Source organism: Flagellimonas profundi (assembly GCF_017313275.1).
In the GTDB taxonomy this organism is placed as follows: domain Bacteria; phylum Bacteroidota; class Bacteroidia; order Flavobacteriales; family Flavobacteriaceae; genus Flagellimonas; species Flagellimonas profundi.
Genome location: NZ_JAFLNM010000001.1, coordinates 1,787,817 through 1,903,159, shown reverse-complemented (window position 1 = coordinate 1,903,159; position 115,343 = coordinate 1,787,817). Strand labels below are relative to the sequence as shown.

Annotated in this window: 119 protein-coding genes (2 of these 119 cut by a window edge); 59 read left to right on the top strand and 60 right to left on the bottom strand. The window is 41.2% G+C overall.

Annotated features, from left to right (window positions below; translation table 11 throughout):
• Positions 1-502: the 3' portion of a calcium/sodium antiporter gene (locus tag J0654_RS08855; RefSeq protein WP_207027825.1), read on the top strand. It extends 437 nt beyond the left edge of the window; 502 of the gene's 939 nt are visible here — the last part of the coding sequence; its start codon lies off the left edge, out of view; its stop codon occupies positions 500-502.
• A 63-nt stretch (positions 503-565) separates the two neighbouring features.
• Here J0654_RS08855 and J0654_RS08850 read toward each other — a convergent pair whose 3' ends face one another.
• On the bottom strand, positions 566-1,576 hold the full coding sequence (locus J0654_RS08850; protein WP_207027815.1) for a glutamine synthetase beta-grasp domain-containing protein: 1,011 nt from the start codon (positions 1,574-1,576) through the stop codon (positions 566-568).
• Positions 1,577-1,787: 211 nt separating this feature from the next.
• Between J0654_RS08850 and J0654_RS08845 the strand changes: the two genes are divergently transcribed.
• The 7 genes from J0654_RS08845 (at position 1,788) to J0654_RS08815 (ending at position 8,718) form a co-directional block, all read left to right on the top strand.
• Positions 1,788-3,974, top strand: coding sequence for a glutamine synthetase III family protein (locus J0654_RS08845; protein WP_207027813.1), 2,187 nt, complete (start codon positions 1,788-1,790; stop codon positions 3,972-3,974).
• Between the two features lie 79 nt (positions 3,975-4,053).
• Complete coding sequence (locus J0654_RS08840; RefSeq protein WP_207027811.1) at positions 4,054-5,232, top strand: AIR synthase related protein; 1,179 nt, start codon at positions 4,054-4,056, stop codon at positions 5,230-5,232.
• 47 nt (positions 5,233-5,279) lie between these two features.
• Positions 5,280-5,720 carry a QcrA and Rieske domain-containing protein gene (locus tag J0654_RS08835; protein WP_207027809.1) on the top strand — a complete coding sequence of 147 codons (441 nt, stop codon included), beginning with the start codon at positions 5,280-5,282 and terminating at the stop codon, positions 5,718-5,720.
• Between the two features lie 19 nt (positions 5,721-5,739).
• Positions 5,740-6,177 carry a thioredoxin family protein gene (locus J0654_RS08830; RefSeq protein WP_207027798.1) on the top strand — a complete coding sequence of 146 codons (438 nt, stop codon included), beginning with the start codon at positions 5,740-5,742 and terminating at the stop codon, positions 6,175-6,177.
• Positions 6,174-7,169, top strand: coding sequence for an FAD:protein FMN transferase (locus J0654_RS08825; protein WP_207027797.1), 996 nt, complete (start codon positions 6,174-6,176; stop codon positions 7,167-7,169). Before J0654_RS08830 ends, J0654_RS08825 begins: the two co-directional genes overlap by 4 nt.
• A gap of 12 nt (positions 7,170-7,181) precedes the next feature.
• Positions 7,182-7,391 (top strand): DUF4266 domain-containing protein, encoded by a 210-nt coding sequence (locus tag J0654_RS08820; RefSeq protein ID WP_207027794.1) that lies wholly within the window; start codon positions 7,182-7,184, stop codon positions 7,389-7,391.
• Positions 7,392-7,422: 31 nt separating this feature from the next.
• On the top strand, positions 7,423-8,718 hold the full coding sequence (locus J0654_RS08815; protein WP_207027793.1) for a DUF3570 domain-containing protein: 1,296 nt from the start codon (positions 7,423-7,425) through the stop codon (positions 8,716-8,718).
• Here the strand turns inward: J0654_RS08815 and J0654_RS08810 are convergent.
• Complete coding sequence (locus tag J0654_RS08810) at positions 8,699-9,364, bottom strand: ATP-binding cassette domain-containing protein (RefSeq protein WP_207027791.1); 666 nt, start codon at positions 9,362-9,364, stop codon at positions 8,699-8,701. The two genes, J0654_RS08815 and J0654_RS08810, sit on opposite strands and share 20 nt — an antisense overlap.
• Positions 9,365-9,719: 355 nt before the next feature.
• Between J0654_RS08810 and prfA the strand changes: the two genes are divergently transcribed.
• Both prfA and pyrF read left to right on the top strand, forming a co-directional pair.
• Entirely contained in the window at positions 9,720-10,796 is a 1,077-nt protein-coding gene (gene prfA / locus J0654_RS08805) for a peptide chain release factor 1 (RefSeq protein WP_207027789.1), read from the top strand.
• Positions 10,797-10,837: 41 nt separating this feature from the next.
• The gene (gene pyrF, locus J0654_RS08800; RefSeq protein ID WP_207027788.1) at positions 10,838-11,659 is read left to right on the top strand and encodes an orotidine-5'-phosphate decarboxylase; all 822 of its coding nucleotides are present in this window, start codon (positions 10,838-10,840) and stop codon (positions 11,657-11,659) included.
• A 7-nt stretch (positions 11,660-11,666) separates the two neighbouring features.
• On the opposite strand, the gene J0654_RS08795 is transcribed toward pyrF, so the two are convergent.
• Positions 11,667-11,858 (bottom strand): hypothetical protein, encoded by a 192-nt coding sequence (locus J0654_RS08795; protein ID WP_207027786.1) that lies wholly within the window; start codon positions 11,856-11,858, stop codon positions 11,667-11,669.
• A gap of 202 nt (positions 11,859-12,060) precedes the next feature.
• Between J0654_RS08795 and J0654_RS08790 the strand changes: the two genes are divergently transcribed.
• Positions 12,061-12,573: a hypothetical protein gene (locus J0654_RS08790; RefSeq protein ID WP_207027784.1), complete on the top strand. Its 513-nt coding sequence runs from the start codon at positions 12,061-12,063 to the stop codon at positions 12,571-12,573.
• Positions 12,574-12,768: 195 nt separating this feature from the next.
• On the opposite strand, the gene J0654_RS08785 is transcribed toward J0654_RS08790, so the two are convergent.
• The 4 genes from J0654_RS08785 to purU all read right to left on the bottom strand — a co-directional run bounded on the left by J0654_RS08785 (position 12,769) and on the right by purU (position 18,652).
• The gene (locus J0654_RS08785; RefSeq protein ID WP_207027782.1) at positions 12,769-13,473 is read right to left on the bottom strand and encodes a DUF4197 domain-containing protein; all 705 of its coding nucleotides are present in this window, start codon (positions 13,471-13,473) and stop codon (positions 12,769-12,771) included.
• Positions 13,474-13,550: 77 nt separating this feature from the next.
• The gene (locus tag J0654_RS08780; protein WP_207027780.1) at positions 13,551-15,410 is read right to left on the bottom strand and encodes a glycoside hydrolase family 13 protein; all 1,860 of its coding nucleotides are present in this window, start codon (positions 15,408-15,410) and stop codon (positions 13,551-13,553) included.
• Positions 15,411-15,440: 30 nt separating this feature from the next.
• Positions 15,441-17,735 (bottom strand): glycoside hydrolase family 65 protein, encoded by a 2,295-nt coding sequence (locus J0654_RS08775; protein WP_207027778.1) that lies wholly within the window; start codon positions 17,733-17,735, stop codon positions 15,441-15,443.
• A 68-nt stretch (positions 17,736-17,803) separates the two neighbouring features.
• Positions 17,804-18,652, bottom strand: coding sequence for a formyltetrahydrofolate deformylase (gene purU, locus J0654_RS08770; protein ID WP_207027776.1), 849 nt, complete (start codon positions 18,650-18,652; stop codon positions 17,804-17,806).
• A 142-nt stretch (positions 18,653-18,794) separates the two neighbouring features.
• Between purU and J0654_RS08765 the strand changes: the two genes are divergently transcribed.
• A complete protein-coding gene (locus J0654_RS08765) occupies positions 18,795-22,253 on the top strand; it encodes a methylmalonyl-CoA mutase family protein (RefSeq protein ID WP_207027774.1) in 3,459 nt (1,152 codons plus the stop codon).
• A gap of 6 nt (positions 22,254-22,259) precedes the next feature.
• Here J0654_RS08765 and J0654_RS08760 read toward each other — a convergent pair whose 3' ends face one another.
• Complete coding sequence (locus J0654_RS08760; RefSeq protein WP_207027773.1) at positions 22,260-22,661, bottom strand: hypothetical protein; 402 nt, start codon at positions 22,659-22,661, stop codon at positions 22,260-22,262.
• Between the two features lie 122 nt (positions 22,662-22,783).
• On the opposite strand from J0654_RS08760, the gene J0654_RS08755 reads away from it, so the two are divergent.
• From J0654_RS08755 to J0654_RS08745, 3 genes are all read left to right on the top strand, one after another.
• Positions 22,784-23,236, top strand: coding sequence for an Lrp/AsnC family transcriptional regulator (locus J0654_RS08755; protein WP_207027769.1), 453 nt, complete (start codon positions 22,784-22,786; stop codon positions 23,234-23,236).
• A 127-nt stretch (positions 23,237-23,363) separates the two neighbouring features.
• A complete protein-coding gene (locus tag J0654_RS08750; protein ID WP_237685915.1) occupies positions 23,364-24,725 on the top strand; it encodes an alpha/beta hydrolase in 1,362 nt (453 codons plus the stop codon).
• A gap of 56 nt (positions 24,726-24,781) precedes the next feature.
• Positions 24,782-25,420 carry a DUF1684 domain-containing protein gene (locus tag J0654_RS08745; protein ID WP_207027765.1) on the top strand — a complete coding sequence of 213 codons (639 nt, stop codon included), beginning with the start codon at positions 24,782-24,784 and terminating at the stop codon, positions 25,418-25,420.
• 54 nt (positions 25,421-25,474) lie between these two features.
• On the opposite strand, the gene J0654_RS08740 is transcribed toward J0654_RS08745, so the two are convergent.
• The 5 genes from J0654_RS08740 to J0654_RS08720 form a co-directional block, all read right to left on the bottom strand.
• Complete coding sequence (locus J0654_RS08740) at positions 25,475-26,512, bottom strand: outer membrane beta-barrel protein (protein WP_207027763.1); 1,038 nt, start codon at positions 26,510-26,512, stop codon at positions 25,475-25,477.
• 138 nt (positions 26,513-26,650) lie between these two features.
• The gene (locus J0654_RS08735; protein WP_207027760.1) at positions 26,651-27,931 is read right to left on the bottom strand and encodes an ammonium transporter; all 1,281 of its coding nucleotides are present in this window, start codon (positions 27,929-27,931) and stop codon (positions 26,651-26,653) included.
• A 33-nt stretch (positions 27,932-27,964) separates the two neighbouring features.
• Entirely contained in the window at positions 27,965-28,303 is a 339-nt protein-coding gene (locus tag J0654_RS08730) for a P-II family nitrogen regulator (RefSeq protein WP_127139216.1), read from the bottom strand.
• 272 nt (positions 28,304-28,575) lie between these two features.
• Positions 28,576-28,947: a fluoride efflux transporter CrcB gene (gene crcB / locus J0654_RS08725; RefSeq protein WP_207027757.1), complete on the bottom strand. Its 372-nt coding sequence runs from the start codon at positions 28,945-28,947 to the stop codon at positions 28,576-28,578.
• 16 nt (positions 28,948-28,963) lie between these two features.
• The gene (locus J0654_RS08720) at positions 28,964-29,143 is read right to left on the bottom strand and encodes a hypothetical protein (RefSeq protein WP_207027755.1); all 180 of its coding nucleotides are present in this window, start codon (positions 29,141-29,143) and stop codon (positions 28,964-28,966) included.
• Between the two features lie 345 nt (positions 29,144-29,488).
• On the opposite strand from J0654_RS08720, the gene J0654_RS08715 reads away from it, so the two are divergent.
• Complete coding sequence (locus J0654_RS08715; RefSeq protein ID WP_207027753.1) at positions 29,489-29,875, top strand: pyrophosphohydrolase domain-containing protein; 387 nt, start codon at positions 29,489-29,491, stop codon at positions 29,873-29,875.
• Positions 29,876-29,904: 29 nt separating this feature from the next.
• Here the strand turns inward: J0654_RS08715 and J0654_RS08710 are convergent, their stop codons facing one another.
• Entirely contained in the window at positions 29,905-30,975 is a 1,071-nt protein-coding gene (locus J0654_RS08710) for a branched-chain amino acid aminotransferase (protein WP_207027751.1), read from the bottom strand.
• A gap of 106 nt (positions 30,976-31,081) precedes the next feature.
• Between J0654_RS08710 and J0654_RS08705 the strand changes: the two genes are divergently transcribed.
• The 10 genes from J0654_RS08705 to J0654_RS08660 all read left to right on the top strand — a co-directional run bounded on the left by J0654_RS08705 (position 31,082) and on the right by J0654_RS08660 (position 40,553).
• Positions 31,082-31,558, top strand: coding sequence for a DUF4920 domain-containing protein (locus J0654_RS08705; RefSeq protein ID WP_207027749.1), 477 nt, complete (start codon positions 31,082-31,084; stop codon positions 31,556-31,558).
• On the top strand, positions 31,555-32,217 hold the full coding sequence (gene mnmC2, locus J0654_RS08700; RefSeq protein WP_207027747.1) for a tRNA (5-methylaminomethyl-2-thiouridine)(34)-methyltransferase MnmC2: 663 nt from the start codon (positions 31,555-31,557) through the stop codon (positions 32,215-32,217). The genes J0654_RS08705 and mnmC2 overlap by 4 nt, the downstream gene beginning before the upstream one ends.
• Before the next feature lie 134 nt (positions 32,218-32,351).
• A complete protein-coding gene (locus J0654_RS08695) occupies positions 32,352-33,299 on the top strand; it encodes a TIGR01777 family oxidoreductase (protein ID WP_207027746.1) in 948 nt (315 codons plus the stop codon).
• Between the two features lie 135 nt (positions 33,300-33,434).
• Complete coding sequence (locus tag J0654_RS08690; RefSeq protein ID WP_207027744.1) at positions 33,435-34,010, top strand: nucleotide exchange factor GrpE; 576 nt, start codon at positions 33,435-33,437, stop codon at positions 34,008-34,010.
• Between the two features lie 6 nt (positions 34,011-34,016).
• Entirely contained in the window at positions 34,017-35,132 is a 1,116-nt protein-coding gene (dnaJ, locus tag J0654_RS08685) for a molecular chaperone DnaJ (RefSeq protein WP_207027742.1), read from the top strand.
• A 180-nt stretch (positions 35,133-35,312) separates the two neighbouring features.
• Positions 35,313-36,251: an ABC transporter ATP-binding protein gene (locus tag J0654_RS08680; RefSeq protein WP_207027740.1), complete on the top strand. Its 939-nt coding sequence runs from the start codon at positions 35,313-35,315 to the stop codon at positions 36,249-36,251.
• Entirely contained in the window at positions 36,241-37,581 is a 1,341-nt protein-coding gene (locus J0654_RS08675; protein WP_207027731.1) for an ABC transporter permease, read from the top strand. The genes J0654_RS08680 and J0654_RS08675 overlap by 11 nt, the downstream gene beginning before the upstream one ends.
• A gap of 6 nt (positions 37,582-37,587) precedes the next feature.
• Entirely contained in the window at positions 37,588-38,475 is an 888-nt protein-coding gene (locus tag J0654_RS08670) for a mechanosensitive ion channel family protein (RefSeq protein ID WP_207027729.1), read from the top strand.
• On the top strand, positions 38,476-39,378 hold the full coding sequence (locus J0654_RS08665; RefSeq protein ID WP_313783545.1) for a DUF6268 family outer membrane beta-barrel protein: 903 nt from the start codon (positions 38,476-38,478) through the stop codon (positions 39,376-39,378).
• 11 nt (positions 39,379-39,389) lie between these two features.
• On the top strand, positions 39,390-40,553 hold the full coding sequence (locus J0654_RS08660) for a sigma-54-dependent transcriptional regulator (RefSeq protein WP_207027720.1): 1,164 nt from the start codon (positions 39,390-39,392) through the stop codon (positions 40,551-40,553).
• Between the two features lies 1 nt (position 40,554).
• On the opposite strand, the gene J0654_RS08655 is transcribed toward J0654_RS08660, so the two are convergent.
• A complete protein-coding gene (locus J0654_RS08655) occupies positions 40,555-41,265 on the bottom strand; it encodes a hypothetical protein (protein ID WP_207027718.1) in 711 nt (236 codons plus the stop codon).
• 181 nt (positions 41,266-41,446) lie between these two features.
• Between J0654_RS08655 and J0654_RS08650 the strand changes: the two genes are divergently transcribed.
• Together J0654_RS08650 and J0654_RS08645 are read left to right on the top strand one after the other, a co-directional pair.
• The gene (locus J0654_RS08650) at positions 41,447-42,331 is read left to right on the top strand and encodes a PPK2 family polyphosphate kinase (RefSeq protein WP_207027716.1); all 885 of its coding nucleotides are present in this window, start codon (positions 41,447-41,449) and stop codon (positions 42,329-42,331) included.
• On the top strand, positions 42,328-43,725 hold the full coding sequence (locus tag J0654_RS08645) for a M20/M25/M40 family metallo-hydrolase (RefSeq protein ID WP_207027714.1): 1,398 nt from the start codon (positions 42,328-42,330) through the stop codon (positions 43,723-43,725). Before J0654_RS08650 ends, J0654_RS08645 begins: the two co-directional genes overlap by 4 nt.
• 67 nt (positions 43,726-43,792) lie before the next feature.
• Here the strand turns inward: J0654_RS08645 and J0654_RS08640 are convergent, their stop codons facing one another.
• The 5 genes from J0654_RS08640 to J0654_RS08620 all read right to left on the bottom strand — a co-directional run bounded on the left by J0654_RS08640 (position 43,793) and on the right by J0654_RS08620 (position 46,574).
• Positions 43,793-44,362 carry a PepSY domain-containing protein gene (locus J0654_RS08640; protein WP_207028050.1) on the bottom strand — a complete coding sequence of 190 codons (570 nt, stop codon included), beginning with the start codon at positions 44,360-44,362 and terminating at the stop codon, positions 43,793-43,795.
• A gap of 136 nt (positions 44,363-44,498) precedes the next feature.
• A complete protein-coding gene (locus J0654_RS08635; protein WP_207027712.1) occupies positions 44,499-44,786 on the bottom strand; it encodes a hypothetical protein in 288 nt (95 codons plus the stop codon).
• Positions 44,787-44,890: 104 nt separating this feature from the next.
• Positions 44,891-45,280: a hypothetical protein gene (locus J0654_RS08630; protein ID WP_207027710.1), complete on the bottom strand. Its 390-nt coding sequence runs from the start codon at positions 45,278-45,280 to the stop codon at positions 44,891-44,893.
• A gap of 64 nt (positions 45,281-45,344) precedes the next feature.
• A complete protein-coding gene (locus tag J0654_RS08625) occupies positions 45,345-45,968 on the bottom strand; it encodes a CatB-related O-acetyltransferase (RefSeq protein WP_207027708.1) in 624 nt (207 codons plus the stop codon).
• A gap of 198 nt (positions 45,969-46,166) precedes the next feature.
• Positions 46,167-46,574 carry a putative quinol monooxygenase gene (locus J0654_RS08620; protein ID WP_207027706.1) on the bottom strand — a complete coding sequence of 136 codons (408 nt, stop codon included), beginning with the start codon at positions 46,572-46,574 and terminating at the stop codon, positions 46,167-46,169.
• Between the two features lie 222 nt (positions 46,575-46,796).
• Here J0654_RS08620 and J0654_RS08615 point away from each other — a divergent pair, with 222 nt between their 5' ends.
• Positions 46,797-47,729, top strand: a complete 933-nt coding sequence (locus tag J0654_RS08615) for a peptidylprolyl isomerase (RefSeq protein WP_207027704.1) — start codon at positions 46,797-46,799, stop codon at positions 47,727-47,729.
• A 427-nt stretch (positions 47,730-48,156) separates the two neighbouring features.
• On the opposite strand, the gene J0654_RS08610 is transcribed toward J0654_RS08615, so the two are convergent.
• Together J0654_RS08610 and J0654_RS08605 are read right to left on the bottom strand one after the other, a co-directional pair.
• Positions 48,157-48,351: a cold-shock protein gene (locus J0654_RS08610; RefSeq protein WP_108246532.1), complete on the bottom strand. Its 195-nt coding sequence runs from the start codon at positions 48,349-48,351 to the stop codon at positions 48,157-48,159.
• A gap of 84 nt (positions 48,352-48,435) precedes the next feature.
• Entirely contained in the window at positions 48,436-49,074 is a 639-nt protein-coding gene (locus J0654_RS08605) for a peroxiredoxin (protein WP_207027702.1), read from the bottom strand.
• A 147-nt stretch (positions 49,075-49,221) separates the two neighbouring features.
• On the opposite strand from J0654_RS08605, the gene J0654_RS08600 reads away from it, so the two are divergent.
• On the top strand, positions 49,222-49,764 hold the full coding sequence (locus J0654_RS08600) for a YfiT family bacillithiol transferase (RefSeq protein ID WP_207027700.1): 543 nt from the start codon (positions 49,222-49,224) through the stop codon (positions 49,762-49,764).
• 1 nt (position 49,765) lies between these two features.
• Here the strand turns inward: J0654_RS08600 and J0654_RS08595 are convergent, their stop codons facing one another.
• The 4 genes from J0654_RS08595 to J0654_RS08580 form a co-directional block, all read right to left on the bottom strand.
• Positions 49,766-50,335: a GNAT family N-acetyltransferase gene (locus J0654_RS08595; RefSeq protein ID WP_207027698.1), complete on the bottom strand. Its 570-nt coding sequence runs from the start codon at positions 50,333-50,335 to the stop codon at positions 49,766-49,768.
• Positions 50,320-50,880: a thioredoxin family protein gene (locus J0654_RS08590; protein WP_207027697.1), complete on the bottom strand. Its 561-nt coding sequence runs from the start codon at positions 50,878-50,880 to the stop codon at positions 50,320-50,322. Before J0654_RS08590 ends, J0654_RS08595 begins: the two co-directional genes overlap by 16 nt.
• A gap of 93 nt (positions 50,881-50,973) precedes the next feature.
• Positions 50,974-51,348: a PUR family DNA/RNA-binding protein gene (locus J0654_RS08585; RefSeq protein WP_207027694.1), complete on the bottom strand. Its 375-nt coding sequence runs from the start codon at positions 51,346-51,348 to the stop codon at positions 50,974-50,976.
• A 75-nt stretch (positions 51,349-51,423) separates the two neighbouring features.
• Positions 51,424-53,178: an ABC transporter ATP-binding protein gene (locus J0654_RS08580; RefSeq protein ID WP_207027692.1), complete on the bottom strand. Its 1,755-nt coding sequence runs from the start codon at positions 53,176-53,178 to the stop codon at positions 51,424-51,426.
• Positions 53,179-53,359: 181 nt separating this feature from the next.
• Here J0654_RS08580 and nusB point away from each other — a divergent pair, with 181 nt between their 5' ends.
• The 4 genes from nusB (at position 53,360) to J0654_RS08560 (ending at position 56,563) form a co-directional block, all read left to right on the top strand.
• Positions 53,360-54,307 carry a transcription antitermination factor NusB gene (gene nusB / locus J0654_RS08575; RefSeq protein ID WP_207027691.1) on the top strand — a complete coding sequence of 316 codons (948 nt, stop codon included), beginning with the start codon at positions 53,360-53,362 and terminating at the stop codon, positions 54,305-54,307.
• Positions 54,308-54,344: 37 nt separating this feature from the next.
• Positions 54,345-54,821, top strand: a complete 477-nt coding sequence (locus J0654_RS08570; RefSeq protein ID WP_207027689.1) for a DUF1573 domain-containing protein — start codon at positions 54,345-54,347, stop codon at positions 54,819-54,821.
• A gap of 13 nt (positions 54,822-54,834) precedes the next feature.
• Entirely contained in the window at positions 54,835-55,125 is a 291-nt protein-coding gene (yajC, locus tag J0654_RS08565) for a preprotein translocase subunit YajC (protein ID WP_207027687.1), read from the top strand.
• A gap of 88 nt (positions 55,126-55,213) precedes the next feature.
• Positions 55,214-56,563 (top strand): Gfo/Idh/MocA family protein, encoded by a 1,350-nt coding sequence (locus J0654_RS08560; RefSeq protein ID WP_207027685.1) that lies wholly within the window; start codon positions 55,214-55,216, stop codon positions 56,561-56,563.
• A gap of 89 nt (positions 56,564-56,652) precedes the next feature.
• On the opposite strand, the gene J0654_RS08555 is transcribed toward J0654_RS08560, so the two are convergent.
• From J0654_RS08555 to pepT, 4 genes are all read right to left on the bottom strand, one after another.
• A complete protein-coding gene (locus J0654_RS08555; protein WP_207027683.1) occupies positions 56,653-57,132 on the bottom strand; it encodes a hypothetical protein in 480 nt (159 codons plus the stop codon).
• A gap of 311 nt (positions 57,133-57,443) precedes the next feature.
• Complete coding sequence (locus tag J0654_RS08550; protein WP_207027681.1) at positions 57,444-57,977, bottom strand: dihydrofolate reductase family protein; 534 nt, start codon at positions 57,975-57,977, stop codon at positions 57,444-57,446.
• A 171-nt stretch (positions 57,978-58,148) separates the two neighbouring features.
• On the bottom strand, positions 58,149-58,739 hold the full coding sequence (locus J0654_RS08545) for a YdeI/OmpD-associated family protein (RefSeq protein WP_207027678.1): 591 nt from the start codon (positions 58,737-58,739) through the stop codon (positions 58,149-58,151).
• A gap of 2 nt (positions 58,740-58,741) precedes the next feature.
• Positions 58,742-59,971, bottom strand: a complete 1,230-nt coding sequence (gene pepT, locus J0654_RS08540; RefSeq protein ID WP_207027676.1) for a peptidase T — start codon at positions 59,969-59,971, stop codon at positions 58,742-58,744.
• Between the two features lie 97 nt (positions 59,972-60,068).
• On the opposite strand from pepT, the gene J0654_RS08535 reads away from it, so the two are divergent.
• From J0654_RS08535 to J0654_RS08520, 4 genes are read left to right on the top strand one after another with little or no spacing between them, the layout of a single operon-like run.
• Positions 60,069-60,488, top strand: a complete 420-nt coding sequence (locus J0654_RS08535; RefSeq protein ID WP_207027674.1) for a hypothetical protein — start codon at positions 60,069-60,071, stop codon at positions 60,486-60,488.
• 57 nt (positions 60,489-60,545) lie between these two features.
• Complete coding sequence (locus J0654_RS08530; protein ID WP_207027672.1) at positions 60,546-61,586, top strand: quinone-dependent dihydroorotate dehydrogenase; 1,041 nt, start codon at positions 60,546-60,548, stop codon at positions 61,584-61,586.
• Positions 61,587-61,591: 5 nt separating this feature from the next.
• The gene (locus tag J0654_RS08525; protein WP_207027670.1) at positions 61,592-62,248 is read left to right on the top strand and encodes a LysE family translocator; all 657 of its coding nucleotides are present in this window, start codon (positions 61,592-61,594) and stop codon (positions 62,246-62,248) included.
• Between the two features lie 21 nt (positions 62,249-62,269).
• Positions 62,270-63,133, top strand: coding sequence for a hydroxymethylglutaryl-CoA lyase (locus tag J0654_RS08520; RefSeq protein WP_207027668.1), 864 nt, complete (start codon positions 62,270-62,272; stop codon positions 63,131-63,133).
• Positions 63,134-63,187: 54 nt separating this feature from the next.
• On the opposite strand, the gene J0654_RS08515 is transcribed toward J0654_RS08520, so the two are convergent.
• Positions 63,188-65,413, bottom strand: a complete 2,226-nt coding sequence (locus J0654_RS08515) for a TonB-dependent receptor family protein (protein WP_207027666.1) — start codon at positions 65,411-65,413, stop codon at positions 63,188-63,190.
• Between the two features lie 243 nt (positions 65,414-65,656).
• On the opposite strand from J0654_RS08515, the gene guaB reads away from it, so the two are divergent.
• On the top strand, positions 65,657-67,129 hold the full coding sequence (guaB, locus tag J0654_RS08510) for an IMP dehydrogenase (protein WP_207027663.1): 1,473 nt from the start codon (positions 65,657-65,659) through the stop codon (positions 67,127-67,129).
• 35 nt (positions 67,130-67,164) lie between these two features.
• Here guaB and J0654_RS08505 read toward each other — a convergent pair whose 3' ends face one another.
• Positions 67,165-67,680: a thioredoxin family protein gene (locus J0654_RS08505; RefSeq protein WP_207027661.1), complete on the bottom strand. Its 516-nt coding sequence runs from the start codon at positions 67,678-67,680 to the stop codon at positions 67,165-67,167.
• Positions 67,681-67,779: 99 nt separating this feature from the next.
• Positions 67,780-69,018: a diaminopimelate decarboxylase gene (gene lysA, locus J0654_RS08500; RefSeq protein ID WP_207027659.1), complete on the bottom strand. Its 1,239-nt coding sequence runs from the start codon at positions 69,016-69,018 to the stop codon at positions 67,780-67,782.
• Between the two features lie 163 nt (positions 69,019-69,181).
• On the opposite strand from lysA, the gene J0654_RS08495 reads away from it, so the two are divergent.
• From J0654_RS08495 to J0654_RS08475, 5 genes are all read left to right on the top strand, one after another.
• Positions 69,182-69,820, top strand: coding sequence for an LON peptidase substrate-binding domain-containing protein (locus J0654_RS08495; protein WP_207027657.1), 639 nt, complete (start codon positions 69,182-69,184; stop codon positions 69,818-69,820).
• Positions 69,821-69,938: 118 nt separating this feature from the next.
• A complete protein-coding gene (sucC, locus tag J0654_RS08490) occupies positions 69,939-71,132 on the top strand; it encodes an ADP-forming succinate--CoA ligase subunit beta (protein ID WP_207027655.1) in 1,194 nt (397 codons plus the stop codon).
• Between the two features lie 343 nt (positions 71,133-71,475).
• Positions 71,476-71,811, top strand: a complete 336-nt coding sequence (locus J0654_RS08485) for a hypothetical protein (protein ID WP_207027653.1) — start codon at positions 71,476-71,478, stop codon at positions 71,809-71,811.
• A 116-nt stretch (positions 71,812-71,927) separates the two neighbouring features.
• Positions 71,928-72,329 (top strand): TerB family tellurite resistance protein, encoded by a 402-nt coding sequence (locus J0654_RS08480; RefSeq protein WP_207027651.1) that lies wholly within the window; start codon positions 71,928-71,930, stop codon positions 72,327-72,329.
• A 115-nt stretch (positions 72,330-72,444) separates the two neighbouring features.
• Positions 72,445-72,873, top strand: coding sequence for an Hsp20/alpha crystallin family protein (locus J0654_RS08475; RefSeq protein WP_207027649.1), 429 nt, complete (start codon positions 72,445-72,447; stop codon positions 72,871-72,873).
• Between the two features lie 89 nt (positions 72,874-72,962).
• On the opposite strand, the gene uvrB is transcribed toward J0654_RS08475, so the two are convergent.
• Genes uvrB through J0654_RS08455 form a run of 4 tightly spaced genes read right to left on the bottom strand, consistent with a single transcriptional unit; the run spans position 72,963 to position 78,505 of the window.
• A complete protein-coding gene (gene uvrB / locus J0654_RS08470; protein ID WP_207027647.1) occupies positions 72,963-74,951 on the bottom strand; it encodes an excinuclease ABC subunit UvrB in 1,989 nt (662 codons plus the stop codon).
• A gap of 49 nt (positions 74,952-75,000) precedes the next feature.
• Positions 75,001-76,734, bottom strand: a complete 1,734-nt coding sequence (locus J0654_RS08465; protein ID WP_207027645.1) for a T9SS type B sorting domain-containing protein — start codon at positions 76,732-76,734, stop codon at positions 75,001-75,003.
• A gap of 29 nt (positions 76,735-76,763) precedes the next feature.
• Positions 76,764-77,597, bottom strand: a complete 834-nt coding sequence (locus tag J0654_RS08460) for an ABC transporter permease (RefSeq protein WP_207027643.1) — start codon at positions 77,595-77,597, stop codon at positions 76,764-76,766.
• 11 nt (positions 77,598-77,608) lie between these two features.
• On the bottom strand, positions 77,609-78,505 hold the full coding sequence (locus J0654_RS08455) for an ABC transporter ATP-binding protein (protein WP_207027641.1): 897 nt from the start codon (positions 78,503-78,505) through the stop codon (positions 77,609-77,611).
• 78 nt (positions 78,506-78,583) lie between these two features.
• On the opposite strand from J0654_RS08455, the gene J0654_RS08450 reads away from it, so the two are divergent.
• A complete protein-coding gene (locus J0654_RS08450) occupies positions 78,584-79,660 on the top strand; it encodes a hypothetical protein (protein WP_207027639.1) in 1,077 nt (358 codons plus the stop codon).
• On the opposite strand, the gene J0654_RS08445 is transcribed toward J0654_RS08450, so the two are convergent.
• From J0654_RS08445 to J0654_RS08420, 6 genes are read right to left on the bottom strand one after another with little or no spacing between them, the layout of a single operon-like run.
• A complete protein-coding gene (locus J0654_RS08445; RefSeq protein WP_207027637.1) occupies positions 79,657-80,715 on the bottom strand; it encodes a nucleoid-associated protein in 1,059 nt (352 codons plus the stop codon). The two genes, J0654_RS08450 and J0654_RS08445, sit on opposite strands and share 4 nt — an antisense overlap.
• A gap of 47 nt (positions 80,716-80,762) precedes the next feature.
• Positions 80,763-81,266 carry an IS1096 element passenger TnpR family protein gene (locus J0654_RS08440; protein ID WP_207027634.1) on the bottom strand — a complete coding sequence of 168 codons (504 nt, stop codon included), beginning with the start codon at positions 81,264-81,266 and terminating at the stop codon, positions 80,763-80,765.
• Positions 81,267-81,309: 43 nt separating this feature from the next.
• Positions 81,310-82,323, bottom strand: coding sequence for a COX15/CtaA family protein (locus tag J0654_RS08435; RefSeq protein ID WP_207027632.1), 1,014 nt, complete (start codon positions 82,321-82,323; stop codon positions 81,310-81,312).
• Complete coding sequence (locus J0654_RS08430) at positions 82,320-83,750, bottom strand: CCA tRNA nucleotidyltransferase (protein WP_207027630.1); 1,431 nt, start codon at positions 83,748-83,750, stop codon at positions 82,320-82,322. Before J0654_RS08430 ends, J0654_RS08435 begins: the two co-directional genes overlap by 4 nt.
• A 2-nt stretch (positions 83,751-83,752) precedes the next feature.
• The gene (locus tag J0654_RS08425) at positions 83,753-84,313 is read right to left on the bottom strand and encodes an L-threonylcarbamoyladenylate synthase (protein WP_207027628.1); all 561 of its coding nucleotides are present in this window, start codon (positions 84,311-84,313) and stop codon (positions 83,753-83,755) included.
• Entirely contained in the window at positions 84,294-85,133 is an 840-nt protein-coding gene (locus J0654_RS08420; RefSeq protein WP_207027626.1) for a zinc-binding alcohol dehydrogenase, read from the bottom strand. The genes J0654_RS08425 and J0654_RS08420 overlap by 20 nt, the downstream gene beginning before the upstream one ends.
• Positions 85,134-85,199: 66 nt before the next feature.
• On the opposite strand from J0654_RS08420, the gene J0654_RS08415 reads away from it, so the two are divergent.
• Positions 85,200-86,033 (top strand): glycosyltransferase family 2 protein, encoded by an 834-nt coding sequence (locus tag J0654_RS08415; RefSeq protein WP_207027624.1) that lies wholly within the window; start codon positions 85,200-85,202, stop codon positions 86,031-86,033.
• On the opposite strand, the gene J0654_RS08410 is transcribed toward J0654_RS08415, so the two are convergent.
• Entirely contained in the window at positions 86,015-86,818 is an 804-nt protein-coding gene (locus J0654_RS08410) for a glycosyltransferase family 2 protein (protein ID WP_207027623.1), read from the bottom strand. The genes J0654_RS08415 and J0654_RS08410 overlap by 19 nt on opposite strands.
• A 257-nt stretch (positions 86,819-87,075) precedes the next feature.
• Positions 87,076-87,891, bottom strand: a complete 816-nt coding sequence (locus J0654_RS08405) for a 2,3,4,5-tetrahydropyridine-2,6-dicarboxylate N-succinyltransferase (RefSeq protein WP_207027621.1) — start codon at positions 87,889-87,891, stop codon at positions 87,076-87,078.
• A gap of 100 nt (positions 87,892-87,991) precedes the next feature.
• Between J0654_RS08405 and ruvX the strand changes: the two genes are divergently transcribed.
• From ruvX to J0654_RS08390, 3 genes are read left to right on the top strand one after another with little or no spacing between them, the layout of a single operon-like run.
• A complete protein-coding gene (gene ruvX / locus J0654_RS08400; protein ID WP_207027619.1) occupies positions 87,992-88,402 on the top strand; it encodes a Holliday junction resolvase RuvX in 411 nt (136 codons plus the stop codon).
• Between the two features lie 3 nt (positions 88,403-88,405).
• Positions 88,406-88,996 (top strand): peptide deformylase, encoded by a 591-nt coding sequence (def, locus tag J0654_RS08395; RefSeq protein ID WP_207027617.1) that lies wholly within the window; start codon positions 88,406-88,408, stop codon positions 88,994-88,996.
• A gap of 55 nt (positions 88,997-89,051) precedes the next feature.
• On the top strand, positions 89,052-89,495 hold the full coding sequence (locus tag J0654_RS08390) for a DUF5606 family protein (RefSeq protein ID WP_207027616.1): 444 nt from the start codon (positions 89,052-89,054) through the stop codon (positions 89,493-89,495).
• Between the two features lie 3 nt (positions 89,496-89,498).
• On the opposite strand, the gene J0654_RS08385 is transcribed toward J0654_RS08390, so the two are convergent.
• The 3 genes from J0654_RS08385 to bglX are packed head-to-tail and all read right to left on the bottom strand — an operon-like array spanning position 89,499 to position 93,992.
• Positions 89,499-91,034, bottom strand: coding sequence for a family 20 glycosylhydrolase (locus tag J0654_RS08385; RefSeq protein ID WP_207028048.1), 1,536 nt, complete (start codon positions 91,032-91,034; stop codon positions 89,499-89,501).
• 54 nt (positions 91,035-91,088) lie between these two features.
• The gene (locus J0654_RS08380; protein ID WP_207027614.1) at positions 91,089-91,727 is read right to left on the bottom strand and encodes a GDSL-type esterase/lipase family protein; all 639 of its coding nucleotides are present in this window, start codon (positions 91,725-91,727) and stop codon (positions 91,089-91,091) included.
• A gap of 9 nt (positions 91,728-91,736) precedes the next feature.
• Entirely contained in the window at positions 91,737-93,992 is a 2,256-nt protein-coding gene (gene bglX, locus J0654_RS08375; RefSeq protein WP_207027612.1) for a beta-glucosidase BglX, read from the bottom strand.
• A gap of 106 nt (positions 93,993-94,098) precedes the next feature.
• Between bglX and mazG the strand changes: the two genes are divergently transcribed.
• From mazG to J0654_RS08350, 5 genes are all read left to right on the top strand, one after another.
• Positions 94,099-94,872, top strand: a complete 774-nt coding sequence (gene mazG / locus J0654_RS08370; RefSeq protein ID WP_207027610.1) for a nucleoside triphosphate pyrophosphohydrolase — start codon at positions 94,099-94,101, stop codon at positions 94,870-94,872.
• A gap of 82 nt (positions 94,873-94,954) precedes the next feature.
• A complete protein-coding gene (locus J0654_RS08365; RefSeq protein ID WP_207027608.1) occupies positions 94,955-96,322 on the top strand; it encodes an MATE family efflux transporter in 1,368 nt (455 codons plus the stop codon).
• A gap of 37 nt (positions 96,323-96,359) precedes the next feature.
• Complete coding sequence (locus J0654_RS08360) at positions 96,360-96,587, top strand: hypothetical protein (protein ID WP_207027607.1); 228 nt, start codon at positions 96,360-96,362, stop codon at positions 96,585-96,587.
• Entirely contained in the window at positions 96,587-97,156 is a 570-nt protein-coding gene (locus J0654_RS08355; protein WP_207027605.1) for a phosphatase PAP2 family protein, read from the top strand. The genes J0654_RS08360 and J0654_RS08355 overlap by 1 nt, the downstream gene beginning before the upstream one ends.
• Positions 97,153-98,811, top strand: a complete 1,659-nt coding sequence (locus J0654_RS08350; protein WP_207027603.1) for an ArnT family glycosyltransferase — start codon at positions 97,153-97,155, stop codon at positions 98,809-98,811. Before J0654_RS08355 ends, J0654_RS08350 begins: the two co-directional genes overlap by 4 nt.
• Here J0654_RS08350 and J0654_RS08345 read toward each other — a convergent pair.
• The 3 genes from J0654_RS08345 to meaB are packed head-to-tail and all read right to left on the bottom strand — an operon-like array spanning position 98,808 to position 101,702.
• On the bottom strand, positions 98,808-99,680 hold the full coding sequence (locus J0654_RS08345) for a lysylphosphatidylglycerol synthase transmembrane domain-containing protein (RefSeq protein WP_207027601.1): 873 nt from the start codon (positions 99,678-99,680) through the stop codon (positions 98,808-98,810). The genes J0654_RS08350 and J0654_RS08345 overlap by 4 nt on opposite strands.
• On the bottom strand, positions 99,661-100,623 hold the full coding sequence (locus tag J0654_RS08340) for a glycosyltransferase family 2 protein (protein WP_207027599.1): 963 nt from the start codon (positions 100,621-100,623) through the stop codon (positions 99,661-99,663). The genes J0654_RS08345 and J0654_RS08340 overlap by 20 nt, the downstream gene beginning before the upstream one ends.
• A 35-nt stretch (positions 100,624-100,658) precedes the next feature.
• Complete coding sequence (gene meaB, locus J0654_RS08335; protein WP_207027597.1) at positions 100,659-101,702, bottom strand: methylmalonyl Co-A mutase-associated GTPase MeaB; 1,044 nt, start codon at positions 101,700-101,702, stop codon at positions 100,659-100,661.
• Between the two features lie 210 nt (positions 101,703-101,912).
• On the opposite strand from meaB, the gene J0654_RS08330 reads away from it, so the two are divergent.
• The 4 genes from J0654_RS08330 to J0654_RS08315 all read left to right on the top strand — a co-directional run bounded on the left by J0654_RS08330 (position 101,913) and on the right by J0654_RS08315 (position 105,051).
• Positions 101,913-102,338: an Ohr family peroxiredoxin gene (locus J0654_RS08330; protein ID WP_207027596.1), complete on the top strand. Its 426-nt coding sequence runs from the start codon at positions 101,913-101,915 to the stop codon at positions 102,336-102,338.
• Positions 102,339-102,544: 206 nt separating this feature from the next.
• Positions 102,545-103,027 carry an RNA polymerase sigma factor gene (locus J0654_RS08325; RefSeq protein ID WP_237685940.1) on the top strand — a complete coding sequence of 161 codons (483 nt, stop codon included), beginning with the start codon at positions 102,545-102,547 and terminating at the stop codon, positions 103,025-103,027.
• Complete coding sequence (locus J0654_RS08320; RefSeq protein ID WP_207027593.1) at positions 103,017-103,619, top strand: hypothetical protein; 603 nt, start codon at positions 103,017-103,019, stop codon at positions 103,617-103,619. Before J0654_RS08325 ends, J0654_RS08320 begins: the two co-directional genes overlap by 11 nt.
• The gene (locus tag J0654_RS08315; protein ID WP_207027591.1) at positions 103,591-105,051 is read left to right on the top strand and encodes a hypothetical protein; all 1,461 of its coding nucleotides are present in this window, start codon (positions 103,591-103,593) and stop codon (positions 105,049-105,051) included. Before J0654_RS08320 ends, J0654_RS08315 begins: the two co-directional genes overlap by 29 nt.
• An 84-nt stretch (positions 105,052-105,135) precedes the next feature.
• On the opposite strand, the gene msrA is transcribed toward J0654_RS08315, so the two are convergent.
• A complete protein-coding gene (gene msrA / locus J0654_RS08310) occupies positions 105,136-105,831 on the bottom strand; it encodes a peptide-methionine (S)-S-oxide reductase MsrA (protein WP_207027589.1) in 696 nt (231 codons plus the stop codon).
• 401 nt (positions 105,832-106,232) lie between these two features.
• Between msrA and J0654_RS08305 the strand changes: the two genes are divergently transcribed.
• Complete coding sequence (locus J0654_RS08305) at positions 106,233-106,469, top strand: hypothetical protein (protein WP_207027588.1); 237 nt, start codon at positions 106,233-106,235, stop codon at positions 106,467-106,469.
• 160 nt (positions 106,470-106,629) lie between these two features.
• Here J0654_RS08305 and J0654_RS08300 read toward each other — a convergent pair whose 3' ends face one another.
• The 8 genes from J0654_RS08300 to J0654_RS08265 all read right to left on the bottom strand — a co-directional run.
• A complete protein-coding gene (locus J0654_RS08300) occupies positions 106,630-107,850 on the bottom strand; it encodes a sensor histidine kinase (protein ID WP_207027585.1) in 1,221 nt (406 codons plus the stop codon).
• Positions 107,851-108,012: 162 nt separating this feature from the next.
• Entirely contained in the window at positions 108,013-111,375 is a 3,363-nt protein-coding gene (gene secA / locus J0654_RS08295) for a preprotein translocase subunit SecA (RefSeq protein ID WP_207027583.1), read from the bottom strand.
• 135 nt (positions 111,376-111,510) lie between these two features.
• Complete coding sequence (locus tag J0654_RS08290; RefSeq protein WP_013551418.1) at positions 111,511-111,735, bottom strand: DUF2795 domain-containing protein; 225 nt, start codon at positions 111,733-111,735, stop codon at positions 111,511-111,513.
• 125 nt (positions 111,736-111,860) lie between these two features.
• Positions 111,861-112,418, bottom strand: a complete 558-nt coding sequence (locus J0654_RS08285) for a cob(I)yrinic acid a,c-diamide adenosyltransferase (protein WP_207027580.1) — start codon at positions 112,416-112,418, stop codon at positions 111,861-111,863.
• Positions 112,419-112,538: 120 nt separating this feature from the next.
• Complete coding sequence (locus tag J0654_RS08280; protein WP_207027578.1) at positions 112,539-112,700, bottom strand: hypothetical protein; 162 nt, start codon at positions 112,698-112,700, stop codon at positions 112,539-112,541.
• A 17-nt stretch (positions 112,701-112,717) separates the two neighbouring features.
• Positions 112,718-113,218, bottom strand: a complete 501-nt coding sequence (locus J0654_RS08275) for a hypothetical protein (RefSeq protein WP_207027576.1) — start codon at positions 113,216-113,218, stop codon at positions 112,718-112,720.
• Between the two features lie 3 nt (positions 113,219-113,221).
• Entirely contained in the window at positions 113,222-115,093 is a 1,872-nt protein-coding gene (locus tag J0654_RS08270; RefSeq protein WP_207027574.1) for an ABC-F family ATP-binding cassette domain-containing protein, read from the bottom strand.
• A 21-nt stretch (positions 115,094-115,114) separates the two neighbouring features.
• Positions 115,115-115,343: the 3' portion of a lipoprotein N-acyltransferase Lnb domain-containing protein gene (locus J0654_RS08265; RefSeq protein WP_237685912.1), read on the bottom strand. It continues 941 nt past the right edge of the window; the window shows 229 of its 1,170 coding nt (coding positions 942-1,170); the start codon falls outside the window, past its right edge — the gene reads right to left on this strand; the stop codon is at positions 115,115-115,117.

The window sequence follows — 115,343 nt, the reverse complement described above, 5'->3', positions numbered from 1 at the left end:
TCAGAAAACAGCAGTTGTAGATGAAATGCCGGAAGATGATGTTCCCTTGCCTTTGTACAAGATTGTCCTCTTTTTGGGGATTGGGGGAACGGCACTTTGGGGAGGTTCCGAATTGCTTATTGATGGGGCAGTGGGTCTGGCATCATCATTTGGTGTAAGTGACCGTGTTATAGGTATTACCATTGTATCGGTGGGAACCAGTATTCCGGAATTGGCCGCATCGGTAGTGGCGGTCATCAAGCAGGAAAAGGCAATTTCCTTGGGAAACCTCATAGGATCCAACATTTTCAATTTATTGGCTGTATTGGGTATAACTTCAATAATTACTCCCATAACTGTTATGGACGAGGGCCTTTTATCCAGTGATATTTTTTGGATGCTGGGTATATCCTTTCTTGTTTTTCCATTGGTGTTTTTCCCAAAAGGATTGCGCTTGGGTTGGAGAGATGGGTTGGTGCTTTTGGCCTTTTATGGCACCTTTATCTATATGACCATAAAATAAAAACCGCCCCATAAAGCGGGACGGTTTTTAATCTATAATCAACAACTAATTTATAAACGTGTTTTAAACCTTTGCGGATTTAACCGTTTTAACGATCACAGCTGCAACTTTGTATGGATCGGCATTGGAGGCAGGTCTTCTGTCTTCCAACCATCCTTTCCAACCTTTTTCAACAGTCATAATAGGAATTCTGATAGAAGCACCTCTATCGGAAACACCGTAGCTGAAATCGGTAATAGAAGCAGTTTCATGCTTACCGGTCAATCGCTCATCATTGTACTCACCGTAAACTGCGATGTGTTCTTTGGTTACCGGACGGAAAGCTTCACATACTTTTTCATAAGTTTCTTTGGACCCGCAAGTTCTCAACAAGGTGTTGGAGAAGTTGGCGTGCATACCGGAACCGTTCCAGTCACCTTTAATAGGTTTTGGGTGGTACTCAATGTAGTATCCGTAGCTTTCGGTCAATCTTTGCAGCATATAACGCGCCACCCAGATTTCATCACCTGCTTTTTTGGCACCTTTGGCGAACAATTGGAATTCCCACTGTCCGGCGGCAACTTCTTGATTGATACCCTCAAATTGAAGTCCAGCATCCAAACAAAGATCTGCATGCTCCTCAACAAGGTCTCTTCCCCAAGTGTTTCTTCCACCAACGGAACAGTAATATAGACCTTGAGGTCCTGGATAGCCACCAACAGGGAATCCTAAAGGTAGGCCCGTAGAAGTATCCATGATAAAGTACTCCTGCTCAAATCCAAACCAGAAATCATCGTCTTCATCATCAATGGTAGCTCTGGAGTTGCTCACGTGAGGAGTTCCGTCAGGATTCAATACCTCGGTCATTACCAAATAACCATCTCTTCTTGCCGGATCAGGGTAAATGGCAACTGGCTTCAATAAACAGTCAGAGGAACCTCCTTCGGCCTGTTTTGTAGATGAACCATCGAAAGACCACATTGGGCAATCTTCCAGTTTACCACTAAAACCTTCTTCTATTCTAGTCTTACTTCTGATGTTGGCTGTTGGCTCGTAACCATCCAACCATAGATACTCTAATTTAGATTTGCTCATAATTCTGGTAGTTAATCGTTCTCAATTTTATGATTAACAAAAATAGTTTTTTCATTTAATTATCAATGTTTTATGGGGGTAAAATCACAAACTTGTGTTTATTATTTATATTACCCCTGTTTTAAGAAGGGTTGACTGAAAAAAAAGTAATTTTTGCAGTATATATTATTAAATTCTTAATTGTAGATTTGAAAAATAAAGATTGTTGAAAATGCCTAATACAAGATTCCAGGCCCTGCTCGAAAGCCGTAACAGGGAACATGCCAATATTAATGAAACAGGGAAACGTTCCGACCTTTTTGGTAAGAATGTTTTCAATGAAGAGAAAATGCTTCAATTTCTTACAGCTGAAGCATTGGATAAAGTAAAATCAGCCATTTTTCAAGGCACAAAAATTGACCGTAAAATAGCTGACCAAGTGGCCGAAGGAATGAAGGCATGGGCGCTATCTATGGGAGCTACGCATTATACCCACTGGTTTCAACCATTAACGGGAGCTACGGCAGAAAAACATGATGCATTCTTCGATATTCTTCCCAACGGAAGGGCCATGGAGAAATTCGGGGGAGCACAGTTGGTGCAGCAAGAACCCGATGCATCCAGTTTTCCGAGTGGAGGAATCAGAAATACGTTTGAGGCAAGGGGCTATACGGCCTGGGACCCAACTTCGCCGGCATTTATTTATAAGACTACCCTCTGTATTCCAACCATTTTTGTAGCCTATACCGGTGAAGCCCTGGATAACAAAGCTCCATTGCTAAGGGCATTACATGCTGTCGATCAGGCCGCAACGGGCGTAGCACAATATTTTGATAAAAACGTAAAAAAGGTACATGCCACCCTGGGTTGGGAGCAAGAGTACTTTTTAATAGATAAATCTCTGGTGAACTCTCGATTGGACCTTTCCGTGACAGGAAGGACCTTGGTAGGCAGTTTTTCGGCCAAGGGGCAACAATTGGACGATCATTACTTTGGTGTGATTCCACCACGCGTTCTTGGTTTTATGAGTGAACTGGAAAAGGAATGTACCAAATTGGGTATTCCGGTTAAAACCCGTCACAATGAGGTAGCACCCAATCAGTTTGAGTTGGCTCCCGTCTTTGAAGAAGCCAATCTCTCCGTGGATCATAACCTGTTGTTGATGGATGTGATGGAAGAAATAGCCGATAAATACAACTTTTCGGTCTTGTTCCACGAAAAGCCCTTTTCTGGAATCAATGGGTCGGGCAAACACAACAACTGGTCTTTGGGAACCGATACGGGCGTTAATCTATTGAGCCCTGGTACCACACCCATGAAGAACCTACAGTTTTTGACCTTCTTCGTGAACACCATCAAAGCAGTGGATACTTACGAGGAATTGTTGAGGGCATCGATTGCCTCCGCAAGCAACGATCACCGGTTGGGAGCCAATGAGGCACCGCCACCGATCATATCCATATTTATAGGTCAACAATTGAGTGATGTGCTCGATGAACTGGAAGGTGTTTCCAAAGGAAAATTGTCCCCTCAGGAAAAAACAGAGCTCAAACTCAATGTTGTGGGTAAGATTCCAGAGATATTATTGGACAACACCGACAGGAACCGGACCTCGCCTTTTGCCTTTACAGGGAATAAGTTTGAAATGCGGGGCGTTGGGGCCAAAATGAACTGTGCCAAGCCAATGACCATGCTCAACACCATTGTGGCCAAGCAGTTGACCGATTTCAAAAAAGAGGTCGATGCCCTGATTGACAAGAAAAACTTAAAAAAGGATGAGGCCGTATTCAATGTACTTCGGGAATATATCAAAACGTCCAAGCGCATCCGTTTTGAAGGTGATGGTTACGGTATAGAATGGCAAGAAGAAGCCAGAAGGAGAAAACTGAGCTTTAACAAAAATACTCCAGAAGCTCTTCAGGTAATTACATCAAAGGAAAGCTACGAGCTCTTCAAACAGATGGATGTTATGAACGAAGTGGAACTCAAGGCGCACAAGGAAGTGGAATTGGGCGCGTACATTTTCCATATTCAGATAGAAGGTCGTGTGTTGGGTGAAATGGTCTATAACCACATTATTCCCGCCGCAGTGAAGTACCAAAATATGCTGTTGGAAAATATTCATGGGCTAAAAGAAGTCTATGGGGCAGTACATAAAAAGGTAGCCGAGGGCCAATTGAACATCTTGGAACAGATCGGGGAGCACATTATGGAAATCAAAAAGCTTACCGATGAAATGGGGGATGCCCGCAAACGTGCCAACGGCATGTCCGCAGTGGACAAAAAGGCCCAAGCCTATTGTAACAATGTGAGACCTTATTTTGAGAAAATCCGTGAGCATTCCGATACCTTGGAGAAACTGATCGCCGACGAATTCTGGCCCTTTACCAAGTACCGCGAAATGCTGTTTTCCAAATAGAACAGTACATAAAAAGGAAAAGACGGAAAGCATATCAATAATTTGATGGCTTTCCGTTATTTTTGCCCAAATCTTTCATATGTCATCGGATACCAGTAAAAGATATGCACAACGAGGTGTTTCTGCCTCCAAGGAAGATGTGCACAACGCCATAAAAAACATTGATAAAGGACTTTTCCCGAAAGCGTTCTGTAAAATTGTGCCCGATTATTTAACAGGTAGCGAAGACCATTGTTTGGTAATGCACGCCGACGGTGCAGGGACCAAATCCTCTTTGGCCTATATGTATTGGAAGGAAACTGGGGATGTTTCCGTTTGGAAAGGGATTGCACAAGATGCACTCATTATGAACGTGGATGACCTGATCTGCGTGGGTGCCACCGATAATATAATGCTGTCGTCCACCATTGGGCGAAACAAAAACCTGATTCCCGGCGAGGTAATTTCAGCTATCATCAATGGAACCGAGGAACTGATATCCGATTTGGACAAGCATGGGATTACCATCCGTTCCACGGGAGGTGAAACTGCCGATGTAGGGGATTTGGTACGTACCATAATCGTGGATTCCACGGTAACCGCAAGAATGGAGCGAAAAAATGTCATCGACAATGCCAATATTAAGGCGGGAGATGTAATTGTTGGTTTGGCTTCCTTCGGAAAAGCGAGTTACGAAACCGAGTATAATGGGGGAATGGGCAGTAACGGTTTGACCTCTGCCCGACACGATGTATTTTCTAAATACTTGGCAGAAAAATATCCAGAAAGTTTTGATGCATCGGTTCCTGGGGAATTGGTGTATTCGGGCAATACCAAACTAACGGACGAAGTTCCGGATTCACCGCTTGATGCGGGCAAATTGGTGTTGTCACCCACACGAACGTATGCGCCCATCATAAAAAAAGTGCTGCAAAAATATACTTCTGACGAAATTCATGGAATGGTGCATTGCAGTGGCGGTGCGCAAACCAAAATCCTTCACTTTGTGGAGGACCTTCACATTATCAAGGACAACCTGTTTTCCATTCCACCTTTGTTCAAACTCATTCAAGAGCAATCTGGAACGGATTGGAAAGAAATGTATCAAGTGTTTAATTGTGGCCATCGCATGGAGCTGTATGTTGATGGGAAGATTGCCGAAGAAATCATTGCCATCTCCCAAAGTTTTAATGTGGATGCCCAGATTATTGGAAGGGTCGAATCATCCGAAGGTAAAAAATTGACCATCCAGAGCCAGTATGGCAAGTTTGAATACTAGCATACGATTTCTCTCGAAATAGCGTTTGATAATATAAACCTCACGCTATGGAAAGAAAAGAGTTTCTGCGAAGTTTGGGAGCAGGCGCAGCCTTTGCCCTAACATTTCCCTGTTTGCAAGGATGTTCTAAGGATGAAGTTGATGGTAACTTAGTGGATGAACCCACAGGAGTTGATTTTACTGTCGACCTTACTTCAGCTGAAGCATCCAATCTTTCCGAAAATGGCGGTTTTATTTTGAAGAACTTAGTGGTTATAGCCAGAAACCTACAAGGTGAGTATGTGGCGGCAAGCCAGGTTTGTAGCCATCAATCCTACGATCAGGTGCGTTTTGTGGATCAGAGCGGTGGTATTTTCTATTGCGATGTCCACGGTTCACGATTTGATCAAGATGGGACCCCGCTCAATCAAGTGGATGGAAACCCAGCTAGAGCTTTGAAGGTGTACAATACGGAACTAAATGGTTCCATATTACGGGTTTATGAATAGTTTTTGAATCCCAAATTGAATGAAAAAAATAATCTACATATTGCTATTTGCCAGTTTTGGTATGCTTCAGGCGCAACAATGGCAAGAAAATTTTGATGATGCACTGGCCAAGGCCTCCGCTGAGGACAAACCCATTGTTTTGGTGTTTTCGGGCTCCGATTGGTGTGCTCCCTGCATCCGCTTAAAACGACATATTTTTGATAGCGATGAGTTCAAGGCATATGCTTTGGAACATTATGTTATGTATGATGCGGACTTCCCACGTAAAAAGAAGAACCAATTGTCGGAGGAAAAACTGAATGTAAATAAGTCCTTGGTAGAAAAATATAACCCAAGAGGTTATTTTCCATTGGTGGTGGTTATGGACAAAGACCAAAATGTTTTGGGCACCACAGGTTTTGTGGCCCGAACCAGTCCTGAAAAATATATCAAGACCCTGAATAAATTCCTCAAATGAAAACCTTTGGTGCCTTGGCCTGCAGTCTTTGTTGCCTGCTGTCGTTCGGGCAGTCGAGGCAAACGGATGTTACGGTAAAAAAGACCCTGAAATTGATGGGTACCCGGTTCGAGATTACTGTGGTGGCACCGAACGAGGAAATTGGATATATCAACATAGATGTAGCGGTTTCCGAAATTGAGCGAATAGAAAGTGTCATTTCATCTTGGAACGAAAATTCGGAAACGTCCCTGATCAACAAAAATGCGGGAATAAAGCCCGTTAAGGTAAGTCGGGAGCTGTTTAACCTGATTGAGCGGGCCATTAAAATATCCGAACTAACCGATGGGGCCTTTGATATTACCTACGCCTCTATGGACCATATCTGGAAGTTCGATGGTACCATGGATAAAGTTCCGACCGAAGCGGAAATTCGTAATTCGGTTTCAAAAGTAGGGTTTAAAAAGATTCAATTGGATGTGGAAAACCAAACCGTATTCCTTCCCGAAAAAGGGATGCGCATTGGATTTGGTGCCATTGGTAAGGGCTATGCCGCCGATAGGGCAAAGGATCTTCTCGTTTCCAAGGATGTAAAAGGTGGCATCATCAATGCTTCTGGCGACTTGACAACTTGGGGAACCAAGGTGACGGGAGAAAAATGGTTGGTGGGTATCGCCAATCCACTCAGTAAGGACAAGGTGTTTAGTTGGTTGCCCATAGTGGAGTCCTCTGTGGCCACTTCGGGAAACTACGAAAAATATATTATGTTAAATGGAGAGAAATATTCGCATATCATAGATCCCAGAACGGGTTACCCGACCAAAGGCATCAATAGTGTCTCCATTTTCGCCAAACAAGCAGAATTGTGCGATGCTTTGGCAACTGCCGTTTTTACAATGGGCCGAGATGTAGGTTTGCATATGATCAATCAGATTGATGGGGTAGAGGCCGTTGTGGTGGATTCCGAGAATAAAGTTCATAAAAGTTCAGGTATCATGTTCGATACGAATTAGTACATTTAATATATGGGAAAACCGTTTTTTTTATTGTTGCTTTTGATTTTTTCCAGTTCCTGCGTAGCCGTCCGGGAATACGATAAGGTATACGTGAACGACGAAGAAATGCAGTTGAGTGCAAGACCGTGCGAACGGTTCGAGACCAATTTCCATATTTACAGGGAAGCTTCCTCTGGTGCCAATGGCGGTAAAACAGGAGGTGGATGCGGATGTAATTGATAATGAATCTGTCCAATCGATTTAAAAACTTATGATCCAGTTGTCCAAATCATCAAAACCCGTTTCCGCAGTCCTGTTCTTTTTTGTGACGTTCATGGGGTGGGCACAGCAAGGTGATACCTCTTACAAGCGAAGGGTTTTGGAGGCAAGTGAGGTCGATTTGTTGTTCAGTTATTACAACCAAGATGGTCAAAATGCTGCCGTAACTGGAGGTGAGGGCACCGAGGAATTAACGGATGCCACTTCCAGCATTGTCCTTCGAATGCCCATGAACGAAGATGATATTTTAACGGTGGATGTTGGGCTGTCGGCCTATACTTCGGCATCTTCCAGTAACGTGAATCCGTTGGATGGGGGTCTCAATGTTACTCCTTTTGATGCCTCTTCGGGTGAATCACGGAAGGATGTGTTGGCCTATATCAATCCAACCTATCAGCATAGCTCGGACGACCGGAACACCATTTGGAGTGCCAATGCCTATTTTTCATCGGAATACGATTATTTTTCGATAGGGTTTGGTGGTAGCTTTACTAAATTGTTCAATGAAAAAAACACTGAAATTACCCTTAGCGGTCGTGTGTTTTTGGATAAGTGGAATTCACAATACCCGATAGAGTTACGCGATGGTTTTTTTGATGATCGCATCACGGGAAACGGCACTTACAATCCACTTTTTACAGCGTTTGATAACGAGAACAGGAATTCTTACTCACTTTCCCTAAGCTTCTCCCAGATTTTGAGCCAAAAATTGCAGGGAGCGTTGTTTATGGATTTGGTTTCCCAGAACGGATTATTGAGTACGCCATTCCAACGGGTCTACTTTGCCGATTTTGAGGATTTTTATATTGATGAGTTCCAATTGGCGGATAATGTGGAGCAATTGCCCGATAACCGATTTAAAATACCTCTGGGCGGTCGGTTGAATTATTATTTGAACGATTTGGTGATTCTGCGTTCCTACTACCGTTTTTATTGGGATGATTGGGGCGTGAGTTCGCACACGGCAAGTCTGGAAGTTCCCTTTAAGCTTACGGATAAATTTACCTTGTATCCGACCTACCGCTACTATACCCAAACCGCTGCGGATTATTTTTATCCCAAAGAACAGGCGTTGTCCACCTACGAGTTTTATACTTCGGATTATGATTTGTCGAACTACGATGCCCATCAATATGGGATTGGGGTGCAGTACAAGGATATTTTTACAAGTGCTCGAGTCCTTAATTTTGGATTGAAAACCATTAACCTGCGATTTAGCCAATACGATAGGAGTGATGGCCTTAATGCGTTCATCGTTACCCTGGGGACTACTTTTGTTGGGAATTGATAGGTAAATACCCTTCGCTTTCGAGGTCTTCCATATTGTAGATCAATTTAGAGCACCCATTTTTCAGGAAATATAGATCATCACTTAACGACACTATTTCTTCATACAAATGATCTGTAAGTAGTATAATTTTATCCACTTTTTTATGCGCAATGATATCCTTGATTTTCGAAACGTACAGGGGTGCTAAATTAGAAAAGGGTTCATCAAGAAGGATAATATTTTTGTCGCTGTTCAATATGAGGTAGGTTTCCAACAATCTGAGTTCACCACCGGACAGATTGGAGGTATAGTGATTTTTAAAGGGTTTGAAGTGTTCAAAATCATTTATAAAGGTCCCCCAATCAACATTGAACAATTTGAGGCTGCTGCCAACTTTCATATTTCTGGTAAGCAACCTTTGTTGAGGTAAATAAGCCACTTGATTTTTTTGGAACAATGGCGATTTTATCAATTTGCCATCAATCCGGATGGATTTGTATTTTGGACTTAAACTTCCGAATAAAATGTTGAGCAAAGAAGTTTTTCCAGAGCCGTTTCTTCCCAAAATTCCAGTGACTTTTCCCTTCTCGGCTTTTAAATACACACCTCTCAAAATGGTTTTGCCATCAAAGGAAAGTTCTATGTTGTCGATTTCAAGAATCAAAAGAAAAAGATGATATAAACAATTACGGATATCAGTAAATCAAATGCAAAGGAAAGAGACAATAAACCGACCTTGGAAATCCCGAAGTTTTGATATAAAACCAAATCTTTTGAATATCTTGAATCTGAAAACCTTAGGATGAATAATCCGATAAAAATCAGTTTCAAAACAATTATTGAAGAAAAAGGTGCTTTAAAAAGCATGAACAGAATTGCTATCAATGTGGAAGCCAAGAGAATGGTTTTATAGAAAAGAAAAACCAGTAGGTATGTTTTAAGACGGAATAATGGAACCATGGTATTTATTAAATGTACAAATTAATCGTAAATTCGCATTCCTATAGGAGGATTGATTTATGCTAGACAAACTCAACATTGTAAAACAGCGTTTTGATGAGGTTTCGGACCTGATCATACAACCCGAAATTATTGCTGACCAAAAAAGGTACGTAAAGCTCAATAAGGAGTATAAGGACCTTAAAGTGCTCTGCGATAAGCGTGACGAATACATTACCCTTACCAAGAATATTGAGGAGGCCGAGGAAATCATCGCAGATGGAAGTGATGAGGAAATGGTGGAAATGGCCAAAATGCAGTTGGATGAGGCCAAAAGTGCCATGCCCAAATTGGAAGAGGAAATCAAATACTTACTTATTCCCAAAGACCCTGAGGACGAGAAAAACGTGGTAATGGAGATCCGTGCGGGAACGGGAGGTGATGAGGCCAGTATTTTTGCGGGCGATTTGTTCCGTATGTATACCAAATATTGCGAATCCAAGGGTTGGAAGACCAATGTTATCGACTTGAGCGAGGGAACTAGCGGCGGATACAAGGAAATCCACTTTGAGGTAAACGGCGAAGATGTTTACGGAACGCTTAAGTTTGAGGCAGGGGTGCACCGTGTGCAGCGTGTTCCACAGACCGAGACCCAAGGTAGGGTGCATACCAGTGCAGCTACCGTAATGGTGATTCCCGAAGCAGAGGAGTTTGATGTTCAGATAGACCCAAAAGATGTTCGGATCGATTATTTCTGCTCGTCCGGACCAGGCGGACAGTCGGTAAACACCACCTATTCTGCAGTGCGTTTAACGCACGAACCTACGGGTATCGTGGCGCAATGTCAGGATGAAAAATCCCAGCACAAAAACAAGGACAAAGCGTTTAAAGTGCTTCGTTCCCGTTTGTACGATATGGAATTGGCCAAAAAACAAGCTGAAGATGCCGCCAAACGTAACTCTCAGGTAAGTAGTGGTGACCGTTCGGCCAAAATCCGTACCTACAATTATCCGCAGGGCAGGGTGACCGATCACAGAATTGGGCTGACCCTTTACGATCTGCAGAATATTATGAACGGTGATATCCAAAAAATAATCGATGAGTTGATGCTGGTGGAAAACACCGAGAAACTCAAAGAAGCTTCGGAGATATTTTAATCTGTTAAATTCAACTCCCGTACGATCGAGACCCTATCAAAATGAAGATTGAAGACTTAATTGCCCAAATACATCAAAAGAAATCGTTCCTCTGTGTTGGTCTCGACACCGATTTGGATAAAATACCGAAGCATCTCCTAAAAGAAGATGATCCCATTTTTGCTTTTAATAAAGCTATTATAGATGCTACACATGCTTATTGTGTGGCCTATAAACCTAATATCGCTTTTTATGAAGCCTATGGCCTACAAGGGTGGAGGTCCTTGGAGCGAACCATGGAGTATTTGAATGCAAACCATCCCGAAATATTCACCATTGCGGATGCCAAGCGTGGGGATATAGGGAATACTTCCACACGCTATGCCAAGGCTTTTTTTGAGACCATGGACTTTGACTCCATAACCATTGCGCCCTATATGGGCAAGGATTCTGTGGAACCCTTTTTGGAGTTCGAGGATAGGCATACCATTTTATTGGCCCTTACATCCAACCAAGGTGCTTTTGATTTTCAGACCAAAAAGGTGGATGGGCAGGAACTGTACAAAGAAGTGTTGTCCGTTTCCAAAATGTACAAAGGCTCAGAACGGTTGATGTATGTGGTAGGGGCAACGAAGGCCACGTATTTGGAAGATATCCGAAAGATTGTTCCAGAAAACTTTTTATTGGTGCCCGGGGTCGGTGCGCAAGGTGGAAGTTTACAGGAAGTGTGCAAATACGGAATTACCAAGGATGTAGGTTTGTTGGTGAATTCTTCCCGTGGCATTTTATATGCTTCCAACGAGTTGGATTTTGCAGAAATTGCTGCAAAAAAGGCAAAGGAAATCCAGCAAGAAATGGAAATTGAACTGGCTAAACTGAAATAGGCCTCACCTACAAGCTTTCCAAAACCTTTTTGATACTCTGTGCCTTGCTTTTAAAGAATTCGCCCAACTGATTGTCCTTTCCGGAAACACTTGCAGCTTTTTCCATAAAATTTTTGTGCATTACCTCCAAAACCGAAGCGGCTTGGCTTAGTCCAGTAATGGGGGTAACCGATCCAACTTTGCAATATTGATTATTCATAGCCCTCAAGATTTGTTAATAACAAAGATACGTTCAAAACAGGCATATAGATTATGATAAATGTTGGTATACACCTAGAAATCAGGTTATTTATCTAAAATTTAACGTAACCCCAACCATTTTGGTGGATTTGCTTACATTTTGTTAGAATAAAATTAACGTACCTTTAAAAGGTACTGGTAGGCAAGTAAATAAATCTCTTATGCGAAGGTTGGTATGTGTTTTCACTTTGTTTTTTTGTCTTGGTTTACAGGCACAGGAACCGGTAAATTGTAATTGTTGCTCCAAGGACCATAAAGCGTTTGATTTTTGGATCGGCGAATGGGAAGTGGTCAATTCCAAAGATGGTTCTCCCGCAGGTTCCAGTGTAATCCAAAAGGAGGAAGATGGTTGCGTAATCAGGGAAAATTGGACCAGTGTCAAAGCAGGTTATACTGGAACGAGCCTTAATTTTTTCAACGCCCAGAGTAATCAGTGGGAACAATTGTGGATAGATAATAGCGGTTCTTTTTTAAAATTGAAAGGAAATCGGAAAGGGAACCAAATGGTTTTGATGTCCGACGAGTTCACAAAAGCTGACGGTAAAAAATATTGGAACCGCATTACTTGGACCAAAAACAACAATGGAACGGTAAGGCAACTTTGGGAGGTTCTTGATGAGTCTGGGAATGCCTCTATTTTATTTGATGGGCTTTACAGAAAGCATACAAAATAAAAAACCGGTGAGAAACACCGGTTTTTAAACTAACTAACTCAAAAAAATGCTAACTCAGATAACTTGTACAAAATTCAAGTTTAACCTTCAGGTCAAGGTTAATTTAACTTTAGGATTTTGTTATAATTATACTTAATTATTACAGTTATAACGCATTACCTATAAAGTTATTACATTTTTCTTAAAAAATTGTGATTAATCTTGTAGAGCGAATACTTTTTTTAACAAATTTGTTGTGCGAGAGGAAACTTTTGTCCTAATTTCCTTTTCTTCAACGGCAATCATGGTGTAGACTCCCTCCAAGGCTTCATTGGTAGTATAATCGGTTAAATCTGGATTGACATTGTTGGTCAAGGGTAAGCTGTTATACTTTGTGATAATGTTGCTCCATATTTGGTCTGCACCTACTTTTTGAAAGGAGTTTTTAATAATAGGATTGAATTTATTGTATAACTGGCTCTTTGTAGCTTGCTGTAAATATTGGGTCGCTGCATTATCGTTCCCCAACAAAATCTGTTTGGCATCATTAAAAGTGATACCCTTTACGGCATCTACAAAAATAGGCGTGGCTTCACCAACGGCATCTTCTGCAGCGCGGTTGATAATTCTCAACCCCTCATCTGCCAAGCTGGACAAACCGATATCTCGAAGCGTTTTGTCCACTTTCTGTAATTCCTCTGGAAGCAGAATTTTGACCAATTCGTTTTTGTAAAATCCATTTTCACTGGTCAGTTTGTTCACTTGTTTTTCAATGCCCATGTTAAGGGCTTCCCGCAATCCTTGTGCGATTTCGGCATTTCCAATTCCATTTGTTCCTTGGGGCAGTTGGTTTACAACTTGTTGCAGTTCGGCACATCCTACAAGTTGGAAAGCTAAAAAGCATAGCAATAATCTTTTCATGGTTAAATATTTAAATGGATATGAAAATACTTCGAATCACCTTAAAACCGACTGATTTCGAGATTTTTTAGGTGAAATCACCTCAATTCAAAAATCAATCCGCTTTTGGCACCAATTTCTATGGTTTGATTCAGCTCGTATGCAGCGCCTGAATTTATTTCCCATCCTTTATTGAATCCTTGCATACCTTCGGAAAATCGCTCAAGGTTAATTTTTTGGTCTTTGTCGGAACTGTTCAAAACCACCATTACGGTTTCATCAGGATCATTGGGCAAGTATCTAAAGTATACGTAGATGTTATTTACAGGGGAAAAATGAAGTGTTTTCCCGAAATGGACAGCTGGTTTGCCTTTTCGCCAGTTCAATAGTTTTTTGGTGAAATCAAAATACTTGTTTTGTGCAACAGTTCTTCCATCGCTGGTATAGGCATTATGTTCATCTCCTGGCCATCCACCTGGAAAATCCCGGCGAATATCACCATCGCCCTTACTTTTGTCTCCCAACATTCCTATTTCATCACCATAATAAATTTGGGGTATTCCACGCAATGTCAGTATTAAGGTGAGAGCCAGTTTGTATTTGTCCAAGTCGCTCTCAAATTCCTGATTGATACGATTAACATCATGGTTGCCCATTTTTATCAGTAGATTATTGATGTTGGGATATAGGAAATCCTTGGTCAAATGGTTATAAACCCTATAAACACCACCACTCCAATTCTGCTCATCCTCATTGAAAACTTGTAATAGAATATCGTGCAATGGGAAATCCATCACTGTGGGCAAATTGGAATTAAACCCTTGTATGGCACCAACTTTACTGTCTTTTTGCCAATAGGCGATATGGGCCGTGTCATGCATAAAAGTTTCCCCCATAATATTGAAGTTGGGGTATTCTTCCATCACACGGGTCACCCACTCGGTAATTCCCTGCTTGTCATTGTAAGGATAAGTGTCTACCCGGATGCCATCCAAATCCCCGCTTTCTATCCACCAAATGGCATTTTGCACCAAGTAGTTGATCACCATGGGGTTGCTTTCGTTCATGTCGGGCATGGTGTAATCAAACCATCCATCCATGCAGCCCTTGGCATCAAGCTGTGATGCATTGGGGTCAAATTGAGTGGTTTGTATGTAATTGCTTCTTTTAAAACCATTTTCTCCACCTTCCCAATAATGAATCCAATCTTTGGATGGTAGATCTTGAATGAGCCAATGGCTTATGCCCCAATGGTTGGGAACAAAATCCATGATATGTTTCATGTCTCGTTTATGGAGTTCGGCGGAAAGCTTGGCAAAATCTTCATTGGAACCATAACGTGGGTCAATTTTATAAAGATCGCTACAAGCATAGCCATGGTACGAATACACTTTTTCGTTATCCAAAGTGAGCGGTGTGCTCCACAGCGTGGTCGCTCCCAGTTCGTGGATGTAGTCCAAATGATCTATGATGCCTTGAATATCGCCGCCATGCCGCCCACCTTGATGGTCTCGGTTGGCTTTTTCTATAGTCTCCGGTGTACTGTCGTTTGATGGGTTTCCATTGGCAAATCGGTCCGGCATTATAAGATATATGACATCTGATGAGTCAAACCCTTTTCTTTGATCTGAATTTTCTCTTCTTGCTTTGAACTCATAATCAAAAGAATCAATCGTTCTTCGACCCTTTTTAAGGAATAACGTTTGAATTCCAGGCGATAACTCCTCCGTGTCGACCGTTACAAATAAATAATTGGGATTTTCCGTTTTCACTACCTTTTTGATGGTAATGTTCCCAGAAAATTCAGGGACTAGGTCGCTTATGTTGTCCCCATAGACCAAAATTTCCAATGCTGTCTGTTGCATCCCGACCCACCAGTTAGGTGGTTCCACACGTTCTATTTGACCAGATGCCACTCCACAAATGGTGAATAGAACAAGAGTTATAAGATTTCTCATGAATATAAGTTCAGTTGGAAGTTCCTCCTTTTAGGATTGATGGGAAACACGCAACGGTTGCTCGTTAACGATTACCTCAAGGGCGTCACCTTCGTCAATATTAAATACCGCTCCATCCTGCGTAACGGTTACTTTCAAAATTCGATTCCTAAAGTTGATTTTAAAGGAATACATTTCCCATTGTTCTGGTATTTTGGGAGAAAAACAAAGTGTACCACCCTTGATTCGCATCCCACCAAAACCTTCTACAATACTCATCCAGGTTCCGGCCATGGAGGTAATGTGCAATCCCTCTTCTACCTCTTTGTTGTAATCGTCCAAATCCAATCTTGACGTACGGAGATAAAAAGTGTAGGCTTGCTCCATTCGGTCCAATTTTGCGGCTTGAACAGAGTGTACACATGGGGATAGCGAAGACTCGTGAACGGTGAACGGCTCATAAAAATCGAAATGTTTTTCCAGTTCCTCGTCAGTAAAGTGGTCTTCAAAGAAATAAAATCCTTGAAGTGTATCCGCCTGTTTGATATATGGGGAGCGTAAAATCCTGTCCCAGCTCCAATGTTGGTTGATCGGGCGTTCTTTTTTATCCAGATCTGCCACGCGGATCAAATCCTTATCCAAAAATCCATCTTGCTGGAGGTAAACCCCATGCTCTTCTGAACGAGGGAAGTACATATGCGCAGCTACTTTTTTCCAAAGCCCCGTCTCCTCGTTGTTCAACTGGGTCTTCTCAATTACCCTTTTATAATCCTCTGGATAATTCTGTTGCACGTGTTCCAATTGCTCCAAGGCATATTCCAAACACCATTTGGCCAAGTAATTTGTGTACCAATTGTTGTTTACGTTATTTTCATACTCGTTTGGACCGGTTACACCAAGCATTACATATTTGTTGCGATGTGCGGACCAATTTACCCGTTGCTGCCAAAAACGGGCTATTCCGATCAGAACTTCCAATCCCATTTCTGGAACGTAGCTGTAATCTTCGGTATATCTTGTGTAGTTGTAAATGGCGTATGCTATGGCTCCGTTCCTGTGGATCTCTTCAAATGTGATTTCCCATTCGTTATGGCATTCTTCACCGTTCATGGTGACCATGGGATAGAGGGCCGCACCATTTTTAAAACCGAGCTTTTCAGCGTTTTCGATGGCTTTCTCTAGATGGTTGTACCTGTATTTGAGCAGTTTTCGGGCTACTTCCTGATTTTTGGTCGCCATATAAAATGGAAGACAGTACGCTTCCGTGTCCCAATAGGTACTTCCACCATATTTTTCACCGGTAAATCCTTTGGGGCCAATATTAAGCTTGGAATCGGTTCCAGTATAGGTCTGGTTCAGTTGAAAAATATTGAAGCGAATGCCTTGCTGAGCTTTAACATCTCCGTCGATGTTGATGTCGCTCATTTCCCAAATTTGCCCCCAAGCTTTTTTCTGTTCTTCCAAAAGACCATCAAAGCCAAGAGATGAGACTTGGTCCAATGTTTTATTGGCAGCTTCGGTTAATTTGTTGGCCTTGTGATTGCGGTCCACCGTGTATCCGCCAAATTTTACCAAGCTTACTTTTTCTCCTTTTTTTATGTTTTGCGCGAATTGAAAGCCAACGGAAAGTTCTTCTTTGGTTTCGGAATCAGGAGTTGTTGATAAGGTGTCGTTATAAATCAAATGGGCTTGCATAAAGGTGCATACATTAAAATGGGTTTTCATGGTATGCGACTCGATAAAGGCCCTGTTCTTTTCTGTTTTGATGCTTGTGGTATTCCAAAATTTATCGTCCCAGTTACTGTCTTCATTGGTGATGCCCGAATCGATATAAGGTTTAAAAACCACCTCTGCATCCGAATTAAGAGGGGCGATTTCAAACTTGATGGCTCCAACTTCATCATGGGACAGACTCAGAAATCGTGTGGCAACTACTTCAATTTCTATATTGTTGGATGTGGTAGCTAAGAAATTTCTTCGATACCACCCTTCTTTCATGTTCAGTTCCCTCTTAAAGTTTTTAATGTTGGTACAAGTGGCCAAATCCAAGGGTGTGCCATTTATCTCTATATCAATTCCAATCCAATTCGGGGCATTCAATACTTTGGCAAAGTATTCAGGATAACCGTTTTTCCACCACCCCACACGGGTTTTGTCGGGATAATAGACTCCTCCAATATAGCTTCCTTGAAAAGTAGGGCCAGAATATGATTCTTCAAAATTGGCACGTTGCCCCATGGCACCATTACCAATACTGAAAAGGCTTTCTGAAGATTTGACTCGATCTTGGTCAAAACCTTCTTCAATAATGCTCCATGGGTTGGGTTGTATGTAGTCTTGATTCATTGTAAAAATGATTGATGTTGTGTTTATTTAATGTTTACTTGCTGATTAGAAGATACGTAATCTTTCCCCTAAGAAAAAATCACGGTTTTATTGTTGTATACCATGGTTTTCCGTGCTACGTGAAGCTGCACCGCACGGGAAAGAACAATACGCTCCAAGTCCCTTCCTTTGGCTATAAAATCCTTTACGGAATGGGTATGTGAAACTGTGGTCACATCCTGTTCAATGATAGGCCCGGCATCCAAATCCGCTGTAACGTAATGGCTTGTTGCACCAATAATCTTAACGCCCCTTTTAAAAGCGGCGTGGTAAGGTTTTGCCCCTGCAAAGGCAGGTAAAAAAGAATGGTGGATATTGATGATTTTCTGTGGGAACACATCAATCACCTTTGGTGATACTATTTGCATGTACCTCGCCAAAACAATAAAATCAACCCCATATTGTTCCAAAAGCTCCAGTTGCCTGTCCTCGGCTTCGGATTTATTTTCTTTGGTCACGGGAATATAAAAATAGGGGATGTCAAACTGTTCCGCTACATATTCCAAATCCTTATGGTTGCTTAAGATAAAGGGGATATCCACCGACAACTCACCAGAATTGTAACGGCTCAGCAAATCATAAAGGCAATGATTGTATTTGGAAACAAAAATGGCCATTTTGGGTCGGTACACATCGGTATAGGCGTCCCATTCCATATGAAACTCAGTAGCCAATTCCTGTTTAAAATCCTCTTTAAACTTGGATAGGTCCAATTCCTGTTCAAACTCACTTTTTAAACGCATAAAAAAAACGCCAGCTTGTTTGTCCACATGTTGGTCCAAATAAACCACGTTCCCTTTTTGTTGATGGATAAAAGTGGTTACCGAGCGGATGATTCCCGATTGGTCTGGACAATTGATAAGGATGGTCAGTTTCATTGGACACATTTAGGCGGATAAAATTATGGTATTCAAAAAAGGAAGCCCAAAGATTTAATATTTTTTATACAATCTTAATCAAAATCAATTTTCAATTGCATTTTCTGTAAATTGCAGAGCAAAATCAGACCTTTTATTGCAGATGGAACAAATTAAACCCTACAAGCCTAACCATAAAATAAGAATTGTTACCGCAGCATCCCTGTTCGATGGGCATGATGCAGCAATTAATATTATGCGAAGAATCATCCAAGCTACTGGGGTCGAGGTGATTCATTTAGGACACGATAGGAGTGTGGCAGAAGTGGTGGATTGTGCGATCCAAGAGGATGCCAATGCCATTGCAATGACATCATACCAAGGTGGGCACAACGAATACTTCCGATATATGTTCGATTTGTTGAAAGAAAGAGGTGCGAGCCATATCAAAATTTTTGGTGGCGGTGGCGGTGTTATCCTACCTGAAGAGATAAAGGAACTGATGGATTACGGCATTGAACGGATTTATTCTCCCGATGACGGTCGGGAAATGGGTCTTCAGGGTATGATCAATGATTTGGTGGAACGATGTGATAATGCAGTTCCCGATTTGGACCTTCCCAAAGAAAAAACTCTTGAAGATGAACTCAAGGCTAAACATCCCAACACCTTGGCACGGTTGATTTCTTTGGCTGAAAACCGCCACGAAGCGTTTGAAAAATATCAACCAGTCATTGAAAAAGCCGAAAATAATGTTCCCGTTTTAGGAATTACGGGAACTGGAGGAGCTGGTAAATCCAGTTTGGTAGATGAATTGGTACGCCGATTTTTAATAGATTTTCCTGATAAACACATTGGGATTGTTTCCGTGGACCCATCCAAACGAAAAACAGGTGGCGCCCTTTTGGGAGATAGAATACGAATGAACGCAATCAATAACGATAGGGTATACATGCGTTCGTTGGCCACCCGGCAGTCTAATTTGGCTTTGTCCAAATATGTAGCGGAGGCGGTACAAGTTCTAAAAGCAGCAAAATATGACCTGATCATCCTGGAAACCTCAGGGATAGGTCAATCCGATACAGAAATATTGGAACACAGCGATATATCGCTTTATGTGATGACACCGGAATTTGGTGCGGCCACACAATTGGAGAAAATCGATATGCTGGACTTCGCCGATATTGTTGCTATCAACAAATTTGATAAACGGGGGGCTTTGGATGCGATTCGCGATGTGAAAAAGCAATATGCCCGAAACCATGGATTATGGCATACCAATGAAGACGAACTCCCAATTTTTGGTACCATTGCTTCGCAGTTCAATGATCCTGGAATGAACAACCTTTATAAAAAGGTGATGGAAACCTTGGTGGAGAAAGCAGGTTCCACTTTGAACTCCACTCTGGAGATCACCCAGGAAATGTCGGAGAAAATCTATGTGATTCCACCATCCCGAACACGATATTTATCAGAGATAGCCGAAAACAACAGGGGTTATGATGCCAAGGCAAAGGAAGAGGCCAAAATAGCCCAAAAACTTTACGGTATCTTTTTGACAATGGCATCCACATTGGAAATGGACCAAGAACAGGCAGAAGCATTGTTCTTGGATAAATCGGGCTTGAATGAAGAGAAAATCGAATCCCACATCAAAAATGGGGCATCCAAGGAATTGATAAACCTGCTCATCAAGGAATTTGATCGGGTAAAAATGCACTTGAACCCACACCATTGGGAGGCCCTTTTAAAATGGAAAGAAAAAGTTGACCGCTACAAAGCAGAAATCTACTCCTTTAAAGTGAGGGACAAGGAAGTCAACATTAAAACACATACCGAATCCTTATCGCACAGTCAGATTCCAAAAGTGTCCTTGCCCAAGTACAAAGCGTGGGGGGATATCTTACAATGGATCTTGCAGGAAAATGTTCCAGGCGAATTCCCATACACTGCGGGACTGTATCCTTTTAAAAGGGAAGGGGAAGATCCTACCCGAATGTTTGCAGGTGAAGGCGGCCCAGAGCGGACCAACCGTCGATTCCATTATGTGAGTATGGATATGCCCGCCAAACGATTGTCCACCGCATTTGATTCGGTGACCTTATACGGGAACGATCCAGACCATAGACCGGATATCTACGGAAAAATTGGTAATGCAGGAGTGTCCATCTGCTGTTTGGACGACGCCAAAAAACTGTATTCCGGTTTTGACCTGAGCAGCCCAATGACCTCAGTAAGTATGACTATTAATGGTCCCGCGCCCATGCTTTTGGCCTTTTTTATGAACGCAGCCATTGATCAAAACTGCGAGAAGTATATCAAGGAGAATGGTTTGGAAAAAGAGACCGAAGATAAGATCAAGACTATTTTTAAAGAGAAAGGGATGGCACAGCCCAACTATTACGGCGAACTTCCCGAAGGGAACAATGGCCTTGGGTTGATGCTCTTGGGCGTAACGGGAGACCAAGTGCTTCCCGAAAGTGTATACCAAGAAATAAGGACCAAGACCCTGAACCAGGTTCGTGGTACGGTGCAGGCTGATATTTTAAAAGAAGACCAAGCACAGAACACCTGTATTTTTTCGACCGAATTTGCACTGCGATTGATGGGCGATGTACAGGAGTATTTTATTGAGCAAAAGGTGCGCAATTTCTACTCGGTTTCCATTTCGGGCTATCATATTGCCGAGGCGGGGGCCAATCCTATCACCCAGTTGGCCTTTACACTTTCCAATGGTTTTACCTATGTGGAATACTACTTGAGCCGTGGAATGGACATCAACAAGTTTGGTCCAAACCTTTCGTTCTTCTTTTCCAACGGAGTGGACCCGGAATATGCGGTCATTGGGCGTGTGGCTCGACGCATTTGGTCTAAGGCCCTAAAGGAAAAATATGGGGCCAATCCAAGGGCTCAGATGTTGAAATACCACATCCAAACCTCAGGAAGAAGCCTGCACGCACAGGAAATCGATTTTAACGATATCCGTACCACACTTCAGGCATTATATGCGATTTATGACAATTGCAATTCTTTGCATACCAATGCTTATGATGAGGCGATCACTACGCCTACAGAGGAGTCTGTCCGAAGGGCAATGGCCATACAGCTGATTATCAATAAAGAACTGGGATTGGCTAAAAATGAAAATCCAATACAAGGATCTTTCATTATTGAAGAGCTGACCGATTTGGTAGAAGAGGCCGTTTTAATGGAGTTTGACAGGATTACGGAACGTGGTGGTGTACTCGGAGCAATGGAAACAATGTATCAGCGCTCCAAGATTCAAGAGGAAAGCCTTCACTATGAAACCTTGAAGCACTCGGGAGAATATCCGATTATTGGGGTAAATACATTTTTGAGTTCCAAAGGTTCGCCGACCATTTTACCGGCAGAGGTGATTCGTGCTACAGAAACTGAAAAGGAAAATCAGATAAAGACCCTGCAAAACCTTCACAAACGGGAGGCTTACGAAGCTGAAAAACAGTTGAACGAATTACAGGAAGTGGCCATCAACAATGAAAACATTTTTGAAAAATTGATGGAGGCCGCCAAATATTGCTCTTTAGGCCAGATAACCGAAGCGCTGTTCCAAGTAGGGGGGCAGTACCGAAGAAATATGTAAGGGAAATTAGTCGTTCTTGTTGATCAAGGACTTTCTCCATTTTTTAAAGGAAACCCGGAATATGCGAATCTCTTTTCTAAGAAGGTTCAGGTATTCCTTTTCTTTAACCCCGTCGCGTTCCAATCCATTGCAATAGGCCAAAATGTTACGGGTCATAATGTTTACGTAGGAAAGGCTCCTCATACGAACGGATGGACAATTGCTCAACGCGGCTTGTTCGACTTCTTTGGTTATAAGGTCAGCATCTGCCAACAAAGATTTGGAAATGTCATCTCGGAAAGAATCTATTTTGCGCAGGGACAAAATCTCTCTGTTTTGGGCAAAATAAGCCGCAACCGCTTCGCTCATGTCGCGAAGGGCCAAAGATCTACGGTATACACCAAGGGAATTAAGAGAATGTCTCTCCATGTTTTTCTAGCAATTTTGTCTTATAAAATTAAGCACGATTCAATTTTTTTTACTTTTGTTAACAAAGCTATTATTTGATTTTACTTTCGATTACAAAAAAATAGTGGTATATTTCTTTATATATGAAGATAGATGACTTGAATTGGCAAATATTGAACCATTTGCAGCAAAATGCGAGGGAATCATTCGCCCATATTGGGAGGAAAATCGGCTTGACACCACCCGCTGTGGCGGAGCGCGTGAAAAAGATGGAAGACCTTGGGATTATTGAGCGTTATGGGGCCAATATTTCTTATGTTGAAGCTGGTTATCAGCTTAAGGCCATAATTATGTTGCGGGCTTTTATGGGAAAGTTGAAGCCTTTTTTGGATAAGGTAAAAACCTTTCAGGAGGTGGTCAATTGTTATCGAATAACGGGTAATGAAAACATTATTATGGAAGTAGTGCTCAGAGATCAATCACATTTAGAAAAATTTATTGATGAACTTATCGTTTATGGAGAATGTAGGACGCACATTGTATTGTCCAATGTTGTAGCTAACTCGCCCATCAAAAAAAGTAAGGTGAGTAAATAACTTTCTTGTTAAGTTGATTATTTGGAACAGACTTTGGCTGGATTTTTGTGAACTTAGAATTATGAAAAAAACATACTTGCTAACCTTTCTGACTTTTTTTTGTGCAATTTCTGTCTTTTCGCAACTAATGGTATTGAAAAAAGGAGAGATTCTTGAAAATATCTCGGTCAAAGATTCTACCAACAGTAATTACTCCATATATCTTCCCAAAGAATTCTCCATGGATAAGGAATGGCCGTTACTTATGGTGATAGATAATGAGGGAGAGGACGAAAAAGCACTTTCCATGTTTGTGTTGGCCGCCGAAAAAGAAGGATATGTTTTGGCTGCTCCTAAATTGGTCGATAGTATTTCGTTGTCCAAGAACATGGTGGTCACAAGTCGGGTGATCCAAGAAATTGTCGGTATGTTGCCCATAAAGGCAAATCGAATTTATGCTGCAGGAGCAGCATCTGGAGGGCAATTTGCAAGTTTGGTCCCTGTTCTTATTAACAATGTGAGCGGTGCCATGTCGATTGGTGCATCTTTGGCCAATAGGGAAATTATCAATATCAAGGATTCTTTTCATTTTGTTGGTATTGTTAGTAAAGAGAATTTTAGTTATCCCTTTATGCTCACTGATACCAAATTGTTGGACAAGTATAAGTTTCCCAATCAAATGTTACTTTTTGATGGTGATGGACAATGGCCAGGGGTTTCTTATATAGAAAAAGGGATGCAACTCTTTACTTTGGATGCGATGGGCAGAAAATGGATTTCCATGGATTCTGCCTATGTGGAGCAAGCCTATATAAAGGATTTGGAGAAGGTAAATCAATTAAAAAGTATAGGTGATTTATTGTGGGCTGAGCAGTATATGACCGAAATGATGTCCATTTACGGAGCTTTTAAAAATATGGACTCCCTTAGATCGGTGCAAAAAGACCTAAGAAGAAACAAGGACTTCAAGTTGATGAAAAGGGCGGAAAATGCTGCTTTTTTAAAGGAATCAATGCTTAAGGAAGATTACCAATACTATATGGAAGATGATCTCTACACCCATAATTTCAATAATTTAGGATGGTGGAACTTTCAAATGGGAGAGATACATAAGTTCATCTCAGGCTCAAAACTATTCGAAAAACAAATGGGACATCGATTGTTGGGTTTTGTGAACGCCTTGGCGGAGGATAATATTGAAATTATTTCGTCTGAAGCTGTGGTGGATGAAGATGCTTTGGCATTTTTATATATGTTAAAAACTATTTTGGAGCCCGATAATTTCGATTTCTACTTTAAGATCATTTCTCTAAGTGCCAAGAACGATGATTTTGGTACCTCACTGTTCTATTTGGAAGAGTTGTTGAAAAAAGGTTTTAAGGATAAGGAAAAACTCTATAGCCTGGAAAATACCGCTTTGTTTCGTATTACACCCGAATTCAACCAACTTGTCTCAAAATATTTGGAAGATGCTCGGTATGATATCGAAGTTGAGGAAAACCGACCATAGCTCAAAATTTGAAGCCTTCCGAGTTTAAGCTGTACTTTTGCATAAATATCTTCTGAATGAAATATGCAGTCTTACTTTCGATAGTTTTTTTAATGTCCTGCGGACAAGGTAAAAAGTACCACGACGACGAAGAAACAGTAACTTCCACATCCGATTTGATTGCGGATATCCTCGAATATCAGAAGGAGCAAAATGAAAGTTTTAAAGATCCTGATTCTTCTCCGTTACCGGATAAATACCGTAAAGACTTTGATGGTCTTGATTTTTTTGAACCCGACACCACTTATATTGTAAAAGCACGTTTTGAGCGCACTCCCGATGCGGAACCTTTCCTTATGCCAACAACAACGGATAGACAAACCCAGGAGGTTGTTTACGGAATCGCACACTTTACACTAAATGGTGCAGAGCATCAATTGGAGGTATACCAAAGTTTGGGTTTGATGGATGATGAAGAGTATGAAGATTATCTGTTTTTGCCTTTTTTGGACAATACCAATGGGGAAGAAACTTATGGTGGGGGAAGGTACATTGATTTGACCATTCCCAAAGGAGATACTTTGGTGATAGATTTTAACAAAGCCTATAATCCTTACTGTGTGTATAATAAAAAGTACTCCTGCCCTCTAGTGCCAAGGCAAAACTATTTGAGAACTAATGTGAGAGCAGGAGTGAAAAATTTTAACAAGGACTAAAAAAAGCCTTATTCCTAATGGAGTAAGGCTTTTTCACGTCATATCTATCTATTCTTAGAAGGAGTAAATAGCAGCGATCAAGAAAGAGGACTGGTTGCTTGTGAAAGCTCCGTCACTATCTACATAAGGCTCTATATCGTTCCCCCAAGTATCCAAACGTACCTCTGGTTTTATAATAAGGTTGTCTTTTGTAAAGCTACCGGTCAATGTTAGCCCAAGAACAGGGGAATCATCATCAACGGCATCGTCAGTGAACGTCATGTATTCTCCACGAAGTCCAATTGCAAAGCTATCGGATGTTGTTAATTGTGGATAGATGGCCGCACCATAGAAACCAGTTCCTGTTTCTGAGTTGTCATTGTACGCTGCATTGATTCCAAAGAAGAAATCTTCAGTAAGATCAAATCCTCCAGTGTAATCAATTTCAAAACCAAGACCACCACTTTTGCCGCTATCGTAGTAAAGGTTCAAGAATTGACCGTAAGCACCTAGTTGACCACCCAAGGAATATTCGCCAGAATCACTGATGTCGTTGGTATCCCATGGATTCATCACAGCAAGCATTAAGCTAACATCATCGGACAGTGCAAAATCCGCCTTTACACCCAAGTGTGAAAATGGTCCATTGGAAAATAGGTAAGAAACACTATAGTTGAAGTTGGCCTGTGGAGCAATTACTTCATACCCTAAAAAGGTGTTGAAACGCCCCATGGTCAATGTTGTGCTCTCGGAAACATTCCAATATACATAGGCCTGGTTGATGATACCGTTAAGAACATCGTTGTTAAAAGTGGCCTCGGTACCCCTAGGTCCAAAAACCAAGTCAACAACAACACCTGTATCCCCCATGTCATAGGTGCCTACGAGGTTGGCCATACCCAAAGCAAAACCAGTTTGGTTCGCAAAGGAAGTAAAGGAGGCAGTGGTGGATTCCCCGGCATCGTGGAAAGTTGTTCTGTAATAGGCATCAACAGATCCACTTAAGCTAAACTTAGATGCTTCTTCCTCTTGTGCTGAGGCCGAAAATGTTACCATTGAAATGATGGCAATGGCCAAAATTTTTCCGAAATTTGTATTTATAATCGTTTTCATATCATAATCAGTTTAAGTTGTCCTTTTAGCGAAGGACAGTTAGTTGTATAATTGTGAGTTTGATTGAGAAGGTTATCTAACGGAGCGTTTGGCAGAACGCTCCGTTTCCTTTTTATCAATCTTTTTGTGAGTTTGAAACTATTTGTCTTGTGAAATATGCTCTGGATAAGCTTCGACACCATGTTCGTGCATGTCCAATCCATCAACTTCCTCTTGCTCCGATACACGAAGTCCGATAGTTTTCTTCAAAATAAAGAGTACTACAAAGGAGGCAACAGCTGCCCAAACAATATAGGCCAAAGACCCATAGGTCTGAACCCAAAGTAGTTTTCCACTACCACCATAGAACAATCCGCCATCCAATGCAAATAGGCCGATCAATACCGTTCCTAGGAATCCGCATACTCCGTGAACGGAAATGGCTCCTACTGGATCGTCAATCTTAAGTTTCTTATCAATAAATTCGATGGATAGTACCACTACAATTCCACACACCAAACCAATGGCAAGGGCTCCCCAAGCATTTACGGAACCACATCCAGCGGTAATACCTACCAAACCTGCCAATGCACCGTTCAAGGTCATGGAGATATCAGCTTTACCATATCTGGCCCATGTAAAGAACAGGGCTGCAATGGCGCCAATTGCGGCAGCTAGATTTGTATTTACGATAACACTAGTGGCTCCGATGGTGTCGTCACCGCCCCAAGCCAATTGGGAACCACCGTTAAATCCGAACCATCCCAACCAAAGGATGAACACCCCCAGTGCACCAAAGGCCATGTTGTGTCCTGGAATGGCTTGAGCTTTTCCGTCTACGTATTTGCCAATCCTTGGTCCGACCAAAATGGCAGCTACCAACGCAGCAGCACCACCTACGGCATGCACTACGGATGAACCTGCAAAATCCACAAACCCTGCGGTGTTCAACCATGCATCATCATCAAATGGCCAGTACCAGCTACCTGAAATAGGATAAATCAGTGTGGTAAGGATAGCGGAGAAAATCAAATAAGTTGAGAATTTGGTTCTTCCAGCAATCGCTCCCGATACAATGGTTGCAGCTGTGGCACAGAACACTGTTTGGAAGAACAGGTTGTACCAATCATCAGCACTAAAAAAGAAATATCCCTGATCGGATGGACTGGATCTAAAAAATCCGCCACCTACGAGGTCACTACCATACATAATGGCATAACCTACTGCCCAGAACATAACCGAACCAACGGCTAGGTCCATTACGTTTTTCATAATTATATTACCGCTGTTCTTACTGCGGGTAAAACCTATCTCCAATAGGGTAAATCCTGCCTGCATAAAAAACACCAAAATGGCTGCCAGCGTAATCCACAATGCGCCCATGTCGCCAGCAATGGCTTCAACGGCTTTATCTATCGCTTCTTGTTCTTGTACAATCATAATCTAAGTTTTTAAGTTTTTTGGCTATTAATGTTAGTTGATTCCGGCGCTTCCGCTTTCCTTTGTCCTGATCCTGTAGGCTTCGATCACATCGGAGACGAAAATTTTTCCATCACCTACGTTACCTGTTCCTGCAGTGTCCAGTAAAACATTCACGGTTTTTTCCAGAAAGTCATCGCTAACCACGATAACCAAATACCTTCGCTGTATATCGCTTGTACTATAGGAGATACCACGATACACATGTCCTTGTTTCTCATTTCCAACTCCAGTTACATCCCAGTAACTAAAGAAGTTCACCTCAATTTGATGCAGGGCTTTCTTCACCTCATCAAATTTGGATTTTCTGATAATTGCCTCGACTTTTTTCATAATTAAGTAGTTAATTGATGAGCCAAATATATAGGAATTCAATCGAGACTATTCAAAATGGGAGGGTAGTTCGGTAATTTTTATGGGTATAAGAAAAATACCCCTTAAATTTTAGGGGTATCTGATTTTAGGTTAACCTTTGTTGTTTTTTTGTTGATTTAATCTTAGTATTTAGGTCATTTACCGTGATATTTTTCAAGAAAGTATCTTTAAAACATGAGGAATGTTCAGTTTTTAACAAATATTAACTATAAAAACGCAATTTGTAACGGCTAAATATTTTTGGCGATCCATAATCCTAAAACCACAGCCAAAACGCCGACACCGATACTGGAAAACATATAAATGGCCAAATTGAGAAGATCGCCATTTTTAATAAAAGAATGTTTCTCAAAAGCAAATGCGGAAAACGTAGTAAATCCACCACAAAATCCTGTCGCCAAGAACAGCGTATTATTATAGGTGAGTATATTTCCTTTAGCGGAAAGCCCTAAAAATAGACCGATTAATAGACAACCTAACATATTGACCAAAAAGGTCCCAAAAAAGAAATTATGAAAAAGAGGGTTGAGCGGTTTGGAAATCAAATAGCGAAGAACGCTTCCAAATCCCCCTCCAAAAAAGACAAGTAAGGCCTGTTTCATGGCCTAAAGGTACAAACTATACCGCTTCCTTATATTCGGTTTCTACTGCCTCGCGGGGAAAAAGTTTGGTGGTTGAGGTCTCAGAGATCCGTTGGATCGGTTTAGTGAATCTTTCCTTGGCTCCGTTAACGCTGAAAATCAACAGAATGGCATTCAAGGCAAGCAATACAGAAAGTATACTAAAAAATACAGTCATTTAGGTTAGGTGCTTAAGTATTGTTGAACAAAAGTACGGGTTTTCCTATAAGAACGAAATCTAGGCCCTGCTATTGTTGTGAAAAGAGAGATTTTTGTGGTAACGGCAATTTAACCGTTAATTTTTGAGGAAGTATTTAATTATGAACAGGATAATTACAAAAGCTATGAATGAAATCAGAATCCAAATAACACCCTTATAGTTTTTCTTGTGTAGTTTTTTATCCTTTCTGTACGATAATGTGATGATTACCACAAAGGCAACAAAAAATAAGGCTGCAAAAATTATCTGTCCTGTGCTGAACATATTTTATATTTTTATGCAAAGCTAAATCAAATAAGTGTAATGGAAAGTAAAATTAAAGCCGTGGAGCTATTCCACAATTCTTTCGGCCTCGGGGTTTCCCAAAAGCCAAAAGCTGATTTGGGAAAGGACAAGAACAAACTTCGATTTAATTTGATGGACGAGGAAAACCGGGAGTATTTGGAAGCCGCAAATAATAACGATTTGGTAGAAGTGGCAGATGCCTTGGGGGATATGCTGTACATTTTATGCGGAACCATTCTGGAGCATGGTATGCAATACAAGATTGAAGAAGTTTTTGAGGAAATACAGCGAAGCAATATGAGTAAGCTTGGTAATGACGGAAAGCCTATTTACCGCGAGGATGGTAAGGTGCTAAAAGGGCCGAACTACTTTAAGCCGGACATTCAAAACATTATAGATAAATAAAAAAGGCGCCACCTGGCGCCTTTTCTTTTTTATTGGGTGACTTCGTGTCGCCATCCGAATTTATCTTCGGCACGGTTGTATTGAATGTCCGTGATTCTTTTCTTTAACAAGGACGCATAGCTTTCAGCCAATTCGGGCAGGTCGTAATCTTTGCCATGGTAACCAAAACCTGAAATAGGAGATACCACAGCGGCAGTACCAGCACCGAACATTTCTTTTAAGGAGCCATTCTCTGCGGCCTCTACCAATTCGTGAACGGATATTTTTCGGACCTCGGTTTTAATGCCTTGGTCCTTGGCGATATCCAAAATACTTTTTCTCGTTATCCCATCCAAGATACGGTCACTGGTTGGGGCTGTCATTAAAGTATCGTTAATGCGGACAAAAACATTCATGGCGCCTGCTTCCTCTATAAACTCATGGGTGTTGTCATCGGTCCAGATGACTTGTTGGTAACCTTTTTCGGCTGCCAGTTGTGTCGGGTAAAATTGACCGGCGTAGTTACCGCCTGCCTTTGCATATCCTACACCACCGTTTGCTGCTCTGGAGTACGTTTCTTCAATCAGTACTTTTACCTTGCCAGAGAAATAAGCTCCCGAAGGTGCACAGGCGATGATGAATTTATACTCATCGGCAGGAGAGGCATGGAATCCGTTTCCCGAAGCAAAAACAAAAGGTCTTATATATAAGGAGCTACCTGGGTTTTGAGGAATCCAGTCACTTTCCAGCTGAATCAGTGCATTTAGACCTTCCATAAAATAAGCTTCAGGTATTTCTGGAATGGCCAACCTTTTGGCCGACTTGTTCAGGCGTTTCCAGTTTTCCTCGGGCCTAAAGAGCCATGCTTTCCCATTTTCGTCCTTGTAGGCCTTCATTCCTTCAAAAATGGATTGTCCATAATGGAAAATCTTTGCGGACGGGTCCAGTGTAATCGGCTGGTAAGGAACTACTTTGGGCTCCGACCACTTACCGTTCTTATAATCACAGACCAACATATGGTCGGAATAGACACTTCCAAAGGAAAGATTGTCAAAATCCACATCGTGGATTTTGGATGATTTAGTCTTCTCTATAGCAATTTTGTTAGCCATTGTTTCCATATCACGTACATTTACCGTGTTAAAATTAGCTATTTATTGTTAGTTTTGGATGTTTCACAAACCTAAATGTCATACTTAATCCACAATTATTTAAATGTTATCAAAAATGAGAAGTTTTAACACTTTTGCTGCTATTTTTTTAGTGGGCATTTTGATTGTTTCGTGCAAACAGGAAACTATTAAGGGAGATTATTTTGGAGAAGAATTTGAGGTTTCTAGAAAAGCTTCAAAAACATCCGCTCCTTTTGATGGGATTTCGGGCAAGGATTCTCTGCAGACCCAAATTGTTGGTGAAATCAAGGAAGTTTGTCAGTCCAAAGGCTGCTGGATGAAGGTGCAATTGGATTCCGACGACGAAGTTTTTGTCCGATTTAAGGATTACGGTTTTTTCGTTCCCAAAGATGCAGCGGGAAAAAAAGTGGTGATGAACGGTGCAGCCTTTTTAGAAGAAATGTCTGTTGAAGACCAAAGGCATTATGCCGAAGACGAAGGCGCCTCCGAAGATGAGTTGGCCCAAATAACCGCACCCAAGAAAACGCTAAGGTTCGAAGCGGAAGGAGTGCTGATAGCCAACCAACCTTGAAGCGAAAAATAATCACGACCGGTGATGGTTCCAAGACCATCCAAATTGAGGACTGGGACGAACAGTACCACTCTAAGCACGGTGCGGTTCAAGAAGCCTATCATGTTTTTATAAAACATGGATTGAGATTGTTTCAAAATGAAAAAATCAATATACTGGAGATAGGTTTTGGAACGGGCTTGAATGCTCTAATTACTTTTCATGAAGCGATAGAACAACAGTTACAGATTGATTATGTAGGCGTGGAGGCTTTTCCGGTTTCCATTGAAGAAGTAGATCAATTGGACTATTGCGAGCAGTTGGGATTTGAAGATTTGGAGGATATATTCCGAAAAATGCACAATTCTCCTTGGGAAGAGACCATTTCAATTACGCCCGACTTTTCCATTTTAAAGCAAAAAAGAGATTTTAAGCAGATCAATGAGGAAAATTTGTTCAACCTTATTTATTTTGATGCTTTTGGTGCTAGGGTTCAGCCCGAACTATGGACCGAAGAGATTTTCTTGCAAATGTATCGGGCATTGCAAGTAAATGGGGTTTTGGTCACCTATGCTGCCAAAGGTAGCGTACGAAGGGCCATGCAGGCCGTTGGGTTTACGGTAGAACGATTGCCCGGCCCCCCAGGAAAAAGAGAAATGCTTCGCGCCAAAAAACTATAGCATTTGCCAAGGATGTGTTAACTGGCCAGTGATAGGTGTCATAAATTGTACTAAAGTTTAAACAAATATGTTAAACCTAAATTAAGGTCTCAAAAACAGACGATTAAACTTATAAATTTGTACAAAATGATAGTATGAAGGTGTTGATAACAGGTGCTACGGGATTGGTGGGGCAGGCCATAGTAGAGGTTTTGCACCAAAGAAGTATTCCCGTAAATTATTTGAGCACAAGTAAAGAAAAGATTACTTCCACAGAAGATTTCCAGGGTTTTTATTGGAATCCGTCCAAAGGGGAAATAGACTTGGAATGCTTTAAGGATGTACAGGCCATAATTAATTTGGCCGGCACCGATATAGCCAAGCGTTGGACTCCTGAGCACAGAAAAAAAGTGCTTTCCAGCCGTGTAGATAGTTTACGAACGCTCAAAAAAGGACTGGAACGGTCCAATAACGGAGAAGTGGAATGTTTGGTTTCCGCTTCGGCCATTGGTATTTATCCCAGCTCCATATGTGATTATTATGAAGAGGATACGGATAAGGTGGACAATGGATTTCTGGGAGAGGTTGTTACTAAATGGGAAACGGAGGCCGAAACTTTTAAGGACTTAGGAGTTGATGTGGCCAAAATCCGGATTGGCCTGGTCTTGTCCAAAGATGGGGGAGCCCTTCCCAAAATGGCCCTGCCCGTTAAAAACTTTGTAGGCGCACCCATAGGAAGTGGAGATCAATGGCAATCTTGGATTCATATTGAAGATTTGGCACAGATGTTTGCTTTTGCCGTTGAAAACAACCTTCAAGGAACATATAATGGTGTGGCTCCAAACCCTGTTACAAATACAAAGCTTACCAAAGAATTGGCTAGAATTTTGGACAGACCTCTTTGGATGCCCAATGTTCCCGCGTTTATTTTAAAAGTGATTTTGGGAAAAATGTCGACACTTTTGTTGGCTAGCCAGCGTGTAAGCAGTAAAAAGATTGAAGATGAAGGGTTTTCTTTCCAGTATGTAAATGTTTGTCAAGCTTTGAAAGCCTTGTACACCCCTCAAAGGGAAGAAGGAGTTCCTGCATCCATTGAAGCATAGGAATCCATTTTCATGACGATTTTAATGTACAAAGTCCGCTTCGGCGGCTTTTTTTATGTTTTGCGGTGACATTTTGACATTTTTGGACAATTGGCAGTACTTTTGCCACTTCAAATCGGAATAAAACAATAGAACATGAGCGATAAAAGTAAGGTTGAGGAAATGGAAGATGAGCCTAAAAAGGGGCAAACCGAAGAGAGTACTGAGCTGAACGACGAACATATAGAGGCCGAAAACGAAGAAGAAAGCGAGGAAGAACGTTCCGAAGAGGAAAAGTTACGCGAGGATTTGGCCAAGGAAAAAGAAAAGTTCCTTAGACTTTTTGCAGAGTTTGAAAATTACAAGCGAAGAACTTCGAAGGAACGGATGGATTTGTTCAAAACAGCGGGACAGGAAGTCATGGTGGCCTTGTTACCCATTATGGATGACTTTGATCGTGCCTTAAAAGAACTCTCCAAGTCGGAGGACAAAGAAATGTTCAAGGGAGTTGAACTCATCAGCAATAAGTTCAAGGAGACCCTTAAAAACAAAGGTTTGGAACAAGTTCAGGTGGAGCCCGGGGATACATTCGATGCCGAGGTGCACGATGCCATCACGCAAATACCGGCACCTGACAAGAAAATGAAAGGGAAAATCATAGATGTCGTTGAAAAAGGTTTCAAACTTGGTGACCGAATCATCAGACATCCAAAAGTTGTTGTTGGAAACTAAAGCTGTATGAAGGAAGATTATTACGAAATATTGGGAGTCTCCAAAGGAGCTTCAGCTGCAGAAATAAAAAAGGCCTACCGAAAAAAGGCCATCGAATTCCACCCGGATAAGAATCCAGGCGATACCAAAGCTGAGGAAATGTTCAAGAAATCCGCCGAGGCTTATGAGGTGTTGGGTAACCCTGACAAAAGGGCAAAGTATGACCAATTTGGCCATGCAGCCTTCGATGGTAGCGGAGGATTTGGCGGCGGAGGTATGAACATGGATGATATCTTTAGTCAGTTCGGTGATATTTTCGGAGGAGCCTTTGGAGGTGGATTCAGCGGATTTGGTGGATTTGGCAGCGGACAACGCAGGGCCAAGGGAAGCAACTTGCGTATTCGTGTAAAGTTGACGCTGGAAGAAGTTGCCAACGGAGTGGAGAAAAAAGTCAAGGTAAGACGCAAACTTCAGGCAGACGGTGTTACTTATAAAACATGTCCCACATGTAATGGTACCGGACAAATTACCAAAATTACCAATACTATTTTGGGTAGAATGCAAACGGCAACCACTTGTACTACTTGTGGCGGTGCAGGGCAGGCTATAGACAAAAAACCTGCTGGAGCCGATGCTCAAGGCCTAAAAGTGGAAGAGGAGACTGTTTCCATTAAAATACCGCCAGGAGTAGAGGACGGTATGCAGCTTAAAGTGGCAGGAAAAGGTAACGATGCCCCAGGTAATGGAATAGCAGGGGATTTGTTGGTGGCCATTGAAACTTTGGAGCACGAAACCCTAAAGCGTGAAGGGGACAATCTACATTATGATTTGTACATAAGTATGCCCGAGGCAGTACTTGGAAGTTCCAAAGAAATTGATGCCATAGGCGGAAAAGTCCGCATAAAATTGGAACCAGGCCTACAGTCTGGAAAAATTTTAAGGCTTAGGGGCAAGGGAATCAACAGTCTTAATGGCTATGGAGCAGGAGATTTGTTGGTGCATGTAAATGTTTGGACACCAAAGAATATAAACAAGGAGCAAAAGGAATTTTTTGAGCGTATGCAGGACGATGACAATTTTGTCCCAAGGCCCGAAAAATCGGATAAATCCTTTTTTGAGAAGGTAAAAGATATGTTCTCGTAAGAATAAAAACCTTCTGTTAAAATAAAAAACGTATATTTGAAACTGATGTTGGGTGACCGATATCTAATTTTCTTTTTCATAGCAATTTTTTTCCCATCCTTGATTTTTTTAAGGGTGGGTTTTTGTTTTTATAGGAAATAAGGTATCCAGCAAATACATATCTTTGAAAAAATTGTTTACATGGATCATATCCTTGTTGCTGAAAATGTGACCAAAACTTATGGTGATTACACAGCGCTGAGCAACATTTCACTACAAATTCCCAAGAATTGCATTTATGGACTCTTGGGTCCTAACGGGGCCGGTAAAACCTCGTTTATCAGGATAATCAATCAAATAACACATCAAGATTCCGGTGAGATTTTATTGAATGGGGAACCTTTGGCCCCAAAACATATTGCGTCCATTGGGTACCTGCCCGAAGAACGAGGGTTGTACAAAAGCATGAAGGTAGGCGAACAAGCGCTGTACTTGGCTCAATTGAAAGGATTGTCCAAAAGCGAGGCCAAGACTCGGCTTACATATTGGTTCGACCGCTTGAACATTGGGGATTGGTGGGATAAAAAGATACAAGAGCTCTCCAAGGGGATGGCACAAAAAATTCAGTTTATTGTTACCGTGCTCCATGAACCCAAACTTTTGATATTTGATGAGCCTTTCAGTGGTTTTGATCCCATAAATGCCAACATCATCAAGGATGAAATCCTTCAACTAAAGGAAAACGGAACCTCTATTATTTTTTCCACACACCGAATGGAATCCGTGGAAGAGCTTTGTGAGCATATTGCCCTCATACACAAATCGGAAAAAATCCTTGACGGAAAATTGTCCGATATCAAAAAAGCCTATAAGAACAATATATTCAATGTAGGTCTTTATGTGGAAAAAGATGTTAGTGCCATGATGCGTTCTTTGAAAGAAAAATTCAATATCCTTTCCTCTGAGGTCGATTCTGATGAAAACCAATTGAACTTCAAAGTGCAATTGCCATCCCATCAAACCGGGGATATTTTAATGGAACTTTCCAAAGGTGCCAATATTAATAGGTTCGAGGAAACCATACCATCTGCCAACGATATTTTTATTCAAACCGTAAACAACAAGGATAATGGCCAGTAAATTAGGGTTGATCATTAAACGGGAGTATTTGGCCAAGGTGCGCAACCGTTCCTTTATTGTAATGACCATTTTAAGTCCGCTTTTAATGGTTGGAATGATTGTCCTTATTGCCTATTTGGCCAAGGTAAATGATGAGGAGACCAGAGTGGTGACGGTTTTGAACGAAAGTTCCTTTTTTCAAAATGACTTCAATCCCTCAAAAAATATTTCTTTCGTCCATCTGGAAGATTTGAGCTTGGAACAGGCAAAGGATTCCACTACAGCATTGGAGTATTACGGATTGCTTCACATTCCACCAGCACCGACCGTTGAGCAAGTCGCCAATGCCGCTTATCTGTATACCAAGGACAATCCAAACACATCGGTGACACAGGAATTGGAGGATATTTTTCAGAGCCAGTTAAGACAAAACAGATTGCAAAAGTTGGGGGTGAGTTTTGAACAATTTTCCAGTGTGGAAAAACCTTTCGAAATAAATCTTTCGACGTTCGATGGGGAAAAGAGCATGAAAGGTATCAACGAGATCAAAGCTTTTATCGGGGGAGGTTTTGGATACGCCATTATGATGTTCATTATTATTTATGGTGGTTTTGTGATGCGAAGTGTTATCGAAGAAAAAACAAGTAGGATCATTGAGGTGATCATATCCTCGGTAAAGCCTTTTCAATTAATGCTGGGCAAGATCATCGGTAATTCCTTGGCGGGAATCACGCAGTTTTCCATCTGGATTATTTCTGCATCATTATTAATGTTTATTGTTGTATTGATTTTTGGTGTGGACCTAGCAGCGCTTTCTGCTGATACTAGTGGTGTGACTCCTGGAGCAATGGGCGTGTCTCAATTAGGTGCAATGGATAGTGAAATGATGATGTACGCAAAAGAGATTTACGATATTCCTTGGGGCTTATTGATTATATCTTTCTTCATATATTTTGTTCTGGGGTATCTTATTTACAGTTCCATTTATGCAGCCATTGGTGCGGCAGTGGATAATGAGACAGATACACAGCAATTTATTTTCCCTATTATATTACCTTTAATGTTGGCTATTTATGTTGGGTTCTTTTCCGTATTCAGTAATCCACATGGTCCCATTGCAGTCGGGTTTTCATTGTTTCCATTAACATCACCAATTGTAATGCTGATGAGGTTGCCTGGGGGAATAGGAGAAGGAGGAGTGCCCGTGTGGCAATTTTTATTGTCTATTTTTCTTTTGATCGTTACCTTTTTGGGTATCGTATCATTGGCGGCTAAAATTTACAGAACCGGTATCTTAATGTATGGTAAAAAGCCTACATACAAAGAATTGATTAAGTGGTTAAGATATTAGAGCAGTATGCAAGAAGGAGCAGAAGATATAAAGGAAATTATACAGGAGGATGTTTGGGGGTCCATTAAAGATTTTTTAGACCTTGGATTCCATATTGGCCAAGGCGAAAAATCCATTCACCTTACCATAGGATTACTGTTGCTTTTAACCCTTACATTGATTGCAACAAACTTTATACTTAAATGGTTACGGCATCTCATCACCCGTAAAATGCAACAGGAAGACAAGCAAAAGTTTTCCAGTGTTTTTAAGTTCCTGAACTATGTGATTTACCTGATTGCGGTTTTGGTCACCTTAAGTGCTGCAGGGGTGGACATTACCTTGGTAATTACGGCATCGGCGGCACTGTTCGTTGGTTTGGGGCTTGCTTTGCAAGAATTGTTCAAAGATATTCTTGGGGGTATTTTTATTATAGTGGACAAGTCCCTTCAAGTTGGGGATGTTGTGGAAGTGGATGGGAAAGTGGGCAAGGTATTCGAAATTAAATTGCGTACCACAAGGGCCATTACACGCGACGACAAGGTGTTGATACTGCCCAACCATAAATTTATAAGCGACATTGTTTACAATTATACCCAAAACCATAGGACCACACGTGAAAAAGTAAGTGTAGGTGTAGCTTATGGAAGTGATGTTGATCTGGTCACAAAAATATTGGAAGAAATAGCCCATGGGCAAAGACAGGTGCTCAAAAGCCCTAAACCATTTGTGCTTTTTGAGGATTTTGGGGATTCGGCCTTAATTTTTTCCATATACTTTTTTACCAACGATACTTTTAGGGACCCACGGATAAAAAGCGAAATGCGCTATAAGATCAATGCCAAGTTCAAAGAGAACAACGTTAGTATACCGTTCCCACAGCGCGATATACACATTATTCAGCCAAAACAATAGATAGACATAAAAACCTCAGTAAACCATAGTGCAATTAGAAAATGGTTCATTTTCATTGTAATACTTTGTGGCTCCAATATATGGGCACAGAGCACGGATATTTTTAGGGTAGAATACCTCAATATCCCCGAAAATGATACAGGGATCAAAACACAACGCTATAAGGCGCTTATAAATTTGCCCATAAAGCTCAATGAAAAGCAAGATTATCTTATTGCCGGAATGGAATACAATCGTTTCGATATGGGATATTCCGAGAATTTGCCTTTTGATAAAAGTGAACTGATTCGCTTTCATGTTATCGATTTGAATCTGGGCTACCTTACCAAATGGAATGAAAATTGGAACCTGGTCACCATTTTAACACCAAGAATGGCTTCCAATTTTATGAACGGCACCGTTACCGACGATTTTTTTATGAATGCCACTGCAACTTTTTGGAAAGAACGCCCAAATGCAGATAAGCCGTATCGTATTGTTTTGGGGTTGACCTACAATAGCACAACCGGATTACCGGTGCCCCTTCCCTTGGTAAACTATTATCGTAGGTTTCATCCCAATTGGTCGTTTACGTTTGGAATACCAAAATCAAGTTTACGGCATTACTTCAATAAAAAGCATTCCTTGGAAATGGCACTATTATTGGATGGTTACTTTATCAACCTTCAGAACGATATTCTTTTGGACAACGGCCAAGTGGCTTCGAAGATATCGCTCACTTCATTGTTGGGAACATTGGTGTACCAATATAATATATCCAAGAGAATGTCGCTTTTTGCCATGGTAGGTAAAACGGTTGTTCAGGAAGGAATATTAAGAAATGATGATCAAGGCAAGGTTTATTTGTTGAATGACGAGTCAAATTTTTATATTAGAACAGGCTTCAAAATAGGAGTATTTTAAAATAGCAGCTTATGTCAAAAATTTTGGTAATAGAGGATGAATCGGCAATTAGAAGGGTATTGGTTAAAATACTGGCTGAAGAAAATGACAGCTATAATGTTTTGGAAGCAGAAAACGGCCTTGTTGGTATCGATGCCATCAAAAAGGAAGATTTTGACCTAGTACTGTGTGATATTAAGATGCCCAAGATGGATGGGGTGGAAGTCTTGGAAGCTGCCAAAAAGATAAAACCTGAAATCCCCTTCATTATGATTTCGGGACATGGGGATTTGGACACGGCCGTGAATACCATGAGGTTGGGTGCCTATGATTATATCTCCAAACCACCGGATTTAAATAGATTACTGACCACGGTTCGTAATGCTCTGGAAAGAAAAGAGCTGGCCGTTGAGAATAAAGTGCTCAAGAAAAAGGTCTCCAAGAACTACGAGATGATCGGGGAAAGCAAGGAAATAGCTGCAATCAAGGAAATGATTGAAAAAGTGGCGCCTACCGATGCCCGAGTGCTGATCACAGGCTCCAATGGTACAGGAAAGGAACTGGTGGCCCACTGGGTGCACCAAAAAAGCCCTCGGTCTTCATCGCCGTTTGTAGAGGTCAATTGTGCCGCTATTCCCTCAGAACTGATAGAAAGTGAGTTGTTCGGACATGTCAAGGGTGCTTTTACATCGGCCGTAAAAGATAGGGCCGGTAAGTTTGAAGCAGCGAACAAGGGAACCATATTTTTGGATGAAATCGGGGATATGAGTTTGTCGGCGCAGGCCAAAGTGTTAAGGGCCTTGCAGGAGAACAAAATCAGTCGCGTAGGTTCCGATAAGGATATTAAAGTGGATGTTCGAGTACTTGCGGCCACTAATAAAGATTTAAAAAAGGAGATAGAAGAAGGTAAATTTAGGGAAGACCTTTACCATCGCCTTGCAGTAATCTTGATCAAAGTACCTGCACTAAACGATAGGCGCGATGATATTCCTTTATTAATAGAGCATTTCTCCAAAAAAATCTCATCCGAACAAGGTACCGGACAAAAGAGTTTCTCCAAAAAGGCAATAGACCTACTAAAAAGCTACGATTGGACCGGAAATGTACGGGAACTCCGTAATGTGGTGGAACGATTGATCATCTTGGGCGGAAAGGAAGTATCCGAGGAAGATGTGAAATTATTCGCAAGCAAATAGTCTAATTACAGTTCCCTAGCTTTTCCAAGGCTTCTTCCGCCAAGGTTTTTACCCGTTGGTGATATTCTTTTTTGTGTTGGGAAAGCTCCGTGTTCAATAAGGTCAAACGAGATTCTTCATAAATGTTTCTGATGAATCTATTGGCATCTTTGCAGTCCACATCGGTGACTACTTTGTTCAATGAAGATTCGAACCCTAGTAGACATTGATGTACTTGCTTTTTTACGGCTGCACCCTGCGTCAATAACGTTCCATTTTGAAAATCCAGTACTTCCTTGGTGTTCATTACCAAAACATTGCTGCCATAATCGCTAGATGTTTGTTGTCCGAACTCTTCTAACACATTAAGACCTATTATGGTGCTTTCCAATGCCTTATGAAGCTTGAGCTTGGATTTTTGCAACACATTGGACTTTGTGGCCGATTTTAGATGGGAAAGCGTGGTACCTAGACTCTCTATGGCTCCCTCACAACCACAATCCAGAAAATTGCTTTTTGTTTTCTCTATGCCATTCAACGCTTTATAGGCATGGTATTTGGCCATGTTCAAATCTTTGGCCAGCACAGCTTCCTGGATTTGATTTTTAATATATTCTAAATTGGTGCTTGCATATTGGCAAGCATTTGCAGGGGAGTTGAACGAAGACATGAGCCATAGGCTAAGTAAACCAATGACAAAGACTATAAGTAGGATAATCTTTCTGCTTTTCATAACGCTTTTTAGATTTGGGACCTTGCGTATTGATTTTCTTACAAGTTACATTTTCATCATTTTGACGGGTAAATAAATCGATTAAAGAACCATCTTAGACCGTAAGTGGTAAAAGTATCGATGAACTGCACTTTTTAAAAGTAGGTTGAAGTAGTTGCTAAAAAGAATTATATTCAATCCTATGAAAGAAATCAAAACAGAAAACTACAAAGTAGTTGATACCGTTAAACTTACCGAGAAGGACACCTACGAGGATTTTGGTGCTTCAAAAAAGAAACTCAAAAAGGAGTTGAAGAATATACGAAAGGACTTGGGCGATTTTCAGGATACACTGTATGCCCATGGAAAATATGGGGTATTGGTTTGTTTACAGGGCATGGACACCGCAGGCAAGGATAGTCTGATCAGGGAAGTTTTCAAGGATTTTAACGTTAGGGGAGTGGTAGTGCACAGCTTTAAAGTACCGTCGACCTTGGAAAGAAAGCACGATTACCTTTGGCGCCATTATATTGATTTGCCCGAAAGAGGAAAGTTTTCTGTGTTTAACCGTACACATTACGAAAATGTATTGGTCACCAAAGTGCATCCAGAGTACATTTTAGGGGAGAACCTCCCCAATGTTGAGTCGGTTGATGATATTGATGATGGGTTTTGGGAAAGACGATATCAGCAAATCAATGATTTTGAAAGGCATATCGCGGACAATGGCACAATAATTTTTAAGTTTTTTCTTCATTTATCCAAGGAAGAGCAGCGACACCGGTTATTGCGAAGAATTCGATTAAAGCAAAAAAACTGGAAATTTTCGCCAGGTGACCTGGAAGAAAGAAAGCTGTGGGGTCAGTACGAAGCTTGCTACGAAGAGGCCTTGAACAAAACTTCAAAAGAGCATGCCCCCTGGTTTGTAATACCTGCCGACAATAAGAAAGCGGCCAGGGTTATAGTGGCATCCATTATGATGGAAGCGTTAAAAAAGTACAAAGATATAGCCGAACCTGAGCTGGACGATGAAATAAAGGCTAATTTAGAAACCTTTAAACAAGAACTGGAAAAAGAAACCACATGAGAATAGTCTTACTTTTAACCTTTTTGCTGGTCAGTACCCCATTTTTTTCTCAGACCGAGGATGAAAAACAAATAAAAGCGATTTACGATGAAGCCCTTACTAACGGGAAGGCATACGATTGGCTCAATTATTTGTCCAACCAAATAGGAGGACGGTTATCCGGTTCGGTGCAGGCACAGCATGCCGTGGAGTATACCAAGGAACAACTCGACTCACTGGGACTCGACAAAGTATGGTTGCAACCTGTAATGGTGCCTAAGTGGGTGAGGGGAGTGCCGGAATTCGCCTATTTTGAAACTAAACCCGGACTTACCACCAATGTGCCCATTTGCGCATTGGGTGGTTCCGTGTCCACACCCGCTGGCGGTTTAAAGGCCAGTGTAGTTGAGGTAAAGGGCATAGAGGACTTGGAAAAACTGGGTAGGGATAAAATCGCAGGAAAGATTGTTTTCTATAACCGCCCCATGGACCCGACCTTGATCAATACCTTTTCAGCCTATTCAGGTTGTGTGGACCAACGTTACTCAGGTGCAGCCGAAGCTGGAAAATATGGGGCAGTAGGAGTTATTGTACGTTCCATGAACCTTCGTTTGGACGATTATCCACATACAGGATCTATGGGATATGGGGAAACTCCGGTAAACCAACGAATTCCGGCGGCAGCTATCAGTACCAATGGAGCGGAATTGTTGAGTACTACACTCAAGTTAAATCCAGATGCGAAGTTTTACTTTAAACAAAATTGCAAGCAATTGGATGATGTGCAGTCATATAATGTAATTGGTGAAATTACGGGCAGTACCTATCCAAACGAAATTATGGTTGTAGGTGGCCACTTGGATTCATGGGACTTGGGAGATGGTTCACACGATGATGGGGCCGGGTGCGTACAGAGCATGGATGTATTGCGACTTTTAAAAGAAACTGGTTATAAACCAAAACGAACCCTTCGCGTAGTCTTATTTATGAACGAGGAAAATGGAATGCGGGGAGGAAATAAATATGCAGAAGTGGCTCGCAATAAAAATGAGGAGCATGTATTTGCTTTGGAGAGTGATTCGGGCGGATTCACCCCCAGAGGTTTTTCCATTGATGCATCTGCAGAAAATGTGAAACAGATCCAAGGTTGGAGAGATCTGTTCGAACCTTATTTGATCCACATGTTTTACGAAGGAGGAAGTGGAGCCGATATAGGCCCGCTTAAAGAAGAAGGGATGGTATTGGCAGGTTTGCGACCCGATACCCAACGTTATTTCGATCACCACCATGCCGAAAACGATACCTTTGAACATGTAAATAAGCGTGAATTGGAATTGGGGGCAGCTACAATGGCAAGCTTGGTTTATTTAATTGATAAATATGGGACCATCCCAACCAAAAAAATCAAAGGATAGGTAAATTGAAAATATTTAAGTAGCCGTTCTTGCCCTTGGGTTTGAACGGTTTTCTTTTGGAACAATTTTACGCTTTGCCGGCCTTTCTCATTCTCTTGGGGCCGTACCATAACCAAAAACCTGTAATGGTAAAAATTAGAAGAGAGACCCCCATCACCGAGGTGTAGATAAGTTTAACATAGCCGTTGGTTCCAAGGTATTCGTCCAGTATAGAGCCATCGTGCACGTTCTCCAAAAAATCGGACCTTCTTGTACCAATGGATAGCACATTGCCATTTGCTCCATCAAGTTGCACTTCGTAAAAGCTATCAACAAAAAGGAACTTTACAGCGCCTTTTTCTTTTCTAATGTCGATACGGTCCACCTCAAAAGATGTTCCTGGAACCTTTTTATTGATTGTATTGAGGGCGATGGTGTGTAAGCTATCAACCGGCAACCATTCTTTTAGGTTGGCCGTGGTTCCTTTTTGGGTTTTTGGAAGAATATATCCGTTGGAGTTCTTTTTCCAGCCGAGTATCAGTCCCGAAACGGAAATAAAAAAGAAAAATATAAACAATAATGCTCCAGTGGTTCGGTGTACTTTTCTAAATATGCGTAATACTTTGGCTTGCTTCTTCCTTTTGCCCATTCGTGCCAGTTAAAAACCTTAAAGATCAGGAAATTTTATGTAAAGGGAATATGTACTTAGACCCTATTTTTAAAGGGGGATGTTGTTTTAACATAAATTTTAGAAGGTTCGGGTGGAAATGATAAAAAATCCCAATAAAACAGCATTAGCTGCCGGCCCAGGGTGTGCCAAAAACGCCCACCGCCAACTCGGCCCAAATAAGAAGAAAAAGGATAACAATAGTTGTAATGGCCACATATTTCATATGGACGGTTTTAACCTTTCTGATAGTAAGGTCAATAGAGAATCCGACCGCCAAAAGTAAACCACCTGCCACTACAAAGTCAAATAGGGACCATTGTACTTCGGATGAGAATTGCATTGCTATAAAAGGTATGGCTAGCAATACCAAAATGGAGGATAGAATTACAATCTGTCTTTTACTTATGGTCATGGTAAAACATATTAGTCCCACTAAATTAAGCTATTATGGGTTGTGCTGAAAATATTTATGAAAAAAAGGATTTGACAGAATGGAGCTTTGTGGGATTTTGATTTTTAATACCAGGTCACATCCAGTTTTTGTAGTTCGTTGTCCAAATCCTTCAGTGAGTCCATATCAACTATCTTGGTATTGATCACTAATTCTTTTTTATCGGTTTTTAGGATATAATCTCCCGCAAATTTTCTAATACGTTGCACTTCATTTAGATTTAGCTTCTTGCCAAAAGGAGCGTTTATCTGAATGTAGCCGTCCGCAATGGTCAAATATTTATTTTGTCTTTGATAAAAATAGAAGCCAAAATAGATCAGGGAAAACAGTCCCAATCCATATTCCGACCAACTGATCTCTTCTGATGTCAAGTATGTAACCAAGAACCACACCAGCCACATGTACCCCAAGGCTAGGTTAATGTTCAAATGTCGGTTTCTGTATTTTATTTTCATTGATGTAATGGATAAGTGTTCCTTAAAAATAATGAAGAGATCTTTTATTTACACTTTAAATTTTTCAAACCATTAAATCATCAATGTTGTTACTGGTAAGGTGCTGAAGATTCGCCGTTATTTTTTCAATGTCCCAGTCCCACCATTTTAGCTCCAAAAGCTTTGCAATGGTTTCCTCAGAAAAGCGCTTTTTGATTTCCTTGGCGGGATTGCCCCCTACAATGGAGTAGGGCTCCACATCTTTCACTACGGTGGCGTTGGTGGCAATAATGGCCCCGTCACCAATGGTAACACCGGCCATAATGGTTGCATTGTACCCAATCCAAACATCGTTACCTATGGTAATGTTTCCTTTTTTTGGAAAGGTTTTTCCCTCCATGGCCTTTTCCCAACCGTTGCCGAATATGGAGAATGGATAGGTGGACAGGCTATCGGTAAGGTGGTTGGCGCCGTTCATGATAAACTTTACATCGGAGGCGATCATACAAAACTTGCCGATAATGAGTTTGTCTCCCACAAAGTCAAAAAGATACTTTACGTTCTTTTCAAAATTCTCTACATTTTCAAAGTCATCATAATAGGTGTAGTCCCCGACAATAATGTTTGGATTTTTTACAATGTTCTTTAAAAAACAAAGTCTGTCATAATGCTCTAGAGGAAACTTTTGGTCTTTGTCCGGTCCGGTCATGGTTTTGCTGCTTTGGCTTGGTTGGATTCATTTTTAAAATCATCAAATATGTAAGTCTTTTTCAGTTTTGATGCTAAGCGTATTTTTCAGCTCAATTAAAGCAAAAAGAATCCTGTGCTGTCATTATTTCTATGGGATGTATGACGTAGGTCCGCTCAATTTGTTACAATGATCGCTGTAAAATGAAATGATATCATATTATTCAAATACACGTTGTACTTCCCAAAAGGTAATATCCGGTGGACCGCTCAAAAAGTTGGTAGAGTTGGCCATAAACGATTTTATATGATCGGTATCCATATGCTCGTTGTTGTAATAGGAGGCATCTTCCCATTCTTCGTAAAGTAGAACATTCGTTGGATCTTTTGTATCTACATGGAGTTTAATGGATACAAAATGAGGCTCCTCCTTAACTTTTTCTATGAGTTTGGTCAACTCTAAAACCGTTTTATCCCCTTTTTCCGGTTGGGATTTGAACTTTAGTAGAACAATTACATTTTTTGCTGTCGCCATAGGTGATTTCTTTTTTGAAGGATGCCAACCAATGAAAGCGAGTGTTGATATGGTAAGAATGGATATCAGCGCTAAACCTTTGATTGTTTTCATATGGGATGCTTTTAATTGGTTGCTAATTGTGTTCAATGTATGTAAGTTATTAAAAAACAATTAATTATATATTTTTTTTGGATTATTGGTGTTGTAGGTCGACACTTTATGTTCTGATCTAACACCAATAGTACACTATAAACAAATCAATGTATTTCATATCTTTGCAGCCTTGGAAAAATCCAAGGATTTAGTTTTTAATAATCTATTAATCAACATACAATGCAAGACGGAATCTACGCCAAGTTCAATACCTCCAAAGGGGAAATATTGGTGAAACTTACCCACGATAAGACCCCGGGAACGGTAGGCAACTTTGTTGCACTGGCCGAAGGAGATATGGAGAACAGTGTAAAACCACAAGGAAAACCCTATTACGATGGATTGAAATTCCACAGGGTAATCCCAGATTTTATGATTCAAGGTGGTTGCCCTACCGGAACTGGAACGGGAGACCCCGGTTACAAGTTCGATGACGAATTCCACCCCGATTTGGTACACGATGGTCCTGGAGTGCTATCCATGGCCAATGCAGGTCCCGGTACCAATGGGAGCCAGTTTTTCATCACTCATGTGGCCACCCCGTGGTTGGATAACAAGCATACCGTATTTGGTCGTGTAGAAAAAGGACAGGATGTTGTGGATGCCATTGCCCAAGGAGATACCATTGAAACTTTGGAAGTTGTTAGAGTGGGGGATGAAGCAAAGAATTGGAATGCCATTGAAGCTTTCCGCACATTCGAGGGAGCAAGGGAAAAACGCATTGCTGAACAAAAGGCCAGAGCAGAAGCCGAAATGGAAAAATTGGCTGCTGGATTTGATAAGACCGATAGCGGTTTGCGATACAAGATCATTCAAAAAGGTAGTGGCGCCAAAGCGGAAAAAGGGAAAACCGTTTCTGTACATTATGAAGGGGCACTGGCCAATGGACAAGTTTTTGATTCTTCGTACAAAAGAAACCAACCCATTGATTTTGCTTTGGGAGTTGGGCAAGTAATTCCAGGATGGGACGAAGGAATAAGCCTATTGCAAGTAGGGGATAAGGCTCGTTTTGTAATTCCATCACATTTGGCTTATGGAAGTACGGGAGCAGGAGGGGTTATACCTCCGAATGCAACATTGGTTTTTGATGTGGAATTAATGAACGTGAAATAGAAAACTTCACGAATATAGATATAAAAGCTTCCAGAAATGGGAGCTTTTTTATTTGGACCTATTTACACTTAAGAGCAGTAAAAAAAAGTTAAGAGCCAATAGTGTCAGTAAAACGCTGAAAAAAGTGGTCATGGTTGTAACGTGTTTAATACGTAACAATCCAACGAAAAAAAACCCTACCAATTGTACGGTGGGTTTTTAAAGCTATTTTTTGGAACCGTTTACACTCCATACCAATAGTAGGGCGTTTACGATCAAGAGAAACGATAGTACTCCAAAAAAGGTGTTCATTTATGCGGATTTAATGGTTGTGGTGTTTATGATTTAGATATCAAAATGAGAAATGGTTGCGTGATTTCGAAAAAAAATGAACAAAAAAAAGCCCGGGCATTGCCCGGGCTTCATCTATAAAAAAGTTGTTTATAACCTATTCCGCAATTTGTACATTAACGGCGTTCAATCCTTTTTTACCTTGTTGTAGTTCGAATTCTACAACGTCACCTTCTCTAATTTCATCGATTAAACCGGAAATGTGTACGAAGTGATCTGTGTTTGAACCATCTTCAGTGATAAATCCGTAACCTTTAGAATCATTGAAGAATTTTACTGTTCCTTTACTCATAATATAAATTGAAAAAAAATTAATTGGGTACAAAGGTACGTTTAATTTATTGGGAATCAGTTTTTTTTCTATTAAATTAAATATTTAAGCAGTTGGATCGGGAGTTAAACGGAGGTAGGGCTTCACTTCTTCCACACCTTTTTTGAAAATTCCTTTGGCCTCTTCGGTTGGAATAGAAGGGCTTACCACAACTTTTTCGCCATGTTCCCAGTTGGCCGGAGTCGCCACTTTATGGTTTGCTGTCAATTGCAAAGAATCCACAACTCGTAGCAATTCATAAAAATTACGTCCGGTAGAAGCAGGATATGTTAGTGTAAGTTTAATTTTTTTGTCCGGGCCGATAATGAATACGGAACGAACCGTAAGTGTGTCGTCGGCATTGGGGTGAATCATGTCATAAAGGTCCGACACCTTTCTTTCCACATCGGCAACGATAGGAAAATTCACCTCCGTGTTCTGAGTTTCGTTGATATCCTTGATCCATTCCATATGAGATGCTGCCCCATCAACACTCAGGGCCATCATCTTTACATTCCTTTTATCGAACTCATCCTTGAATTTGGCCGCAGTACCCAATTCGGTGGTGCAAACAGGGGTGAAATCTGCAGGGTGGGAAAATAAAATCCCCCAACTGTCACCAAGATATTCGTAAAAATTAAGTGTTCCTTCGGAAGTAACTGCTGTAAAATCCGGAGCAGTATCCCCCAATCGTAAAGTTGCCATATGTTTTTGATTTTTAAGTTTAAAATTTATTACCCTATAAAATTACTAGATTATTTGATTGCACGGGTTAAAATTTGTTAAAAGTGTATTAAATTATGTTTGAATTTATTGTGGCACAATTTCCTGCAAACTTGTTACTTTTAACAGATGGAAAAAGAAGTTTTGGAACAATTGCGTTATCCGATCGGGAAATTTGAGATTCCCGAAACCGTTACAGAGACAGCTTTGGAAGAATGGATTTCAATTTTGGAAACGTTGCCACGGCGATTATCCAATTTGGTAACACCACTTTCCGAAGAACAACTGGAAACCCCGTATCGCCCAAATGGGTGGACGGTACGCCAATTAGTGCACCATATTTCGGATAGCCACCATAACAGCTATATCCGCTTTAAATGGGGCTTAACAGAGGACAGGCCCTATATTAAAGCTTATGATGAAAAGGCTTGGGCAGCATTGTTCGATACACGTACAGCTCCCATTCAAATGTCCTTGGACCACTTGAGTGCCGTACACGCGAAATTGGTCTATTTGTTAAAAGGCCTTTCGGAGAAGGATTTGGAACGAAGTTTTATTCACCCCGATGGAAACAATGAAACCACTTTAAAGGAAAATATTGCCCGCTACGCCTGGCACAGTAACCATCATTTTGCCCATATTGCCAATTTGATAAAGCGCAAAGGGTGGTAGCCTAGAGTTTTTTGGTCAAAATCCACATCGGCTTTTCAGAAGGTTTTACGTTGGGCAGTACCACTTGGCTTTCCCTTTTGATGACATACCCATTTTTTTGATAAAAGTGAACCGGATTTCCCTTTTGCATGGCGTCCAGCCAGATTACTTTTTTGTTGAGTGACTTCGCAGTATCTTCAACAAATTGAAGCAATTGTTTACCAATGCCTTTTCCTGAGTGTTTTTTCAGTAGATAGATTTTTTCGGCCTTTAGAGCATCCTCGTCCGAAATTTCATCAATACCACAATGTTTTACCAATTTCAAAATTCCAATGGTCTCGTTGTTCAGATTGATCAAATAGTTCAAAGCGTTGGGATCCTTTAATTCGCGCTCCACAACTGTTTTGGTAAGACCATGCGAAATGTATGGTGCGGGGTCTTCGTTTTCCCACAGGTGGAGGTAATGTTCGCAATACGACCGTACCCCAACATCGACATACTTTTCAATGTTTTTTTCTGTAACGGTCTCCAACGTAAGGGTGTTGTTCAGGATAGCATGGTTCATTCTGGTGTTCGCTAGGGGGTTATCCATTTAATATTGCATCCCAGACTTGGCTTTTGTTCAGTATCGACCTTCTTGCCCTCCAGAACTGCATTCATGGCATTTCTTAGGTCGTCACCGGTGAGCGGTATACCATTTCCAGGTCTGGAATCGTCCAGTTGACCACGGTATGCCAAGGTCATATGGGTATCAAAAAGATAGAAATCGGGAGTGCAAGCAGCATCATAGGCTTTGGCCACTTCTTGGGTCTCATCATAAAGATAAGGAAAGGTGTAATGTTCTTCCTTGGCTTTTTCCTTCATTAGATGCGGGGCATCCTGCGGATAGTTTTCCACATCGTTGCTGGAAATGGCCACAAAGGCAATCCCTTTTTTCTGATATGTGTTGGCCAATTCAACGATCATTGGGTTTACATGTATCACAAAAGGACAATGGTTACAAATAAACATGATCACTGTGCCTTTTTCTCCTTTTACATCTTTTAGTGCCAATTTTTTACCGGAAACGGTGTCCATCAGTTCAAAGTCTGGTGCCTTGGTGCCCAAAGGGAGCATGTTGCTGGGTGTCCTTGCCATTTTATTTATTTTTTTTGATGCGTTTAATATGATAAAAATAAAAAACGACCTGCAAAAATACAGGCCGTTACATTTTAAAGGATTGGTTCCTTTTTAAATATCATCAAAACTTACGTCGGTAAAACTACCTGAAGAAGCTGAACCGTTTTCGCTAAAACTGTCCTCCTCCTTTTTAAAATCTTTTTGGTGGCGTTCGGAGATGACTTCGGTTCCTTTTTCATCAATAATGTAATCCATCATTTCCTCCATGATCTCACGGAAAGCGCTAAAATCTTCTTTATACAAATAAATTTTGTGCTTTTTGTAATGGAAAGAACCATCATCATGAGTAAACTTTTTACTTTCTGTAATGGTTAAGTAATAATCTCCGGCCTTGGTACTTCTTACGTCAAAAAAGTAGGTTCTTCTTCCCGCTCTTAAGACTTTTGAATAAATCTCTTCCTGATCCATTGTATCTTTCTGGCCCATATGGTATAGTGTATTTAGTACTATGTTGAATTATGTTACCAAAAATGTAAAAAAAAAGCTAATTCAGCAACTTTTTTATGATTCTTTGCCAGAGAGTTGGTCGATGTAGAGTTCTTTATAATAACCATCGGTATTGTTCAATTCTTCGTGGGTGCCTTCTTGAATGATTCTTCCGTTGTCCAATACAATGATTTTATCGGCATTCTTGGCAGATGATACCCTATGGCTTACAATAAGTGTTGTTTTGCTCTCGGAGACCCGTTTTAAATTGTTGAGGATTTCTTCCTCGGTTTCGGTATCCACAGCAGAGAGGCAATCGTCGAACAGATAGATTTTAGGGTCTTTTAATAGGGCTCGTGCAATGGAAACCCGCTGTTTTTGACCACCGCTCAATGTTATCCCCCTTTCGCCCAGCACAGTATTGTACTTTTTGGCGAACCCTTCAATGTTTTTATGGACCACAGCTTTTTTGGCTACCTCCACAATCTCATCATGTGTGGCATTTTCGTTACCAAACCGAATATTGTTTTCAATCGTATCCGAAAAAAGGAAGGCATCTTGTGGTACGGCACCAATGGAACTCCTTAAGCTATCAAGGTTCAATTGTTCTACGGGCACTCCATCGATCAAAACCTCGCCAGAGGTCGTGTCGTACAATCTCGCCACCAAATCCAATATGGTGGATTTTCCTGACCCGGTTTTACCTAAAATAGCAACGGTCTGTCCAGCTTTTATGGTAAACGAAACGTCTTTTAGGGCAGTTATATCGGTATCCTCATAGGTGAACGTCACATTTCTGAACTCAATATCACCTTTTATTGGGGTAGGTTGTTCAACTTTGTTCTGGATGGATGGCTCTTCCTTTAAAAACTCATTGATACGTTTCTGTGAAGCCTCCGCCCTTTGTACTATTGATGTTAACCACCCCACAACGGCAACGGGCCAGGTAAGCATATTTACATAAAGGATGAATTCTGCAATGATCCCAATGGTCTCTATCTCGCCGTTGATATATTGTCGCCCACCGATATAGATGACAAAAACATTACTGATTCCGATCAATAAGATCATTAAGGGGAAAAACCAAGCATTTACTTTGGCCAAAGCCATACTTGTGTCTTTTCCCTCGCGGGCCAAATCACGCAATTCAGAGTTTATCCTGGGTTCAATACTGTAGGCCTTTATCACGGAAATACCAGAAAATGATTCTTGGGTAAAGGTGGAAAGTGTGGATAAAAACTCTTGAACCTTTGTACTTCGTTTATGGATAATTTTACTGATTTGATAAATCAAAACTGATAAGACAGGAAGTGGCAACAAGGTATATGCGGCCAATGTGGGAGCCTTTATGAACATCAAAGGAATCAAACAAACAAAAAGGGTCAATGTTTGGATACCGTACATAATGGCGGGGCCGCCATATAAGCGCACTTGGTTGATGTCCTCACTGATTCGGTTCATTAAATCCCCAATCCTGTTTTTTTTGTAAAAATTAAGGCTGAGTAATTGGTAATGGTCAAAGACCTCATTTTTAAGGTCGTATTCAATATATCGGGATACGTTGATGATGGTTTGGCGCATCAAAAAAGTAAAAAGCCCGGAAAGTATGGCCGCACCAACAATAATTAAAATGTATTGAAGTAATAACCCCTTCGCATCCGAAAGGGTGATCACATCCGATGTAAAATCTTCCACAGCTTGTATGGACTTGTTCACATAAGAAGGCATTACTAAGGAAAAAACACGGGCAATTATGGTGATTATGATTCCCAATAGCAGTTTGAGCCAATATTTTTTAAAATATTTATTTAGGTGTTTTAGTTCCTTCATACAAGGGTGAGGAGGTTTTTAAGTATCGATTTTTCGGTGGACAATCCCGCAAATATATACCATACCTCACAAAGTAAATGTTATAAAACTGATAAGAAAGCAAGTTTGGTAGGTAAGATTCAAATATAAGATTACTTTTGCGGAGTGAAAGCCAAATAATGACTTTAAAAGTTCTTTAAACATGCTTACCCGAAGGCACATTAGAGTAAAAGTGATGCAATGCATTTATGCATTGGTGCAATCCAAGGACGATTCGCTGCAAAAACAAGAAAAGTTCCTGCGAGTCAGTATAGAAAACATGTATGTTCTATACCTTTTGATTTTAAGCCTTTTGGCGGAACTACACCGTTTGGCAGAAAAACATGTAAGCCACGCCTCCAAAAAATATGTGGCCACCGAAGAAGATAACTATCCCAATCCCGAAAAGTTTGTAAAAAACCGTTTGTTGTTGCAATTGGTAAACAACGAAGCTTTGAAGAACGAACTCTCCAAACGCAAGTTGGACAACTGGTACATGAACGATGAGTATGTGAAAATCATCCACAAGGCTGTAGTTTCCAGCGATATTTACAAGGAATACATGTTGAACGGTGAAGATGGTTATGTGGATGACCGCAATGTTGTCATCCAACTTTTTAAAGAAATCATTGCGCCGAACGATAAAATCTACGATTACTTCGAGGACGATAAACTAACTTGGGTGGACGATTTCCCGATAGTGAACACCTTTTTGGTCAAACGACTGAAAAAGGCCAAGCCAGATTCTGGGGACCGTTTCTTTTTGCCGGCTTTGCTGAAAGATCAACAGGATATGGATTTTGCCAATGAACTGTTGACCAAGACCCTGCTCAATGATGCCAAATGGGAGAAGGAAATTGAAGGGAAAACCCCTAATTGGGACAATGATCGTATTGCGGAGATTGATTCCATTATCTTAAAAATGGCTATTTGTGAATTATTGAACTTTCCGTCCATTCCCGAAAAAGTGACCTTAAATGAGTATTTGGAAATTGCGAAAGAATACTCCACGCCCAAGAGCAGTATCTTTATCAATGGGGTTTTGGACAAGTTGGCAAAAGAGTATAAATCGGATGGAAGGCTCCAAAAAATAGGAAGGGGCTTACAATAAAAATTATTCCTTAATTTTGGAAAAACAAATTTTAATCATGAAAAGAATAACGACAATTTTTAGTTTGATCTTGGTAGTTGCCTTGATGGGCGTATCATGTAAAGACAAAGCATCAAAAAAAATAGTTGCTGACAATGTGGAAAGCGCTGTGAGCAGAGATGCATCGGACAAGATGGTTCCTGTAATGACTTTTGAGAAAAACGAACACGATTTTGGTACTATCCAAAGAGGAACTCCACAGGAAACCGTATTTACATTTACCAATACAGGTAATGCCCCTCTTATTATTACAAACGCAAAAAGTAGCTGTGGCTGTACAGTGCCAAACCCTCCTAAAGATCCTATTGCTCCAGGCGAAACAGGAGAGTTGTTAGTGAAGTTCAATGGTTCTGGTCAAAATCAGGTTACCAAAACAATTACCGTTAATGCAAATACTGCCAAAGGTTCCGAGATCTTGAGAATCAAAGCATTTGTACAAGCACCTGGAACAGTGCCTGCCGGTCCTGTTAAATAATTAAAACACCTAAATGGAAAACCTAGGACAATTTTTACCGCTGATTTTGATTTTTGCCGTGGCGTATTTTTTTATGATCCGCCCTCAGATCAAACGTCAGAAGGATGAGAAAAAATTCGCTTCTGAGCTTAAAAAAGGTGATAAGATCATCACGAAAAGCGGACTGCACGGAAAAATCGTGGAATTGAACGACAAGGACTTCTCTTGTGTTATCGAAACCATGGCCGGGCGTTTAAAGTTCGACCGCTCTGCCATTTCCATGGAAATGAGCAAAAAGTTGAATGCTCCCGTTGAAAAGAAGTAGCGAACAACAATATAATTTATAAAGACGTCCCTTGAACATCAACTTTCAAGGGACGTTTTTTTGTATCTTATTCCAAATTTGAAAAGACATGGCAACAAGAAGACAATTTGTAAAGCGTAGTGGATTAGGTGTGGCAGGATTGGGAGCATCAATGGTTTTCCCGACCGAATTATTGGCATCTGTACGCAGAAACATCAGTCCTAACGATAAAATACAGGTTGGTCTGATCGGTTGCAACGGTATGGGCTTTTCAGATTTAAGTTCCATGCTACAAAATAGCGAGGTCGAGGTAGTTGCCCTTTGCGATGTTGATGAAAATGTGCTTCGTGAAAAAACAGCCGAGTTGGAGAAAGGCGGTATCAAAAAGCCAAAATGGTATTCGGATTATCGAAAACTATTAGAGGACAAAGATGTTCATATTGCCATTATTGGTACACCCGACCATTGGCATTGTTTGCAACTCACCGACGCCATTGATGCGGGCAAGGATGTGTATTGTGAAAAACCTATTGCCAACTCCGTCGCAGAGAGTGAAGTTATGCTTGCCAAAGTAAATGCGAGCGATAGGATGGTGCAAATAGGGCAGTGGCAACGTAGTGAGCCCCACTTTGTGGATGCCATCAATTATGTTCATTCAGGTAAACTGGGTCAGATACGTTTGGTAAAAACATGGGCCTATCAAGGGTGGATGCAATCCGTACCCGTCGTTCCCGATAGTCCTGTGCCGGCCGGAGTGGATTATGATATGTGGTTAGGTCCTGCACAGAGCAGACCATTTAATAAAAACAGGTTTCATTTTAATTTTAGATGGTTCTGGGATTATGCAGGCGGTTTAATGACGGATTGGGGCGTACACTTGATAGACTACGCCTTGTTCGGAATGAAGGCTTCCACACCGAAATCCGTAATGGCGATGGGCGGTAAGTTCGCTTACCCGAACGACGCTGCCGAAACTCCAGATACCTTGCAGACTATTTACGATTTTGGTGAATTTTCATTGCTTTGGGAGCACGCTACCGGGATTGATGGTGGCAACTACGGTAGAAACCATGGTATTGCATTTATTGGCAACAATGGAACTTTAGTTCTTGATCGCGGAGGATGGGAAGTGATTCCGGAACACGACCGTCCGCACTGGAGCCAGGATTTAGGACCAAAAATAGAAGCCGTACCCTTGCAAGAAGGTGTAGGGCAAGGTTTGGGGCTACATACCCAAAACTTTTTGGAAGCGGTAAAAACAAGGGACAAATCCATATTAAAAGCTCCGATAAAAATTGGTTACGATGCCGCTGTGGTGAGTCATTTAGGCAATGTCGCTTATAAAACGGGTGAACGACTTTTTTGGGATGCGGAAAATAAAAAGTTCAACCATTCCGAAGCAGATGCTTTATTGATACATGACTACCATAATGGATGGGAATTTCCTAAGGTGGGGTAAACTTTGCTTACAACAGCCCACAACTTTTTTGCGACTGCACATAAAAGCTCCAACAATGCATCCTTTAGCGTTGAAAAACATTAAAATACTTACGAACGAACAAAAATGAAATGGATGGAACAGGATTCCAAGTCCCCATCATTGTCAAAATCGTAATCCCCGGAATCGGGGCCGCCGTTTATGCTTAGTGTAGTTCCGTCGTAAGTGTGGCCGTAAGTATCCCAATCATTGGGCTCATCGTCCCAGGCAACAGCAAAGTAGAAACTGCCCTGCCATTCTTCCCAGAAGATTTCTCCGGTCACTGTATAGGCATCCCGGTCTACGGGATTTAAGGTCAGGGTGAAACGACCGCTCGCTTGTACGGACATGGTTACCGTTCCCCCATCCTCGATAATGTCTACCGATGTGCTACTTACACTAAACTGTGCTTTGGTGGCCTCCCAGTTTCCACTCAGTTCACTTATCGGAAAGGGCCCGTCCTTGGTCAATTCATCTTCGTCATCACTTTTACTGCAGGAGATGCTCAAAGAAATCAACCCGATGAATAAAAAATATAGCAACTTTTTCATGACACGTAATTTTATAAAGAAGGGCGCAAACCCAACTTTCAATTTTCACCTTAATTTATTTTGATATTAAAGGGTGTGCAATGATGTCCGTCATTTAGTTGATTTTAATAATGTAAAAGCGGAGTGGTTGGTTCGAAGTTGGTAGTGGACTAAATTAACTTTTCATAAGTTGGAATGTTTTGTCCGGTCAGTATTTTGTATTATCTGTGAGCATTCGCAAAGTAGGTAGTCGGGGGCTTCAGGCTTATAAGGCCGAAACCGTGTTGAAACAGGCTATAACCTTTGTTTTTCTATGTTGTGACTAGTACTTTTTATTTTTTCTTGTCATATGTCAATATTTGGAGTCCGTCAAGAAATGATTCTGTTTCTGTTAGCACCCAATTTTCATTTGTTGTTGAAGAACCGAATAGTTTGGTCCCGTTTCCAAGCACAACCGGGTTTAATTTAAGTTTCAATTGGTCAATTAATCCGTTGTCCAATAGCCAACCTGCAAACTCACCCCCACCGCACAGATAAATGTCGGTATTGGCGTTTTCTCGAATTTCCTTAACTCTATCCACACTCAGTTTCTCAATTTTAACAAATTCAGATAGGTTGTCGATTTTTATAGAATTCGAAAAAATGTGGTTTTCCATATTCGGATAAGCAGGTTGTCCCGGTTTAAGTCCATATTGAAATCCAAATTCATAGGTTTTTCGTCCCATAATTACAGTCCTAAAATTTGCAACGTCTGATCGGTACTTCTCAACTCCTTCTCCTTGTAATATGAACTTGCTTATGTCGTCATTTTTTCCTGCAATGTATCCGTCTAGAGAACTCGCTACATAATAAATAATTTTTCGCATTGGTTTAATTTTAGTTGGTCAGGGCTGTATTTTCTGTATTGATCAAAACGTTCCAGGATATGATTCGTTTTAATGAATTATACGGTCCGATATGTGAAGTTGGCATTTATCGGGTTAAAATTCCAGCGGGAATGGATGGATATGGTATTTGAGTTGATGAATTTAAATTCCTTATTGATACTTATCATTCAAACCAACTCCCTCCTTGATCATAGGGAGAATTTTTTCTAATCTTCGCAGTTTGGTTTTCTCCTGTTTGGCCTCTGTAATGTATTCGCAGAACTCTTTTTGTTTATAGGGAGTAAACTTTTCAAAGGCAATATGTAAATCAGAATCCTTTGCCAGTTCGGATTGCAATAATTTGGGAATGGTGACCTTTTTGGTTTTTTCGGCTTTTATTTCCCTTCCTTTTTTCTGGTTGTCCAAGGCCTCTTTCATGTAACCCAGCACGTTTTTTTCGTCGACCTCCTCCAAAGTTTGGAATTTCCAGTGGCGCATGCCCTTGGTCTTGCCTTCCTGGGCATTTTCCAGCACATTTTTAGGGTCTTTTAAAAACACTCCGTTAAAAAACCAAACCCCAAAATGTGTTTTGAACTTACAAATACCGAACACATTTTTGTTGTTCAAGGTATACACGGGAAAGCTCCACTTAAAATCTTCATTGGCCTCTGTTTTTAGGGCAATTTCCCTAAGTAGTGCAATCCCTTCCTTAAACGGGTGTTCCTTTTCGTAGTATAGCTCTATTTTTTCGGATTTGTCCACAACTACTTGATTTGGCTCGCGGTAAGTTCACAAATTCTAACGATGACCTTTACCGCTTTTTCCATACTTTCCAAAGGAACATACTCGTATTTGCCATGGAAATTGTGCCCGCCGGCAAAAATATTGGGGCAGGGCAAGCCCATAAAGCTCAACTGTGAACCATCCGTTCCACCTCTAATGGGTTTTATGATGGGCTCTATTTGAAGTGATTTCATGGCTTCTTCAGCAATTTCCACAATATGGTACATCGGTTCTACCTTTTCCCGCATGTTCTTGTATTGGTCCTCAATGATCAGGCTCACATAATCCCCATATTTTTTGTTGAGTTTATCCTTGATGTCGTTCAATAATTCCTTCCTTGCCTGGAAATGCACTGTATCGTGGTCACGGATAATGAGTTCTATCTCAGCTTTTTCGATTTCACCCTTTATTTTATGCACATGGAAAAAACCTTCCCGTCCAGCGGTATGTTCGGGAACTTCGCTAGGGGGTAAAAGGGTCAAAAAGTCGTTGGTAATCCCAATGGCGTTTACCATTTTGTTTTTGGCGTAGCCCGGATGTACGCTTTTTCCCGTAATGGTGATCTTGGCCTTGGCTGCGTTAAAGTTTTCATATTCCAGTTCGCCCACTTGACTGCCATCCATGGTGTAGGCCCATTCCGCGCCAAATTTTTCAACATCAAACTTGTGTGCACCTCGACCAATTTCTTCATCTGGGGTAAAAGCTATCCTAATTTTACCGTGCTTAATTTCAGGGTGGTCATTAAGGTATTCCATCGCAGTGATGATTTCCGCAATTCCAGCCTTGTCATCAGCTCCCAACAAGGTGGTGCCATCGGTGGTGATCAAGGTTTGTCCTTCGTATGTCTTTAAATCTTCAAAATAATCTGGAGAAAGTACAATGTTCTTTAACTTGTTCAGCACAATATCCTTTCCATCGTAATTTTCAATGATCTGTGGTTTTACGTTTCTGCCCGAAAAATCGGGGGAAGTATCAAAATGGGAAACAAAACCGATGGTGGGTACCTTTTTGTCCATATTACTGGGTAGCGTGGCCATAATGTAGGCGTTCTCGTCAATTGACACCTCTTGCATACCTATTTGATGGAGTTCCATCACCAATTTCTTGGCAAGGTCCCACTGCTTTTCTGTGCTGGGTGTGGTTTTGGAATAGGGGTCGCTTTGCGTATCGGTTTTTACATATTCCAAAAATCGGGGCAGTAGTTTTTCCATAGCGTCGTTTTATCAAAAATAATGCTTATTCAAACGCAATTTTATAAATCAAAGGCATTAATACCTATCTTTCGTGAACGATTAATACGGACCTCAATTGAAATCAATAGCCATATATCTTTTTTTGATATCCGGATTTTCCGGGTTCGCTCAAATGGATTGTATTTTGGGAGTAGGTGGACGCGACAACGAAGCCATAACCAAGGTTTTTGAGTTGACGGAGGCGCAAAAGGAAAACCTTAAGAACTGGAGCGCCGAACTTAAAATACGCAACGATATTTTAAGTGACAAGGCTAAATACCTTATGAAAAAGAATGAGGAAAGCTCACCGGAGGTATTGATTACCGTCTCCAAGGAATATGCTTCTATAATGGACAGTATGAAGCAGAATGTTCGTATGATGGACAAAAGACTGCTTTTAAGTTTCAATCCCGCCCAATATGAAAGATATTTAAAATTATGCAGTCAGTTGACCTTGCGTCCCATCCACATTAATAGGTCTGTTGACGAAAATTGAGCAATTTGTCAATAACTGTTTTAAGAGTTGTTATTTTTGTCCAAAATCCATTTTTGAATGTATAAATTCCTGATTCGCCCGGTACTTTTTTTATTTGATCCGGAAGCCGTGCACCACTTTTCTTTTTGGACCATTAAGTTGTTATCAAGATTGGGTTTTAGCGGTCTTTTTAGAAAAATCTTCAATGTGAACGACTCAAGACTGGAGCGGGAGGTTTTTGGTGTAAAATTTAAGAACCCCGTAGGTCTGGCTGCTGGTTTTGACAAGAATGCCAAGTTATACAACGAGTTCTCAGATTTCGGTTTTGGTTTTGTTGAAATCGGAACGGTAACTCCCAAGCCCCAACCGGGAAACCCTAAAAAGCGATTGTTCCGTTTAAAAAGGGATAAGGCAATTATTAACCGCATGGGCTTTAATAATCAAGGGGTTTTTGAAGCCGTGGAACAATTAAAAAAGAAGCACCGTGTGATTATCGGCGGCAATATCGGCAAGAACAAGGTTACCCCCAACAAAGATGCCATCAAGGATTACCTGATTTGCTTTGAAGCCTTGTTTGAACATGTGGATTACTTTGTGGTGAATGTGAGTTCGCCCAACACACCTGGACTCCGCGAACTTCAGGATAAGGAGCCCTTGACCAAATTGTTGAAAAAACTAAAAAGCCAGAATGGTAAACTGGCCAAAAGCTTTGGATTGAAGCAAAAGCCCATTTTATTGAAAATAGCCCCGGATTTAACAGACGACCAATTAAGGGACATCATTGAAATTGTTGCAGATACTAAAATTGATGGTGTTATTGCCACCAATACCACTATTGAAAGAAAAGAACTGAAATCGGATCTGTATTTAACAGAGGAGAAAGGCGGTCTTAGTGGAAAGCCTCTAAAAAATAGAAGTACTGAAGTAATTCGCTTTTTGGCTGATAACAGCAAAAAAGCTTTTCCCATAATCGGGGTTGGGGGAATCCATTCCCCAGAAGATGCATTGGAAAAGTTGGATGCGGGAGCGGATTTGGTGCAGCTCTACACGGGTTTTATTTATGAAGGGCCAGCACTTATCAAGAAAATCAACAAGGCCATTTTGGAAAAAATGGACTAAACCATATGCACAGTTTATTTTTATTTCTGGAAACCGTCAATTATCCCATATTGGTCGGGTTTTTTATATCCTCGCTTGCCCTGGCTATTTCACCAGGTCCGGATAATATTTTTGTGCTCACACAAAGCATCAGTAATGGTACTAAATCAGGGTTGGCAACTGTTTTTGGATTGGTCTTAGGTTGTTTGGTGCATACCACTTTGTTGGCCTTTGGGGTTTCGGAAATCATTAAACGGAGTGATACCTTATTTTTTGCCATCAAGCTTTTTGGGGCCATGTATTTGCTGTACTTGGCCTATCAAGTATACCGCAGTGATGCTTCCATTGCGATCGATGATAAAAACAGACCGGCCAAAACACCCATGAAGCTTTTTTGGACCGGGGTTACTATGAATGTACTCAATCCAAAAGTCACTATTTTTTTCTTGGCTTTTTTTCCAGGCTTTTTGTTTAGCGATGAACTTAATACTGTAATTCAATTCTATATTTTAGGTCTCCTTTTTATGCTCTCTGCCCTTATTGTATTTGGGGCCATTGCCGTATTGGCGGGAAAGATTTCAAAATACCTGACCCGACATAAAAATGCGGGTGTTTATTTAAAATGGGTGCAACTGGTTGTTTTTGTAGGGATTGCCATTTATCTATTTCTATCGGACAAATAAGTGCTATTTTTACGCACGCCTATGCCAAAAGTCAAACTCATAGAATGTCCACGGGACGCCATGCAGGGAATAAAAACCTTTATTCCTACGGATGAGAAGGTAAAGTATATCCAATCCTTGTTGGGCTGTGGTTTTGATACCATTGATTTTGGAAGTTTTGTTTCGCCGAAAGCCATACCGCAGATGCAGGATACTGCTGAGGTTTTGGCCCGATTGGACCTTTCCCGTACCCAAAGTAAGCTGTTGGCCATTGTTGCCAATGTTAGGGGCGCGGAAGATGCATGCAAGCATGAAGAAATTGATTATTTGGGGTTTCCTTTTTCCATTTCGGAAAACTTTCAAATGCGGAATACGCATAAAACCATTGACCAATCGGTAGAGACCCTTAAGGGCATCCTGGAGTTGGCCGATGCGAACGGCAAGGAGGTGGTCACGTATATTTCCATGGGCTTCGGAAATCCGTACGGTGATCCTTGGAGTGTTGAAATAGTTGGGGAGTGGACCGAGAAACTGGCGGCCATGGGAACTAGAATACTTTCGTTATCAGATACTATTGGCAGTTCTACGCCAGAGGTGATAGATTACTTGTTCTCCAACCTTATCCCAAAATATCCGGAAATAGAATTTGGTGCCCATTTGCATACCACTCCATCCAAATGGCACGAAAAAGTGGACGCAGCGTACAAAGCAGGTTGCCGTCGATTTGATGGTGCAGTGCAAGGTTTTGGCGGGTGTCCAATGGCCAAGGATGAACTTACTGGAAATATGCCTACGGAAAGAATGCTTTCCTATTTTACTGCGGAAAAGGCCGATACAGGTGTCAATTGGATGGTTTTTGAAGCAGCCTTCAATAAAGCCACTGAACTTTTTTCGGTATACCATTAAAAAAGGCACCCTTAATGGAGTGCCTTTCTATTGTCCTGTTGTGGGAATCATCAATTAATATCTAAGCTCAATACCTGCGTAAATGCCAAATGGATGACCAGGTCTTAAACCTGCAGGTACCCTGGCAACAGCGTATTTTTCGTCCAATAAATTTATGGCGTTGGCGGTTACGGCCAAGTGATCGTTGAACCTGTATCTTCCACCAAGATCTAATATAAAGTTGGAATTTACTTTTTCGTTGGCAGGTATAGGTCCATTTCCGGCCATGGTTCTAAAAGCTCCATTGTACCTACCGCTCACATTTAATTCAAAATTTTGGTGTTCCAATGATAAGGCTGCATTGAACTGGTGTTTGGAGATGTATGGCATTTCATCACCAGAGGAAACCTCGCCCCAAATGTCGTTTTCACTACCAAAGCTGTTCAAGAACTCGGTATCTGTCAACGTATATCCAAAAGTAAATGGCAATTGAAGGTCTTCATTGTTCTCCAAAAAGTTATAGTTGAGCAGCAGCTCAATACCCTGCACGCGTACTTCACCAGCATTAAATTGATCTAATGATCCGGTTCCGCCCGTTGCGGCAAGATCACTGCCCAAAAGATTACTGTAATCGTTATAAAAGCCAACCAACTCGCCGGAAATACCTGCAAATGAGAAGCGACTGCCCAGCTCATAGTTTACACTTTCCTCAGGATTTTCTCCAGGTTGGTTACTTGGAGGTGAAAAGCCTTTGTGCACCCCTCCAAAAACGGATAGGTCATTGAAATTGTAGTTGAAACCAATTCCTGGGATAAAAACGTCAACTTTATTCTGTCTTTCGGAAAGATCAGAACCAGTACGTTCCACGTCGTTGGTTCCATAGTTCAATCTTTCCAAGGCAATGTTCTCGTAACGGAGGCCTGGCGTTAATGTTAAGTCGTTGATTTTCAATTTGTACATGGCATAAGAAGCAAAAGCTTTTGCACTGCTTACCCTGTTGGCATTAGTACCTGGAACGCCTGGATTGACCAATTGCATATCTCCGTTTACCATGGCATAATCATCTATCCACTGAAAGCGGTCTTCTTCATCATAGTGGTAACGTAGTCCTATTTCCAAGTCGTGATAGGTGTTCTCACCGCTCCAATGGTAATCCAATTTTGTTTGAACCCCGGTTGACAAATAATCTCTATTGTTGTTTCTGGCATTCAGTAGGTCATTCGCTCCACTATTGATCGAGCCTTTTACTAAATCTATATAGGATGCAAACTCGTTCGGGGCCCCAAAAATGTTGCCGATACCTTGACGTTCGCCATCGATGGTAACATAATCCACTTTATACCAATTTCTACTAAAATCGTTGTAATAGCCAACGGTGGTAATCCTGAATTGATCGCTGAATTTTAAGGCGTGGGTCCCCATCAATTGGAAATGCTCAGCGTTCATTTGGTCGTTTTGTGATCCAGCATAGCGACGGAAGGGGTCAGCATCAAAATCTTCCTGGGTCAATCCCAAGTAGGTTTCATTGGAAGTTTCATCTGAATATTGCAATTTAACTTCAAATTCCTGTCCCACTATTGCTTCTGGATTCGTGTTGACCTTGAATTTGGCAACCAGGTCATTCTTGTCAAAACCTGTATTGTCCCCATTTTCCAAGTTTTTAAACCCATTGGAATTGTAGTTGAGGTATTCTACCGAATAACCAAAGTTTTTACGGCTATCTCCCAATTGGGCATGGATACGGCCACTTTGAAAGCTTCCGTAACTACTGTTCAAAAAGATCCCAAAGTTATCAGGGACTTCGGTGGAAATCATATTTATGGCGCCGCCCGTAGTGTATGGCCCAAATTGCACTTGACTACTTCCCTTTAATATTTCTACAGCTTGCATCCGGGCAATGGTAGGAAAATAATAAGCCGATGGGGCACTGTAGGGAGCGGGAGCAATAAGCACACCATCTTCCATTAAGGTGATTTTCGAACTCCTTTCTGGAGAAGTTCCCCGTAAACTAATGTTTGGTCTAAGACCAAATCCATCTTCTTCGTAAATATTAACCCCGGGAACCGTACGTAAGGTCCGGTTGACGTCTGTATAATTGAATTTTTTGATCTCTTCGGGAGACAAGTAATAGGATGACCCCGTTCTGTTCTTTGCGACAAATTTACTTCCAAAAATCACTTTTGCAGATAGAACAACTTCGTTCAGTTGTATTAATGTGGAATCATTGCCCAATGGTTTTTGTTGTCCAGAAAGAAATAGAAAACTAAAAAATGCGATGATGATTAATGATGGTCGGTACATTGTATTAATTAAGACTTAGTTTAAATAAAAATTAATTTGGAATGCAAATGTACATTCTCATCACCATAAAACAAACCTTATTTAGAATAAATAAATATAATTTTTGGAAAATTGTCGTCTTATTGAGTGTCTGTCGCTGCGTTTGTAGTGTAAACATTTTCTCAATAATGTAGAAAGTATTGGGTATGTCCTTCTTTCATTAAAATTAGTGGTATATTTGCACGCAATTAATCCGTAATTGCAATGGAAGCTCACCAAAACAAAATTGTTGGCGAAGGACTAACGTACGACGACGTCCTTCTTGTACCTGCTTATTCCGAAGTACTTCCCAGAGAAGTAAATATTCAGTCAAAATTTACCAAGAACATCACCATTAATGTGCCCATCGTTTCTGCAGCTATGGATACAGTAACCGAATCCCGCATGGCCATTGCCATGGCAAGGGAGGGCGGTATAGGTGTTCTTCATAAAAACATGACGATCGAGCAACAGGCGCTCAAGGTAAGAAAGGTAAAGCGTGCCGAGAGCGGAATGATCATGGATCCGGTAACGCTTCCTTTGGAATCCGTAGTTCGTGATGCCAAAGCCAGCATGAAAGAGCATAGTATTGGTGGAATCCCAATTGTGGATTCCGACAAAAAGCTGATCGGTATTGTGACCAACCGTGATCTTCGTTTTGAGAAAAATGACGATAGACCCATTGCCGAGGTCATGACATCAGAAAATTTGGTTACGGTGGCGGAAGGTACCTCTTTGCAGCAAGCAGAGGTAATCCTTCAGGAAAACAAGATTGAAAAATTACCGGTGGTCAACGATAAGGACGAACTTATTGGTTTGATCACCTTTAGAGATATTACCAAGCTTACCCAAAAGCCCATTGCCAATAAAGACCAGTACGGACGTTTACGGGTTGCGGCTGCCATAGGAGTGACCGCTGATGCCGTTGACAGGGCCGAAGCATTGGTCAAAGCAGGGGTGGATGCCATTATTATCGATACCGCACATGGCCATACCAAGGGTGTGGTCAGTATTTTGAAAGAGGTAAAAAAATCCTTTCCGGAATTGGAGGTTGTAGTGGGTAATATTGCAACCGCTGAAGCAGCAAAATATTTGGTGGAAGCAGGAGCGGATGCGGTTAAGGTAGGTATAGGACCTGGGTCCATTTGTACTACTCGCGTTGTGGCCGGAGTCGGTTTTCCACAGTTTTCAGCTGTTTTGGAAGTATCTGCTGCATTAAAAGGGACAGGAGTTCCGGTAATCGCCGATGGAGGTATCCGTTACACGGGCGATATCCCTAAAGCTTTGGCGGCAGGAGCAGATACCGTAATGTTAGGTTCCTTATTGGCCGGTACCAAAGAATCTCCAGGAGAAACCATTATTTATGAAGGCCGTAAATTTAAATCGTATCGTGGAATGGGCTCTGTTGAGGCCATGAAAAAGGGTAGTAAGGATAGATATTTCCAGGATGTTGAGGACGATATCAAAAAGTTGGTACCCGAAGGTATTGTGGGCCGAGTGCCCTACAAAGGTGAATTGGTGGAAAGTATGCACCAATTTATTGGTGGACTAAGGGCTGGAATGGGCTATTGCGGCGCAGGCGATATCGAGACCTTGAAAAACAATGCACGTTTTGTAAAGATTACCTCAAGCGGAATTCACGAAAGCCACCCTCATAATGTGACCATTACCAAAGAGAGTCCGAATTATAGCAGGTAGATAAATTTAAATTGTAAACGCAAACGCTGGGGAATTTATTTTCCAGCGTAGCTTTCCCAATCCTTATCCTTGTAGATGTTTTCACCAAAGTACTTGGCGATCTGCATAAAAGGTTCTACTTGTTGGTATCCAGGAACAGGAGATAACATGTTCAATTGCTCATCCAAGAAAACCACCGTAGGGTAGCTCATACGACCCTGCAAAAGCGCCGCGGCCAATTCATGATAGCCTCTTCTTCCTGATGGAACAAATTTGAATGTCTTGCCTTGATATTCGATGGGATCCTTACCTTCTGCGTCCAATTTTACCATATAAAAATTGTCTTGCATGTATTTGGATACGTCTGGATGTTGAAATGTGTTTTTATCCATCTTTTTACACCATCCGCACCAATCCGTGTAAACATCAACAAATATTTTTTTGGGCTGCGCATCCGTTTTGGAAAGTTCAACGGCCTCTTCCCAGGATATCCATTGAATATCTTGGGCTTGGGCATTAAAGCCTATAAATGCTATGAAAAGTAAGCTGATTTGGGTATAAATTGAGCGCATAGTCTTCGTTTTTGACGTATTTGTCGTTCTATCAATACAAAACTAACGAAAATTGTGCCAAAATAGTATTGGCTTTAACACTCTGATAAGGCTTCGGGCCTACTTTACAGCTTGTTTCTTTGGTGTATCGAAAAGTTCTTTTACGTCGACTTGGTTGTGCAAAATATCATCAAAAGTTTCCCTTTTTCTGATCAGATGGGCTTTTCCCTGGTACCAAAGTACCTCTGCGGGCCTATATCTGGAATTGTAATTGCTGGCCATAGTGAAACAATAAGCGCCCGCGTTTTTAAAGCAAAGGATATCTCCTTCGGATATTTCGTTGATCCTACGATTGCTACCAAATGTATCCGTTTCGCAGATGTAGCCGACCACAGAGTAATAGCGTTCCCTTCCCTTTGGATTGGAAATATTCTCTATTTGATGGTTGGACCCGTACAGCATAGGTCTAATTAAATGGTTGAAACCGGAATCCACGCTTGCAAAAACGGTGGAAGTGGTCTGCTTTACCACATTTACCTTGGCCAAGAAGTAGCCTGCCTCGCTCACCAAAAACTTGCCTGGCTCAAAGGCCAACGTGAGCTCTTTGCCATATTCCTCACAAAACTCGTTGAATCTTTTGGTAAGTTTTTTGCCCAACTCATCCACATTGGTTTGGATATCCCCCTCTTTGTAAGGGACCTTAAATCCACTGCCAAAATCTATAAATTCCAAATCCTTGAAGTTACTGGCCGTTTCAAAAAGAATTTCTGAAGCATATAGGAAAACATCAATATCCAAAATATCACTGCCGGTATGCATGTGGATTCCGTTGATATTCATGTTGGTCAACTCCACAATTCGCAGTAAATGTGGAATTTGGTGAATGCTTATGCCGAATTTAGAATCGATATGTCCCACAGAAATATTGGAGTTCCCTCCCGCCATTACATGTGGATTGATACGGATACAAACGGGAATGTCCGGATGCTTGCTCCCAAATTGCTCTAAAATGGAGAGGTTGTCAATATTTACTTGAACCCCAAGTGCCGCAGCTTCTTCAATTTCTTCCAAAGAAACACCATTTGGCGTAAAAATGATGGATTCTGGCTTAAACCCGGCCAACAAGCCTAATTTTACTTCTTGAATGGATACCGTGTCCAAGCCGCTTCCCAAACTGTTCAGTAATCTAAGGATGCTTACATTGGACAATGCCTTGGCAGCATAGTTCAACTTAAGGTTGGGTACACCTTTAAATGCATTGGTCAGTTTTTTGTATTGTGAAGTGATTCTATCTGCATCATATACATAAAGTGGTGCGCCAAATTGTTCGGTAAGTTGAAGTAAGTCCTTAGAATTCATAGTAAACCAATATTTTAAGCAAAACTAGGTTTTGTCCGCGGTACACACAAGAAAACTGACATTATTCATTAAAATATAACAGGGTGTTTTATTTATAACAATGATATGGTCTCACGGGTTGTACCTTTTGGTTTTGATGTGTATTTTTAAACAAATTCATAATATGAAACTTCCTTTATTTCCTTTGAAATCAGTTTTTTTTCCGGGAGAGACTGTGCCCCTTCATATTTTTGAAGACCGATACAAACAATTGATCAATGATTGTCGCAAGGAAGCTCTGACCTTTGGCATCCCTGTTTACATCAACAATTCCATTTCATATGGAACCGAGGTGCAGTTGGTTGAGGTGGTCAATACGTATGAAACTGGAGAAATGGATGTGGTTTGTGTGGCACGTCAAATTTTTAAGGTACTGAGTTTTGAAAAACAGTTGGAGGGTAAATTGTATGCCGGAGGGGAAGTGGAATTCTTGGAAATTGAAAACGATGCAGATGAAGCTTTGAGGGAAGAGGTGCTTCAAAAGGTCGAGAACCTTTATGACATAATGGATGTTCCTTTTACCAAAATATCACCCAAACAGTTTAATAGCTATTCTTTGGCCCACAAAATGGGACTTTCTTTTGAGCAAGAATATAAATTGTTGCTCATGACAAAAGAAACGGACCGATTGAATTTTATAAAGGAACATTTGGATGCAACAGCCAATGTTCTAAATGAAGTGAACCGCACCAAAGGCGTTATTGAAATGAACGGGCACTTTAAAAATTTTGATCCATTGGACTTTCAAGATTTCAAGTTGTAGTGTCCGGAATAGCGAAACTGACTTTTAATTAAGGTTTAATCGGTAATTATTCATTTAACATCTTCAATTTGTCAGCGGTGTTTTCTATTTTTGTCAGCAAACAAAAGTAAATTCACAGATGAATCTTCACGAATATCAAGGAAAAGAGATTTTAGCCAGTTTTGGGGTTAGGATCCAAAGAGGAATTGTTGCTCACAACGCCAAGGAAGCGGTAGATGCCGCAAAACAACTTACACAGGAAACCGGAACCGGATGGCACGTAATCAAAGCACAGGTTCATGCAGGTGGCCGTGGTAAAGGCGGAGGAGTAAAATTGGCCAAAAACTTGAAAGAGGTAGAAGAGTTGGCAGGTAACATTATAGGAATGAACCTCGTTACCCCACAAACATCTGCGGAAGGTAAAAAAGTTCATCAGGTTTTGGTCGCTGAGGATGTGTATTATCCGGGTGATAGCGAAACCAGCGAATTTTATATGTCCGTTCTTTTGAACAGGGGAACAGGTAAAAACATGATCATGTATTCTACCGAAGGTGGAATGGATATTGAAGAAGTGGCTGAAAAGACACCACATTTGATCTTTACCGAAGAAGTTGATCCAGGATTGGGTCTATTGCCTTTCCAGGCAAGAAGAATAGCGTTCAACCTGGGACTGTCCGGTACAGCCTTCAAAGAGATGGTGAAATTTGTTATGTCTTTATATAAGGCTTATGTTGAAAGTGATTCCAGTCTTTTTGAGATCAACCCGGTTTTGAAGACTTCAGATGACAAAATCATGGCGGTAGATGCCAAAGTTACCATCGATGACAACGCTTTATATAGAAGAAAGGCCTATGCAGAGATGCGTGACCTTCGTGAAGAAAACCCGATTGAGGTTGAGGCTCGTGAGGTGGGCTTGAACTATGTGGATCTGGACGGCAACGTGGGTTGTATGGTAAATGGAGCCGGATTGGCCATGGCTACCATGGATTTGATCAAAATGGCCGGTGGAGAACCAGCGAACTTCTTGGATGTAGGAGGTACTGCAGATGCCAAAAGGGTAGAAGAGGCCTTCCGTATTATTCTTAAGGATCCTAACGTTAAAGCCATCCTTATCAATATTTTTGGTGGTATTGTACGTTGTGATCGAGTTGCCCAGGGTGTTGTGGATGCCTATAAAAATATGGGAGACGCCATACAGGTGCCGATTATCGTAAGATTGCAGGGAACCAATGCAGAGTTGGCCAAAGAAATTATAGACAATTCTGGTTTGGCTGTTCACTCCGCTGTTCAGTTTAAAGAAGCAGCGGATAAAGTAGAGGAAGTTTTGAGCTAGACCTCAAACCTTAAAATACATTTCAAGGGCAACGTTCAAACGTTGCCTTTTTTTATGCTTAAAACTTTTTGAACCGCATTTTTTGTCTTAAAAATCACTGGTAAACATAAATTATTCATTTTGAACGCGTTCTGTCGCATAATTTTTGCCGGCTTCATTTTTCCAGTTAAATCGGGGTGTTAGCCCAAGATTAAGGACTTTAAACATTTGTTAAATCACCCCAAACTGTAACAATTTTGTTTTTTAATCGTCTTATTTTTGTAGTGTCATTAAAAAAGACTTTTAATAGAGTCGAATTTTTGACAAATCATCAATCATCAATTTTTAATCAAAAAACAAAATCATGAGAAATTTAAAAACTGTTACGGTTGCATTGGCATTGTTCGCAACCATGAGTGCATTTGCAACAAAAGGTAAAAAGGCTACAAAAGCGACCAATCTTTCTGGCCAGATTTATGAAATGTTGAAAGACAATAGACTAAACGTTGAGGACAGTGAGCTTACTGCTGAGGTTCGTTTTATTGTAACTGAAAAAGGAGAATTGCTAGTGCTTTCCGTAGAAACGAAAGATGAAATTATGGAAGGCTTCGTAAAAAGCCGTTTGAACTACAAAAAGGTGCAATTGGATAATGTGGCACCTGGTAGAGTTTACGAAGTTCCAGTACGCATTACCGCTTAAAAACGGGAATTATTTTGAGTTAGTTAGAAAAAGCCCTGAAATTCAGGGCTTTTTTATGTACTAAAACCAGTTGTTTGGAGTTATCTAGTTGAGGTAACGAACCAGAACCATACATTATGGGTACGTACAAGGAAAAATTGAGCATTCTTTCGGAGATGATCGGATTTGCAAGGGTGGACCATTCCCTGAAGCAATCCGAATATGAATTTTTACTTAAAGTGGCCCGCAATTTAGGGGTGACCAAAGAGGTTTTTGATGGGCTATTAAAGGAGAAATCACCTAAAGTCCGATTAAAAACACAGGCTGAACGCATTGTACAATTCCATCGACTTATCTTGCTTATGAACATTGATCACGAGCAACATAAGAAGGAAATCAACACCCTTTACAATATTGGTCTCAAAATGGGGTTGCCACCGGCCGCTATCAGTCAGGTGTTGGAAGTAATGCACCGTTACCCGGATAATATTGTACCGCCAGATGTGCTTATCAATATCTTCAAAGCATATTACAATTAATGTCAAAAAGGCAGTATATTTTCCTTGATACATGTCAAAAAGACATGTATTTTCTATTGGTATAGGTTTTGACTTATACCTGGTGATTTAAATGTTTAACTAAAATTGAATCGCCATGAGTATAGTAAAAAGAAACAACCTGTTTTTTCCATCTTTGATGAACGATTTTATTAGTCCAGATTGGTTCGGTGGAACAGATAAGTGGACTAACACTTCCATGCCCGCAGTAAATATAAAGGAGAATACCGAAGGATTTGAATTGGAACTTGCCGTTCCAGGTATGAAAAAAGATGATTTCACCGTGGAAATCGACAACGATGTGTTGACCATTTCCAGTGAGGTTAATACTGAAAACGAAGAAAAAGAGGACAATTACACAAGAAAAGAGTTTTCCTTTACTTCTTTTAAAAGGGCTTTCACATTGCCCGAAACTGTAGATGGCTCTAAAATCGATGCTAAGTACGAAGATGGAATATTGAAGTTGACATTGCCTAAAAAACAAGAGGCATTGCCAAAACCAAAAAGAATGATTGAAATAGGATAAGACATTAGAACACCAACTATAGGTGTTTCATGATGGTTGGATTAGTTGGTTAGTTGAGGCGCGCTCCTGCATTTGCTGGGGCGCGTTTTTTATTCCTTTTCCTGAAGCATTTTTATCTCGTCCCTAAGTTTGGCCGCTTCCATAAAGTTAAGTTCTTTGGCCGCCTTTTCCATGGCTTTTCTTTTATCCCTGATCAGTTTTTCCTTTTGGTCTTCAGTGATGTAATTAAGATCTGGCTCTGCTGCACGTAACTCTTCTTTCTGGAAGTGATAAGTGGATACTGAGTTTTTGGCCAAAGCACTATCTAAGTTCTTCTTAAGTGCCGTTGGGGTAATATTGTTTTCTTTGTTGTAAGCCATCTGCTTGTCCCTTCTGTAGTTGGTCTCGTCAATGGTTTTTTGCATGCTTTCGGTAATGGTATCTGCATACATTATGGCTTTTCCGTTCAAGTTTCGGGCGGCACGGCCAACCGTTTGTGTCAAGGAACGGTTACTTCTTAAAAAACCTTCTTTATCCGCATCCAAAATGGCTACAAGAGAGACCTCGGGCAAATCCAACCCTTCACGCAAAAGGTTTACACCAATAAGTACATCAAAAAGTCCTTTTCGAAGATCCTGCATAATTTCCACACGCTCAAGGGTGTCCACATCGCTATGTATGTAACGGCAACGGATATCAATTCTCGATAAGTATTTGGTAAGCTCTTCTGCCATGCGTTTGGTAAGCGTGGTCACCAAAGTTCGCTCATCCAATTCAACCCGTTGCTGGATTTCCTCAACTAGGTCGTCGATTTGGTTTTCGCTGGGCCGAACCTCAATTTCGGGATCCAACAATCCGGTAGGGCGGATAATTTGTTCCACATAAACGCCTTCGCTCAATTCCAATTCGTAATCGGCAGGAGTGGCGCTCACATAAAGTACTTGGTTTTGAAGGGCTTCAAACTCTTCGAACTTTAATGGACGGTTGTCCATGGCGGCTGGTAGCCGAAAACCGTATTCCACCAAATTTTCCTTTCTGGAGCGGTCGCCCCCGTACATAGCGTGTACCTGAGGTATGGTCACGTGGCTTTCATCGATTACCATTAAATAATCATCGGGGAAGTAATCCAACAAACAGAAAGGTCGGGTGCCCGGCTTTCTTCCGTCCAAATAGCGTGAATAATTCTCGATGCCCGAACAATAGCCGAGTTCGCGGATCATTTCCAAGTCAAAATTGGTGCGCTCCTCCAAGCGTTTTGCTTCAAGAGGCCTACCGATTTCCTTAAAATAATCCACTTGTTTTACCAAGTCGTCCTGAATTTCCTTGATCGCGTTTTGAAGCACATCGGGAGAGGTCACGAACATATTGGCGGGGTAAATGTTCAGGGTGTCGTAAATCTCGATAACCTTGTTGTTATATGGATCCAATGCCTCAATTTCTTCTATCTCATCACCAAAAAAGTGAATACGGAAGGCATGGTCGGCATACCCTGGAAAAACATCCACTACATCCCCTTTCACCCTAAAATTTCCGTTCCTAAAATCAGCAGTGGTTCGGGCATAAAGGCTTTGGACCAACTGCTTTAAAAACTTGGTTCTTGAAATAACTTGATCTCTGTGTATGGTAATCACATTCTTTTGAAACTCAATAGGGTTTCCGATACCGTACAAACAGGACACTGAGGCTACCACAAGCACATCCCGTCGTCCCGAAAGGAGGGAGGAAGTGGTGCTCAAACGTAACTTTTCAATATCCTCGTTTATGGAAAGGTCTTTTTCAATATAAAGTCCGCTTGTGGGAATATAAGCCTCTGGCTGGTAGTAATCGTAGTATGATACAAAATATTCCACGGCATTGTTAGGGAAAAACTGCTTAAACTCCGAGTATAATTGAGCTGCCAAGGTCTTGTTGTGGGCCAGAACCAAGGTAGGTCTCTGCACTGATTCAACAACGTTGGCAACCGTAAATGTTTTTCCCGAACCGGTTACACCAAGCAAGGTTTGGTGGCGAGCCTTGGATTCAATGCCTTCCACTAATTGTTTGATGGCTTCGGGCTGATCTCCCGTGGGTTTAAAGTCAGAAACTACCTGAAATTTCATTCGATAAAAATACTAAAGGATGCCTCCAAAAGGAAGTAAAATGGAGATATTATCTTTTTAGTGTGAAATGACCTTTGATCTCTCGATTGGAATCGTCAATGGCAACGAACCAGTAGTCCCCCGAAGGAAGTGATCTTCCCCTAACAGTTCCATCCCATCCTTGTGAATTTTGAAAAATCTGCTTTAGGAAATTACCGTATCGGTCAAAGATCCGGATACTTTTTAATACAACCGGTTCTGTTTTTTGGGGTTGAATAAATTGCCAATAATCGTTGATGTTATCTCCATTTGGAGTGAAAAACTTTGGAAAACCCTCTACGGTTAAATCTTGTGTGAATTCTTTTTGTGCGATTCCACAGCCATTTTTGTCGCGGACATAGATGGTATGGCTTCCGGGTTCCACATTGTTAAACGTATTACTATCGGAATATGGCCCATCAATAGTGTCAATGGCATATTGGTAACTACCATTGCCCGATGCAATCACCGTCAACTGCAACGAAGAAACGGTTGGCTGGGCAATAATGTTTTCTATGGTGGCCATTTCTGATGCAACTACTTCAAATATTTTGGATGATGGACATTCAATGGTATTTCCATTTTGGGTTATTGTGTTATAGGCTTCATATCGGTACTGCCCGTTTTCGGTAATGGTAACTTCTTTTGTCGACGAAATCAATGTTTCATCATCAAACTCATCAATTTGATACCAGCGGTACCCTTCTGCTTCATCTGTTGATGAAATTACCGAAGGACCTTCGTTTTGACAAGAGGAAAAAGAATCGGGAAAATCAATTTCTGGGTTAATGATGATATACTCTTCTGTATCAAAATCCAGGTATGGACCGCATCCAAGAATGGTGCTGAAACTGGTTTGGAAGCATCCTTCGGCCTGCCCGGCATCATTAAATGGTATTATAGTGATAAAGAAAGTTTTGTTCGGTTCAAAGTTGACCACAGGAGTGGAATTGGTGTTGAAAATAGAACCATCCAAAATATCTGTGTCCGTTGGTGTTGTGCCTATAGTTACCATATAGCCCGTTGCATCGGGAACAGCATTCCATTCCAGGAAAGGGGAGAGCGGAACATTGGTTTCACCATTTTGTGGATATATCATAGTTGTGCAATCCGGTATTTCCGATGCTGCTCGGGTGGTAAACTGTTGCGTAGTGCATCCGGTGGTCGAGCCTAACGAATTGTAGGGCACTATGGTAACGTAAACAGTGGATTCTGAAGGAATCAGATCTTCCGGTGGATTGTAGGTCAGGGTGTTGCCAACATCAAAATTATTCAAAAGCTCCGTTCCCTCTGGAGTACTGCCCAAACTCAACCGGTAACCCTCAGCACCGTAGGTATAGTTCCACGAGATATTGGTGTTGGGATTAATATCTATTGCCATATCCGGAGGGTTCGTTGTTTCCGTGCAGCCTGGAATTGCTGTCAACGGTTCTGTTGTAAAACTATAACTGGGGCACGTAACGTTTGGCTGGTTAAAAAAGAAAAGGGTAATGGTCACGTAAATGGTTGTATTGGCAGGAAGTCCACGCGGTGGAGTGTAGGACGATCCACTTGCAAATTGGGAAGCGAGTATATCATTGTCGCCTGGACTTGTGCCCAATGTAATATTGTAAGATGGTACACCATCTACCGTTTCCCAGTCGATGGTGGCATCCAGCGGAACATCAGTAGCTCCATCTGCAGGGTATAGGATATCCGGGCAAACCTGTGCATCGGTAGCCAAACCTATTAAAAGGGCAACCCATAAAATGTATCTGTTCAACATTTACATGATAATGTGTACCTCACAAGATACTACAAATCACGTTTCTTCAATAATACGTAGGATAAATAGATGAATATGGCTGTCCAAACAATCACGATCAAGAACTCATACCAATACACATGGTAGTCGAACTTCATGTTTTCACCGATTTGCTCGCCTATATTCTGAACGGCGGAAAGTCTTGTGAACGGCTCCTTGATCAAATTGGACATGGATTCTAGAGGGAAGAAGCGTTTTAACGCCTTGGCAGACTCCCAGCTCATTACCTTCCATCCCAGCAAACCAAATACCACTTGCTCCAAAATGGTCCATAGAATAAGGAACCCCAATGCAAAGGCCGAGCGTTTTACCAAAATGCCCAAAAAGAGACAAAAAGAGAAGAAACCGACCAATTTTAAAAAGAAAGCAGGTAAAAATTCCATATCCGAAAAAATGATGGATACCTCATTGTAATCGGAATAAACCAACCCCAGGATCATAGATACCACAAATACAAAAATGGTGGATATCAGGGCAAATGAAATCACGGTAAGCACTTTGGAAAGGATAAACTCCTTTTTGGACAAACCATCGATCAGGTTTTGTTTAATGGTCTTGTTACTGTATTCGTTGGACATCATGGAAACAATGACGATGGCCAAAAACAATTTGAACAATGCTGTGACGAAGGTGTTGAAATGCCAGATGTAAGGAAAATTGAAAATCCCTTGATCGGCCAAGTGAAATTGAACTGGGCCAATATCGAACTTGATGGCTGCAATCAGTGCTATCGATGTCAATAACACAAAATAGGAGATGATCAGCACCTTGCTGGCCCTATTGTTCCAAAGTTTTATAAATTCTATTTGTAGGAGACGTAACATTCGTTTTTTGATTAGTTATTGTTGGTCAAGGTTAAAAATTGTTCTTCCAAGCTCTCTTTTCTTTTCACTATATGAGAAAGTACAATTCCTCTTTCAAATAGGGTCTTGTTCAAACTCTCTGCATCCATTTCCTCTTTTAGATATGCAGTAATGGTGCCATTAAAGTTTTCCACTTTACCAAAACTTGCATTTTTTTCCAGGAGCTCTTGAAGTTGGTCCATGTTAGCTGTACGCAGTTCAAAAAAACCATGACTTGCCAACATGCTGTCCACGGGACCTGTGTATAGATTTTCACCCTTACGGAGGATGATAACGTGGGAGCAGACCTTTTCCACTTCATCCAATAAGTGGGATGCCAATAAAATGGTGGTGCCCTGACCTGCTATTATTTTTATGATTTCTCGAATCTGATGAATACCCTGAGGGTCCAAACCATTGGTGGGTTCGTCCAGAATTAAAATCTCAGGATCGTTGAGCAGGGCAGAGGCAATGGCCAAACGCTGTTTCATACCCAGTGAATAGGTTCTGAACTTGCTGTTGCGACGATCCCACAACCCGACCAATTCCAGTTTTTCCTGAATTTTGGTTTCTGGAACATCCTTTATTTTACAGACCAATCTTAAATTTTGGATAGCGTTCATGTAAGGATAAAAGTTAGGGCGCTCAATAATGGCACCTACCTTTTTAAGTGCATCATGGGTTGAAGTGGTTCCATCGAACCAGCTAAAATCGCCGGAAGTACGGTTAACCACATTTAATATAATGCCCAAAGTGGTGGACTTGCCACTGCCATTGGGTCCCAATATGCCATAAACGTTTCCCTTTTCTATGGTAAAGGAAAGATCTTTGACGGCTGTGAGGTAACCAAATTTTTTTGTAAGATGGTTAACGGTGAGTATTGTTTCCAAGAGAAGCTATCGTTTTTTGAATGGTTTATACTAACTTGACGATGTTTATCGCATTTTGTTACAAAATAATCAAATACAATGTCCGAAGAGAAATTAATGTCGAAAAAGAAACCGGCTTATCCTATAAGCAAAGAGCTGGATAAATATTTGGATTATTACAATCGAAAAATTGAGATTCCTATCCATTATGAAGACCTTCTAAGGTTTTCGGGAAGTGTTGCCGTTTATGATGCAAACGATGAAGATACCCTTTGGGTAAGGGTTTTTTATCCAGAGTTTGACCGAGATGAGATTGATTTGGCCCTGAAGCGTGTATATTCAAATTTTGTTTCGGATGGTAGCGATTCGATTTTTCAGTACCTCAATGTGGATTATGTGGACTATTGCACTTTTGGGAATTCGAAACCTTTTAGAATTAAGGTTCGAAATATTTTGAACGATAACTACACCTTGTTCTATGTAAAAAGGACCGATGCATCACGGGTCTATGGTTTGGAGTTGGAGCATATGCTCTCACCGTACAATTTGAACTTTGTGATTTATGAGAACACCTTGATAGAGGAGCATATTGTGGGTATTCCCGGAGATGTTTTTATGAAAAAAAACCTACCGGAATGCACGGAATTCGAAAAAGCACAAATTGCCAAAGAATTTGTGAAGTTCAATGAAAGGTGCATGATACGTTTATTGGGAGACATGCGTTCCTATAACTATGTGATCGTTCCCACCCACGATTTTGATAGTGTGGTTTATAAGATACGGGCCATTGACTTTGATCAACAATGTTACGAAGGCAAGATAAAAGTGTACCGTCCCCAATTTTTTAAGGAGAATAAAACAATGGTCGATTTGGTACAAGGTAAATTGACCATAGATTCCGTAAATCAATATATTGTAGAGGAACGTTCGATCATAGCCAAAAGAATACTTAGTTGGGGTAGAAGGTTAAAAAGGCTTTTGGATGCATGTATCGCAGATACCATTGCCCCTCCCGAAAACATAGAAACACTAAAAGCCCAACTTCAGGAGCTGACAGGTGACATTAACTTTAGGGACAGTAAAAACATGGGGGAAATATTGACCCATGCTTTGGATTTTGTCAAACGAAATTACGAAGATGTGAGCATGAAACAGATTATAGACAAGAAGTTCTAACTTTTCTGTTCTTTGTTAAAATATACAAGGTAGTAGTACATCTGCCGTTCCTCGTCCCAACCTTTTTCCACAAATTTCTCTGCCGATTCAGGGTTGATGAAATCCATCTTAATTTGAATATTGGTATCCAAATTGATGACATTCTTGATTTTTTTACGGGCATCGCTAACCGCCTTGTTGGCAATGTCAAAATTGGAAACGTCCTCAATGCTGTATTTGGGGCCTTTTTCCACTTTGTAGTGTTTAAATTCTGGAATCAGTTCAGGATTTTCCATAACCTCGTTCAAGAATGAGGTCTCTTCAAAATTGTCGTTTTTGGCAAAATGGTTCACCGCACGGTTCATGAACATGACCTCTTGTTGCTTGTCTTCGGCGGGTAAAACCACGTCTTTGGCAAAGTTTTGGCAGAACTTAAGGTAATTTTTGGTGTAGAAGTTCTCATCGGTCAATGGGAGAACACCTAAAAAGTTTTCCAACCAATATTTGGCATCATATCGGTTGCTGTCAACAGAAAGTACTTTATACCCCTCTTCTTTATTGGTGTTAAAAACGATACAGCCCTTATCCAGTTTATTGATATTGATTCCCTGACGAATCAAAATCTCCAAGTTGTGCTCCTTTTCTTCAAACTGAAGAAAATCGTGTTTCAACTCACTTTTAAAAATACCAACGGCATCCGTTTTTTGGTTGTCGATGACCATGTCTGCAAAATGGACCACATAAACTTCCCCGCTTTTAATATGAGGATGGTTGGACTGCTCATATAGGTGGCTGGTTATTTTTTTTGACAATCTATGATTATCGGATGGGTTGTCGAATATTCCGGAAACAGCCATATAGACCTCGTTGAACTCCAAATCAACCTCATGGCCAAACTTATAGTAGTTCTCTTCTTTTTCCCTGAAAGGTTTAAAGAAATACTCCTTTAGCAAACCGGACATTTCATCGTTTAGGGTAAAAGGCTCTGCGGATAAAAACGCAGATTCGTTTTTACTTTTGTTGCCAACACGGTGAAGCGATATGCTTTCAATTTGGGCGGTATATAGGTTCAGCATTTTTAGGGGATGTGATTAATGGTTAAAAATTTAGGTCAAGTATTTGGTCAGTTCCAGTTTTCGTCAAAGTCCATATCGTCATAACTGTCCAAAAGGTCGTCATAATCGCCCTCATCATCATTGGGTTCTGCTTCGAACTGTTTTTCTGGTGGGGCATCCGGCAGTTCACCAAAGGTGAAAAGCACATTGGGGTAAACCCGGCCATCTTCTTTTTCAACAATATCGGCGAGTTCCACAAAAAAGGTCCACATGCTGAAAAAGTCGTATACATAGATCAGCTTGGGATTTTTTTCATTCATAATATCAGCTAACGTGGTTTCGTTCATTAACCGAATATCCGAACCACTCTCACTCATGTCAAAAAGGGCAATTTCCTCATCTTGGTTCCATTCTTCATCACAAGTGTAGAACGAGGCCATTTCACTCCCCTCAAAACCAAAAGCTTGGGTTATCGCATTGTGGAAATCTTCCAAATTACTTTGGTCCTCAATTTCGATATCACGAAAGATATCTTCCTCAGCATCAAGTATTATCCTGATTTTATAAATCATCCATCAAATTTTAGAGTGGGCACAAAGGTACAATAAATAGACCTTATTTGGAGAACCTGTGCAGGGTAAAAGTCATGGCGGCCAAAAGGAAAAATGCCCCTATTTGATGCGCAATTCCCAGCCAAAGCGGCACTGCGTAGATCAACGTGAGCACACCCAATAAAAACTGCACAAAAACCAAAGCCAGCAAACTTTGCAATCCTTTTTCTTGTAGTGCCGTGGTCTCCATTTTTCTAGTTCTGAACCAAATCAGTGCAATAACCCCAACTACAATATAGGCCAGGTAACGGTGCACGAACTGGACCCCACTTTTTCCTTCAAAAAAGTTTTTGATGACGGGCTGCTGCTCAATATATACAGTTTCGTGAATCAGCTTGCCGTCGCTCATCAAGGGCCAATGGTTGTGTATAAAACCTGCGTCCAAACCGGCCACGAAGGCTCCCCAAATAATTTGGAGCAACAGCACTACAAGTCCGATCCGTATCAAGTTTCGTATTTTTTTGTTGATTTCTTTTTTTTCAGGGTACATAAGGTCCAAGGCCACCCATAAACTATAGGCAAAGGTCAGGAATGCCGTGGTCAAGTGTGCGGCCAATCTAAAGTGGGAAACATCGGGACGGTCCACAAGGCCACTTTTTACCATGTACCAACCCAAAAAACCCTGGAATCCGCCCATAAAGAGCAAAATCAAACATTTTTTAATAGTCGGCCTATCCAATTTTTTTGTGACCAAAAAGAAAAGGAATGGTACAATGAACACAACTCCAATAAATCTTCCAATAACTCTGTGCAACCATTCCCAAAAGTAGATGTCCTTGAACTCTTCGAGTCCAAAATGATAGTTGAGTTTCTGGTATTCCGGGTATTGCTTGTACAGTTCAAAAGCTTCTTGCCATTCCTGTTCGTTCATCGGTGGAATGGTTCCCTGTATCAATTTATAGTCGGAAATTGAAAGTCCAGAGTGGGTAAGCCGCGTTATCCCTCCCACTAAAACCATGACAAAAATGAGAAAACATCCAGTTAACAACCAATACACTACATATTTGTTCTTTTTCATTCGGAATGTATTTTTAAATTCATTTTTTTGCCTTTTTCCAACATAAAATTGTAGGCGGCCTCATATTCGTTGGGGATTTCCCCCTCTAAAATGGCTTCTTTGATAGCGTCTTTGATAATGCCTATTTCCTTGGAAGGTTTTAGGTTGAAGGTTTTCATGATTTCCTCACCGGAAACAGGAGGCTGAAAGTTCCGGATATGGTCACGCTCTTCGACCTCGACTATTTTTTGGCGAACTATTTTGAAGTTGTTCTTGTATTTTTTCTGTTTCTTCGGGTTCTTGGTTGTGATGTCGGCTTCACAAAGGGTCATAAGGTCTTCCACAAAATCTCCAGCGTCGAAGACCAATCGTCTTACTGCAGAATCGGTCACATGGTCTTCGGACAAAATGATGGGCCTAGAACTCATCAATACCATTTTCTGAACGAATTTCATCTTTTCGTTCAACGGCATTCGCAACCTTTTGAAGAGTTTGTAAACCATTTTTGCTCCCACAAATTCATGTGCATGGAAGGTCCATCCGATTTTTTTATGGAATTTTTTGGTGGGCGCCTTGCCGATATCGTGCAGCAATGCAGCCCAGCGCAACCAAAGGTTGTCCGTGGTCTCTGCGATATTGTCCACCACTTCCAAGGTGTGCCAAAAGTTGTCCTTGTGGCGTTGGCCCTCTATTTCTTCAATGCCTTGCAGTGCTGTCAGTTCGGGTAGAATCAAGGGGAGCAATCCTGTTTGGTGCATCAATTTAAAACCTAGGGACGGTTTGGAACTCATCAATATTTTGTTCAGTTCGTCCACGATACGCTCCTTGGAAACTATTTTAATACGGTCCTTGTTCTCGGTAATGGCCTGAAGCGATTGCAATTCAATGGTAAAATGCAATTGTGTGGCAAATCGAATGGCACGCATCATACGCAAGGGGTCATCGGAATAGGTGATACCGGGTTCCAAAGGTGTTCGGATAATGTGCCTGTCCAGATCGGCCAAGCCATCAAAAGGATCCAGGAGTTCCCCAAAATTGGATTCGTTCAACGCCAAGGCCATGGCATTGATGGTAAAATCGCGACGGTTCTGGTCGTCTTCCAAGGTTCCATCTTCCACAATGGGCTTTCGGCTATCCCGATTGTAGCTTTCTTTTCGGGCCCCCACAAATTCCAGTTCTAAATCCTTGTGCTTGATCATGGCCGTACCAAAATTCTTGAATACGGAAATCTCAGGTTTCCCTTTTAATTTGGATGCCACTTTTTTAGCGAGTTCAATTCCACTGCCTATGGCTACAATGTCTATATCCTTTGGAGTGTTTCTTTTTAAAAAGTAATCTCGAACAAAACCACCGATGACATAAGCGTCCACGCTCAACTCATCTGAAGCTTCGCCAATAAGTTTAAAAATAGGGTGTTGTATCGCTTCTGTATGGAATTCCTTCGTCATTGTTATTCCCGAATAACCTTCACCTGTCCGTCGCTACTCAATTTAATGATAGAGGAGGGGGAAGGGTTTATATTTTCGTCTGGCAAATTTACCACATAGTCCACTCCTTTTAAAATTTCTTCATCAATATCCTTGAATTGTTTTGGGGTGGGATTGCCCGAGATATTGGCCGATGTGGATACAATGGGCTTTCTGAATTTATTGATGAGGTATTGGCAAAATTTATCCGAAGCTACACGAATGGCCAGTGTATTGTCTTCCGCCACCAGATTGCTAGCAATGCCCATGGGGTTGTCGAATACGATAGTGGTCGGTTTTGTTGCCAAGTCCATAATATCGTAGGCGACATCGGGCACTTCTTTTACGTGGCGTTCCAGCATGGCTTGGTTGGCTACCAAACAAATGAGTGCCTTGGTGTCTTCACGCTTTTTAAGGGCGTACACTTTTTTCACCGCTTCGGGGTTAGTGGCATCACAACCTATGCCCCATACGGTATCGGTAGGGTAGAGGATGAGTCCGCCCTCTTGTAATACTTTATGGCAGTTATTGATTTCTTCGGTCAATGTTTTCGAATTTTAGTTGAAAGTGGTCGGTCAACGCCTGCCACTGTATTCTGTTTTTGTCCAACCCAATGTTTCCTTTTTTCAAGGAAACCTTTTGAGAGCCCCAAATGGGAATTGGTTCTTTTCCGCTATTGTCGGCTTGAATGGAATATGTTCCCTTGATCAGCCCCATTATTTTGAACCATAAATCGTCGGCATTGGGTGCAAGCTTTAGGAACAGGTCTTGCTCAAATACTTTTTGGTCCATTGTGTTGGGTGGGTACAAAGTTCCGCCTGCTCCAATGGGTAACGTCAATTTTGGATTTTCACATCCTGATTCATTTGGTTTCCATTGTTTGTAGGGCAGTAGCTCACCTGATTCGTCATAAGTGATACATCGCGTTTGATTGGCGACAATGTTGTCCGGATGTTTTTGATGTGCCTCATATAGCTTCGACAACCAATTTTTTCGGTACATCATATCATCATCACAAGTAATGATCGTTTTTTCTGGGTACTGTTTTAAAGGCTCGACCAATTTTCTGTGTGAACTAAAATAATCGGTAAATTTAATATCGAACAAATCGCCGGTCAAACTATTCAGTTTTTTTGGGATTTTACCCCTCAGGTCTTCATGTAACCAAAGCACAATTTTTTCGGGCAACACATCTTGATTCAGCAAACTCCGGATAGTAAGATGTACAATCTTTAATCTTGAAGGAATTGAAGCCAATGAAACAATTACAGGAATTTGCTTTTTATTGGATGTAAGCGTCTCCTTGGATTGCCAAGTCAACTTAGCTTGATGAAACAGTGAAACAGGAATTTCCTTGACCTTCATTCTGGAAGTTTAGAATCACAAAATTAAGGATATGAGATAACATTTAATATTTCTATTTTTGCTCCAATGAACCAAAAGGAAACGGAATCACCGAAAATATCAGTAATCGTAAGCACTTATAATGCCGAAGAATGGCTAAAAAAAGTGCTCTGGGGCTTTAATTGCCAAGTTTTTAAAGACTTTGAGGTAGTTGTTGCCGATGATGGTTCAGGGCCAAAGACCAAGGAATTATTGGAGGAGATGTCCAAAAAGGTCTTTTACCCTATTGTCCATGTTTGGCAGGAGGACGATGGGTTTCAGAAGTCCAGGATTTTGAACAAGGCAGTGGAAGCCTGTAATGCCGAGTACATCATCATGACGGATGGTGATTGTATTCCACGGGAGGATTTTGTTGAAGTGCATTACATTAATAAGGAGCCTGGATATTTCATTTCAGGGGGGTATTATATGCTGCCGATGAATATTTCCAAGATGATTACTCTGGAAGATATTGAAAAGCAACATTGTTTCAATATCCATTGGCTCAAGGAAAAAGGTATCCCAAAAACATTTAAGAACAATAAACTAACGGCAAACGGAATTGTCTCCAAGTTGCTGAATAGGTTTACTCCGACCAATGCCAGTTGGAACGGTCACAATTCATCTGGTTGGAAAAAGGATATTCTAAATGTAAACGGCTTTGATGAGCGTATGCAATATGGAGGGCAGGACCGTGAATTGGGCGAACGTTTGTTCAATTTTGGGATAAAGTCAAAACAGTTGCGTTACAGTGCGGTTTGTGTGCACTTAGATCATAAAAGAGGATACAAAACACCGGAGTCCATAGCCAAAAACCAGGCGATACGAAAAGAAACCAGGTCAAATAAGCTAGTGTGGACCCACTATGGCATCACCAAATAGTAGGCAAGCTCGTTTTTCTTTTCCAATCTCTTTAGTTCTCTGAACCTTTCCAATACACCCAGTGCATTAAGATAACAGATGGTCCATCCTTTTTTGCCGTCCAATATGCCCAAACGGAGGATGTAATGGTTAAAGAACTTCCAAAAAGGTTTTATGGTCATTAAAAAGTAATTGAAGTGCTTTTCCTTGTAAAAGTCCTCTTTGGCCTTTAACTGCCCATACTTTAGCATTTTACCTTTATAGTCCTCGTAGTTTTTGTAGCAAAAATGGGTTAACTTTTCCGTCAGAATCCCAGATTTACCATCAACTACCAATGTTTCGTGTACAATCTTCCTATCTGTAAAATGTGCTTTACTTTTTCGGAAAAGCCTGTGGTTTTTATCGGTTTGCCAGCCACTGAAGTTCAATGGCTCATTTTTGAACATAAACTTTCTGTAAAACCAATAAGCTTCGTGAGCGTTGGGGTTGTTTATAGTGGCAGTGATTTCCTCCTGAAGCTTTTCCGTGACCACTTCATCGGCATCCAAAAACAAGACCCAGTCGTTAGTTGCCTGTTTAAGCGTGTAGGATTTTTGGGCCGTAAAATTTTCAAACGGGTTTTGTATCACTTTTACTTTCGGGTGATCCAATAAATATTCATAGGTACCATCGGTACTGAAGGAATCAACAACGATAATTTCATCGGCAAAAGAAATAGAATCTAAACATTTTTCAATGTATCCCATTTCATTGTAGGTGATAATAAGTGCTGATAATTTTTGCTTTGGGGTGCTCAATCCAGCCATAATTTATTGGTGTAGTGTTTTGGTATGTACAAATCTATAACAAAAAAATAGCGTAAAAATTGTTTGAACGTTTCTTTTTCTTACAAACAATCAACCTCGCAATTTCCCTACTCTTTTATTGTTAAATTCTTAAACTATAATTCTGTCCGTTATATTAAAGAGGGTAAAAAGTAAATAGGGTTGCTTCAATCCTAAAGAAAAAGCAACCCTATTGAAATTTGTGCCCTAACGCTTAAATTGAGCGATGGTATAAACATTTAAACGGCAACATCATGTTCTCTGAGAGCGTTGTTCAATGAGGTCTTCTTGTCCGTACTTTCCTTTCTTTTACCAATGATCAATGCACAAGGTACTTGATAATCGCCTGCTGGAAATTTTTTGGTATAACTTCCAGGAATCACAACAGATCTCGCTGGAACACGCCCTTTCAATTCTATAGGCTGTTCCCCGGTTACATCAATTATTTTGGTTGATGCCGTCAGAACCACGTTGGCACCTAAAACGGCCTCTTTTTCCACACGAACACCTTCCACAACAATACATCTGGAGCCGATAAAGGCGTTATCTTCAATAATCACGGGAGCGGCTTGTAGAGGTTCCAATACGCCGCCGATACCAACACCGCCACTTAAGTGGACATTTTTACCGATCTGTGCGCAACTTCCCACCGTTGCCCAAGTATCCACCATGGTTCCTTCATCCACGTAGGCACCAATATTCACATAGCTGGGCATCAAAATAGTGCCTTTGGAAATGTAGGCCCCGTGCCTTGCAACTGCATGGGGAACTACACGAACACCCTTTTCTTGGTATCCTTTTTTCAATGGAATTTTATCGTGATATTCAAAAATACCAGCTTCAAGTACTTCCATTTTTTGTATGGGAAAATAGAGCACTACGGCCTTTTTCACCCATTCGTTGATTTGCCAACCATCTTCTGTTGGTTCTGCACAACGCAATTCACCTATATCTATTAAATCTATTACTTCACGAATGGCAATTTGGGTTTTTTCATCTTCCAACAACTCCCTATTGTCCCACGCTTGTTCTATCAGCGATCTTAATCCTGTCATTTTTCTTAAAATTTTTACAAAGATAAGCCCCATGGCAGAATTATGCCCCCCATTTTTAAGCGCATAACATTTTTAAGGTTATTTTTGCCAAAAAATTATTTTGGCTAGAATTTTAGCTTTGGATTTTGGAAAAGTACGGACCGGTATTGCAGTTACCGACGAACTCCAGTTGATTGCTTCCGGGCTTACGACGGTGGAAACCAAGGACCTTTTGAATTTTCTGAAAGATTATTCGGCAAAGGAGACCGTTGAGCTTTTTGTGGTGGGCTTGCCAAAACAAATGGACAATACAGCCTCCGAGTCGGAAGCACTTATCCAGGAATTTTTGAAAAAGCTGAAAGCCAATTTCCCTTCAGTTCCCGTGGAGCGCCAAGATGAACGGTTTACATCCAAAATGGCGTTCCAGTCCATGTTGGACAGCGGAATGAAAAAGAAGAAGAGGAGGGACAAGGCCCTAGTCGATGAAATAAGTGCCACGCTTATATTGCAGGCCTACTTAAACAGATTTTGATTTATGATTTTACCCATAGTAGCTTACGGAGACCCCGTTTTGCGAAGAAAAGCAAAAGATATCACATCCGATTATCCAAAACTGGATGAACTGATGACAAACATGTGGGAGACCATGTACAATGCGCATGGCGTTGGTTTGGCTGCCCCACAGGTCGGACTTCCCATACGAATGTTTATGGTGGACACCACACCTTTTGCGGATGATGATGAATTGACCGAAGCCGAACAGAAACAACTCGATGGATTCAAAAAAGTGTTCATCAACGCTAGGATTGAAGAGGAAAATGGCAAGGAGTGGGACTTTAACGAAGGTTGTTTGAGCATCCCGGATATTCGTGAAGATGTAAAACGTAAGCCCGAAATCACCATTACCTATTTGGATGAGGATTTTAAAGAACACACTGAAACCTTTGATGGCTTGTTGGCTCGGGTGATTCAGCACGAATACGACCACATCGAGGGCATTTTGTTCACCGATAAGCTCTCATCCTTAAGAAAACGACTTTTAAAAAGCCGATTGGAAAAGATTTCCAAAGGAAAAATCGATGTGGATTACCGAATGAGGTTTCCCAATATCAAAAAAGGACGTTAAAAAAATCACTATTTGCGATAAAAACATATTTTTGCGCCCATAAATTACTATTTGAATGGCATTAGAAAAGATTTTATCTATTGGAGGAAAACCAGGACTTTACAAATTATTGACCCAGACCCGAGGTGGCTTTGTTGGCGAATCCCTATTGGATGGCAAACGTGTAACCGTTGGTTTAAGAAGCAATGTAAGTGTGTTGTCCGAAATAGCCATTTACACCTTAGAAGAGGAACTTCCCTTGCGAGAAGTGTTCCATAAAATCAAGGAAAAAGAGGGAGGTGAAAAAACCTCCATCAGCCACAAGGCGGAAAAAATCGAATTGGAAGAGTATTTCTTCGAAGTACTTCCCAATTATGATGAGGACCGAGTGTACGCCAGTGACATCAAAAAGATCATACAGTGGTACAACATCCTTCTCGACAACAACATTACTGACTTTGTTGAAGACGAAAAGGATGCCGAAGAACCTACTGTGTCTGCCTCCGAAGAGGAAGAATAAACACTATTCTTTTTTCCAATCCACCAATTTTGTTGGATAATAATTGATTTGCATGGCTTCCAAATACGGAGCTTGTGCAGCTAGGCGCTTTTTGTAGTCATCCCAATTAAGATGTTCGCTTGGGGACCATCCCAATTCGCCATATCCAATCAATCTTGGGAATGCCAAATATTCCAATTCGGGTCCGTTGCTAATGGTTTCTGACCATAGCGGAGCTTCAATTCCGAGAATATTTTCTTTGGCCAATCCTTCAACATAGGTTTCCGGGTCCCATTTGTACCCAACATCAACGGGGATGTAACCTGCCCAGTGCAATCCATATTCCGAAATGGAATCGTATTGCATATCCAAATAGGCCTTCTTGGCAGGGGATATTATAATTTTAGAACCATTTTCAGCAGCCTTCAAGGCATTTTCAGGTTCGTTCCAAAGTTGCGCAATGGAGTTGGGGTCGAGTTCCGCCTGTGCGATTTCGTTCCAGCCAATCATTCTTTTGTTGTGTTTTTGTACAATTTCTTCCACTTTTTCCACAAAAAGAATGTAGTCGCTCTTTTTGGTTACATGGCTTTCATCGCCTCCAATGTGAAAATAGGGGCCTGGTGTCATCGCGGCAATCTCGCCGATTACATCATCCAAAAAGCTGTAAACGGTGTCTTTTTTAGCATCAAAAGAGCTGTAACCTACTTTCATATCGGTTCTGACCCGCGGAGTCTCTGCCCCGGCATAATGCAAGAATGGATAACTTAAGGATGCGGCATTGGTGTGCCCCGGCATATCAATTTCCGGTACAATGGTAATATGTCTGTCCGCGGCGTAGGCCACAATGTCTTTGTATTGTTCTTGCGTGTAAAATCCGCCTTCGCCACCACCAACTTCGCTGGTACCGCCAACTTCTGTCAATTTTGGCCACGATTTAATTTCAATGCGCCATCCCTGATCATCGGATAGATGCAAGTGTAATGTGTTGAATTTGTAGTATGCCAGGGCATCAATGTATTTCTTGACTTCATCCACTGTGAAAAAGTGTCGGGCCACGTCCAACATGGAACTGCGGTATCCGTATTTTGGAGCATCCATGATCTTCCCCGATGGAATTACCCAAATGGGACGGTCCGTCAACGTGTCATTGCTTTGTTCCGGAATAAGCTGGCGAATGGTCTGTATACCTCTAAAAGCACCTGCTGCAGTTTTGGCGTTCAATAAAATAGAATCCTTTTTTATATAAAGTTGATAGGCTTCGGGACTTTCCAAATCCACACTATCGGATTGGTTGATGTAGATCAGTCGCTCCAAATTATCTTCGGATGATGCGTTTACGGCTAGATCAAGTCCTGTTTTGGACTTTATGTTCCCGGCTAAAAACTGTCCCACCTTCTCAAATTCGGGATTTGTGGTAGAAGTATAAATAGCGGTTTTGGCATCCAGCCCAAAAGCACTCCCCGTAGGAATGGTTTTTATGGGTTTTGGAATCAAAGGAGCACTGGCTAGGTCTGTTTTGGGAAAATTGATTTCCTCTTTTTCGGTTTGGCAAGCTGCCATGCAGATAACTGCAACGAACAGCAAAATTGATCTGTAAATCACGTTTGTTTAGTTTTAGTCTATGTAATTTTTAATAACATCGTACCAGATGTCGTAACCTTTATCGTTCATGTGGAGTCCATCTTCAATAAAGATGTCCTGTTTTACTTTTCTTTTGTCTAACATGGGATACCAAACATCCACAAATTCAATTCCCTCTTTTTGGGATGCGAGTCTGTGCAGCTTACGGTTCAAGCGTCGGTATCTACCTCGATACTTCCATCGGGAAATGCTCGGTTTGGCAGAGATGAGAACAATTTCCATATGCTGGCTCCTCTGTTGAAGCGTGTTCAGAATATGTTCGGCCCTTTTCAATATTTTTCGTGGTCTCTTCTTGGCAAAAATATCGTTGTCGCCTTCATAAATGAAGACTTTAACGGGTTTGTAGTTTAAGATAAGTTCATTCAAATAAAGTTCCAGATCTGAAAATTGAGAACCCCCAAACCCTGTGTTCAGTACTTGGTGTTCTGGAAATCTATCCTGAATATCTTCCCAAAACCGTATGCTGGAACTTCCTGTAAAAACAATGGTTTCTTTGGTTTTGTCCCATAACGAGTCGTTTCGTTGTTGTATTTGTTCCACCTCCTTGTCAAAAGGTAACTGTGCCTGAGCGGATATGGTTAGGGTAAAAAATAGTACGAAAAAATATCGCATCCTTTTGGTTTATTTTTTAACGAAGCTGTTTTCCAGTCCTTCCTGTGAATTGGTACCGACCATTACTCCAAATTCGCCGGGTTCCACTACAAATTCATAATTGTTGTTGTAGAATCCCAATTCTTTATCGGTCAAGGTAAAAGTAACTTTTTTAGAATTATTCGGGGCCAAACTAATTTTTTGAAATCCTTTTAACTCTTTTACAGGCCTTGTTACGCTGGCTACTTTGTCATGGAGATACAATTGAACAACCTCTTCACCTTCAAATTTTCCGGTATTGGTCACGGTAACCGAAACTTTTATGTTTTCTTGATCTGAAGAATCTATTTCCAAATCAGAGTAACTAAAATCAGTATAGCTCAATCCATACCCAAAAGGATACAAAGGGGTGTTCTTCTCATCACTGTAGTGCGACCAAAATACGTTTGGCTGATAATTCGGCCTACCGGTGCTAAAATGGTTGTAATAGAGCGGTACTTGTCCAACGCTTCGTGGGAATGTCATGGGCAATTTGCCGCTTGGGTTGTAATCACCGAAAACCACCTCGGCGATGGCATTTCCGGTTTGGGTGCCTAATTGCCAAGTTTCTAAAATAGCGGGTATATTTTCTGCTTCCCATGGTAAAGTCAATGGTCGCCCATTCATAAGGATCAAGACCACATTTTTATTGGCTTCATAAACTTTTTTCAATAGTTGTAATTGAAGCCCGGGCAGGCCCAATTGAGCTCTGCTTCGACCTTCTCCACTTTGAAAACCATGTTCTCCCAATACTATGAGCACAAGGTCCGATTCTTTTGCCAATGCTACCGCCTCTTGCATCCCATTGGTATCCGTCTCGTTTACTTCAACATCCATTAAAAAGTTGGCGTCGCTGTTAAATACTTTAGGTCCTTTGCTGTACGTTATATTTGAATTGTATTTTTTGAGACCTTCCAGAACAGTTACAGCTGTATTGTCATCCGAACCTATTCGCCAGCTACCCAGTGGGCTGTTATTGTCATTTGCCAATTCTCCTATTACCGCTATCTTTTTCTGGTTTTTGTTAATGGGCAGTAAGTTTCCTTCATTTTTTAATAGCACTATGGATTTTTTAGCCATATCCAACACACCTTTTTGATGGTCTTCGTGGTATAATCTTTCTTTTTCCCTTTCTTCATTACAATATTTGTAGGGATCATCAAAAAGTCCAAGCTCATATTTTACCTTGAGTATTCTTCTGACCGCATCATCAATGTATTCTTCACTGACCTTACCCTCTTTCACATTATTTACCAAATAGGAAACATATGCCGTAGATTCCATATCCATATCGGAGCCGGCATTGGCCGCTAGTTCAGCAGCATGATTCAAATCTTTTGCATACCCATGTGGAACAAGTTCTCCTATAGACCCCCAATCGGATATGACAAAACCATCAAAACCCCATTTATCCTTTAAAATGTTACGCTGCAGGTTTTTATCTGCGGTAACGGGAATTCCATTAAGGAGGTTGAAACCGTTCATTACTGTTTTAACATCGGCATTTACGGCAGCCTCAAAAGGAGGTAATACGGCATTGTATAATGTTGATGTCCCTATATCCGCTGTATTGTAATCTCGACCAGCTTCCACAAAACCATAGGCGGCAAAGTGCTTTGCACAGGCAGCAATGGTGTTGGGTTGGGATAAATCGTCCCCTTGAAAACCTTTCACTCTTGCTTTGGCAATTTGTGATCCGAGATAGGTGTCTTCACCAGCACCTTCCATAACCCTTCCCCAGCGTGCATCTCGAGAAATGTCCACCATTGGGGCGAAAGTCCAATTAAGCCCGACCGCAGAAGCCTCATCTGCAGCAATTTTCGCCGAATTGGCAATGGCCTCCATATCCCAACTGGCAGCTTCGGCCAAAGGTATCGGCGCAACAGTTTTGTATCCATGAATTACATCGAAACCAAAAATTATTGGAATTCCCAATCGAGACTCCTCCACAACTAATTTTTGCAACTTTCTTACTTCTTCTGTTCCCGTTACATTCAGCATGGAACCGACCCAGCCTTTCTTCAGATGTTCATATTTTGTGGCCGCATTTCCCTCTTCTGGAACTGGTCCGGTAACATCCCAAAATCCGTTGTATTGGTTCATTTGACCAACCTTTTCTTCCAAGGTCATTAAGGATAAAAGAGAATCCACTTTCTGGTCAATGGTCGTATTCTGTCCCATAATCGTACTATTGAAGAGTAAAAAAGCAAAGAGTGGAATTAGTAAAAAGCGTTGTTTGGTTTTCATATCGTGGTTCGTGTTATAAAGCTAATTTGTAGACTTATAAAAATAAGGTAAAATTCCATCATGCCCTAATGTTGGGTCTTCGTATTTTTGGTCAAAATTATAAGCCATGAACACTAGATCGGAACAGTTGGCAGCCTTTGATCGCCTTTTGACCATTATGGATGAATTGAGGGAACAATGCCCATGGGACAGAAAGCAGACCATGCAAACCCTTCGCCATTTAACCATTGAGGAGACTTATGAATTGGGCGACGCCATACTGGACAATGATCTTGATGAAGTAAAAAAGGAATTGGGTGATATTTTGTTGCACATTGTTTTTTATGCCAAAATTGGTTCTGAAACACAGCATTTTGATATTGCCGATGTGGCCAACGGCATATGTGAGAAGCTCATTAACAGGCATCCGCATATTTATGGGGATGTAAAGGTGGAAAATGAAGAAGAGGTAAAGCAGAATTGGGAAAACATTAAACTGAAGGAAGGCAAAAAGAGTGTGCTCGAAGGTGTCCCCAATGGTTTGCCGTCCTTGGTCAAAGCCAACAGAATTCAAGATAAAGTGGCTGGTGTGGGTTTTGATTGGGAAAGGCCTGAACAGGTTTTCGAGAAGTTGAAAGAGGAGTTGGGAGAACTACAAGAAGAGGTGGAGGCCAATAATGCCGATCAAATGGAGTCCGAATTCGGAGATGTGCTTTTCTCTATGGTAAATTATGCCCGTTTTTTAAAGATCAACCCAGAAAATGCCTTGGAACGGACCAATAAAAAGTTCATCAAACGCTTTCAATATTTGGAGCAAAAAGCCAAAGAAGCTGGGAAAAGTATGAGCGATATGACCTTGGCCGAAATGGATGTATATTGGGAAGAGGCAAAGCAGTTATAAATTTATCCATTATCTAACATTGCCGACCATCCAAATTCTGGGCAAACTATCTATATTTGCCATCCTTTTTTAAGTATTCGCTGTGTTTCAAAACTACACCAAAGAGTTTGCCTATAACCTAAAGTTGTCCTATCCCGTTATTTTAGGGATGCTGGGGCACACTTTTGTGGCCTTTGCAGACAATATTATGGTGGGGCAATTGGGTACGGCGGAATTGGCTGCCGTTTCTTTGGGGAACAGTTTTGTTTTTATTGCCATGTCCCTCGGAATTGGGTTTTCCACGGCTATTACGCCCTTGGTGGCGGAGGCAGATGGGGCAAAAGATCAAGCGGCCGGCAAAAGCGCTCTAAAACATGGTTTGGTACTTTGTACCCTATTGGGCCTGTCCCTTTTTGGGCTGATTCAAATATCCAAACCTTTGATGCATCATATGGAACAGCCTCCTGAGGTGGTGGAACTCGCCATGCCCTATTTGGATTTGGTGGCATTTTCGTTGGTGCCTTTAATCATATTCCAGGCTTTTAAACAATTCTCTGAAGGACTCTCGCAGACCAAATACCCCATGTATGCCACCATATTGGCCAATGTCGTGAACATTACGCTGAACTATCTTTTCATTTTTGGTTCTTTTGGATTCCCTAAACTGGGTGTTGTGGGAGCTGCGGTGGGAACTTTGGCATCGAGGGTAATTATGGTTGCTTTTATTTGGTACCTGCTGAAACGAAAAAGAAAGTTTGAATCCTACGTTACCCATTTTAATTTTAGGAAGATTGAGAAAAAAGTAATGAAGAAGATCATCAGTCTTGGTTTTCCATCCGCATTACAAATGTTTTTTGAGGTAGCTATTTTTACCGCGGCCATTTGGTTGAGCGGCGTTCTGGGAAAAAATGCCCAAGCGGCCAACCAGATTGCCTTGAACTTGAGCAGTATGACCTTTATGGTTGGCATGGGATTGAGCGTTGCCGCGATAGTCCGTGTGGGAAATCAAAAAGGACTTCGAAATTATATGGAGTTAAAACGAATCGCGGAATCGGTATTTTTTCTAACGTTACTCGTAGAAATAGCTTTCGCGGCCATTTTCTTGTTGGGAAGACATTGGTTCCCCACCATTTATTTGGATGTGGACGATATTGCCAATCAAGCGGATAACACCGAAGTGATTTTTATAGCGGCCAAATTATTGTTGGTAGCGGCCTTTTTCCAGATTTCTGATGGGCTTCAAGTGGTGGTTTTAGGAGCTTTGCGCGGGCTGCAGGATGTTAAGATACCCACGCTGATAACTTTTATCGCCTATTGGTTGATCGGTTTCCCGATCAGTTATTATTTGGGATTGCACACAAATTTTGAAAGTACAGGGATTTGGATCGGATTGTTGTCGGGGCTTACTGCATCGGCTGTAATGTTGTATCTTCGATTCAACTTTTTGACCAAAAAATTGATAACACACTAAGAGGATTTCCACAAGATTGGAATCAAAATAAGAACTCATGGAACTACCTAAATTTTTATTGGCCGACAATACGGATCATCCCGAGGCCATTTTTATTGTCCATACCGAATACCCACGGTTCATCATCAATCTGGAAAATGATGAAGTGGAATGGATGGAAGAATTCTCCAAACAAGATGAAGCCGATTTAATGGAAGAGGCCGAAAACTTGATCGAGGCTGCCACCGCTTTTTATGATCGGGAAGTCTCCAGATACGACCAATAATGCTGGAACAGCTACTGCAATACGATAAGGAACTGTTTTTGTTCCTCAACGGACTGGGTACCGAGACTTGGGACGGTTTTTGGATGTTCATGACGACGACCAGAAACTCTGCCCCGCTTTATCTCTTATTACTTTATTTATCTTATCGAAATTTTGGATGGAAGGGGACTGGGATTATTTTGGTGTCCATCGCTTTACTGATTACGTGTACCGATCAACTGTCCAACTTTTTTAAATATGGTGTTGGTCGTCTTCGACCTTGCCACGAACCTGAAGTGAGTAGCGCAATGCGTTTGGTAAAAAGCTATTGTGGGGGACAATTCGGATATTTTTCCGCTCACGCTGCCAACTCTTTTGGACCAGCTATTTTCTTTACCGTTATATTCAAAAATAAGGTAAAGTATATTTCTTGGGTCTTATTATTTTGGGCCTGTATTGTTGCCTATAGCCGAATTTACATCGGCGTGCACTATCCGTTGGATGTACTTACAGGAGCTTTGGTAGGTTCGCTTTTCGGTTGGTTATGGGCCAAGTTGGCTATATTTGCTTTCCAAAAAAAAAGGGTATGATCTCGACTGCCAGATACTGGTTTTACATTGGATTGATCGTGTTGGTATACATCATTGGGATGTTCGCGACCCTGTTCGAGAACGACTCAGCCCAATTTGCGGTAATGGCCATGCGAATGGTTCAAGAAAATGATTTTCTGAGCTTATTCAAAGGGCCGGAAGAATATCTGGACAAACCACACATGCACTACTGGTTGGCTGTCCTTTCCTATAAAATATTCGGTATCCACGATTGGGCCTACCGGATTCCAGGTATTTTGTCCACCTTGCTGGGCGCTTACAGTTGTTTTGGTCTGGGAAAATTACTGTACAACAAAGATGTAGGTCGATTTGCCTCATTGATTTTTATGACGGCCCAAACCATGGTCTTGGCCAACATAGATGTCCGTACCGATGCTGTGTTGACCGGATTCACGATATTCTCCATCTGGCAATTGGTTACTTATATCGAGAAAAACACGCTGAAAAGTATCGCCTTGGGTGCATTTGGGGCAGGCATGGCATTTTCCACTAAAGGGCAGATTGCATTGGTGGTGATCGGTATTTCCATACTTTGTCATTTGGCCTATACCCGAAAATGGCAGCAATTGCTCAATTGGAGAGTTTTGGTGGCCATTTTGGTTTTTGGGTTGACCATAGCACCTATGTTGTATGCTTATTACCATCAATTTGATCTGCATCCCGAAAAAGTAATCCGCGGCAAGGACAATCGTAGCGGTATCTTCTTTATTTTTTGGGAACAGAGCTTTGAACGTATGAGCGGAGAAGGGGTTGGGAAGAACAGTAGCGACTTTTTCTTCTTCTTTCACACCTTTTTATGGGTATTTCTGCCATGGACCGTTCTTGCCTTGATCGGTTATTGGACCAAGGTAAAAGCCTTTTGGGAAATCAAGTTCGCTTATCGGCCCAATATGGAGTTTTTGACCATAGGCGGTATTTCAATTTTGTTCCTGCTCATCAGTTTTGCGCAGTTTAAATTGCCACACTACATGAATATTCTGATGCCTTTGTATGCGGTTCTATCAGCGGCTTTCTTGTATGTTTTGTATCAACAGGAAAAATCAAAGATGGCAAAAGTTATTTTGGGCATCCAATATTTTATATTGGGTCTCGTGGTGGTCTTTGTTTTGTTGGTGAGCTTTTATGTCTTCAAATTGGAGCATTGGTATAGCTATTTGTTCTTGTTGGGCGCTCTCCTTTTGGCAACTTATTTCATTCTGAAAAAAGAACACACTTATTCCAAAATTGTGACCGTGGCTATTTTTAGTTCCGTTTTGTTGAATGGATTGATGAATGCCCATTTTTATCCCAAATTATTGGAATATCAGGGTGGGTCAACCATGGCAGAAAGGGTAAAGGAGAGAAGTATTCCTGTGGGTGAAATTTATAAGATAAACGAAAGGCATACCTGGGCCTTGGATTTTTACAATCAAGATCCGGTCAATATTGTTTTAGCCTCCGATTTGAAGAACATGAAGGATGTCTGGGTATATGCCACGGACAGTGAATTGGAGCAATTGCAGAAAAATGGAATTGCTTGGGACGATCAAATAACCGTGGACCAATTCCGAATTACCCGCTTGCAGATCAAGTTCCTGAACCCGAATACCCGCGAAGACAAATTGAACAAAATGCATTTGGTGCATTTGGATTAATCCACCGATTGTAACTTTGGCTTTTTAAAATGGTAGATGACACCGAGAAGCGAAGTGAGGGCCGTAATCAAAAAGAAAGTAAAGCTAATTCCAATAGAGGTGCTTTCATCCAATCCCAGCCATTTTGCTCCGTATAAAAACGTGACTTCCCTACTTCCAATGCCCCCGATGGTCAATGGGATTACAGAAACAATCGAAGAGACCAGGAAAACAAAAAGGTATTCAACGGTGTCCAAATCAACGGACAAAGATTTCAAAATAAAAAGTACGCAGACCAGCTGTGCCAATTGGACCAGGGCGGAAAAACCAATTGATTGCCAAAATACGGGCAGTGTAGTGGGGAAAAAGGTTTTGTTCACGAACCAAAATACAACAACACTCAGAGGAATGGCCGCTACGATCAACCAGTAAAAACTTTGGAAAAGCTCATTTTGGGATAGCAGGGCAAGTATACAGGCGTAAACAAAAAGCAACAGCATTCCGCTTAAGCGGTCCAGTAACAAACTGGAGACCACTTTTTTTGTGCCGGGTTGATATTCTTTTTGGACAACGTAGCCTTTGTAGGCATCACCACCAATGCCGCCGGGTAAAAAGAGGTTGTAAAACATTCCCAACAGATATAGCTTCAAATTGCTCAACTGGGAAACTTTTGCCCCTATTTGATGGAAATACAGGTTGGTTCTAAAAGCTGATAAGACTTTGGAAAAGACAAAAAACAGCAATGCCAGGAATAAATAGAGTGGGTCGCTCTTTTTTAGGGTCTGGAGCACATCATTCAACTCTATTTTGGTGAAAATAAAGTAGATAAGGACCGCACTAACGATTATTTTTAGGGCGGTTAGGAGCTTTTTACGCAGCTTTTCCGTCACCTATACTTATTTTTTTAATGCGATATGGCCTTTTCTGTTGCGATTCGTAATACGTACGGATCAAGAGTTCCATTACAATCCCGATCGTGAACAATTGGATTCCACCAACAATGAACATCATACCAAAAATAAGTAAGGGCCTAGTACCGATATCCTGTCCGAATCCAAGTTTCACAACTAATAAATACACGTTGATCAAGATTCCAAGAATGACCAGTAGCACCCCAAAAATCCCGAACAGGTGTATGGGACGTTGGAAATATTTTCTAATGAAAAGCAATAACATCATGTCGGCTACTACTTTAAAAACCCGTTCCAGACCATATTTGGAAACCCCGGCGTGCCTAGCGTGGTGCTTTACAGGAACTTGTTTGATCTGAGCACCTTCCAAATGGGCCAAAAGCGTGATAAAACGGTGCATTTCGCCGTACAAATTCAGGCTTTTTGCAATGTCCTTAGTAAAAACCTTAAGTGCACAACCGTTGTCCTTGATGTCCAGTTTAGTTACCCTGCGAACCAAAAAATTTGCGATTTTGGATGGTATTTTTTTTGCTAAGGAGTCCTTTCTTTTCTGCCGGATTCCGGTTACTACATCGAATTCATCGGTAATGGCATATTCCAGCATATTTGGAATGTCGGAAGGGTCGTTTTGGAGGTCACCGTCCATCGTAATGATGTATTCACCTTCGGCATAGTCGATTCCCGCAGCTAGGGCCAAACTTTGTCCGTAGTTCTTTTTCAACTCAATCAAATGGACCCTTTTATCATCCATTTCCTTGACCTTAATACGGGTTTTGTCGGTGGAAAAATCGTCCACATATACAATTTGGTAATTGTACCCTTCAAGACTTTCGTTGATTTTTTGGGTTAAAAGAACCACGTTGTCTTCCTCATTGTACAAAGGAACCACTATGGATAAAAGGGAATCGGTGATAGCGCTCATTCAGTATAAAATCTGTGCAAATTTATTGCTTTTATTTAAAGTTCCTTGGTAATCTTGTCCAATAGGATTTTTGCGGCGTAAAACGGTGAAATTTTGTTTCCTTCAATTTCTCTCAACAACTTGGCTTGTTCAGTTTTAAAAGTTTCCTTTTGATGGAAAAATTGTTTGATGTATTCGTCCACGGTCTGAAGGAACCAGTTTTTGTTTTGTTGTTGTCGGTTCTTTTCAAAAAAGCCATTTTCCTTATTGTGTTCCACAAATTGCTGCACCATTTCCCAGATTTCTGCAATCCCTGTTTTCTCCAATGCGGAACACTGCATTACTTTGGGTATCCAGCCGTTCGCTTTGGGCGGATACAGGTGCAATGCCCTTGAAAACTCGGTCACAGCTAGCTTGGCGTGTTCTAAATTATTACCATCCGCTTTATTGATAGCTATGGCGTCGGCCATTTCCATAATACCTCTTTTTATACCCTGGAGCTCGTCGCCGGCACCCGATAATTTCAGCAGAAGGAAAAAATCCACCATACTGTGCACGGCAATTTCACTTTGGCCAACCCCTACGGTCTCTACTAGGATTACATTGTATCCTGCAGCTTCGCAGAGCATGATACTTTCTCGGGTTTTCTGTGCTACACCGCCCAAAGAAGTTCCTGAAGGGGAGGGGCGGATAAAGGCATTGGGGTCTTTGGCCAAGGTTTCCATCCGGGTTTTGTCCCCTAGAATGCTTCCCTTGCTCAGGGAACTGGTAGGGTCCACGGCCAAAACGGCCACTTTGTTGCCTTGGTCGGTCAAAGTTTTGCCCAAGGTTTCTATAAACGAACTTTTACCAACTCCCGGAACCCCCGTAATTCCCACGCGAATACTATCGGTAGGTCTGGAAAGACACTTTTCAATAACGGCATTGGCTTTTTCAAAATGGGCTGTTCTGGTACTTTCCAAAAGGGTTATGGCTTTGGCGAGCATTGCTTTGTTACCATCAAAAATACCTTTTGCCAGGGCATCGGCAGAAAGTTCTTTTTTTCTGAGTGCCTTGATTTTGGAAATGGTATCCCAGGGTGTTTTATTATCGTCTGCCAAGAGTACGGGTCATCGGTTTATACGAATTTATAAAGAATTTACGGGTTTATGGGAACTAGAATGGGAATACAGCTTACTTTTTGATTCCTCCATTTCACAAAAATTTAATACCTGTTTAAGCAGACATCCGCCTACAAATTGCTACCTTTTGATTCCATAATCGGTTACCCTTGAGGTGCTGGTTGATACGAACCTATAAACATTTAAAAGATGAAGACTATTTTTGAGGCCAAGGCCACTAATACAGGAGGAAGGTCCGGACACGTGAAGAGCGAAGATGACGTTTTGGATTATGCCATCAGCATGCCTACCTCCAAAGGAAAAACCGACCCAAAATCAACGAATCCGGAAGAACTTTTTGCTGCAGCTTATTCCAGTTGCTATGGAGCAGGTCTTCAAGCTGTTGCCAAAGAGCACGGTATTGAAGATCTAGGGGATTTCAGTGTGACGGCCACCGTAGCCCTCAACACAGAAGAAGAAGGCTTTTTCTTGGAAGCAACCTTGGATGCATATTTGCCTACAGTTGATAAAGCAATGGGGGAAACTTTGATGAAAGACGCCCATGAGATCTGCCCTTACAGCAAGGCCACACGCGATAATATTACCGTGCACTTAAATTTGTTGATGGACGAATAAGTGACGTAACCTTTTAATTATGAGCCCCGTTGAAAACATCAGCGGGGCTTTTTTTGTTAAAAATGCGCTAAAAACTCCCTAATTTGCAACGTTGCATTTTTTGCATCGTCATTAATACAGAACAACTAAAACAACCGGACATAGAACCAAGTGTGCTCCATATCGAGCTTGTAGAAAAATGCAAGGCGAACGACCGTCAGGCGCAAATGAAACTGTACCGTCAGTATTGTGATGGTATGTTCTGTGTGGCTATGCGATTTCTTAAAAACGCTGATGACGCGGAGGATGTATTGCAGGATTCGTTTATAAAAGCGTTTCAGCGGATTGAGCAATTTAAGGGCGATGTTACGTTCGGGGCCTGGTTGAAAAGAATTGTAGTGAATGGCAGTATCGATTTTTTAAAATCGAAACATCAACGAACAGTGGAACTCAATGAGAGTTATTTACAGGTGGCAGCGGAGGATGATTGGTCCGTGGAGGAAGGAATCTCCATTGAGCAAGTGAAGGAAGCCATCGAAGAACTGCCTCAAAAATATAGATATGTTGTGCAACTGTTTTTAGTGGAAGGATACGATCATGCTGAGATAGCCGGAATTTTGGGCATCACGGAAACTGCATCGCGGACCCGATTGCTAAGAGGAAAGGCACAATTGAAAGAGAAATTAAAAGATTTGGCTTATGGCACGTGATCTCAGAAAATTATTTGAAAAAGAAAGGGAGCAGAAAAGATTTAAAATGAAGGAGGGGCACGAAGACCGTTTTTTTGCCAAGCTGGAAGAAGAGTTGCCCAAGGACCCGCCCAAACGAAAGGTGATTTCGTTGTGGATGCAGATTGCAGCTTCAGTTGTTGTAGCTGTGGGGTTGTCCTTCTATTATTTTAACAGTAATGGAGGAACAGTTGACCCAGATGAAAAAATAATGGTTGTAGATCGGGATAATCCAAGTAAAGAAGCCCAGGGTATTTCCTTGGGGGATTTATCTCCGGACTTAAAAAAGATAGAAACCTATTATACCACCAACATTAATCTCCAGCTGTCCGAATTGGCCGATGATCCGGGAAACAAGGATCTTGTGGATAGCTATATGGACCGGTTGGCGGAACTGAACAAGGAATACCAAAGACTGAACCAAGAGTTGAACGAATTGGGCCCCAATGATCAAACCATAGGTGCCTTGATCAATAACCTACAGCTACGGTTGCAGTTGTTGCAAAAGTTAAAATCAAAGTTGAATCAATTAAAATCATCAAAAAATGAACAGGAATCATCAAATATTGTTTAGCGGATTGCTTCTTGCCTTGGTTGGATTTACCGGCCAAGCGCAGGAGAAGTCCAAAACCTACAAGGAGACTTTCAATGTCAATAAGGACACTGAACTCAACATTAATACCAGTTATGCCGATATTGAGTTCGATACTTGGAACAAAGATCAGGTAGAGATTACGGCGGTAATTGAGCTGGAAGGAGTAGACCAGGAGGAGGCAGATTCTTATTTTGAGCGGGATTTGGTCAAAATAATGGGGAACAGCAAAGAAATAGAGATAAGCACAGAAGGTGCGGGTCCCAATTATGCCTACGATTTTAGAACGGTGAATATCGATATTCCCGAAATGCCTTCGGTCGCCGAGATTATTGCCAATGTTGAAATCCCTGAAATCTCTGAAATTGTGATTCCAGAAATCGCGGTAATGTCTTCAATGCCGCCCATGCCACCATTACCCCCAATTGAGTTTGATTACGACGCTTATAAAAAGGATGGTGACAAATACATGAAGGAATGGAAGAAGAAGTTCGATAAGACGTTTGATGAAGAATACAAGGAGCGTTTTGAGAAATGGGGCGAAGAGATGGAAAAAATGGCAGAGGAGCGTGAGGCGCGACGTGAAGAGCTGAGGGGAGAACGGGAAAAACTCCGTGAAGAGCGCGAAAAAGTCCGTGAAGAAATGCAGGAGCGAATTAAAGAACAGCGAGAAGAGATCCGCGCTCAACAAGTAGAGATCAGGGAAGAGCAAGCGGAACTTAGAAAGCAGCTCCGTGAAGAGGCAAGGACCATTCATGGAAGTCCAAATGTGTTCTATTTTTCAACTGACGGGAAACATAAAGAGTATAAGGTCAAAAAACGAATCATCATCAAAATGCCGAAGTACATTAAGGTAAACATGAATGTACGCCACGGTGAGGTAAAATTGGCGGAAAATGCCAAAAACATCAACGCAAGCTTGTCCTACGCAAGCTTGCTTGCCTCAACCATTGATGGCGCCAATACCGATATTCGAGTATCGTACTCCCCGGTCGTGGTGCAAAATTGGAACTATGGCAGCCTTAGCGCGGATTATTCCGAAAAGGTCAATTTAAAAGAGGTCAAGGAACTAAAACTGAATTCGATATCATCCAATGTGGTTATTGGTAGATTGGACAGCAAAGCATTGGTGACCAATAATTTCGGGGCATTGAGTATTGATGAGGTGGCCAATGGATTTAATACCATTGACATATCCATGGAAAATGGGGAGTTGGATTGTAAACTTCCGGAAACACCTTATGTTATCTCGGTGAACGAAACAACTTCGGGATTTACATACCCAAAAACATTGAAGTTGACATCCACCAAAAAGCAAGGAGCCAATTTGCACACTGGTTATAACATTAGTAAGAATGATGGTAAAACCATTAAGATCAACTCCAAGTTCAGTGAGGTGGTTCTAAAGAACTAGTCTTGTTGCACCAGTCCCAAGGAACCACCTCGAACCTATTGGTCAATATAACTCTTCAACGACCGAAACCTACCAAGTCATTTATCAGTGAGCATCTTCCTTAAGGTAGGATTTAAAGTTTTCCTTGAAACGATTTAGTCTCGGAATCGAAACATTTCTGATATAACTGTTATTGGGATTTCGCTTTTCGTAGTCCTGATGGTATTCTTCCGCCATATAAAATTTTTCGAAAGGGGTCACCTCCGTTACTATAGCGCGGTCGCCATAGGCATTCTCAGACTCAAGTAAGCTAATATAATCTTGTATAATCTTCTTCTCCTCCTCATTTTTATAAAAGGAGATAGATCGGTATTGGGCACCACGATCGGGTCCCTGTCGGTTTAGTGTTGTTGGGTCGTGCGAACCAAAGAACACTTGCACCAATTGTCTAAAGGATATAACATCGGGGTCGTAATAAACTTCCACAGCTTCTGCATGATGCGTTCTGCCATAAGAAACCTCTTCGTAGGTCGGATTTTTTTCCGAACCACCGGAATAACCGGAATAAACCTCTTTAACGCCCTTAACGCTTTCAAAAATAGCTTCCACGCACCAGAAGCATCCACTGGCAAAATATGCGGTCTCATATTCCTGTAGTTCCTCTGCGGTCAATTTAGTTGCCATATAGGCGTTGGATTCTTCCTTTTGTGCCACTTCTTGCTTGTTGGACTTGTTTTTGGGTTGGCAACTTACCGATGCCAATAAGAGTAGAATTAAAAATGGAGTTCTCACGATTTTCATTTTAGTTTCTTGTTTAGTAGTAATAAGATAACAACAATTACTCGGGTGGCCGTTAAAAAATGTTAATCATCCAATTTAGATTTCAAAATACCGCTGAAGGTTATAATTGATATTTGTCATTTTTAGTTGTTTTTTCCTACATAAACTTACAAAATTATAATCCTTTTCCTACAATTAAAGAATTGGTCCTCAAGCAGTTACAAAGCTTCAAAATGATGAATAATCGATGAAATGCACATGCGTTCGGTATGTTGTTTTTAGGGTCAAAAACGTTCGTCGAGGATAAAAAACACTTCACCCGAAAAAAAATTATTCACCGAAAGAAAGGGGTCATTGAGCGATGGAAATCGAGTTGAGCTTGTTCGCGAAAGTAATTTTACATCGTAAAACAAATCAAAGACATGAAGACAATTTTTACCATCATCGCTCTAACTTTTTTCGGAACAATGGCTTCTGCCCAGGATATTTCCAAAGAAATTAAAGTCGATGCCATTTCTGAAGGTGTTGAGTTGAATATTGAAATCAACGAAACCATCAAACAGGATACAAGAATGGTAAGGTTGTACAAGTTTAAAAACTCCCGTATTAAAAAGGAGCTTTCTTTTAAGACTAAAAAGGACAGAGCTAAATTGGCATAATTATGATAGTGGATATTTTAGTACCCTCCGTGTTGTTTCTTAGTGTTTCCTTTGTTTTGGCAAGTATTGCCTTTTCCTTTCGAGAAAGAAAAAGTATTGAAGTTTAAGTTTATATTGGAATATATTAGGACAGGTCGGTTTTACGCCGGCCTTTTTTTATCTATGAATCCACAGAGTTGAATTCTTCGATGACCTCTTCGAACTCGATACAGTAGTGGGTACCTTTCTTTGAATAGTCTCGACTAATAGATCCCCTAAGTTGGCGAGCTAGGTTATAGATAAGTTTTAATCCCAAGGAATTGGAGGTCTTTGGGTTTATTTCCTCTGAATAACCAACGCCATTGTCACCTAAATACATTTTGTAACGGTTGCCATCCAATTTTTCTACCGAGATATGTACTTCTCCATCGCTACCCTCGGTAATACCGTATTTTAAGGCATTGGTGATGGTTTCATTTATAATCAGGCCCAAAGGGATTACGGTGTCGATACTTAGTTTGTAGTCGGCTATGTCCAAATTCACCTTAACATTTCGATTGCTTCCTTTTACAGAACGTACCAAATAATCACAAAGCTCTTTTACGTAGGGCTCCAGTTCTATTTTTGAAAGGTAATCATCCCGTTTATACAACATTTCGTGTACCATTGCCATTGAAACAACACGGTTTTGGCTGCTTTTTATGATATTGCTGATTTTGCTGTCGTCAATAGCTCTGGACTGCAAACTTAGAAGACTGGAAACAGTCTGGAGATTATTTTTTACCCGGTGGTGAACTTCTTTTAAAAGTGTTTCTTTCTCTTCAATGCGCTCCTGTATCTCGTTGCGGGATTTGTATAGTCTATGGTGTGCCCTTAGAAGATTCTTACCAAAAACACCTCCAAGAAGATACACTGCGAAAACTACACTCAAATAGGCAAACCAATTTCTGGACTCCAATGGTACCGTATTCTCGGAGATGCTGAAATCACCAGTGTCATAAAGGAAGAGAAGCGTCAGAATCGCCAAATTTATAATAAGGTATAATTGACCAAAAACCTTGGTCGTTACATATCCTGCAAAAACAATTATGGCCAAAACAAAAATAAAGGGACTTTCTATGCCACCACTGTAAATGGTTATAATTATGGCACCTATCATGGATAGGATGGAGGTTAAATTATAGGTGAGCGTTAACTTATGGTGCTTTTGATAAAGCAATGTATTCAATAGGTTTAGGATGGCATATCCTATAAAGGTATAGGTGATTACTCCTTTTATATCCAAAAAGAAAAAACATACCAATCCAAAAATGGCAGCAAAGAAGGATGAATTGTAATTAACCTTCAGTATCAAATCAATCTTGTCTTGTAACCGATATTTATCCTTAACAGGAATATTCATATACTGCGCTGATTGTTAACTTTCTTGCTACCTTGGGTTGATTTGGGTGTGGCAAGAAAGTTTGCATGGGGTGTTTAATAGTGTAAATCTAACTATGTTTTTGATATAAAAAAAGTGGCAGCTTTAATAACTGCCACTTTATAAGTTTTGTTTATGTTGGTTTTAGTCATTCACTAAAACCCACTCTCCTTTATCTATCAAGGGCTCCGCCTGCTTGTACTTTACGGTTTTACTTTCGCCGGACATCACATTTTTGATGGTCACCCTTTCGTTTCTGCCAATTTTTGGCTTTTCGCGAACAATAGTTTCGGTTACTTGTGGACGTTGTCCTTGTGTTTGACCAGCTGCTCTGTTCTGAGCGGCCAATTCGTCGCTGTTCGGAATCTCCTCTTTTGAGGTCTGGATATTTTCCTTTGGTCTGCGAACGTTTCTGGCTTCTTGGATTTGAGCGGTATTTTCGGTGGGCAATTCTCCTTTGAAAAGGAAGGATATCACTTCTCGGTTTACCTTATCCATCATCTCCTTGAAAAGCTCAAAAGCCTCGAACTTATAGATCAATAATGGATCTTTTTGTTCGTGGACGGCCAATTGCACGGACTGTTTCAACTCGTCCATTTTACGCAAGTGGGTTTTCCAGGAATCATCGATGATGGCCAGCGTAATGTTTTTCTCAAAATCAGTGATCAACTGCTTTCCATTGGTATTATAGGCCTTCTCCAAGTTGGTCACAACATTTAAGGACTTGATACCGTCCGTAAAGGGAACTACAATGCGTTCGAATTTGTTGGACTGATCCTCATAAACCTTTTTGATGACCTGAAAGGCAACGGTGGCGCTACGTTCCATTTTTTGTTTGTAGAAGTCGTAGGCTTCATCGTTGATTTTGTTGGCGATTTGTTGGAAGCTCATTTTCTTGAAATCCTCTTCACTGATCGGTGAAGTAATGGAGAAATATTTGATGAGCTCGAACTCAAAGTTCTTGTAATCATCTGCCATTTTGTTGGTCTCGGCGATAGCTTCACAAGTATCGTAGATCATATTGGCGATGTCCACTTTTAAGCGTTCACCTTCCAATGCGTGTCTTCTTCTCTTGTAGATTACTTCACGCTGGGCGTTCATTACGTCATCGTATTCCAACAAACGCTTACGGATACCAAAGTTGTTTTCCTCTACTTTTTTCTGGGCACGCTCAATGGATTTGGTCATCATGGAGTGTTGGATCACTTCACCATCTTCCAAGCCCATGCGGTCCATCATTTTGGCCACACGGTCAGATCCGAACAAACGCATCAGGTTATCTTCCAAGGAAACGTAGAACTGAGAACTACCAGGATCTCCCTGACGTCCGGAACGACCTCTCAACTGTCTGTCCACACGTCTGGAATCGTGGCGCTCTGTACCAATAATGGCCAGACCTCCTGCTTCTTTTACTTCTGGGGACAGTTTAATGTCGGTACCCCTACCTGCCATGTTGGTTGCAATGGTCACTACGCCACCTTTACCTGCTTCGGCTACGATATCCGCTTCTTTTTTGTGGAGTTTTGCGTTCAATACATTATGAGGAACCTTGCGGACACTCAATAGTTTGGACAGTAACTCGGAAATCTCAACGGAAGTGGTACCGATCAACACAGGTCTTCCTGCTTGCGAAAGCTTGGTAACCTCGTCGATGATGGCATTATATTTTTCCCTTTTGGTCTTGTAGATCAAATCTTGTCTGTCGTCACGGGCAATGGGTCTATTGGTTGGAATTTCCATGACATCCAATTCATAGATTTCCCAGAACTCCCCTGCTTCCGTAACTGCGGTACCTGTCATACCGGACAGCTTATTGTACATTCTAAAGTAATTCTGGAGTGTAATGGTCGCAAAAGTCTGGGTCATTGCCTCGATTTTTACGTTCTCCTTGGCCTCAATGGCTTGGTGGAGTCCGTCCGAGTACCTACGACCGTCCATAATACGGCCGGTTTGCTCGTCCACGATCATTACCTTGTTGTTCATTACCACATATTCCACATCTTTTTCAAAGAGGGTATATGCTTTCAACAACTGGGTCATGGTATGGATACGCTCGCTTTTTACGGCAAAATCCTTAAAGAGCTCTTCTTTGAGCTCAGCTTCCTTTTCTATTTCAAGGTCTTGACTTTCGATTTTTGCAATCTCACTTCCGATATCGGGCATCACAAAAAATTCTTTGTCCTGGTCTGTGGAGATATATTCCACTCCCTTATCGGTAAGTTCTATTTGATTGTTTTTTTCATCGATAACGAACAATAGGTCCTCGTCCACTTTGGGCATTTCCCTATTGTTGTCCTGCATGTAGAAGTTTTCAGTTTTCTGGAGCAATTGCTTAACGCCCTCTTCACTCAAAAACTTGATGAGTGCCTTGTTTTTTGGAAGACCGCGATGTACACGTAGCAAAAGGAAACCACCTTCTTTGGTATTTCCTTCTTTGATAAGCTTTTTGGCCTCGGCCAAAACACCTGTCAAATGCTGACGTTGTTTTTGAACAATGTTGGAAACCTGTGGTTTGAGTTCGTTGAATTCATGACGGTCTCCTTCAGGTACCGGCCCTGAAATGATCAGGGGGGTACGGGCATCATCGATCAATACGGAATCCACCTCATCCACAATTGCGTAGTGGTGTGGCCGCTGTACCAAATCATCCGGAGTGTGCGCCATGTTGTCACGCAGGTAATCAAACCCGAATTCGTTGTTGGTTCCATAGGTAATATCTGCATTGTAGGCGGCTCTTCTCCCATCGGAGTTGGGTCTGTGCTTGTCAATACAATCTACAGAAAGCCCGTGGAATTCGAATATCGGGGCCATCCATGCGCTATCCCTTTTCGCCAAATAGTCGTTTACCGTTACCAAGTGCGCTCCTTTGCCCACCAATGCGTTGAGGTAGAGCGGGAGCGTGGCCACCAATGTTTTACCCTCACCCGTTTGCATCTCGGCGATTTTACCTTGGTGTAGGGCTATTCCACCGATGAGCTGCACATCGTAGTGTACCATGTCCCAGGTGACTTCTTTTCCTGCGGCATCCCATGAGTTTTGCCAAACCGCTTTGTCACCTTCCAATGATACGTAATCCTTATCACCCGAAAGTACTCTGTCGAATTCGCTTGCTGTAACAGTAAGGGTTTCGTTAGCGGCAAATCGCTTGGCAGTTTCCTTCACCACAGCAAAGGCCTCCGGCAGTATATCGTTTAATGTTTTCTCTGAAATTTTGTATGCTTCTTCGTTGAGCTTGTCGATTTCTGAGTAGATTTCCTCGTTGCGGTCAATATCGTTGGAATTTTCGACCTCTGCCTGTAGTTCGGCTATTTTATCGTTGACCTCTTTGCAATCTTCGGCTATTTTGGTCTGGAAAGCGGTGGTTTTTTGTCTCAGTTCGTCATGTGACAATCCTTCGAGCTCTTGCTCAAAGGATTTTATCTCTTTCACTAAAGGTTGCAGGGACTTTACATCCTTCTCCGATTTATCTCCTACGAATACCTTAAGTACGGAATTAATAAAACTCATGAAATATTTTTTCTTATGATTGTCAAAAGCTGTTCCATTGATGGGATTACGATGGAATTCTTTCGCTAGGCTGCCAAAATTACATAAAAAAAAGCCTCAAATGAGACTTTTTAACGTGGTTTGTGTTTTTCGAATCTAATATTCATCCTCGTTCCAGAGATAGTCCTCTTCGGTGGGATAATCGGGCCAGATTTCTTCAATTGACTCGTATATCTCGCCTCCTTCTTCCTCCATCGATTGTAAATTTTCTACAACTTCCAACGGCGCTCCTGTTCGAATGGCGTAATCTATCAGTTCGTCTTTGGTTGCTGGCCAAGGCGCATCACTTAAATATGAAGCTAGTTCTAAAGTCCAGTACATAGTAACGGTTTGATTTATAATTTTTTGCAAAAATAATTTTTAAACTCAATTTGCCAAGTAAAAACTGTATTATTTAAAAATTATTTTATTGTTGGCAAAACAATTGGGTTAAAAAAGCGATTTTTTCAGTCTAATTTCTCTGGAATCCACTTTATCTCCTCAGCATTTAGGTCTTTTGACAATTTACGGGCCAAAACGAACAAATAGTCGGAGAGCCGGTTAATGTACGAAAGTACGTTCTCGGGTACTGGCTCATTTTCATGTAAATAGGAAATCATACGTTCGCCCCGACGGCAAACTGTTCTGGCGATATGACAGTATGACACCGTAGTGTGCCCCCCAGGCAGTATAAAATGTGTCATTTCCGGAAGTTCCTCGTTCATCTTGTCCATTTCCTGCTCCAGAAATTCAATGTCCACCGCACTGATGCGGGGAATTTTAAGTCTGTTGTCCTTATTGGGCTCCGTTGCCAATATGGAACCAACGGTAAAAAGCTTTTCTTGGATCAAGGTCAAGGTTTTTTTGGAATGGGCGTTTATTTCCTGATCTCGTAAAAGTCCTAGATGGGAATTGAGTTCATCTATGGTCCCGTAACTTTCAATACGGGCGTGGTGTTTGGGAACGCGGGTGCCCGTAAATAACGATGTGGTTCCCTTGTCCCCGGTTTTAGTGTATATCTTCATGGTGTCCGTTATCAATGTTCAATAATCAATTAACAATTATCGGCAATAGTCTTTGGAATGACATAGCAGTTTTATTTCCAATTTTAAAATGTCAAATGATTTTTGTCCATTGCTCATTTTTCATTGCTCATTGTTTTTATCGTGTTGGCGTTTTCCCTCCATAAACTTGCGAGACTTTCTGCGTTTTGTCGATTTTTTGTTTCTGAACAAAATAATCAGATAAATAAGTCCCAACACGGCAAGTGCGTACCAAATGGTGTTATCTGTGGCAATATTTTCCATACCCTAAAATTACCGTTTTAAATTCGAATCGTGAAATGCTCCTTTACCTGTTCCCTTCGGATGGAAATAAGACCACAATGGTACATATCAATGCTTACCGTTATTTCCGGTAAGGCGACCAAAAGGTTCCACTGTTGCAAAATTTCCTTGTTGCCATAAATGGAGTCGATCAAAATAAGACTGTTGTTATGTAGTTTTCCTTCGGAATGTATTTTTTGAAAGGAAGGAACGTTGATTTCATCAACAAAAAGTAGATCAAAGCAGTTTTCATCAAATTGCACATTGGGAAAAGTCTGCCTCACCAAATCCTTTACCGCTCCACTGTTTTTGATGCAGACCTTTTCAAAACCGAAATAGCCGATGGTCCTTAGTAATACATTTATGCTTTTGTTCTTGTGAAGCTTTTTTTTGGAATAGAGGCATTGTGTCACATATTGGAACACAAAAGGGGAGTGCACCCCATGCTCGTTGGTGGATTTAAATAAGAATTTTAGATATGAAATGAATCGGAACCACATGCGCTATCCTTCTAAAATGGAAGAAAGCTCGAACCAACGTTCTGTTTTTTCTTCAATGGAGTCGGTCACTTCCTTGAGTTCAATGGATAAGCTGGCGATTTCATCACCATCCAGATCGGGATCTGTGAACTTGTTCTGGAGCATCTTTTTTTTCTCTTCCAGTTTTTGAATGTCCTTTTCCAGTTGTTTGTATTCCTTTTGCTCCGAATAGGAAAGTTTGCCGCCGCTGGTATCTCTCCAATTGTTTTCTGTTTTTTCTGAAGAAGTAGTCTTGTTTTCGCGTTCTTCGATTACTTTGCTGGTCTCGTAGCTTCGATAATCGGAGTAGTTGCCAGGGAAATCCTCTATAACCCCATCCCCTCGAAAGACAAATAAATGATCTACAATTTTATCCATAAAATAACGGTCGTGGGAAACCACAATCAAGCAGCCAGGGAAATCCAGTAAAAAGCTTTCCAGTACATTAAGTGTAACAATGTCCAAATCGTTTGTAGGCTCATCCAGAATCAGGAAATTGGGATTTTGAATGAGTACGGTGCACAAATACAATCGTTTGCGTTCCCCGCCGCTCAATTTTTCAACAAAATCATATTGTTTTTTACGGTCAAAAAGAAAACGCTCCAATAGTTGTTGGGCAGAGATCTGTCTACCTTTTTTTAAGGGTATGTAATCTCCGAACTCGCGAATCACATCGATAACTTTTTGGCCTTCTTTATTGGGGATTCCCTTTTGGGTATAGTAGCCAAATTTCACCGTGTCACCGACCACTACTTTTCCTCCTTCCACATCTTCTTGTTCAGTGATAATGTTCAAAAAAGTAGATTTCCCCGTTCCGTTTTTTCCGATGATGCCCACACGTTCACCTTTGGTGAAATTGTAGTCGAACTTGTCCAAAATGGTTTTGTCCCCGTAGGATTTTGAAATGTTGTGAAGCTCCAAAATCTTACTGCCCAAGCGTTCCATGTTCAGTTCCAACTGCACCTCGTGTTCTTGGCGCCTTTGGTGGGCACGTTTTTTTATCTCGGCAAAGTCATCGATGCGCGATTTGGATTTTGTAGTGCGTGCCTTGGGTTGTCTGCGCATCCAATCCAACTCCTTTTTGTACAACATTTTGGTTTTTTGCTGCTCTACCGCCTCACGCTCCAATCGCGCCTCCTTTTCGTTCAGATAATAGGAATAATTGCCCTTATATGTGTAAAGCTGGTTGTTGTCCAGCTCCAATATCTCGTTGCACACCCTATCCAAAAAATAGCGGTCGTGCGTTACCATAAACAGGGTTATGCTTTCTTTGGCAAAGTAAGCTTCCAGCCACTCGATCATCTCCAGGTCCAAGTGGTTGGTCGGCTCATCCAATATCAATAGGTCAGGTTTGTTGAGCAACGCATTGGCCAAGGCTAAACGCTTCTTCTGTCCACCCGAGAGTGTACTCACTTTTGCATCGAGCTTGGAGAGCTGTAATTGAAAAAGTATTTGTTTGTACTGCGTTTCAAAATCCCAAGCGTTGAGACGCTCCATGGCCTCAAAAGCTTTTTGGTATTGCTCTGTATTCTCCGGATTCTCTACCGCCTTTTCGTAGTTGGAAATTACTTTTAGGATTTCATTGTCCGTAGTGAAAATGGTCTCCTCGATGGTCAAATTTGGGTTCAACTCGGGTTCCTGTTCCAAAAACGAAATTTTGATTCCCTTGCGTGTGGTCACTTGGCCTGTTTCGGAAGTGTCCTTCCCCGACATAATATTGAGGATGGAGGTTTTACCACTGCCATTTTTGGCAATAAGGGCTATCTTTTGGTCTTTATTGATTCCAAATGAAATATCCGAGAAGAGCACTAGCTCCCCATACGATTTTGATATGTTTTCGACCGTTAATAAGTTCATGGGTGTTGTTTGTGTGCCAGTCTATAACTTGGAATACTTAATGATGTACAGGTATCGAATGGCCAAGGTCAAAAGTAACGGAATAAGCACAGGGGAAAAAATCTGGACCTTAATTATCCAAAGTAAAAGCATGATGACCATTAGACCTAGAGCTGACCATAAATATTTTGGAGCCCATTGAGGCACTTTATCCTGGAACACTAAAGTAAAAGCAACGATTGTATTTACTGGAAATGCCCATAAAATATTG

Excerpts from the sequence above, each read along its gene's own strand:
- J0654_RS08850 (WP_207027815.1), bottom strand. The coding sequence starts at position 1,576 with ATGAGCAAATCTAAATTAGAGTATCTATGGTTGGATGGTTACGAGCCA.
- J0654_RS08845 (WP_207027813.1), top strand. The coding sequence starts at position 1,788 with ATGCCTAATACAAGATTCCAGGCCCTGCTCGAAAGCCGTAACAGGGAA.
- J0654_RS08840 (WP_207027811.1), top strand. The coding sequence starts at position 4,054 with ATGTCATCGGATACCAGTAAAAGATATGCACAACGAGGTGTTTCTGCC.
- J0654_RS08835 (WP_207027809.1), top strand. The coding sequence starts at position 5,280 with ATGGAAAGAAAAGAGTTTCTGCGAAGTTTGGGAGCAGGCGCAGCCTTT.
- J0654_RS08830 (WP_207027798.1), top strand. The coding sequence starts at position 5,740 with ATGAAAAAAATAATCTACATATTGCTATTTGCCAGTTTTGGTATGCTT.
- J0654_RS08825 (WP_207027797.1), top strand. The coding sequence starts at position 6,174 with ATGAAAACCTTTGGTGCCTTGGCCTGCAGTCTTTGTTGCCTGCTGTCG.
- J0654_RS08820 (WP_207027794.1), top strand. The coding sequence starts at position 7,182 with ATGGGAAAACCGTTTTTTTTATTGTTGCTTTTGATTTTTTCCAGTTCC.
- J0654_RS08815 (WP_207027793.1), top strand. The coding sequence starts at position 7,423 with ATGATCCAGTTGTCCAAATCATCAAAACCCGTTTCCGCAGTCCTGTTC.
- prfA (WP_207027789.1), top strand. The coding sequence starts at position 9,720 with ATGCTAGACAAACTCAACATTGTAAAACAGCGTTTTGATGAGGTTTCG.
- pyrF (WP_207027788.1), top strand. The coding sequence starts at position 10,838 with ATGAAGATTGAAGACTTAATTGCCCAAATACATCAAAAGAAATCGTTC.
- J0654_RS08795 (WP_207027786.1), bottom strand. The coding sequence starts at position 11,858 with ATGAATAATCAATATTGCAAAGTTGGATCGGTTACCCCCATTACTGGA.
- J0654_RS08790 (WP_207027784.1), top strand. The coding sequence starts at position 12,061 with ATGCGAAGGTTGGTATGTGTTTTCACTTTGTTTTTTTGTCTTGGTTTA.
- J0654_RS08785 (WP_207027782.1), bottom strand. The coding sequence starts at position 13,473 with ATGAAAAGATTATTGCTATGCTTTTTAGCTTTCCAACTTGTAGGATGT.
- J0654_RS08780 (WP_207027780.1), bottom strand. The coding sequence starts at position 15,410 with ATGAGAAATCTTATAACTCTTGTTCTATTCACCATTTGTGGAGTGGCA.
- J0654_RS08775 (WP_207027778.1), bottom strand. The coding sequence starts at position 17,735 with ATGAATCAAGACTACATACAACCCAACCCATGGAGCATTATTGAAGAA.
- purU (WP_207027776.1), bottom strand. The coding sequence starts at position 18,652 with ATGAAACTGACCATCCTTATCAATTGTCCAGACCAATCGGGAATCATC.
- J0654_RS08765 (WP_207027774.1), top strand. The coding sequence starts at position 18,795 with ATGGAACAAATTAAACCCTACAAGCCTAACCATAAAATAAGAATTGTT.
- J0654_RS08760 (WP_207027773.1), bottom strand. The coding sequence starts at position 22,661 with ATGGAGAGACATTCTCTTAATTCCCTTGGTGTATACCGTAGATCTTTG.
- J0654_RS08755 (WP_207027769.1), top strand. The coding sequence starts at position 22,784 with ATGAAGATAGATGACTTGAATTGGCAAATATTGAACCATTTGCAGCAA.
- J0654_RS08750 (WP_237685915.1), top strand. The coding sequence starts at position 23,364 with ATGGTATTGAAAAAAGGAGAGATTCTTGAAAATATCTCGGTCAAAGAT.
- J0654_RS08745 (WP_207027765.1), top strand. The coding sequence starts at position 24,782 with ATGAAATATGCAGTCTTACTTTCGATAGTTTTTTTAATGTCCTGCGGA.
- J0654_RS08740 (WP_207027763.1), bottom strand. The coding sequence starts at position 26,512 with ATGAAAACGATTATAAATACAAATTTCGGAAAAATTTTGGCCATTGCC.
- J0654_RS08735 (WP_207027760.1), bottom strand. The coding sequence starts at position 27,931 with ATGATTGTACAAGAACAAGAAGCGATAGATAAAGCCGTTGAAGCCATT.
- J0654_RS08730 (WP_127139216.1), bottom strand. The coding sequence starts at position 28,303 with ATGAAAAAAGTCGAGGCAATTATCAGAAAATCCAAATTTGATGAGGTG.
- crcB (WP_207027757.1), bottom strand. The coding sequence starts at position 28,947 with ATGAAACAGGCCTTACTTGTCTTTTTTGGAGGGGGATTTGGAAGCGTT.
- J0654_RS08720 (WP_207027755.1), bottom strand. The coding sequence starts at position 29,143 with ATGACTGTATTTTTTAGTATACTTTCTGTATTGCTTGCCTTGAATGCC.
- J0654_RS08715 (WP_207027753.1), top strand. The coding sequence starts at position 29,489 with ATGGAAAGTAAAATTAAAGCCGTGGAGCTATTCCACAATTCTTTCGGC.
- J0654_RS08710 (WP_207027751.1), bottom strand. The coding sequence starts at position 30,975 with ATGGAAACAATGGCTAACAAAATTGCTATAGAGAAGACTAAATCATCC.
- J0654_RS08705 (WP_207027749.1), top strand. The coding sequence starts at position 31,082 with ATGAGAAGTTTTAACACTTTTGCTGCTATTTTTTTAGTGGGCATTTTG.
- J0654_RS08695 (WP_207027746.1), top strand. The coding sequence starts at position 32,352 with ATGAAGGTGTTGATAACAGGTGCTACGGGATTGGTGGGGCAGGCCATA.
- J0654_RS08690 (WP_207027744.1), top strand. The coding sequence starts at position 33,435 with ATGAGCGATAAAAGTAAGGTTGAGGAAATGGAAGATGAGCCTAAAAAG.
- dnaJ (WP_207027742.1), top strand. The coding sequence starts at position 34,017 with ATGAAGGAAGATTATTACGAAATATTGGGAGTCTCCAAAGGAGCTTCA.
- J0654_RS08680 (WP_207027740.1), top strand. The coding sequence starts at position 35,313 with ATGGATCATATCCTTGTTGCTGAAAATGTGACCAAAACTTATGGTGAT.
- J0654_RS08675 (WP_207027731.1), top strand. The coding sequence starts at position 36,241 with ATGGCCAGTAAATTAGGGTTGATCATTAAACGGGAGTATTTGGCCAAG.
- J0654_RS08670 (WP_207027729.1), top strand. The coding sequence starts at position 37,588 with ATGCAAGAAGGAGCAGAAGATATAAAGGAAATTATACAGGAGGATGTT.
- J0654_RS08660 (WP_207027720.1), top strand. The coding sequence starts at position 39,390 with ATGTCAAAAATTTTGGTAATAGAGGATGAATCGGCAATTAGAAGGGTA.
- J0654_RS08655 (WP_207027718.1), bottom strand. The coding sequence starts at position 41,265 with ATGAAAAGCAGAAAGATTATCCTACTTATAGTCTTTGTCATTGGTTTA.
- J0654_RS08650 (WP_207027716.1), top strand. The coding sequence starts at position 41,447 with ATGAAAGAAATCAAAACAGAAAACTACAAAGTAGTTGATACCGTTAAA.
- J0654_RS08645 (WP_207027714.1), top strand. The coding sequence starts at position 42,328 with ATGAGAATAGTCTTACTTTTAACCTTTTTGCTGGTCAGTACCCCATTT.
- J0654_RS08635 (WP_207027712.1), bottom strand. The coding sequence starts at position 44,786 with ATGACCATAAGTAAAAGACAGATTGTAATTCTATCCTCCATTTTGGTA.
- J0654_RS08630 (WP_207027710.1), bottom strand. The coding sequence starts at position 45,280 with ATGAAAATAAAATACAGAAACCGACATTTGAACATTAACCTAGCCTTG.
- J0654_RS08625 (WP_207027708.1), bottom strand. The coding sequence starts at position 45,968 with ATGACCGGACCGGACAAAGACCAAAAGTTTCCTCTAGAGCATTATGAC.
- J0654_RS08620 (WP_207027706.1), bottom strand. The coding sequence starts at position 46,574 with ATGAAAACAATCAAAGGTTTAGCGCTGATATCCATTCTTACCATATCA.
- J0654_RS08615 (WP_207027704.1), top strand. The coding sequence starts at position 46,797 with ATGCAAGACGGAATCTACGCCAAGTTCAATACCTCCAAAGGGGAAATA.
- J0654_RS08610 (WP_108246532.1), bottom strand. The coding sequence starts at position 48,351 with ATGAGTAAAGGAACAGTAAAATTCTTCAATGATTCTAAAGGTTACGGA.
- J0654_RS08605 (WP_207027702.1), bottom strand. The coding sequence starts at position 49,074 with ATGGCAACTTTACGATTGGGGGATACTGCTCCGGATTTTACAGCAGTT.
- J0654_RS08600 (WP_207027700.1), top strand. The coding sequence starts at position 49,222 with ATGGAAAAAGAAGTTTTGGAACAATTGCGTTATCCGATCGGGAAATTT.
- J0654_RS08595 (WP_207027698.1), bottom strand. The coding sequence starts at position 50,335 with ATGGATAACCCCCTAGCGAACACCAGAATGAACCATGCTATCCTGAAC.
- J0654_RS08590 (WP_207027697.1), bottom strand. The coding sequence starts at position 50,880 with ATGGCAAGGACACCCAGCAACATGCTCCCTTTGGGCACCAAGGCACCA.
- J0654_RS08585 (WP_207027694.1), bottom strand. The coding sequence starts at position 51,348 with ATGGGCCAGAAAGATACAATGGATCAGGAAGAGATTTATTCAAAAGTC.
- J0654_RS08580 (WP_207027692.1), bottom strand. The coding sequence starts at position 53,178 with ATGAAGGAACTAAAACACCTAAATAAATATTTTAAAAAATATTGGCTC.
- nusB (WP_207027691.1), top strand. The coding sequence starts at position 53,360 with ATGCTTACCCGAAGGCACATTAGAGTAAAAGTGATGCAATGCATTTAT.
- J0654_RS08570 (WP_207027689.1), top strand. The coding sequence starts at position 54,345 with ATGAAAAGAATAACGACAATTTTTAGTTTGATCTTGGTAGTTGCCTTG.
- yajC (WP_207027687.1), top strand. The coding sequence starts at position 54,835 with ATGGAAAACCTAGGACAATTTTTACCGCTGATTTTGATTTTTGCCGTG.
- J0654_RS08560 (WP_207027685.1), top strand. The coding sequence starts at position 55,214 with ATGGCAACAAGAAGACAATTTGTAAAGCGTAGTGGATTAGGTGTGGCA.
- J0654_RS08555 (WP_207027683.1), bottom strand. The coding sequence starts at position 57,132 with ATGAAAAAGTTGCTATATTTTTTATTCATCGGGTTGATTTCTTTGAGC.
- J0654_RS08550 (WP_207027681.1), bottom strand. The coding sequence starts at position 57,977 with ATGCGAAAAATTATTTATTATGTAGCGAGTTCTCTAGACGGATACATT.
- pepT (WP_207027676.1), bottom strand. The coding sequence starts at position 59,971 with ATGGAAAAACTACTGCCCCGATTTTTGGAATATGTAAAAACCGATACG.
- J0654_RS08530 (WP_207027672.1), top strand. The coding sequence starts at position 60,546 with ATGTATAAATTCCTGATTCGCCCGGTACTTTTTTTATTTGATCCGGAA.
- J0654_RS08525 (WP_207027670.1), top strand. The coding sequence starts at position 61,592 with ATGCACAGTTTATTTTTATTTCTGGAAACCGTCAATTATCCCATATTG.
- J0654_RS08520 (WP_207027668.1), top strand. The coding sequence starts at position 62,270 with ATGCCAAAAGTCAAACTCATAGAATGTCCACGGGACGCCATGCAGGGA.
- J0654_RS08515 (WP_207027666.1), bottom strand. The coding sequence starts at position 65,413 with ATGTACCGACCATCATTAATCATCATCGCATTTTTTAGTTTTCTATTT.
- guaB (WP_207027663.1), top strand. The coding sequence starts at position 65,657 with ATGGAAGCTCACCAAAACAAAATTGTTGGCGAAGGACTAACGTACGAC.
- J0654_RS08505 (WP_207027661.1), bottom strand. The coding sequence starts at position 67,680 with ATGCGCTCAATTTATACCCAAATCAGCTTACTTTTCATAGCATTTATA.
- lysA (WP_207027659.1), bottom strand. The coding sequence starts at position 69,018 with ATGAATTCTAAGGACTTACTTCAACTTACCGAACAATTTGGCGCACCA.
- J0654_RS08495 (WP_207027657.1), top strand. The coding sequence starts at position 69,182 with ATGAAACTTCCTTTATTTCCTTTGAAATCAGTTTTTTTTCCGGGAGAG.
- sucC (WP_207027655.1), top strand. The coding sequence starts at position 69,939 with ATGAATCTTCACGAATATCAAGGAAAAGAGATTTTAGCCAGTTTTGGG.
- J0654_RS08485 (WP_207027653.1), top strand. The coding sequence starts at position 71,476 with ATGAGAAATTTAAAAACTGTTACGGTTGCATTGGCATTGTTCGCAACC.
- J0654_RS08480 (WP_207027651.1), top strand. The coding sequence starts at position 71,928 with ATGGGTACGTACAAGGAAAAATTGAGCATTCTTTCGGAGATGATCGGA.
- J0654_RS08475 (WP_207027649.1), top strand. The coding sequence starts at position 72,445 with ATGAGTATAGTAAAAAGAAACAACCTGTTTTTTCCATCTTTGATGAAC.
- uvrB (WP_207027647.1), bottom strand. The coding sequence starts at position 74,951 with ATGAAATTTCAGGTAGTTTCTGACTTTAAACCCACGGGAGATCAGCCC.
- J0654_RS08465 (WP_207027645.1), bottom strand. The coding sequence starts at position 76,734 with ATGTTGAACAGATACATTTTATGGGTTGCCCTTTTAATAGGTTTGGCT.
- J0654_RS08460 (WP_207027643.1), bottom strand. The coding sequence starts at position 77,597 with ATGTTACGTCTCCTACAAATAGAATTTATAAAACTTTGGAACAATAGG.
- J0654_RS08450 (WP_207027639.1), top strand. The coding sequence starts at position 78,584 with ATGTCCGAAGAGAAATTAATGTCGAAAAAGAAACCGGCTTATCCTATA.
- J0654_RS08445 (WP_207027637.1), bottom strand. The coding sequence starts at position 80,715 with ATGCTGAACCTATATACCGCCCAAATTGAAAGCATATCGCTTCACCGT.
- J0654_RS08440 (WP_207027634.1), bottom strand. The coding sequence starts at position 81,266 with ATGATTTATAAAATCAGGATAATACTTGATGCTGAGGAAGATATCTTT.
- J0654_RS08435 (WP_207027632.1), bottom strand. The coding sequence starts at position 82,323 with ATGAAAAAGAACAAATATGTAGTGTATTGGTTGTTAACTGGATGTTTT.
- J0654_RS08430 (WP_207027630.1), bottom strand. The coding sequence starts at position 83,750 with ATGACGAAGGAATTCCATACAGAAGCGATACAACACCCTATTTTTAAA.
- J0654_RS08420 (WP_207027626.1), bottom strand. The coding sequence starts at position 85,133 with ATGAAGGTCAAGGAAATTCCTGTTTCACTGTTTCATCAAGCTAAGTTG.
- J0654_RS08415 (WP_207027624.1), top strand. The coding sequence starts at position 85,200 with ATGAACCAAAAGGAAACGGAATCACCGAAAATATCAGTAATCGTAAGC.
- J0654_RS08410 (WP_207027623.1), bottom strand. The coding sequence starts at position 86,818 with ATGGCTGGATTGAGCACCCCAAAGCAAAAATTATCAGCACTTATTATC.
- J0654_RS08405 (WP_207027621.1), bottom strand. The coding sequence starts at position 87,891 with ATGACAGGATTAAGATCGCTGATAGAACAAGCGTGGGACAATAGGGAG.
- def (WP_207027617.1), top strand. The coding sequence starts at position 88,406 with ATGATTTTACCCATAGTAGCTTACGGAGACCCCGTTTTGCGAAGAAAA.
- J0654_RS08390 (WP_207027616.1), top strand. The coding sequence starts at position 89,052 with ATGGCATTAGAAAAGATTTTATCTATTGGAGGAAAACCAGGACTTTAC.
- J0654_RS08385 (WP_207028048.1), bottom strand. The coding sequence starts at position 91,034 with ATGGCAGCTTGCCAAACCGAAAAAGAGGAAATCAATTTTCCCAAAACA.
- J0654_RS08380 (WP_207027614.1), bottom strand. The coding sequence starts at position 91,727 with ATGCGATATTTTTTCGTACTATTTTTTACCCTAACCATATCCGCTCAG.
- bglX (WP_207027612.1), bottom strand. The coding sequence starts at position 93,992 with ATGAAAACCAAACAACGCTTTTTACTAATTCCACTCTTTGCTTTTTTA.
- mazG (WP_207027610.1), top strand. The coding sequence starts at position 94,099 with ATGAACACTAGATCGGAACAGTTGGCAGCCTTTGATCGCCTTTTGACC.
- J0654_RS08360 (WP_207027607.1), top strand. The coding sequence starts at position 96,360 with ATGGAACTACCTAAATTTTTATTGGCCGACAATACGGATCATCCCGAG.
- J0654_RS08355 (WP_207027605.1), top strand. The coding sequence starts at position 96,587 with ATGCTGGAACAGCTACTGCAATACGATAAGGAACTGTTTTTGTTCCTC.
- J0654_RS08350 (WP_207027603.1), top strand. The coding sequence starts at position 97,153 with ATGATCTCGACTGCCAGATACTGGTTTTACATTGGATTGATCGTGTTG.
- J0654_RS08340 (WP_207027599.1), bottom strand. The coding sequence starts at position 100,623 with ATGAGCGCTATCACCGATTCCCTTTTATCCATAGTGGTTCCTTTGTAC.
- J0654_RS08330 (WP_207027596.1), top strand. The coding sequence starts at position 101,913 with ATGAAGACTATTTTTGAGGCCAAGGCCACTAATACAGGAGGAAGGTCC.
- J0654_RS08325 (WP_237685940.1), top strand. The coding sequence starts at position 102,545 with ATGAAACTGTACCGTCAGTATTGTGATGGTATGTTCTGTGTGGCTATG.
- J0654_RS08320 (WP_207027593.1), top strand. The coding sequence starts at position 103,017 with ATGGCACGTGATCTCAGAAAATTATTTGAAAAAGAAAGGGAGCAGAAA.
- J0654_RS08315 (WP_207027591.1), top strand. The coding sequence starts at position 103,591 with ATGAACAGGAATCATCAAATATTGTTTAGCGGATTGCTTCTTGCCTTG.
- msrA (WP_207027589.1), bottom strand. The coding sequence starts at position 105,831 with ATGAAAATCGTGAGAACTCCATTTTTAATTCTACTCTTATTGGCATCG.
- J0654_RS08305 (WP_207027588.1), top strand. The coding sequence starts at position 106,233 with ATGAAGACAATTTTTACCATCATCGCTCTAACTTTTTTCGGAACAATG.
- J0654_RS08300 (WP_207027585.1), bottom strand. The coding sequence starts at position 107,850 with ATGAATATTCCTGTTAAGGATAAATATCGGTTACAAGACAAGATTGAT.
- secA (WP_207027583.1), bottom strand. The coding sequence starts at position 111,375 with ATGAGTTTTATTAATTCCGTACTTAAGGTATTCGTAGGAGATAAATCG.
- J0654_RS08290 (WP_013551418.1), bottom strand. The coding sequence starts at position 111,735 with ATGTACTGGACTTTAGAACTAGCTTCATATTTAAGTGATGCGCCTTGG.
- J0654_RS08285 (WP_207027580.1), bottom strand. The coding sequence starts at position 112,418 with ATGAAGATATACACTAAAACCGGGGACAAGGGAACCACATCGTTATTT.
- J0654_RS08280 (WP_207027578.1), bottom strand. The coding sequence starts at position 112,700 with ATGGAAAATATTGCCACAGATAACACCATTTGGTACGCACTTGCCGTG.
- J0654_RS08275 (WP_207027576.1), bottom strand. The coding sequence starts at position 113,218 with ATGTGGTTCCGATTCATTTCATATCTAAAATTCTTATTTAAATCCACC.
- J0654_RS08270 (WP_207027574.1), bottom strand. The coding sequence starts at position 115,093 with ATGAACTTATTAACGGTCGAAAACATATCAAAATCGTATGGGGAGCTA.